This is a genomic window from Brucella sp. H1_1004, assembly GCF_047308065.1.
Lineage (GTDB): Bacteria > Pseudomonadota > Alphaproteobacteria > Rhizobiales > Rhizobiaceae > Brucella > Brucella pseudogrignonensis_B.
Genome location: NZ_JAYKZA010000001.1, coordinates 490001 through 604166 on the forward strand (window position 1 = coordinate 490001; position 114166 = coordinate 604166).

Genomic DNA, 114166 nt, shown 5'->3' on the forward strand with positions numbered 1-114166 from the left:
TACAAACAGTTGGAGCCCAAGATTCGTTCTGGGTGACAGCGTACCTTTTGTATAATGGGTCAGCGACTTAGTGTAACGAGCAAGCTTAAGCCGGTAGGTGTAGGCGTAGCGAAAGCGAGTCTGAATAGGGCGTTGAGTTCGTTGCATTAGACCCGAAACCAAGTGATCTAGCCATGAGCAGGTTGAAGGTACGGTAACACGTACTGGAGGACCGAACCCATATCTGTTGCAATAGATCGGGATGACTTGTGGCTAGGGGTGAAAGGCCAATCAAACTTGGAGATAGCTGGTTCTCCGCGAAATCTATTTAGGTAGAGCGTCCAGCGAATACCCCCGGGGGTAGAGCACTGAATGGGCTATGGGGACTCACCGTCTTACTGATCCTAATCAAACTCCGAATACCGGGGAGTACTACTGGGCAGACACACGGCGGGTGCTAACGTCCGTCGTGAAGAGGGCAACAACCCTGACCACCATCTAAGGTCCCTAAGTTATGGCTAAGTGGGAAAGGATGTGAGGATCCCAAAACAACCAGGATGTTGGCTTAGAAGCAGCCATCATTTAAAGAAAGCGTAACAGCTCACTGGTCTAAATAAGGGTCTTTGCGCCGAAAATGTACCGGGGCTAAAGCCATACACCGAAGCTGTGGATGCACGTATGTGCGTGGTAGCGGAGCGTTCCGTAAGCCTGTGAAGGGACAGTCGTGAGACATCCTGGAGGTATCGGAAGTGAGAATGCTGACATGAGTAACGATAAAGGGAGTGAGAGACTCCCTCGCCGAAAGTCCAAGGGTTCCTGCTTAAAGTTAATCTGAGCAGGGTTAGCCGGCCCCTAAGGCGAGGCCGAAAGGCGTAGTCGATGGGAACCACGTTAATATTCGTGGGCCTGCAGGTAGTGACGGATTGCGTGTGTTGTCAGGTCTTATTGGATTGATCTGGCAGCGAAGCGGTTCCAGGAAATAGCTCCTGCATATAGACCGTACCCTAAACCGACACTGGTGGACTGGTAGAGAATACCAAGGCGCTTGAGAGAACTGCGTTGAAGGAACTCGGCAAAATGCACGCGTAACTTCGGAAGAAGCGTGACCCTTCTTTAGGCAACTATTGGAGGGTGGCACAGACCAGGGGGTAGCGACTGTTTACCAAAAACACAGGGCTCTGCGAAGTCGCAAGACGACGTATAGGGTCTGACGCCTGCCCGGTGCTGGAAGGTTAAGAGGAGATGTGCAAGCATTGAATTGAAGCCCCAGTAAACGGCGGCCGTAACTATAACGGTCCTAAGGTAGCGAAATTCCTTGTCGGGTAAGTTCCGACCTGCACGAATGGCGTAACGACTTCCCCGCTGTCTCCAACGCAGACTCAGTGAAATTGAATTCCCCGTGAAGATGCGGGGTTCCTGCGGTTAGACGGAAAGACCCCGTGCACCTTTACTATAGCTTTACACTGGCATTCGTGTCGACATGTGTAGGATAGGTGGTAGACTTTGAAGCCGTGGCGCCAGCCATGGTGGAGTCATCCTTGAAATACCACCCTTATCTATATGGATGTCTAACTGCGGCCCGTTATCCGGGTCCAGGACCGTGTATGGTGGGTAGTTTGACTGGGGCGGTCGCCTCCTAAAGAGTAACGGAGGCGCGCGATGGTAGGCTCAGAACGGTCGGAAATCGTTCGTCGAGTGCAATGGCATAAGCCTGCCTGACTGCAAGACTGACAAGTCGAGCAGAGACGAAAGTCGGTCATAGTGATCCGGTGGTCCCGCGTGGAAGGGCCATCGCTCAACGGATAAAAGGTACGCCGGGGATAACAGGCTGATGACCCCCAAGAGTCCATATCGACGGGGTTGTTTGGCACCTCGATGTCGACTCATCGCATCCTGGGGCTGGAGCAGGTCCCAAGGGTATGGCTGTTCGCCATTTAAAGCGGTACGTGAGTTGGGTTCAGAACGTCGTGAGACAGTTCGGTCCCTATCTGCCGTGGGTGTAGGAATATTGATAGGATCTGTCCCTAGTACGAGAGGACCGGGATGGACGTATCTCTGGTGGACCTGTTGTCGTGCCAACGGCATAGCAGGGTAGCTATATACGGACTAGATAACCGCTGAAGGCATCTAAGCGGGAAACTAACCTAAAAACGAGTATTCCCTATCAGAGCCGTGGAAGACTACCACGTTGATAGGCCGGGTGTGGAAGTGCGGCAACGCATGTAGCTTACCGGTACTAATAGCTCGATCGACTTGATCATTCTCATTTACAATATCCATCGAACAAAGTTCGATGAAAACTTTGCCCCTCACGCCTTATTCACTTCGTGAATGGCTCCGGGAGGGCGCCGGGCAACCGGCGGCACACAGTCGTGTGCTTATTGTTTATCAGCGCTCTATAAACGCGCTGAATTATCTGCACGAAAGACAACAGCTTCTCATATTTGTGTTCTTCGCCGACCTGGTGGTTATGGCGGAGCGGCTGCACCCGATCCCATTCCGAACTCGGCCGTGAAACGCTCCAGCGCCAATGGTACTTTGTCTTAAGACACGGGAGAGTAGGTCGCTGCCAGGTCTGCTAAGCACACAAATAATCAACATCTTCTCAAAAACATACAAAACAGACATTCAACGCAATAAGCGCAAAAAATACCGAATATATGATTATGTGAGAGTGGCTCGGAGCAGCCCGTTCGGTCTAAAATCGATAATCAATCGATTTTTAAACGACCTCACCTCATCAGGCCAATGCCATGAAAAAAGGCGCCTGACTTCGCTCCCGGGCCGCAATGGTTCGTAACTCATAACGCGGGGTGGAGCAGCCCGGTAGCTCGTCAGGCTCATAACCTGAAGGCCGCAGGTTCAAATCCTGCCCCCGCAACCACTGAAACTTGTTACAAGTTCCATTCAGCCTCCGCCTCGGCGATTACGGCGCTACAGCGTTCAAGATAGGCCAGCTTCTCAGACTGATTATTGAACTCACCCGCCCTGACTCGGCGGGCGAAGTCGTTTCTATGCCGCTCTTTCAAACCCGTGCTATATTCCTGGAACGCCTGCATCGAAGCGAGAACAGCAGCGAGATGTCCGTGAATGGTCAGGTCTGCTGATTTACAGTCTGGCGACGGCGCGATAACGACCTTCTGAACCATCTGCCTCAGAAAGTAAAATCTCGCTGGACGTCATCCTGTTCGCTTGCGCCGACGCGCACCATTACCGTCAGCGCGTCGATGGCGGCGGAATATATGGATGGGTTCACGACAAAAGTCTTCGGCGGCCCTCTTTTCGTTTTGGTCGTCCTTGCGAGGCTGGCCTCAAGCTCTTCACGCTGGGTTTGGAGGTCGTCGAGCATCTTGTTGAATGCTTCGATCTGCGGCTGTCCGTTCATGATACGTTGGGTGATCTGCTCTGCGACAACGTCCTGCCTGTGCCACATATCCCGTAGGCTAGCGCGCAGCTTTCCTTCGTTGCGCTCACGGTTCGCTCCCGCAGCAGCCAGCTGCTTGTTGATCTCATCCTGGATGGAAGCCGTTCGAATTTTATCGACGAGCGATCGAAGCATTTCATCGGTTGCTGAGGACCTTGGGATTGGTAAGTCAACACTTGACCGCTGGCGGCGCAATTTTTCTGAGAAGGATCTGCTTTCTGGTCCGCATGAGGACATGAGCGAGGAACTTGCCCGGCTTCGTAAGGAAAATGAACTCCTGCGCCAGGAACGTACCTGCTAAAAAAAGCGACGGCCTTCTTCGCTCGAGTTGAGGCGGATAAGAAAACAGTCCAGCGAACTGTTTTCCCGCCGAACAATCGATAAAGTTTGCGTTCATCGACACGGAGAAGGCCCACATGTCTCTGTCACGGCTGCGCGCTTTCTCAGGCGTCAGTATCAGCGGTTATTATGCATGGAAGCGTCGTTTGCCCAGCAGTCGCCAGCTTGATGACATGATTATCCTGGCCCAAATTCGCAATCAGTTTGTGCTGTCGCGTGAAACCTATGGCAGCCCTCGCATGCATGTCGAACTGAATGAAGAAGGTATTCGGGTATAAATCACCGATCCAGTTCGAGACAATGAACCGTAAATTAGTGACAGGACCTCTCCATTAAACACGGGCAAGTCCGGTGCCGTGGTTCAAGCGCTGGGGGCCGAGGCTTTCTGGATTGGCCGGGAGATTGATCCCGGTGTGCCGCTTGTGACATTCGCAGGCGAAGGGCCGGTGAGGCTTGCTCTTAAATCGGGTAATTTTGGCTCGGATGAATTTTTCATCAAAGCCTGGGAGATGATGGCGTGATTGCAATAATGTCGGAAGAAACCCGTTTGCGAGATGAAATCTGCGCCGTCGGAAAGTCGATCTTTGATCGCGGTCTGACATTTGGCTCTACAGGCAATATCAGTGCACGGCTGAGCGATGGCACAATGCTAATGACGCCGACAGATTGCTCACTCGGCACTCTTGATCCAGCAAGACTTTCGCGGTGCACTGCTGACGGCACTTTGATAAGCGGTGACCGACCAACCAAGGAAGCATTTTTGCATTCTTGTATGTATTGCGAGCGTCAGTCTGCAGGAGCCGTTGTGCACTTGCATTCGACTTATGCGGTCGCCGCCAGCATTATGGCTGATGTTAATCCGGAAAATGTGCTGCCACCATTGACCGCTTATTATGTGATGCGGGTAGGGCGCTTGCCACTAGTTCCCTATTTTGCTCCGGGCGATGAGAAACTAGCTTATGCAGTTAAAGACATGGCCAAGAATCATCATGCCGTGCTTCTCGCAAATCACGGTCCGGTTGTTTCTGGACGTAATTTACATGAGGCACAGTACGCGACAGAAGAACTCGAAGAAACAGCACGACTGTTTCATCTGCTGAATGATAGAGCAATTAGACCACTCAATATGGAACAGATACGCTCGCTTGAATCGCGATTTAAGTGTACGAAAACATGAAGTTACATTAATCTTATTTTAGCTGCGTGTTCTCAGGTTGGCATAAAGTCACTTTAGTTTTGTCTTACGATTGAACTGTGGCAATGCGTTCCCAGCCAATCTGAAAGGCAGTATAGCTTCCGTTGAGCCATAAAAGAATGCTAGTTTGAAATTATCGACGCATATGCTGAAGCCGTAGTTTCGATTGTGACGAAATACGCCCAGGTGGATTATTTAATTATCTGAGATGTCTGCTGGAGTTAGGGCGAGGTGCGAACATATGGCAAAAGTGGGGCTTTCCCAAATGTTGAGTTGATCGCTGACAGTCCGCTTTGTGCTTTATGTCGGACGTTTGGTGTACCGAAAAATTTGCTGAAAGCGGTTGTTTCGCTTATTATACTATTAGCGACGGCCAAGGGGTGGAATAGAGATTGTCCGGTTTTGTGCGAAACCGTTGGTTGGCTGACATTTTGCACTCGTCCTTTAAAAATGATCAAGTGTCTAATATATATGACGCGTTTCTCAAATAGAGAACTTATGAATACCATCTTTTCAATATAATGCGTTATATTATTAAGCTTTGTATGCGCTCGTTCAGTAAATGCTCATGCTTTTTTGTTGAATTGAAGCGGACCAAACTCTTGTATAAATCACTCGTCGCGAACCTCCAACATCTGTAATTTCGGCGGCAAGAGAGCTCTTATATATTCGTCTGGTTCTGTGCCGATGTAACCTCGATACATGTCTGCCGAAGCAAGCTTGATTGCTACTGTAGTTTCTTCAGCTGACCAGACAGCTGCAACAGCATCGTCGAGTAGGTTTAATATGCCCAGCCCGCCGGTATAGGCAATTGCGGCTGCGGTGTAGGCTTCTTACGTTCCTGACAATCCACATCACGATCCGGGTAACTGCCAACTTGTTTTGGCTTCAACATGGTGCTTTCCCTTTTTAAGAGAACAGGTAACGCGCTTATCACCTTTGTTCAGCCAGAGCATCTTCGCCTTGCTGTTTATGTTCATAGCAAAACCAAAGCTGGCCATACTTCGTTTTGTAGCCGTACGTTCCCCAAGCTTTGCAGCAGTCTGCATCGCACCAATGCTCCCACTTGCCTCCGGGTTTGGACATGCGGCCATTAACGAAGTCGATTTTAAAATTTTCATTTAACCTTCGCAAAGCGAAAAACGCGCTATTGCTTCACTCGAAAAGATGCCCGCCGATCATAAGTGCCGTTCGACAACAGTTGAGATAATTTTCTTGGCTTAAAAACATTAGAGTGTTCACTATGTTGACATATGTCATAAGTTGAGTTTAGATATTTGTGTAAGGCAGAATTCAACTCCAGGAGGCCTGTTAATCAGGTGAGGTGAATTGTGCTTGGGAGGAATAATAATGAACGCATATCAAATCATGCGAGCGCGTCTCGCGAGCGCTTGTTTTCTGACAGCTATGAAAAAGTCAGCGCAAGTGCGCTGCATTGAATCGGCGGTCCTTCTTGCTGACGGTCGGGGTTTCTTTGCGCACAAGGTTGTTTGCGCATGAAGTATGAGTTCAGTTTCGCATTCCTTGAAAAGTATTGGCCATTGCTACTGCAAGGTACAATCGAAACGATAAAAATGTCGCTGATCGTGACCTTTTTAGGTTTTCTATTGGGTACGCTTTGTGCCGTCGCAAGCATTAGCAAGTATCGCTTCCTGCGTATTATCGTGGCGATATATGTTGAGGCTATCCGTAACACTCCGCTGCTTATCCAGCTGTTTTTGGTGTATTTCGGCCTGTCTTCTTTGGGTCTAAAATTCTCTGCACAAGCTTCTGCATTGATCGGTCTGACCATCAATGTTGGTGCTTATTCCAGCGAGATCATCCGCGCGGGTTTGCAGTCGATCAATAAGGGTCAGTTGGAAGCTGCCGACACGCTTGGTCTGAACCGTTTGCAAATGCTTGCCGCTGTGATGCTCCCGCCAGCACTGGAACGCGTTTACCCATCACTGGTCAGCCAATATGTTTTACTGATGCTCGCAACAAGCGTCGCTTCCCAGATTTCTGCGGAAGAACTCACGGGGGCTGCAGCACGGATACAATCGATGACCTTCCGATCCTTTGAAGTCTATCTGGTCATTCTCGTGATTTATCTGCTGCTTTCATTCCTTATGCGCGGCCTGTTCAAGCTTCTTGCGCTCGGCTTCTTTCCCCGCAAACGCCGTCTTGGCACCAATCTCTAGGAGGACGCAATGTTTACATCTTTCTCCTGGCTGCATGTCGAAGTTTTGCTACAAGGACTTGTTTGGACTGTCATATTATCGATCATCAGCTTTGTCTTTGGTGGGATTTTTGGGTTCGCGGCCTCTCTCGCTGGCATTTCCAAACACAAGGCGCTGGTCCGATTGGCGGACGCTTACATTGTGCTCGTGCAGGGCACACCAGTCCTGATATTGATGTTTCTGGTCTATTTTGGATTGCCAATCCTCAACATTGAAGTGTCGTCACTTTTCGCGGCCAGCATTGCGATGACGATCTTCGCAAGCGCCTTTCTTGGTGCGATCTGGCGCGGCAGTTTGCAATCGGTTTCGCGCACGCAATGGGAAGCTTCCGACTGTCTTGCACTGACAGGATTGCAAGGGCTGTGGTTGGTAATTGTTCCGCAGGCAGTTCGCATTGCGACACCGCCCACCGTTGGTTTCATGGTGCAGATCGTGAAGAACACTTCGCTGGCTTCGATCATCGGTATGGCGGAAATGACCTATATCGGCAAGGAAATTAACGCCTCTACTTTCCAGCCCTTCACCACCTATCTCGTGATTGCTTTGTTCTATTTTTGCATCTGCTTCCCACTCTCGGCGGCAAGTCGCAAATTTGAGAGGATGTACAATGTCAGCCATCGTTAAGTTTGTTGATGTCCATAAAAGCTATGGCTCGCTACCCGTCCTCAAAGGGATCAATCTTGAAATTGATAAGGGTCAGGTTGTTGCGCTGATCGGGCGTAGCGGATCGGGAAAGAGTACAGCTCTGCGCTGCGTCGACCGGCTCGAGACCATCAATAGCGGTGATATTTGGGTCTGCGATCATCACGTCAACGATCCTGAACTCAATGTGCGCTCGCTGCGTCAGGACGTGGGTATCGTCTTTCAGAGCTATAATCTTTTTCCGCACTTAACCGTCGAACAGAACATCACGCTCGCGCTCCGGTGGGTTAAAAAGCTCAACCGCACAGAGGCCAGAGAACTGGCTGAAATGGTGCTGCGTCAGGTCGGCCTAGCCGAGAAAATCGACAATTATCCTGAGCAGCTTTCCGGTGGCCAACAGCAACGTGTCGCGATTGCGCGCTCTTTGGCGATGAAACCGAAAGTCATGCTGTTTGATGAGGTGACATCCGCACTCGATCCTGAGCTGACAGGCGAAGTTCTCAAAGTCATCGAAGACTTGGCGCGCAATGGAATGACGATGCTGCTCGTAACGCACGAGATGGATTTTGCAAAATGGGTCGCAGACACGGTTGTGTTTATGCACCAGGGCAAGATTTGCGAACAGGGCAGTCCCGACATTCTAAATAATCCAACGACACCGGAATTGAAGAATTTCGTTGGCGCACATCACTGATGTTTGCGTGGCGTAGAGGAGCGCCATAGCAATTTTCAAATTTTTCCAGGAGGAGGAAACATGACTGTATTTAATAGAAGAAGAATGCTCACGGCATTGGGACTAGGACTGAGCTTTATGGCACTTTCCCTGCAACCGTCTTTCGCTAATCAACTCGAAAGCATTCGCGAAAAGGGCAAGCTACAAGTCGCAATTGATCTCGGCAACCCGCCCTATGCCATGCGCGACGCCAAGTTTGAACCAACAGGCTCTGAAGTTGAAACTGCCAAATTGCTTGCGAAAGATTTGGGCGTCGAAATCGAGTTTCTGACAGTGCCGACGTCTGGGCGCATTCCGTTCCTGGTCTCTGGTAAGGCGGATTTGGCTGTGTCAACGCTGTCGATCACTAAAGAGCGGCTGGATGTGGTTGATTTCAGTGTTCCCTATGCTGAGACCGCTATCGTGGTGGCTGCACCCAAAGAATCCAATGTGAAATCGTATGCCGATTTGGCGGGGTCGTCGGTTGCTGTCACACGCGGCACTGTGAACGACACCAATCTCACGGAAAAAACGGCTGACGTTTCTGGTGTGCAAATCGTGCGTTTTGAAGATGATCCGACATCCAGTGCTGCGGTTACGAGTGGTCAGATGTCCATTTATGCGACCTCGCGTCCGCTTTTGACCGAGCTTATCAAAGCCAATCCAAAGCTCGATCTTGAAGAAAAGTTTGTTGCGCAAGCTTATCCACTTGGCATCGCAATGCGCCGCAATGAGCCACAGCTCAAGGAATGGATCGATGCCTGGGTGAAAACTAATCTCGATAACGGCAAGCTGGTCGAGATTTACGAAAAATATCACGCTGCAAAGCTTGATCCTAAAAAGCTCGCAACGATGGATCTGCCTCGATAATCCGCCTGTGCCAGAGACGGGTATGAAGTCACCGCCGTCTCTGGCCCATGACGCCAAACAAAATGGCATTTCCTCACAAATATACTCGGTCGTGCAAACTGTTATTCGACCGAGACACGTTCAGTATTAATGATTGAATTATCAGGATTTAAAATGGTCGATAAGTTCAGTGTGAAAGACAAAGTCGCGATTGTGACGGGTGGCTTGGGTCAGCTGGGAACACAGTTCAGCAAGTCACTTGCTGAAGCCGGTGCAAAGGTTGCGATCTTCAGCCGTCGTCCCATCAATGCGGATGATCTCATTGCCAAGTTCCCGGGTCTCACAGATAATATTCGCGTTTATGTTGCAAGCGTCACCGATAAGAGCGCTTTGGAACAGGCAACCAATCAACTGATTGAAGATTGGGGCGTACCGCATATTCTCGTAAACAATGCAGGTATTGACTCCAAGCCATCGGGTTCTGCGGATCAGAATAGTCCTTTTGAAATTTACCCGCAGGAATATTGGAACGAAATTATCGAGACCAATCTGACCGGTGTTATGCTCTGCTGTCAAGTGATCGGTTCAAAAATGGCTGAGGCGAAGCGGGGAAGCATCATCAATGTCGGTTCGATCTACGGAATCGTCTCTCCTAATCAGGCGCTTTACGCATATCGCGAAGCTCGCGATGGCGAACCGTTCATCAAGGCGATTTCCTATGCAGCCTCCAAATCGGGGCTGGTTAATCTGACACGTTACCTCGGCACCTATTGGGGTACGAAAAATGTCCGTGTTAATTTGATTTCTTTTGGTGGTGTGAAGACGGCAAACTTCGACAAAGAATTTATCGATGCCTTCCTCGAACGCGTTCCAATGCACCGTCAGGCAGAGCTCGATGAATATAACGGCGTTATTCAGTTTCTTGCCTCTGATGCATCATCCTATATGACGGGTTCAAACGTCGTCGTCGATGGAGGATTTACAGCGTGGTAGCAGAGCAGGCAGACAGCCGACAGTCCCAGAAACGTGCGATCCCGGATCGGGATAAGCTGCATGTTTCAGTCGTGGAAGACTTCGAAGCGCAGATATTGTCTGGGCAATTGGAGGTCGGTGATCGTTTGCCTGCAGAAGCGGCCATTGCAAGAGACTTTAACGTGAGCACGCGTTCGGTGCGTGAAGCGCTCCAAATTCTCGAAACGAAAGGCCTTGTTCGCCGTAAGCATGGTGAACGTGCGCTGGTCGTTCGCGATGATGTTGGAGAGTTTCTCGGATCCTTGGCCAAAACCGTGAAACAGCTTTTCGCGAACAACTCCGATTATCTTGTGCAATTGATGGAAGTGCGCCGGATCATCGAGACAGAGGTTGTGACGCGTCTAAGCTCGGAAGAGTTGACGATCACTCAAGAGGTCGAAGACTCGCTTGCAGCAATGCGAGCAGCGGCGCAAGCCAATGATATGTCGCGATTTACCGACAGTGATGCTGCGTTCCATCGTGGACTGGTGCACTCGGTCGGCAATGAAATCCTCAATGTGGTCTACGACAATCTGTTTTCGATCATCATTGATGTCATTCGTGTCACGAGCCGCGTGCCAGACAAATCGCTTCAAGACGGTCTCGCAGAGCATGAGGAAATCTACAACCTCATCAAAGCAAAGCAGCCTGATGAAGCGCGTGAATCTATCCGCAGACAAATTGAAGAGAGCTCCCGCTACCTCAAGGTAGCCATGGACAAAGCAGCTATGAATTCAAAGGCGAAGAGCAAATGAATAAGTTCGATTATGCAGATACTGATTGGGAATCCATCAAACGTTTGTCAAAGTGGTATTCCGGCGACGTCCATGACAGCCTGGAACAGCTCGGGGGCTGGGGCTATCTCGACGGCATTTCATTGCAAGGGACGTTAGAGCCTGGACAGGTTGTATGCGGTCCGGCAGTGACAGTACAGTTTGAGCCAAGCGAACGCCGTAATCAGCCGCAGGACGCATATCATCATGCGATTGATTGCACGCCAGAGGGTGGGATTATCGTTGTCGATTCATCTTGCGCTCAGGGCTCATGCTCTGGTGAATTGATGAGCTCAGGCGCAAAGACACGCGGTGCTGCAGCGACGATTGTGAACGGAACGGTGCGAGATATCGCGCAGGTTCGCGGTCTCGGTTATCCGCTGTTTGGTCGTGCACGTTCGCCTGTTTCTGTTTCAGGAAAAATGGAGCCAAAGCGCTCTCAAGTCGAAATCGAAATTGCTGGCGTCAAGATCAATCCCGGCGATGTGATTTTCGCCGACATTGATGGTGTCGTGGTTATTCCAAAAGCTATGCTGTCGAAGGTTGCAGATCAGGCAGACCAATTGGGTGCAAACGAAGCTGCGGCACGAGATCGGATTCTTGGCGGTGAAAAACTGCAGTCGGTTTGGCCGGTTGAATCCAAATACGGCGTTTAATACCTGTAAGGCAGCTTTAGACGCTTCGTTGCTAGAGCTGCCTAATATCTCTGATTATTGATTGATGCTTTCTTCCTCCTTGAACCTTTGCTTTCATTATGCCAGCATTTGGTTGGAGGAGGAGCAATATGGTGTCGGCACTGTCGCACATCAAAGAGATTGAACGCGTCGCTATGGGCGGCGCGTCTGATCGTGATCGTCCGGTCATCCAATCCTGGCTGCGTTGTCTTAATGATTATCAGCTTAATCCTGCCAGAACGCAGGAGGCCTATATTGTGCCCGACACATTGCTGCGCGAGCATCGTGAGCAGTCAGAAGAACTCATCCGGATTGGCAAAACTGGCCTCGAAGGTCTTTTTCGGCAGGTTGCAGATCAGAGCTATGTGCTGTTGTTGTCGGATGCGCGCGGCGTTACCGTCGAGTTTATGGGCGATCCGACCTTTGATAACCATCTGCGCAAGGCGGGGCTTTATCTTGGATCGGAGTGGTCCGAAGATCGCGCCGGAACCTGTGCAGTTGGTGCCTGTATCGTATCGGGAAAGCCTGTCATCATTCATCAGGATGATCACTTCGATGCCTCGCACATTGGATTGACTTGCACAGCCGCTCCTATTTTTGACACTTTGGGTGATCTATCGGCAGTGCTCGACATATCGCAATTGCGTTCACCCACTGCCAAAGCCAGTCAACAGCTTGCATTGCATCTCGTTGCTTCCACGGCGCGTCGCATTGAGCTTGCCAATCTGATGACCAGAGCACGCGAGGACTGGGTTCTGCGTCTGGCAAAACTACCGGATTTCCTCGATGTTGATCCTGACGCCGCATTGACGATAAATGGCAGCGGCATGATAACCGGAATGACGCATGGCGGCTTTGGCGCCGTCGCACGCGGCATGAACCTCAACACGCTTTCGACCAAGGACTTTATCGGAAAGCCGATTTCCAGCGTCTTTGATATCGATATTGATCAGCTCCCCGCGCTGATGCGGGGACGTCCTAATGGAGAGCGCTTGCTCCGGGCGCGCAATGGTCTGGCACTGTTTGCAAGCGCAATTGCACCGGTTAGCAGTTTCCGCGCTCCAGCAACCAGCATATCCGTGCGATTACCTGCCGCCTTGCGACAGTTGAGTTTTGGCGACCCAGCTATGGAGGCTTTACAGGGCCGCGCCGCCAAACTGGCGGATCGACATATCCCCATTCTCATCAAGGGTGAAACTGGCAGCGGTAAGGAATATCTGGCGCGTGCCATTCACGATAGCAGTGCCAAACCCGGTCCGTTCATTGCGGTTAATTGCGCGGCGATTCCGGAGCAACTGATTGAATCCGAGTTGTTCGGCTATGTTCCCGGTGCCTTTACCGGCGCCATGCAGAAGGGCAAAATCGGGCTTATCGAGGCGGCCAGTGGCGGCACGCTGTTTCTGGACGAGATCGGCGATATGCCGCTTATTCTGCAAAGCCGTTTGCTGCGTGTTCTCTCAGAAAACGAAATTCAGCCCGTCGGCGCGCTGAAACCCAAGCCGGTCAAATTTCGACTTTTGTCGGCATCGCATCGTGATCTCGCGGCGCTTGCTGCCGAAAGGCGTTTTCGCGAAGATCTGCTCTATCGGCTTAATGCCGCGACACTGACTTTGCCGTCGCTGCGACAGAGACAGGATTTTGACGCGCTGGTCGATCACCTTCTACGCCGTATTGGAGAAGAAGAGGGCGAGACAATCACGATTAATCGCATGGCGAAGGTGAAACTTGCAGCCTACGACTGGCCTGGAAATCTGCGCGAGTTGGACAATACGTTGCGTGTTGCAGCCGCAATTGCAACAGATGCAACAATCACCACCGACTGTCTGCCCGATCATTTCCAGACGGATATTTTGGTGGCGAACAATCATCAGAGCCTGCGCAATCAACTTGGTGAATGCGGTAACAATATTTCGGCGCTTGCGCGCAAGCTCGGCGTCAATCGGTCGACGATCCATCGCCGCCTGAAACAAACCCACTGATGGTGCAACAGTTGCAACACCTGTTGCAGGAAGCGTGTTGCATCGATTTTAGTTCCCAATTTATTGCCAAATAAAATGAATAAAAATCAATGACTTATTTTCTAAGGTAAAACTGGCATATCGTTTGCTTTTCTTCTCTCGCAAATGGAGGAGAAATATATGCGTGCGTTGCGCTTTTATGCTGCCAAGGATCTGCGCGTTGAAGACGTGCCAGCGCCAGTTGATCTTGGCCCGGATCAGGTTCTCATTGAAAATCGCTTCTGCGGTATCTGCGGCACCGATCTGCACGAATATGCTTATGGGCCGATTTTCATTCCGACTGAACCGCATCCCTTTACAAAAGCAAGCGGTCCGCAGATTTTGGGCCATGAGTTTGGTGGCGTGGTCAAAGCTGTGGGCTCGGATGTCAGCCATGTCAAAATTGGTGACCGCGTATCGGTGCAGCCGCTCATCATGCCAAGGGCAGGGGATTACTTTGCAGATCGTGGGCTTTATCACTTAAGTACCAGTCTGGCGCTTGCGGGTCTATCTTGGCATTCGGGCGGCATGGCTGAACAGGCTTTGCTCAACAGCTATAATGTGCAACCCATCCCAGACGATCTCAGTGACGAAGAGGCGGCGCTGATCGAGCCGACAGCTGTTGCAGTCTACGCCTGTGACCGTGGCGGCGTTACGGCTGGCAACAGCGTGCTAGTTACGGGAGCTGGTCCCATTGGTATTCTGGTGGCCATGGCTGCACGGGCTGCGGGTGCTTCGCAGATATTCCTGTCCGACCTTAATGAAACACGGCTGCAGCTCGCGCGCGAAAAGCTGGGGGATATTCGCACCATTAATCCAAAATCGGAAAATGTCGGTGATGTGGTCCGTGCGGAGACCGAAGGCAATGTCGGTTGTGATGTGGCTATCGAATGCGTCGGCAATGAACATGCCTTGAAGAACTGCACCGACGCCGTTCGCAAACAGGGCGTCGTGGTGCAGACGGGCCTTCACCCGCATGAAAACCCGCTCAACTGGTTCGATGTCACGTTTAAGGATATCGATATTCGCGGTTCCTGGGCCTATCCCACACATTACTGGCCGCGTGTCGCAAGGCTGATCGCCAGCGGTCAGATTCCTGCGAAAAATATTGTAACCAAGACAATCGCGTTGGAGGACGCTGTTGCCGAAGGTTTCGACCGCTTGCTCGACCCTGCAGGCACTCAGCTCAAAATATTGATCGATCTGAAAAGGTAACGCATTTCACTGCCGGGCTTGGGAGAGTTTGGCACCACATCTATGGGAGGAAATTGCAATGTTAGAGAAAACACCAACGGTCCGTGTGCAGGCCTTTCTCGATAAGTTCGGCTCAGCACTTGAAGCGGGCCGGATCGACGAAGCTGTTTCGATGTTTGCCGATGATTGTTATTGGCGTGATCTGGTCGCCTTCACCTGGAATATCAAAACAGTGGAAGGGCACGATCAGGTGCGTGATATGCTGCAGTCGCAATTGCAGCTGGTAAAGCCGACGAAATGGCTTGTTGCGCCGGGTGAGGCGGCAACAGACGCCGATGGCGTGACCGAAAGCTGGATCTCTTTTGAAACCGAAGTCGTACGCGGCTATGGGCTTATTCGGCTGAAAGGTGGCAAGATATGGACCCTTCTGACCGTCATGTCGGAATTGAAAGGCCATGAGGAAAAATCCGGTTTCACGCGTCCGCTGGGAGCAAAACATGGTCAGGATCTTGGCGCAAAGACATGGAAGGAAGAACGCGAGGAGGAAGCCCGTACGCTTGGTTATGAAACACAGCCCTATGTGTTGGTGATTGGCGGTGGGCAGGGCGGTATTGCTCTTGGCGCACGCCTGCGTCAGCTCGGCGTGCCAACGATTATTGTTGAGCGCAATGAGCGTCCCGGCGATTCATGGCGCAAGCGCTACAAGTCGCTCTGTCTGCATGATCCGGTCTGGTATGATCATCTGCCTTATATCGATTTCCCGAAAAACTGGCCGGTTTTTGCGCCGAAAGACAAAATTGGTGACTGGCTGGAATTCTACACCAAGGTGATGGAGCTGAATTACTGGACGCGGTCCACGGTCAAGTCTGCACAATGGAACGAAGACAAGAAGGAATGGTCTGTCGTCATCGACCGGGATGGCGATGAAGTCACGCTGCGCCCCAAACAATTGGTTTTTGCGACCGGCATGTCGGGCAAGGCGAATATTCCAACTGTCAAAGGACAGGATCGGTTTAAAGGCGAACAGCAGCATTCGTCCCGCCACCCGGGACCGGACGGCTACAAGGGCAAGAAGGTTGTTGTCATCGGGTCGAACAACTCGGCGCATGATATCTGCGCAGCACTTTATGAAGCTGGCGTCGATGTGACCATGGTGCAGCGCTCATCCACGCATATTGTTCGCTCTGAACCGCTGATGAAATATGGGCTTGGTGCACTCTATTCAGAAGAAGCCCTGCAGAATGGCGTCACCACCGCCAAGGCTGATTTGATCTTCGCGTCGCTGCCCTATCGTATCATGCATGAGTTTCAGAAGCCGATCTATGACAAGATCCGCGAGATCGACGCCGATTTCTATGCAGCACTTGAGAAGGCGGGTTTCCAGTTGGATTTTGGTTCCGATGGCTCTGGATTGTTTCTCAAATATCTGCGGCGCGGCTCTGGCTACTACATCGATATTGGCGCTTCCCAGCTCATCATTGACGGCAAGATCAAGCTTGCCTCCGGTCAAATTGACGAGGTCACAGAAAACGGTGTCAGGCTTGCCAATGGTACGGAGTTGCCCGCGGATCTCATCGTCTATGCGACTGGCTATGGCTCCATGAATGGTTGGGTTGAAGATATTATTGATAAGGAAACCGCGGACAAGGTTGGGAAGGTTTGGGGATTGGGATCGGATACGCCCAAAGACCCCGGACCGTGGGAAGGCGAACAGCGCAATATGTGGAAGCCGACTCAGCAAGAGGCGTTATGGTTCCATGGCGGCAACCTGCACCAGTCCCGCCACTATTCGCAGTATCTTTCGCTTCAGCTTAAAGCCCGAATGGAGGGAATAGATACGCCGGTCTATGAGCTTCAAGCAGTTCACCATACGCATTAAAAGCAGGACTTGCGCGCGCCGATTTCGGCGCGCGCAGTCAACCCGCTTCAATTTTCATAATGGTTGAACCGGAGTTGTCCGAACGTTTGATAAATTGGCAGGAGTAGGTGGAGAAGCTATCTCAGATTCACCATTCAAGCTGTGCTAAAGCTTATCTGCTTCCTGAAAAGTCATCCCGTTTAAAGTATGGCTTATTCATCAGAACTGGACATTGAGCTAGCAACCCCATTTCCGGTCATAAGAAATAATCCGTTACGGCATTCAATGATAAAGGAATATGCTTCACTTCTGACTAGTGTTTTCCCTCTTGTGTAGTTCAATAAAAGCTAACAGATCACCATATTGACAACGAATTGCTTTGCCTACTTTTCGGTCAGGTAAGCGCTCAATACCTTGGATCCGCCGGTGAGCTAGCGGCTTGTTCAGACATCAGCAGATGGTCAAGCTCATAGTTTGTTGAGGGCAGGGGATGTTCTCTAGTACTGTCAGTCTGCGTCGTGAGAAAGCTTAATTACATATTGTATTTTCGAACAAGGTGCTCGGTGAGGCTGAGATAGAGCTGCTCAAGGCTAGGCTGCTCATTTTTGTTATCAGGCTTTTTCGCCATTTATATGAGCTCACCTAAAATGGATGGTGTTCGATTACGAAACGCGATGGAAGTTGTTGTTAACATAACAACAAGAATAGTCGAGTTCGACAATACTGAAATTGAGAAGCATTAATTGTAACGACGTGCGGCCCAGGCGGGCTCTGCATGTTCCCGAACGTTTTTCCACAGGGATTTTATGCTGCATCAAAAGGCAGTTTTGCAGTGCAAATTACGAGTAACGAAGGTGATTGCTATTTGATTGCTAGCATCAATATGGTGAAAACGAAAACTAGCTAAGTCATTGATTTTATGGTGCCGCTTAGCAGACTCGAACTGCTGACCCCATCATTACGAATGATGTGCTCTACCAACTGAGCTAAAGCGGCCCGGAACAAAGGTTCCTGTGCCCCGAAGGACTATCAGTCAATTGCGACCGAACGCTGCGCTGATACCTAAAAGCGGGAAGGAAAGCAAGGTCCAAAACGCACGTTCTTTATGTTTGTCTCAGACCTTCTTAAAAGATGGAGCTATTGATACGCGAGTGCGACTTATGCGCTGTCACAGATGCGGTTGCACGCTGCGGTATATTCTGATGAGAGGCGCTCAACCAGTTGTGACGTGGTCGTTACTTCCTTCACGGCGCCAATTCCTTGTCCGCAACCCCAGATGTCCTTCCAGGCTTTTGCGCCTTCCTGTTGTGCTTTGTCGAAGTCCATTTTTGTGGCGTCAGCTTGCGGCAGATTTTCCGGATCGAGGCCAGAGTTTGTGATTGATGGCTTGAGGTAATTGCCGGCAATGCCAGTGAAGTAGTTCGAATAAACGATGTCGGACGAATTCGATTCCACGATCATTTGTTTGTAGGCATCTGAAGCGCGGGCTTCGGTCGTGGCGATAAAAGGAGAGCCGATATAGGCGAGGTCCGCGCCCATGGCTTGTGCTGCGAGAATGGCGCCGCCATTGGCGATCGCACCGGAAAGTAGCAGTGGACCATCAAACCATTCGCGGATTTCTTGAATCAGTGCGAAGGGCGAAAGCAAACCCGCGTGGCCACCAGCGCCTGCTGCAACTGCAATAAGGCCGTCGGCACCTTTGCGGATGGCTGAGCTAGCGTGGCGGTTATTGATAACGTCATGGAGTACGATGCCGCCATAAGAATGGATCGCAGCATTGATTTCAGGAACCGCGCCGAGCGACGAAATTACAATCGGAACTTTGTATTTCACACAAAGACTAAGGTCGTGCTCGAGCCGCTTGTTTGAACGATGAACAATCTGATTAACGGCAAAAGGAGCCGCAGGGCGCTCAGGATTGGCGGCATTATATGCGGCCAGACTTTCTGTAATTTCGGAAAGCCATTCGTCGAGCTGCGCTTCCGGGCGCGCGTTCAAAGCAGGAAATGAGCCGACAATTCCTGCTTTGCATTGCGCCAGGACCAAGGCCGGATTGGAGATGATAAACAGTGGCGCTCCAACAACAGGTATGCGCAGTTTGTTCTTCAAAATATCCGGCAATGCCATTTCTTCCTCCAAAATTGACGTTTGCGTAAACGTAATAGTTTTAACACGGCTGAGGTTTCCCGCAATATGAAAATATGCAGAACCTGTGCGCAGACGAGTAAGTTGGTTTGCGGGAAGCGGCAGCATCTTTTGGTAAAGGTTGGGGGGAAAAAGAGGTATGAACTAATATTTGGTATCTTTATCAGCTGTCGCGGGTAGCCAAAATGGCTGCAGAACAGTTAAATGCCTTGATTCAGACGTTAATTTCGCTGAGGCTCATTTAATCTGCTTCTTTCTAAGGACTCGGTCAGACTATGACGGCTGGGAAGCATGCAGAACAGATTTTGGAAACCGAGGAAGAACTGCCCTTTGGAAAGTATCGAGCGCGCTATAAGAAATGCATTCGCAAAGTCGGATGCGCATAGTCCGGCCACGCGGCAGCGTATCTATGAGGCTGCATGGGGCGCGCATGAGCGTGCGCTTGTGGCTAACACAGCACTCAGCGAAGAGCAAAAAAGGCAGCGGCGCGAGAAAATCAAAGATGCGATCTCGGGTATAGAGAGTGAATTCAAGTCCTCACAGGCAGCGCCGGACCGGCGCGGCCCCTCGCTTGGCTCTCTTGAATCCGCAGATCCGGTATTGGGGGATAGCAGCTTTGAAGCTGGTCCAGCTCTCGATACAGCAGATATTCGGACCGATCCTAAAAAGAATAAGCCCAGTTTGCTTAAATCTCAGACTGCGTCGAATTATGATGCTGGAGTTTCGCGTAAGGATCGCAAAAAGAAGCGTCGTTCGCCGTTTGTCAGCGTCGGTGTTCCTGTACTGGTCATTGTTGTCTTGGGGCTTATCGGGTTTTCGCTTTATAACAGCTTTGCCGATTTCACGCGCGGAAATGGTTCAAGCCCGCTGCTCACTGAGAACAATATGGCCCCGATCAAGGAAGGTGAAGATCCTGAAGGCCGTAACTGGATCAACATTTTCACCCCTGCTGATGTTACGCGCATGTCTGTGCAGGGTGGAGCTAAAGCTGACATTATGCGCGAAGGCACAAGCAGCTTTGTGCGGGTGCAGTCAAACGGCATGAATGATACCGTGAGTTTTGATGTCGGTGAAGGCGTGCTTAATCAGCTTGCTGGAAAGAAGGCTACCTTCGATATCGTTGCCCGTAGCGATGATGGTAAAACAACGCAAATGTCCGTTAACTGTGATTTTGCGGGTCTCGGTGATTGTGGCCGCAGGCGTTATGATGTTCGCGATTCCGTTAGTGATTTCCTGTTCGATCAGGAGTTTCAGGCGGGCCAATCTGCGGGACGTGCGGGTAAGATTACGATCAATTCCGATCTCAGCGGGTCCGGCAAAGCGGTCGATATATTTGCAATCCGTGTTACGGCTGCGACCGCTGAATAATCAACTCAACAGTTTTTCCAGCGTTTCAAGCCGGTCCGCTTCGCGGGGCGGCTTGTCCCAGCGCAATCGCGAGAAGCGCGGAAAACGCATAGCAACGCCTGACTTATGCCGGGTCGACCGGTTAAGCCCTTCAAAGGCGACCTCTACCACCAGGCCGTGGTCAGGCTCAGCGCGCACAGAACGTACTGGGCCGAAACGTTCAATGGTGTTTTCACGAACGAATTTGTCGAGCAGCTTCAATTCTTCATCGGTAAAACCAAAATATGCCTTTCCGACTGGTACAAGAACAGCCGCATCTTCCGGGCCAGTCCACACGGCGAAGGTAAAATCAGAATAATAGCTGGAGCGTTTGCCATGTCCGCGCTGCGCATAGACAACCACAGCATCGATGGTAAACGGATCGCGCTTCCATTTGAACCATGGGCCCTTCGGACGTCCGGGCACATAGGTGCTATCGTGCCGTTTGAGCATAAGACCTTCGATAACCGGATGCGGTGGATTGAGACGCAATTTTGCGAGTTCGCTGAAATCCGAGAATTCAAGCACGGGTGACAGATCAAAGCGGCGCTTGTCGAGCTTTTCAATAAACCGGGCGAGCCGCACACGCCGCTCTGCAAAAGGCAGAGTGCGTAAATCCTCACCGGATTTCTGCGTGCCATCCTGCAAAAGATCATAGGCGCGGACGAAGGCCGGATATTCGCGCAACTGTTTGGCTGTCACTGTTTTGCGATTAAGCCGCTGTTGCAAATCCGAAAAGGTTGCGGTTTCGATGCCCGTTTCGCCGTGATGCCCCACCAGCAATTCGCCATCGATCGAGCCTTCGAAATCCATGGCCTCCAGCACATCGGGAAAAGTGCCGGAAATATCATCGCCGGTGCGCGAATAAAGCCGTCGCACGCCGTTTTCGGATACGGCCTGCACACGAATACCGTCCCATTTCCATTCTGCACTATAGGCGGATGGATCAAGCACGGGGATATCGGCTTCATCCAGTGCAGTTGCCAGCATGACGGGCCGGAATGGTGCATCAGCAGTTGCCGCAGGCTTTGGAGCCTTATCTTCGAGCCAGTCGAACAACGCGGTGTAAGGCTGAACCTGACCGTGCCACAACTCTTCGATTTCAACCACGTCTACGTCACCGAAGTTCGCTAGCGCCTGCTTCGCAAGGCGTGCTGAAACACCGATACGTAAGCCACTAGTCACAAGTTTCAGAAGGGCATAGCGTTCGGAAATACCGAGCACATCAAGCCAACTCGCAACGAGTAGCGGGCCTTCGCGGCGCGAAGCATTCTGTAATTCGTGAACAACCACGCTGAGCGGCAGATTGGCACCCGCTGGCGTTTCATTAGGACCTGGCCAGATCAGCGAGATCGTTTCGGCGAGATCGCCGACATAGTCATAGGAATAGGCAAAAAGCGTTGGATCGCTGCGATCAGTCATAAGCGCGCGCAGCATTGCGGGTTTGACGCTTTGCAATTCGAGATCGCGTGTGATGGCAGCCAGCGCCAGCCCCCGGTCTGGATCTGGCGTGGTGCGGAAATAATCGACCAGCAGGCGCAATTTTCCATTGCGCTGCGGGGTGAGGACAAGGCGGTCGAGAAGTTCAGCGAAAGCGCGCATCAGTCTCCCTCGTCCTCATAGCCGATAAGATGCAACGGTCTCGCCGGAATGTTCTGCAACTCGCACCAGCGAACCAGCGCTTCTTCGCGTCCATGTGTGACCCAGACCTCGGCAGGTTTTAGCTCGCTAATGGTGGCAGTGAGCTCGTCCCAGTCGCAATGATCAGAAATGATCAGAGGCAATTCCACGCCACGCTGCTTTGCACGTTGCCGGATGCGCATCCAACCCGATGCGAATGCGGGAAGAGGATCAGGAAAGCGTCGTGCCCAGCGGTCGGCCAAAGCAGAGGGCGGACCAACGACGATTTTTCCAGCAAAATCCGGTGAGGCTTCACCGCGTTCAAGCGTTGCAGGTTCCAGCTTGCCGAGATCGACGCCCTGAGATTGATAATAATCACAGAGTTTTTGCAGGCTGCCGTGAATATAGATCGGCTCGTCATAACCCGCATTGCGGATGAGTTTTATAACGCGCTGTGCCTTGCCGAGGGAGTAAGCCCCGACAAGATGCGCGCGCTCAGGAAATTGCTTGAGAGATTTAAGCAATGTCGCGATTTCATGTGCCGCTTTCGGGTGCCGAAAAACCGGAAGAGCAAATGTTGCTTCAGTGATGAACACATCGCAAGCGACGGGTTCAAAAGGTGCACAGGTTGGGTCGGATGCGCGCTTATAGTCTCCCGATGCGACTATCCGCGTGCCGTTTTGCTCGACCTTAATCTGTGCAGACCCTAGTACGTGCCCAGCAGGGTGGAAGCTGACTGTGACGCCGTTGATATTCAGCAATTTATCAAAATCGGCATGCTGCGAGTTGCCCGCAAAATCCGCGCCATAGCGGATTGCCATAATGTCGAGTGTTTGCCGGGTCGCGAGCACATGGCTGTGACCAGCGCGTGCATGATCGGAGTGACCATGTGTAATCAGCGCGCGTTCCACTGGCCGTACCGGATCGATATAAAAATCTCCGGGTGGGCAGTAAAGACCTTGAGGTGTGGAATGCAGAAGCTCGTTGAAGCGCATAAATGGTTAGATAGGTCATCACCTTCGCACTGGAAAGAGGCGATGAAAATACTCCCGATAAAATGAGAACAAAAGTGAACAAACATCTTGGCGGAAAGAGTTGAGAGCACTAGATTGGTGAGGTGACGCTGAACCTGACCTCGACCACTCCCACGGATGCCTTTGATCTGCCAGACCGTTTTGTAAAATGGTTTGCACAGAAGGGTTGGTCGCCGCGCGCGCATCAGTTGGAACTGCTTTCACGCGCTGAACAAGGGCAATCGACGCTGTTGATCGCGCCCACGGGTGCTGGCAAAACTCTGGCCGGTTTTCTGCCTGCGCTGGTCGATCTGGAGCAACGGAACAGAAAAAAGCCGGGTATGGCAAATCAACAAGGCGTGCATACGCTTTATATATCGCCGCTCAAGGCGCTGGCGGTCGATATTCATCGTAATCTGACCATACCAGTCGAGGAAATGGGTCTCGACATTACGATTGAGACCCGCACTGGCGATACGCCCGCACATAAGCGTCAGCGGCAAAAACTGGCACCACCTGATATTCTGCTCACCACGCCGGAACAGCTTGCGCTGCTCATCGCTTCCAAAGGGGCAGAGCAGTTTTTCAAAGGCTTACGTTATGTGGTGCTGGATGAACTGCATTCTCTCGTCATTTCCAAACGTGGCCATTTGCTGGCGCTGGGGCTTGCGCGTTTGCGCCGTTTGCAACCACAACTGCAAACAATTGGCCTGTCGGCAACTGTCGCGAAGCCCGATGAGTTGCGTCGCTGGCTGGTCGAACAGGATGGCACTGAGCCGAAATCTGGTCTCGTGACGGTTGATGGTGGGGCAAAGCCTGAAATTACCATTCTTGATTCCGAAGAGCGCGTGCCATGGGCAGGGCATTCCTCGCGCTATGCTATCCCGGATATTTATGAAGCGGTGCGCAGGCACCGCACGACGCTGCTGTTCGTCAACACGCGCAGCCAGGCCGAGATGCTGTTTCAGGAACTTTGGCGCGTCAACGAGGATACGTTGCCAATAGCACTGCATCATGGCTCACTCGATGCAAGTCAGCGCCGTAAGGTCGAACAGGCGATGGCAGCCAACACATTGCGTGCTGTGGTTGCCACCTCGACGCTTGATCTTGGCATCGACTGGGGCGATGTCGATTTGGTCATTCATGTTGGCGCGCCAAAGGGTGCCAGCCGTCTTGCGCAGCGGATCGGTCGCGCCAATCACCGGATGGATGAGCCGAGCCGAGCCATTCTTGTGCCTGCCAATCGTTTTGAGGTGATGGAATGCCGCGCAGCGCTCGATGCGAATTATATTGGAGCACAGGATACGCCGCCATTGATTGATGGTGCACTGGATGTGCTGGCGCAGCATGTGCTGGGCATGGCCTGTGCTGAGCCTTTCAATGCCGATCAGCTTTATCGAGAAGTGCAAAGCGCTGCGCCCTATTCAACGCTGACCCGCAAAACCTTTGATCAAATTCTCGATTTTGTAGCAACTGGCGGTTATGCGCTCAAGACCTATGAGCGCTTTGCCAAAATCCGCAAGACCGCCGATGGCACATGGCGGGTTTCAAACCCGCGCATTGCGCAGCAATATCGTCTTAACATTGGGACGATTGTTGAAGCGCCGGAGCTGAATGTGAGGCTTACGCGCGGCGGCAAGGGAGCCAATGCGAGAGGTGGCCGCGTTCTGGGCCGGATTGAGGAATATTTCCTGGAAACGCTGACGCCGGGAGATACGTTTCTTTTTGCAGGCAAGGTGCTGCGGTTTGAAGGCATTCGTGAAAACGAATGCATGGCGTCTAATGCAGCCGGGCAGGATGCCAAAATCCCGGTCTATGCAGGCGGAAAATTTCCGCTTTCAACTTATCTCGCCTCTCAGGTGCGTGCGATGTTGGCAGATCGCTCTCGCTGGCAGATTCTACCCGAACAGGTGCGGGAATGGCTGGAAGTGCAGGCGTTCAAGTCTGTTCTGCCGCGCACTGATGAATTGCTGGTCGAGACTTTCCCCAAAGGCGGGCGGTTTTACATGGTCGCCTATCCGTTCGAGGGCAGGCTGGCACATCAGACGCTTGGTATGCTGTTGACACGCCGTCTGGAGCGGATGGGTGCGTATCCGCTGGGCTTCGTCGCCACCGACTATTCGCTGGGACTTTGGGGTCTTAAAGATATGGGCGCGATGATCAGCGCAGGTAAACTTAATCTGACGCGCCTGTTTGACGAGGACATGCTGGGTGACGATCTCGAAGCCTGGCTTGATGAAAGTTATCTTTTGAAGCGAACTTTCCGCAATTGTGCCGTCATTTCCGGGCTTATCGAGCGGCGGCATCCGGGGCTCGAGAAAACAGGACGTCAGGTGACGGTTTCAACGGACCTGATTTATGACGTGCTGCGCACACATGAGCCAGATCATATTTTGTTGCAGGCAACGCGTGCCGATGCTGCGACCGGTCTATTAGATATCAAGCGTTTGGGTGATATGTTAGCGCGCGTGAAGGGGCACCTCTTGCATAAGCCGCTTGATCGTATTTCGCCGCTGGCGCTGCCTGTTATGCTTGAAATCGGGCGCGAACGCGTGGCAGGCGAGGGCGATGACATGCTGCTTGAAGAGGCAGCCGATGAATTGATCAGAGAAGCGATAGAATGACCGCAGTTTGGAGAAATGGAGAGGTTTATAGTCTGGCGCATGGTGAGGTGCGCGCGGTTGAGGCCATTTTTGATCCTTGTGGTGCGCTGTATCTGCCAGACATTCACACGCTGGTTGTTTCTGATCTGCATCTTGAAAAGGGCTCGTCTTTTGCCCGGCGCGGCCAGCTTATTCCGCCTTATGATACTGCAGCCACCCTCGATATGCTGGCAGCTGTGATTGCGCGTTATCAGCCGCGTACGGTCATCAGTCTCGGTGACAGTTTTCATGATGCCAAGGCCAGCGAACGCCTGCCATCGCTTTACGCGATCCGTCTTAAATCAATGATGCAACGCCGTGACTGGTTCTGGATTACGGGTAATCATGATCCTGAGCGTCCGGCTGATCTGCCCGGCGATTGTGCTGAGGAGCTTGCAATCGGAACGCTTGTATTCCGACATGCGCCATCGCGAACACATGCGCAAGGAGAGGTGGCAGGCCATCTTCATCCGGCAGCGCGGATTGTTCGGCGGGGACGCTCGGTGCGACGTCCATGTTTTGCGAGCGATGGTGAGCGGCTGATCATGCCAGCCTTTGGTGCTTATACAGGCGCGCTTAATGTTCTGGATCGGGCATTTCGCGGTCTGTTTGCGCATACAACACTACGTGTTTATATGCTGGGGCAGGGCAAGGTTTACCCGATTGCACATGCGGCGCTGGTCGACGGTTAATCGCGCTTAAACAGTATGCGGCCTGCCCATCCGGTGAAGACGGCGAGAAAAACAGCAAACAAGCCGTAATAGAAGCTGTATTTGTGTGCTGCATCATAAATGCTTTGCTCGACACCGGCTTTCACGATTTCCAAGCTTGCATTGGCTTCGCGTAGAAAAACGCCGTTACGAAATAGCAGTGCCCGCGCGCGATGACGTCCAACAGGCACATTGGTTGAAAGGTTAAGCGTTGCGCGAAACAGAGTGCGCGAGAGAAATTCAACCCCGCCAATGCGCTGGCTGTAGAGCCCTTGTCGCATTTTTATCTCACGCAACTCGTTGCCGAATTTCAGGATATTGCCTGACATGCTGGCTGGGTCCTCGGGTCTGAGGTAAAAGTTACGTACGCCGACTGAGAGCTGGCGGTATAGCTTTTCATCAGCAATGTCTTGCAAATTACGCGTTGAAGCCAGCGAATAGGATAGCGGTACTCCAAGAAAAGTTTCAGAATCCGCGTTAATCCAAACGCCGAGATAACGTTGCTTCTTGCGTACGACAAGATCGCGGGAAGGGCCTTGCAACACGACAATGATGTCGTAACGTCCCTGACGCTGGATCACGGGATCGGCATTGTCGAGAGCTCCGAAAATTGTGAGATCTGTGCCACCGAAATTGGATGTGATGGCAATCGTTTCGGTTGAAAGGCCGATTTCGATGGTTTCTTCCGACGGGTTTTGCAGCTTTGGAACGCCATTGCCATCGCCGCTTGAATTGATTTGCGCGGATGTTGGCATTGTAGCAAAGGCGGATAAAAGCGCAGATATGAGTGCAAATTTCCACATGTCACATATCCGCTATCGAGATCGAGAACAGATTATCAGGGCGTACAAACAGCCCAAATGCCAGGCGCAGACCAACGGCGAGGACGAGTAGCGCCAGTAGCAGGCGCAACTGTTCGCCGCGCAGCTTTTGTCCGGCGCGAGCGCCGTATTGTGCGCCTATCACACCGCCCAGCATCAGGAGAAATGCCAGCACAATATCAATGGACTGATTAGTCGTTGCCTGCATCACGGTAGTGAAAGCAGTCACAAAAGTGATCTGAAATAGCGAGGTGCCAACAACCACATTCGTTGGTACATGGAGCAGATAGATTAGAGCTGGCACCATGATGAAACCACCACCGACACCCATCACCGATGATAGCAGCCCGATGAAGAAACCAATGGCGAGCACGGGTATGATGCTGACATAGATGGTTGAAGCACGGAACCGCATCTTGAAGGGCAGTTTATGTATCCAGGTATGCTGACCGGGGCGGCGGATTGCGCCCGCCTGTCCTTTTTTCACACGGCGTAGGGCACGTACACTTTCAACCAGCATCAATCCGCCGACCGTGCCCAGAAAAAAGACGTAAAGGATAGAAACGATAAGATCGAGTTGTCCCAGATCGCGCAGCCACGAGAACACATAGATACCGAGTAGCGATCCGAGTATACCACCTGCAACCAAAAACAGCCCGAGTTTAATGTCGAGTGTTCGCCGTTTGAAATGCGCAAGCGCGCCTGAAACAGACGAGGCAATAACCTGATTAGCACCTGTTGCAACGGCAATAGCGGGCGGGATGTTATAAAAAATCAGCAGTGGCGTGATAAGAAATCCACCGCCCACGCCGAACAATCCGGAAAGAAAACCAACGGCAGCACCCATGCCAAGCAGAACCAGCATGTTGACCGACAATTCCGCAATGGGAAGGTAAATACCCAATTCCGAACCCGGTTTTAAAACGCACCACACGCAGCCCTATGCGGCCGCGCTTTGCCGCTAGGTCTGTTTTAATTCCGCTAAAACCCGTTTCGTAGAAATTTATGAGAACGCGGTTCTAACAATCTGATTTGGCGTGCATGTTAGCTGAAAATCATCACAGAAAACGCACTCTATGGGTTTGCTCTTTCGTCGTTGTGAAGTCAAACGCCGATTGCAAATAGAGTTACTTAGAAGTGGGATGACCGAAGAAAATAGAACTTTGTTGTTTGCGGACAACAATTTGCCCTGAAAAGCCACCGAAAACTACCTCTATAGTGTTATTCAACTCCGCTTTGGCGGTTACCAATTATGATCTGAATGTCATTTTTGGGCGTCATTACCGCATGTACTGATGACGGGTAAAACTGCGCTTTGATCGCAATCGGGTCAGACATTCTGCTGTCAATCAGGTTGCCAGTTTTAATGATGTGAAGAAACGCGTTGGTGAGGCTTGCACTGTAATTTCCTGCAAATTTGCTGCCTGATGTGAAGCCAAAAGACGTTGCTGCATCGCAGTAATAATCCCCGTTGGTTATAACCCAGTCATCGGTAGGACCGGATCGCGTCAAGGACGTTTTTTTGCCGTCCGGAGTGACGAAGTTGAGTTTAAACGAAAGCGCCATGTAAATATTCTTTAATTCAGAGCTTCCAGAATTAATTCTGAACATGGATTTATATGGTTGCACATCCTCTACAGGGATGAGTTGCCCCTTTATAGATGAAATTTCAAAGTCGATGGCGTCGCCCTGAAATCCCTTAATGTCCTTGTCGAGAGCAAGGGGTAGTTTTGCAATAATGCCATTTTCCATTTCATTATTTACATAAAGCAGCATGAATCTTCCCCTTGTTATTCTTTTAATATTATTCCGTATCGAGAGGATTCAACCTGTTACTTATGGCAACGAGTAACGACCTGAGTTAAATCATTATTTCGCTTTTTATATCGCCAATGTTCTAATATATCCGTTCATTTGTGAAGCACGGCTAGACCGGGAGGCGATAAGTTATTATGAAATATGTGGCTCTGGCGCTAACAACATTTCTTCCACTGCCCGCAATGGCCAATTGCATTCCGCCGTGGCAGACGCAATTTGCCTGCAATATTCCTGATCGCGATGCGCGTGTTGAATTTTGTCGTATCGCGGATCCAAAGGCCCATCCTGATAAGAAAGAAGCCTATTATAATTATGTAACCGGAACCAAGCCGTCGGAACTCTATTTTGAAACTAACTCAACGTGGTTTTCGACCAAAGACACGAATATTGACCATCCAACCGATATGACCATGGCATTGGGTTACGCGCGCGGCGCATATGTGTATGCCTTTGTTGTAACGGAAGATAAGCGTCTCGGTGGGGCTATTCGAGACGCAGAAGTGCGGGTCTATTCGTCGACAGAAAAATTTACGAACGATGTCAAAGACAATGAAAGTGCAAGACTTTATTGCGATTCAAAATCGATCATTGCCGATCAGGACAGTATCGCGCCCTGATCGACTGATTATTTATTCTTTTCAAGCAGAAGCTGGACCAGTTGCTGGTTGACTTCACCTGTCGGCTCTTGCCCATTTGCTTTCTGGATTTCCGAGATCGCGTTACGGGTTTTATTGCCCATGACGCCATCGGCGGTACCAACATCATAGCCATTCTTCTGGAGAATAAGCTGGATGTTGCGGACTGCCTTTTTCATATCGACCGGTGTTTGCACAACTGGTTTGGTATCTAACCAGCTTTCGGGCATATCGAGCGAATTGGCTTCCTGATTATGCGGCTTTGCCTTCCAGAGTTCCACTGTGTCTTTTGCGCGCTGAAGCTGTTGTGCATTGAGCGCTGCGCCAATTTGGTCGCGTTTGTCCGCAGCATCCTTGTCACCAGCTTTTGCAGCGAGTGCAAACCACTTATAGCTTTCTTCCAGATTGACCGGCATTCCGAGACCCTGTGCTGCCAGAATGCCGAGATTATACTGGCTGTCCTTTACCCCTAGTTCAGCTGCATCTGTAAACCAACGAACAGCGGCAGCATTGTCGGGAGAGCCGCCTGCACCGGAAGCATAAAGAACGGCTAGATTGTGCATCGCTCCTGCATTGCCCTTTTGTGCTGATTGCTGATACCAATCAATGGCTTGACCGATATTCCTGGGTATCCCGAGTCCCTTCTCATTCATGTTTCCAAGGCGATACAGCGCTGGCGCGAATCCTCGTTGGGCAGATTTTGCAAACCAACTGGCCGCTGCGGGCAGATTTTCGCTGACGCCACGGCCTTCCATATAGCGGTTGCCTATTTCAAAAAGCGCACGTGCATCACCAGACATCGCCGCTTCGCGCAGAGCAGCAGTTCCAACATCAACGGGCAGGTCAATCGTGGAAGGTTCTGATTCAGAAGCGACTGATGTGTCGCGAACATCGGGCTCTTGCAACTTGGGTGTCGTCAGATTGCTTTCTTGTTGAGGTTTTTGAACGGTTGTTTCAGGAGAAAGCTCTTTCGGCATTTGCTGAGTTGCGGCAGCTTTATGCTTGACCTCAATTGGGGCGATGGAGGCTGTTGTGCCGTTATCAATCGCAGGTGCGACTGTATTCGCAATTATATCTGACTGAACATGGGACTGCATCAATGCAGCCCCAACCTGCAAACCTGCGATTGCCAACATCACCGCGCCGATTGCCAGAAGAATTGGCTTCCGCTGGCGGCTGAACAGGTCAGTGATGGCGCTTTTCTTCTTTTCAGAATCCGCTTTCTGTTTTTGACCCAGCTTGGCAGATTCTTCACTTGCATGTTGCGCAGCCCGACGCGCGACACTGATGAGATCAGCCTTAACACTTGCCTCAGTCTGTGTACCATCCTGCTGACCACGTTCCTCACGTACGCGCTTCATGATCGTGTTAAGATCAAGAATACTGTCTCTATCCGGCTGAACTGAATCGAGAGCTGCACCGAGTTCAGGCTCGCTACGGTTTTTGGGCGTCAGTTTTGCAAGTTTTTCTTCCGTATTTGTTGTTTCGATAACCTTACGCGCGCGCTTTTCTGAATTTTGCTCAGGGAAGGTCGGAAGTGTCTGTGGCGCTGTTGAATAGGGGTTAATTACGTGTTTTGCTTTGGAGGTAGCCGTTGCGGCTTCCGGAGCTGTATCAATGTGCTTTTCGAGATTTGATAACCGGTCTACGACCTTAACCAATGTATTGTGAACTGCTTCGAATGTCTTACCATTTCGCTCGTCGGAATTACGTGCGAGCGCTTCAAGCGACTTTATGTCGTTGGAGAGTTGCAGTGCAATAGCATTATCTTGCGCCGTTCCATGTTTAATTACATGGGCCACTGCTGTTTCTGCGGCTTCGCGTGCCACGTCCAGGATGTTTTCGCGACTTTCTGTAACAGAGCGTTCTATAGCGTCGAGGCGTGGCTTGATTTCTGCAAGTTCTGTTGATGGCTTTGCCAACTGGCGCGCCAAATTTGCGATCTGCTCTTCCAGGCTACGAATAGCATCGCTTTCGGCAAGGGCAATTTCGTCGGGTTGCGGTGTTTGTAGCAAACCAAGTGAAATCTGCTGGGAAATGTCATCAAGACGGCCTTCAAGTGTATGAAGCAAGCCGCCTTCGGCATAATGGCTGGCGTATTGCGCATCCAGACGCTTCGTTAATTCTTTGAAGCGACTGTCCATTTTTTCCAACAAAGCTGGGCTGGACTCCTGCGCGAATTTTTCCGCAGCCGCAAGTTTCTCAGCAATCGCTTCTAGATGGGTATCGACACTCTGATAATCAGAATAGCTGAAGGTTTCCATAACCTTGGCGACTTGGTGCGCAAGGAGGTTAATCTGCTGGGCTAGTTGATCAAGTGCTTGTTCAGGCAAATGCGCCCCTTCGCTCAGGGCATCAATACGCTGCGAAAGCTCGCCGAGACGACGGAAAAGCGTGTCTGCATTCTGGTCAGCCACTGAGTTATCGAGCTGCTGTGTCAGTTCCGTCAATTGGCGCTCGATACGTTCCAGTCGCAGCGCCTCGTCACCGCTGGTATTCTGATAGCGATTAGTCGCGATTACAGCGCGACTGATTTCCTCTAAACGATTGTCGATGTTGCGCAGGCTGTTTAATTCATTGGAAGGCGAGGCAGGCTGCTGATGGGTATTGGCGTAGCGCGGTACCGATGCGCGTTCATTTTGCTGCTCGTTAAGACGACGCAGATGCTCAGCAATTTCTGCGAGTCCCTTAATGCGTTCATCAGATTTTTGCGCTTCATCCGCACGAGGGTGAGAAGAAATACTTCCCTTTTGTCCAAGCCGCTTTTCCAACTCAGCTAATGTATTGTGTAACTCATTCATTGCGTTTGATTTTGGGGCAACATGACGCTCACGCAGGGCGTTGAGTTCTTCGATTATAGAACGAGAACCGGATGCCTGATTGTTGTTTGCCATGTGAAATTCACTTTTCCAAAAATAGAAACAGTCGAAAGCCGAATTCACGAACGGATCGACGCAATGATTTGCTAAGTTCAGTTTCCTACAAACGTGGTAAATAAGTGGTTAAGAAAAGCTTGTCTCAGAATGAAAACGGCCTCCGCAAGGAAGGCCGTTTATGGTTATAAGCATCGGAAAATTAAGATTATTAGGCCGTTCGATCTATGCGGGGACGCAGTAAGAGAGCGAGCGTCAGAAAAATTAGACAGGCTATCGTAACGAAGATTGGCAACCCATGCGTTAGGTACTGTTGAGCTATTCCAGCGAAGAGAGGACCGATTAATGCGCCCACACCCCACATTAAGCCCATGCTGGCATAGATGCCAACAAGCTGAGCGCCTTTGAACTGGCTTCCCACTACACTGAGCATGATTGTATAAATTCCGACAAAAGCGCCGCCCCACAAGAATAACAGCGAGTACGTTAGCCATGGGAGACTGAGGGCCCAAGGCCACACCGCAGCGCCACCTGCCGAAAGCGCGGCCAGTATGACCAGAAGTGTTTGTCTGTTCATTCGATCTCCCAAAAATCCAATGGGAATTTGGAGGATGATGGCTCCGAACATCATGACGGACATGAGCTGAGTGGCTTGATTTTCATTCCAGCCGAGATTGACGGCATAAAGCGGGAGGAAGGACAAGCCAGACGATTCAATGGCCGCATTCAAAACGGTCGCTGCCAGTGCTACTGGAGCCAAAACAATATAACGCAGCGGGTTACCATGAGGCTTATCAGTTATTGGTGGCGCGGCTATTTGTGGGCTGCTGATCAGCAATGCAGCAACGACAGCGAGCACAGAGCCCACAAGATAGGCCAAAAATCCCGACGAACCTATGATCGAAAGGGTAAGTGGCCCAAGTGCAAATCCAAGTGATAGAGCGGCAGTATATATGCCCATGCTTTTGGATCTGTTTTCATCGGTACTAAGAGCGTTTAACCAGGTTTCAGAGACAACGAAGAGCGTTTCGGATGCTGCGCCTAATAATATCCTCAATGGAAACCACAGCCAGATAAGAGGGATGGCAGGAAACAAACCGAGTAAAAGAGCCGCAGCTGTTAGGGCCAGAATGACAAGAAGACGCATTCCGAGCAAAGCACTGAAGCGTGGCAGCAAAAATGCCATGCATAGCACTCCCACTGCGTGCATAGCTGCATTTGTTCCGATAACGGCCTCGCTGAACCCCATTTCGTCTAGGTCCAGCGCTATGAGAGCTGCACTGAGACTATAGGTCAGGCCAAATATCATTGCAGTGCTGATGACTGCTATGCGCGAAAGAAAAATGGTCTGAGATTGAGAGTTCATTGGAAACGCTGCGCCTGACCTTTTAATAGAATCGAAATGCCTGAATTTTTAAAGTTTAAGATAAATTCTTAATATCTTATAGTTCAGTTTTTCTTTACCTTAAAAGGATGCGTAACGATTATTCGTCGGCTTTAATCTTGGAGAAATGTCTTTGGATTTTTATAAGGCTTCCATCTAAGTCAGTAAATCGGATACCTACCCCTAATGCATCTTTGATACCAAATGAATATCGATTAGAGAACCTTTTGCTGAATTGTACAGGATCTGTGCAGCCATACTTATAAGAAATTGATTTAATGGACACTTTTTGCCCTTCGGGTAATTTTGAAACATCGACGTAAGCGGCCCTTAATCGCCTGTCCCAGATTAATTTACTTATTCCGCCGTAACTATCGAAAATTCTATAAAGATGTGCTCTCGATATATTAAATCGCTCGGTTATTAAAGTTGGACCCAATGCGGTATTGGATATGTTTTGATCAATAAAATCTATTATGGATTGTCTTTGTATTTCGGTTGGCAGATTTATTCTGCTGCCTTCTTGTGCAAGTCTTTTGCCGATAAATTCTATGACATCTACTTCCAGTGAACGAGTTTCGATGACGCTGCTATTTGATGCGATATTCAAGGAGGTCGAAATCATGTTGGTGAGCATAATAGCCAATGGGGTCGCTGCTCTTATGACCGAGCCATGCAGCAATTGAGGGTTTAGGATTCTGGAAATGATCGTGCGATCAAATGCGAAAGAATAGGTTCCGCCTTCCGATACTTGTATTTCAAACGGTTTTGCATAGTCCATTAAAACGATGTCGCCCATGCGCGCCGTAATGTTCACTCCGTCAAAATTTCCGCGAAATTCTCCACCTAAAACCACTTGAAGTAAAATGTGATCTATACCAGTATTTTTTATGAGAGTATTACTTCTGACACATAGATGTGCATCATATTTTGATTTTCCTATTAGAGAATAACCAAACAATCTAGATTCTATCTCTCCAGATATACTTGATTGCTTATTGTCGGAAATTGGAAATACTTCATATAAGGGAGACATTATGGATTTCCATAATTCATTTCTCATCCGCTTTTCAATGAAGCTTAGATCGGAATTATTATCGCAATTTTCATTTTTAATGTGACTATCCACATCCGGCCCCCGTGAATGTGCAAAATCCGTATTTTTGGGTATGTTAACTAAGTAATATTATACTTCTGAATAGAATAAGCAATATTATTTTGTAATTTGATATCTAATTATGAAATTCCGATATGAATTTTGCGTTGATTAATCCGATCAGATTAGAAAATCTGAGGGATTAATCAACTGTATCTCAAAAATAACTTATAGTTGAGGGAACATGCACTCGACAAAGCGCGCGGCAGTTGGCTGTGGCTCGTGGTTGGCAAGTCCCGGCCGCTCATTGGCTTCGATGAAAACGTAGTTTGACCTCTCGGGTGATTTCACCATGAAGTCAATTCCGACTACGGGGATCCCAATGGCGCTTGCAGCCTTGCAGGCGGCATCAACCAGAGTTGGATGCACAGTGGCCGTGACATCGTGAATTGTCCCGCCGGTATGAAGGTTGGCAGCCTTACGCACTGTAATCTCACAACGGTCGTCAAGCACATCGTCAAGTGTCAGACATTGTTGCTCAAGGCAGCGTTTTGTCTCAGCATCAATAGGGATGCGGCTTTCGCCGCCCGTTGCAGCCATACGGCGCCGTGACTGCACTTCAATAAGACGGCGGATGGTTGATTTGCCGTCACCGATTACGCGCGGCGGGCGACGCACAGCGGCGGCAACCAGCTTGTAATCAATAATTACCAATCGCAGATCTTCACCTTCAAAACAGGCTTCGAGCAGAACCTGATTACAAACTTCGCGTGCCTGCTTGATGGCCGCGCGCAGATCTTTCATCGTCGTGATGCCGACGGAAATCCCGCGACCCTGTTCACCTCGCGCGGGCTTTACGACGAGTTTGTGATGTTTGGTAAGGAAAGCCTCAAGCGTTTTGTCATCTGCATCCGCCGCGATTTGCTCAGGTACGCTCAAACCGGCTTTTGCCACTGTTCGGCGCGTGACGGCTTTGTCATCGCAAATCGACATAGCAACGCCCGATGTCATTTCAGAAAGACTTTCGCGGCAGTGGATTGAGCGTCCGCCATGCGAGAGACGGAAAAAGCCGCCTTCCGCGTCGGTAATGTCCACATGCACACCACGGCGAAGCGCTTCGTCAACGATGATGCGCGCATAAGGGTTCAGTGCATCAAGGGAATTGATCGGCTGGGCAAAAAACTTCTCATTGATCGCGTTTTTGCGTTTGATAGCAAAAAGCGGCACACGGCGGAATTTCAGCTTTTCATAAAGCCGGATTGCGTTGTCATTGTCGTAAAGAACAGACAAATCAACATGATTGAGTCCCCGAGCCTGAAAATGCTCCGCAAGCTTGCGCACGAGCTTTTCGCCGATGCCGGGTTGTCGTGCCTGCGGATGCACAGCCAAACACCAGAGTGAGCCACCCTGAGCGGGATCATTGAACAGGCGTTGATGATTAATGCCTGTGACTGTGCCGACAATCTCGCCCGTCGCGTCATCCTGAGCGACAAAATAGGTAACAGCGCGGTTGTCACGCTCGCAGGAAAAGAAGTCGTCGCGTAACTGCACCATACCACAGGCCGCATAGACGGCATTAATGCCGTCAGCGTCGATCTCAGATATAGCGCGGCGAATGGTGATGCCGCGTGTGCTGCGGTTACTTGCCCGATAATTGGAAAGCTCCAGCCGATAGGTGTGCGACGGATCGAGGAAGATTTCCTGTGGTGCAAGCGATAGCAGCACATGTGGATCGCTAACATAAAACAGGATATCACGGCTTAAAGGAGCCTCGGCGCGCAACGCTTCAATGATCGCTTCGTTGCTTTCAAAGGTCTGCGCGAATAGCAGGCGTCCCCAACCGCAATCAAGCACTGTGTTACGGTTGGGGTTGTGTACGTTCTGCTCTGTTTGGCGGGACAGATGTTCCTGATAAAAGCCAGCGCTTTCGGGTGTACGCAGCCGTGTCAGCCGGTGCGAGAACGCGTTTCTGCCCCTTGCTTTCTGCCGCGTTATTTCAACTTCACCTGTCTTTTTCATCTCACGCCGCCTCTTGCGTCTGAAGCCACATTTCAAGCAGTCCGGCCTGCCAAAGCTCCGATCCACGCAAAGGCGTGATATGGTCAGAAGGGTTGGCAAACAGGCGGTCAAGATAATCACGCTGGAACAGTCCGCGTTCGCGTGCTTGTTGCGATGAAAGCGCATCGCGCAGCATATCGAGATAGGGACCAGCGATATATTTAAGCTGCGGCACCGGGAAGTATCCCTTCTTACGGTCGATTACCTCGCTTGGGATGATCTTGCGGGCGACGTCCTTCAAAATGCCCTTGCCGCCATCCCGCAACTTTTCTTCTGGCGGCATACGTGCAGCCAGTTCCACGAGTTCATGATCGAGAAACGGGACACGAGCTTCCAGGCCCCACGCCATTGTCATGTTATCGACGCGTTTGACAGGGTCATCCACCAGCATGATATTACTGTCGAGACGAAGTGCGCGGTCAACGGGTGTGTCAGCGCCATCTCGCAATAAATGCTCTTCGATAAGTTCGCGGCTATAGTCGCGATCTGTTATCCAGTCGGGCGACAGCTGGGTTTTAAGCACCTCATGAGAGCGGTCACAGAACGCTTTGGCATAATCGCTTACCACGTCGTTTGAATCGACCAGCGGCGGATACCAGTGGTAGCCCGCAAAGACCTCGTCGGCACCCTGACCGGATTGCACGACCTTTATATGTTTGGAAACTTCCTTCGACAGCAGATAAAAGCCGACATTGTCGTAGGAAACCATTGGTTCCGACATGGCGGCAATCGTACCAGGAAGCGCATCCATCAAATCAGAGCTCGGCACAAAAATCTTGTGATGATCGGTGCCGAAATGTTTGGCAATCAGGTCGGAATAGACGAACTCATCGCCTTTTTCGCCGTTGGCTTCTTCAAAACCGACCGAAAAGCTCATAAGGCCGGTCTGACCTGCTTCGGCAAGAAGGCCGACAATCAGGCTCGAATCCACACCACCCGAAAGTAAAACACCAACCGGAACGTCAGAAATCATGCGGCGCTTAACAGCGACGCGCAACGTATCAAGAAGCTGCTCCTGCCACTCTTCACGGCTGATAGCGCTGTCGCCAGCCAGACGGCTATGTGGCGGCTGCCAATAGATGCGATCACGGAATTCGCCATTGGCCTGATAAACACGGATCGTCGCTGCAGGCAGCTTGCGCACGCCATTATAGATGGTGCGCGGAGCCGGAACCACCGCATGAAAGCTCATGTAATTATGCAGTGCTGCCCGGTCGATTGACGTATCGACACCGCCCGCCTTTACGAGTGCAGGAAGGGTCGAGGCAAAGCGCAGCGCGCCGTTGACCTCTGCCAGATAAAGCGGCTTGATGCCAAAACGGTCGCGGGCAAAAATCACACGGCCGGTGTCGCGTTCATGGATGGCAAAGGCGAACATGCCGTAAAAGCGCGTCACGCATTCTTCGCCCCAGGCGTGCCATGCCTTAATAATAACTTCCGTGTCGCCATCGGAAAAGAAGCGGTAGCCATTGGCTTCGAGCTCAGCACGCAATTCGCGGAAATTGTAAATGCAGCCGTTGAATACAACGCTTATGCCAAGATCGGCGTCGATCATGGGCTGCTGGGATTTCTCCGACAGATCGAGAATTCTCAATCGCCGGTGTCCAAAGCCGACATTGCCACGCACAACGATGCCAGAAGCGTCTGGCCCTCTGGGGGCAAGAATGTCTGCCATTTTCGAGATTGCCGAAACCGACGGTGTCGCACCATCGAACCTGACTTCTCCGCAAATTCCACACATAAAAAGGGTCGAAACCTCCATTGTAATCTACAAAAATGAGGCCGTCGCGTGAGTTTTGGCGGCGGCCTGCATAGTTGCTAATGCATGCGCGCCGGTATGGTTCCGAAATTTCTGATTTTTATGCGCTTGGTGCTTTTTTCAGTTCGTTTTCTTTGGAGAGCATGTATTTTTCGGCGGAAATCATATGTTCCAGCGCGATTTTACGTGCATCTTCGACCCTGTTTTCCATCAGAGCCGTCAAAAGGCGATGCTGAAAAAGCAGGCCTTCTTCGCGAGATGCAGGTGTGGGATCGGCATAAATGGCACGCGCCACAGGCATGTTGCGCAGCAGATTGTGCGAAACACCACACATGAACCCAAGAAGCCGATTTGGACAGAGTTGCGCCAATTGTGTATGAAAATCGAGTTCTGCCACACGCTGCTGAAACTGGTCGTCCAGATTGGTCGGAGGGCGGTCGTAAAACCGCATCGTGCTTTCCAGTTTCTCCAGATCATCATTGCTCAACCTGCCGGCAAGGGATACAGCGATCTCAGGCTCCAGCAATTTACGAATGGTGTAAATTTCTTGAAGGCTTGGCTGGTCGAAGAAGAAATAATTGCCGAGCATTTCCATTGCGTGTTGTGTCGATGGTTCCGCGACGAAGACGCCGCCACCGGGGCCGGTGCGGGTGAAGAGCAGGCCTTGGGTTTCAAGCGCCTTCATCGCTTCGCGCACAGTACCTTTTGCCGCCTTAAACTGGTCTATCAGGTCTTTTTCCTGCGGTAGCCGATCACCGGGTTTGAGATGGTCCGTTTGGATCACGTCTTTGATACGGTCAGCAATGACCTCAGGCCGTCGCTTTGATTTGGTCAGCGAAGCATTGTCCGATTTGCTGCGGCTGTTTCGGGCCATACCTTGCTACTCTCTTTTCATACGCGGCGCGCTGTCTATCAACTGACGTGTATAGGCATGTTGTGGCTTCGCAAAAAGGTCCTCGGCGGTCGCTTCCTCGACGATTTCCCCATAATACATGACGGCAACGCGGTCGCTGATAGCTTCCACCACCGCAAGATCATGGCTGATGAAGAGATAGGACAGTCCGAACTGCTGTTTAAGCTCATCGAGCAGTAGCAGCACTTGCGCCTGAACGGAGACATCAAGTGCACTGACCGGCTCATCCAGTACGATGATTTCGGCATTTGCGGCTAGTGTGCGGGCTATCGCGATGCGCTGGGCCTGTCCGCCGGAAAACTCATGCGGGTAGCGCAGAAGAGTATCTTCTGGCATCTGCACGGCATCAAGCAGTTCTTCCATACGCTTTTGGCGCTTTTGACTATCCAATTCACCCAGCAGCTTCAGGGGTGTTTCCAGTATCTGTCGGATGGTCTTGCGCGGATTAAGCGACGCCACGGGGTCCTGAAACACATATTGGATCATTTTGCCAAAAGCTCGCGGACCAGAGCGGCGAAGTACGCTGGCATCCTGTCCGGCGATTTTCATCGTGCCGTCGCTCGGCTCTGTCAGCCCCACCAGCATTCGCGCCAGAGTGCTTTTTCCTGATCCGCTTTCGCCTACGATTGCCAGTGTTTCACCGCGCGCGAGATTGAACGACACAGACTTGACCGCTTCAACAGCATGGCGCTGTTTGCCGAAAAATGAGCGTCCGCCACCAAAGGTTTTGCTCAGATTCTGGACACTGATTGCAGCCTGGCTCATGTGGCGGCCTCCATCTGTTTGCCGCTGAACAGCTTTGCCACGCGCTCATAGAAGCCCTTGCCGTGGCCAAGTTCCGGCACGCAGGCAATCAGCCGCTTGGTATAGCTGTGTTGCGGGTTGGCGAGCACCTCTCTGGCGGTCCCGGTCTCGACGATCACCCCGTCTTTCATGACGGCAACACGATCGCAGATTTCGGAAACGACGCCAAAGTCATGAGTGATGAACAAAAGCGCCATGCCGCGTTCGCGCTGCAGATGGCGTAAAAGCTCAAGAATGCGCGCCTGTACGGTCACATCAAGTGCGGTCGTCGGCTCATCGGCGATGATGATGTCGGGATCATTTGCGAGTGCCATGGCTATGCCGACACGCTGACGCTGACCACCGGAAAGCTGGTGCGGGTAATGATCTGCACGCTCCTTTGCATCTGGAATACCCACTTTCTCCAGCAAGGCGATAGCTTCTACCCGGCGTTCGGATGCGCTGATCGATTTATGCGCTGCGATTGCCTCCTCGACCTGTTTGCCGATTGAGTACATCGGGTGCAGCGTGGTCAACGGATCCTGAAAGACATAGGCGACCTTGCTGCCGCGCGTGGCGGTCAGTTCGGTTTCGCTCATGTCGAGTACATCTTTGCCGTCAAGATAGATGGCGCCGTTGCGGATCATTCCGGGTGGAGAAGCGACCAGCCTCATGATGGAAAGCGCGGTGACGCTTTTGCCTGAGCCGCTTTCGCCAATCAGGCCAAGACATTCGCCGCGATTAAGATGCAGGGAAACACTGTTGACCGCAGGCGTGTAGTTGCCATTGTTGACGAAGCCTGTTTCGAGCTTTTCGACCGCGAGAGCTGCATCCAGCATCCTCGTCTTGGGCGCGGTTCTGTTCTTGGCGACTGCCGTTACCGAGCCGGGGCGGGCGAGGGCACCGGAGCGCAAACGGGGATCAAGCACATCGCGGATGCCGTCGCCCAGCACATTGAGGCTGATGACAATCAGGAAGATCATCAGGCCCGGCACGATGGAAACATGCGGTGCCGTGAACATTTGCGCGCGGCCTTCACCGAGCATCGAGCCAAGATCAGCCTGTGGCGGCTGCGCACCAAGACCCAGAAAGCTGAGGCCTGCCGTTTCAAGGATCATCCAGCCTGCCGTGGTTGACATGGTGATGACGATAACCGGCAACACATTGGGCAACACTTCGGTAAGCAGGATTGAAATATGCCCTTTGCCGGAAAGCCGGGCAGCATCGACAAATTCGCGATTGGCAAGGCCGAGTGTTGTGCCGCGCACATTACGTGCAAAGAACGGGATATTGACCACGGCGATTGCATAAAGCGCATTCATCAATCCCGGTCCCAGCGCAGCAACAATTGCAAGAGCCAGCAGGATATAGGGAAAAGCCATTAGCATATCGATGCCGCGCATCATAAGGTTGTCGGTGCGCCCACCTGCATAGCCTGCGACGATGCCGATAGCCGAGCCGATCACGGCGGCAATCAGCGTGGCTGCGAAGCCGACCGCGATCGAGACGCGGGCGCCCCAGAGAAGGCGACTCAGAATATCGCGTCCAAGCTGGTCTGTGCCCAGCAGATGACCTGCGGAGAAGACGGGTTGCAACCGGTTTGCAGGTGCTGTCGCATCCGGGTTGGGCAATGGCAGGATGGGCACGAGTATTATCAGCACGCAGATGAGCGCGAGCAGAAAAAAGCCAAAAGCTGCCAGACGATTGCTCATCAGCAGACGCCATGATGACAGGCGTGCAGGAGCGGCTGGGGTGTAGGTTTCCGAAAGGGCGCTCATGTGCGTATCCTCGGATCAAGCATGGTCTGAAGGACATCGGCGAGCAGATTGAACAGCACATAGCTTGCTGCCACGATCAGCACGCCGCCCTGCACAAGCAGGATGTCGCGGGTCGAAATTGCCTTCACAAGCATGGCGCCAATACCGGGCCATTGAAACACGGTCTCGATATAGACCGCACCGCCCAGCACGAAGCCTGCCTGAATGCCGATGACGGGAATGACACTGACAAGGGCTGCACGAAAGGCGTGACCGTAAATAACGCGACGCTCATTGAGCCCTTTGGCGCGTGCGGTGCGGATATAATCCTGACGCAAAACTTCGAGCATAGCGCCGCGCGTCAGCCGGGCAATCACACCGGCAGCAACGACCGCAAGCGTCGATGCTGGCAGGATCAAATGCCAGATCAGGTCTTTGAGATCGCCGCCGCCATAGACTGCATACATGCCCGATGCCGGAAGGATGCGCCAATGCACTGCGAAGAGATAAATCAGCAGAAGGCCAAGCCAGAATGACGGGATCGAAATGCCTGCCAATACAATGAAGGTGATCGTGCGGTCTGCCCAGCCGAACTGACGCACCGCTGAAACGATGCCTGCAAAAAGTCCGAAGATCGAACAGAGCACGAGAGCAACGCCCGCCAGAATGAGCGTTGCCTGAAAACGCTCCATTACTTCATCCAGAACAGGTCGGTTGAGCACGAAGGAGCGACCGAAATCACCCTGCAGCAGATTGCCGATCCAGATGAAATATTGCTGAATAAGTGGCTTATCGAGACCGAGATCACGATTGATACGCTCGACATTTTCCGGCGTTGCATAAGAGCCGAGCAGAGCTGTCGCAGTATCGCCGGGAATTGATGCCATCACAAGAAACACGATGATGGAAAGCCCGAAAAGAACGGGAACGACCGCTATGAGCCGCTTGAAGATATAGGCTGGCATTAGCCCTCCTCCGCTCTGTTTAGAACGCGCTTCGATCTAACAAAATCAAATCGATGCTCTAAACCTTTTTGTTTTCACGCACATTTACCCCGAAAACCAGTTCCCACTTTTCGGGATGTGCTCAAGCAAAATTGCGCCAGCGGCTGAAACGCTGGCGTAGTGCTTTATTGTTTGGTCACATCCTTGAGATGCAGCAGGAATGACGGCTGGAGCTTGAAGCCCTGAACGGCTGCTGTTGTGACAGCATTCTGCTTCCAGTTGGCAACAAAGAGCCATGGCGCATCGTCGTGCACGATAGACTGGATCTCGCCGTAGAGCTTGCCGCGCTCTGCCTGATCGGTCGATGTACGCGCCTTGGTCAGCAATTCATCAACTTTCGGATTGGAATAATAGCCCGAGTTAAAGCCACCTTTGTCCGGCAGGGCTTCGGTACGAAGCGTTAGAAATGGAACTGTGTCCGGATCATTGGTCATCCATGCCATTTCAGCCATGTCTGCCTTGCCATCCAGACCGGAATTCACACGACCAAGAAAGGTGTTCCACTCGTAGGTTTCAATCTTCACCTTGAAGCCGACGGCCTGAAGATCAGCCTGAATAGCTGCGCCCATATTGATCGGGTCGAGCATCCCCGAGCCCCCTTCTGTCACATAGAAAGTAAGTTCAGGATTGGGCGCACCCGCTTCTTGCAACAGCGCCGTAGCTTTTTCCGGATCGTAGGGATAAGGCTCGGTTTTATCATCAACCCAGTTGAATGCAGGTGGCACGGGACCGGCCGCGACAGTTGCAGAACCTTGCAGGACATTATCGACCAGACCCTGCTTGTTGACTGCATAGTTTGCAGCCTGACGAACTTTCTTGTCGGCGAACGGACCGCTTTTGGTGTTGAGGATGCTGAACCAGACATGCGGTCCCGCCTGTTCTGCGACAGCGAAATTTGCATCCTGCTTGAAGGTCGCGAGATTATCCGGCGGCACCTCGACCATGATATCGATGCCACCTGCCATCATTTCAGCAACGCGCGTATTGGCGTCGGTGATGGGACGGAAAACAATCGCGTTCAAGGTCGGCGCCGTATCCCAGTAGTCGGGATTACGCTCGACCACCACGCGCTGGCCAGACTGCCATTCGGCAAATTTGAATGGGCCGGTGCCGGAAGGATGACGGCCAAACTCCGCACCATATTGTTCAACCGCTGCTGGCGAAACGATCAGGCCGGTCGGATAGGCGAGGTTTGACAAGAACGGCGCGAACGGCTCTTTCAGCTTGAACTCGACGGTGTTTGCATCGAGCGCATTGACGCTTTCAATGGATTCAAAGTTGAAGGAGAGGGGGAACGGTCCGGTGTTATAGAACGGATGATCCTTGTTCAGCATCCGCTCGAAGTTGAATTTGACCGCTTCCGCGTTGAAATCCGAACCGTCATGGAATTTCACGCCCTGTCTCAGCTTGAATGTATAGGTTTTGCCATCGTCTGAAATGGTCCAGCTTTCAGCAAGCGCCGGCTCGATTTCCAGCGTGCCATCCTTATAGCGGACCAGACCGTCATAGATGTTCACAAGGATGCGGAAATCATTTGTTGCCGTGACCGTGTGTGGGTCAAGCGATTGCGGTTCAGCAATCTGCCCGACGATAAGAACATCGGGCGGTGTCTGCGCGCCAGCGTGAAATGTCGCTGAACCCAGAACCAGAGTGGCCGCTGTCAAAACGGCGCGAAATAACCTCTTCATCAGCGGTTCCTTTCGTTTGGCCATATCTGCCTGCAAATCTGTCAGGCTATTATTTATAGGGAGTAAATGACGTATATCAACAAATTATCATAATTAATTTGCGTGACCGCACCCGCTTTACGCTTTTAGGGACGCGCTCGAAAAAAAGGCGGGATCATCCCGCCTTCAAATTCTCTGTGCTGCTTTCAACTATTCCGTTGGGCTGTCTTCCGGCCTCAGGTCCTGCTCGGCAGTGGTTGATTTCTGATGCGTGAAGCCCTTGAGACCTTTGGTGGTTTCCTCGGCATCGCGCTTGATCTCAACCTCGCTCATTGCATAGTGAACAGTAAGCTTTGCAATCGATGTAAGAGCGCTCAAATGAATGCGTTCATAGCCGTGCGACGCATCGACACCGAAGGCCAGAAGCGCCGTGCGAACATCGTGGCCAGCCTCTACCGCAGATGCCGCGTCAGACCGATAATAGCGGAAAACGTCCTTCTGCACCGGGATATCGTGCTCGCCGCAAAGCTCGTAAAGCTTCTTGGTCAGATGATAATCGAAAGGCCCGGTCTGGTCCGCCATAGCGAGTGTCACGCCAAATTCGGACGAATTCTGACCGGGGGCTGTGGTACCGTTATCAATCGCCACCAGCGAGGCAATATCCGGCACAACGGCTGCAGAAGCGCCGACGCCAACTTCTTCGCCTATGGTGAATATCCAGTATGTATCGACCGGTGTTTCGACATTGAGCCGCTGCATGGCTTCGAGCGATGCCAGCATGATTGCAACGCCCGCCTTGTCATCAAGATGGCGCGAGACGATGAAGCCATTATCGATGAATTCCGGCATAGGATCGACGGCGACAATGTCGCCAACGTCGATGCCGAGTTCAATGAGGTCTTCCTTGTTGCGGGCCAGCGCATCGACGCGCAGCTCGATATAGGTCCAGCCAACGGGAAGCGTATCCACTTCCTCATTGAAGGTGTGGCCGGAGGCTTTCAGCGGCAGGATCGAACCGCGATAGGTGCCTTTGGAAGAGAAGATCGAAACGCGCGCACCTTCTGCAAAGCGTGCCGACCAGTTGCCGATTGAAACAAGCTCAAGCCGCCCATTGGACTTGAGATACTTGACCTGCGCACCAAGCGTATCGACATGGGAGACGATACCGCGCGCAGGCTTTCTCGATTTGCCGCTGCGGCGTGCGCGGATCGCCCCTCGCCGCGTTAGGATAACTTCAAGCCCGAGCCGCTCCAGTTCGCGGGCAACGAAATGCACCGCTTCATCCGTAAAACCTGTAGGGCTTGGAATTGCCAGCAGCGCAGCGAGCTTTTCAATAAGATAGTCTTGGTCGATCATAATTTTGTTCATGGATGACTAATTTACGGTTCTGGTCCGTGTCGTCAACCATCGTTAAAAATTTAATAAAATTAAATTTTTTTCCGATCGTTTCGAATACTCAGTGTGTAATTGAATATTTAAAAAGGAACCTATTTTTATTGGCATTTTATTGATAAATTCCGTATCTCGCCCGTTGGCTTCGTTAAAAGACTTGTATAGCGTCATCTAATATGTGGGGCGTTGACTCGCCGGGTGGAGACGTTCTTTCGGATGGCAAGGCTGCGTAACAACGGAGATCGGTGGTTTGTTGCGCTCGCCGCATGTCTTGGCGTGGGAATAATTATATTTTTGGGGCAGCTCGAACTGGTTCGTCTCTCTTATATTCGTTTGAATGAATACCGCGACGACCTGTTAAAACACTCAGTAAATGTCGCAAAGTCTGGCAGGAATACACTTGCGATCGTCAACAACAGTAGCGAAGATTTTTGTTCTGACGAGAATATCACGGAATTGAGGCGATTGGCTTTTAACGCACGTTATCTTCGTGATATCGGTCGCGTAGAGGGTAATCATATAGTCTGTACAGCGTTATGGGGCAAATTATCCCCCCCCATCGAATTGCCGGTGTCAGATCGGGAAGTAGACGGCGGACATCGACTATGGGCCAACGCAAGGGGCATTGGAAAACATCTCGGGCCTGTCGATATGGTTACGCATGGCGCGGGGATCGTGTTTACTTCACCTGTTGCCTTTGAGTCTTATGAAAAGCCAGAGCCAAATTTGAGCGCTCATGTTTTGAGCCGAAGCAGCAATTATATTTATCGTACATTTGGTGATGCCAGCCAATTGACAATGCAAGCACCCGAGAAGCTGGCGTGGTATGACATCCGTTCTCATCGCGTAGTTTCAGGCTGCTCTGACGAGATTGATATTTGTGTGATCGCGTCGCTATCGGGAGTCAGCCTTTTTCAACAACCAACCGGCGTCTTTATGGCACTTGTGGCCTTTGGAGCGCTTGCTGGCAGTGGACTGGGCGTGGCCGCTATTCGGTGGCGGCATGGTTACTCGTCGCTACCACAACAGATAAAGCGAGCAATTACCGAAGAACGTATTACGGTTGTTTATCAGCCGCTGGTGTCGCTTCGTAACGGTCATGTGAAGGGTGCCGAAGTGCTTGCGCGACTGTCTGATGAGCATGGCGCAGAGATACCCCCCGATGTATTTATTATGATAGCAGAAGAACAAGGCGACATCAAAAACCTAACACGTATAATCATCCGTAAGTCGCTGGAGGAAATGAGGTTGCTGCTACAAAAGCACAGCGATTTCTATATCAGCCTCAATTTATCGGTAGATGATGTTGTTGACCCTAAAATCCTGGTTTTTCTTGATGATGAAAGAAGCCGCCTGGACATCTCTGCCCAGCAAATCGTTCTCGAAATAACCGAACGCTCAACCACGCATCATGAACAGCTCATCGAAGGAATGAGGTCCTATCGGGCTAGAGGCTATGAGTTTTTCATCGATGATTTCGGTACCGGATATTCGAATCTAGCTTATATGGCAAAATTGCCTATCAGCGGCATTAAGATTGATCGCATGTTTACACAGGCTATTGGCACCGAGGCCGTGAGCGCAGAAATCGTCGAAAATATTTGTAATATTGCCGCGCGCCTTGAGCTAAAGCTGGTCGTTGAAGGTGTGGAAACACCGGAACAGGCCGAGCATGTGCTTGAATTGCACAAAGATGCCATTGGTCAAGGCTGGCTGTTTGGCCGTCCGGTTCCGATTGCGGAATTTCATCTAAAAAAACCCGCAATATTAAGTTGATAATAGCAGCAATTACGACGATCGATCGGAAATTACTTGCTGTTGTTTCGCAACGTCATGTGATGCGGTCGAAGCATTATGTTGTTCCCGTCACCATTCCACCAAATGAGTTCTTGGGTGACTTTTATGGCAGTTTGAATTGCGAAACCGAAGAAGAAAAGGCTTATGAACATACAAACAACATCGGCAGCTCGAATATCGCGAATAGCCGTAAGTCATCCAGCTCGATCGACAAGCATACTGCTCAGCTGGGCTTCAACTTCGATTTCTAGCAGTTAGAAGGTGCGACATTTTGTGCCGAAGCATTTTTTTTCCGTCTCGGGATTGCAAAAGATGGGTCGCTCAAACGTCTTAGTAAATGGAGAGGTTAATGTCCGGTTCGAACCGAAGACATGCCAGATAACAGGGACACACGATATGACTGATGCCGCCGTACTTGAGCAGCCCGTTGCTCTTCCCCGCTCGAAACGTCTAAAGGCGCGTACCACAGGAACGCATGAGCGCCTTGACCAGAGCATCATGGCAGGCAAGCCATTTTCCAGCCGTGACCGCTATGCAATGTTTGTGCAGGTGCAGTATCAGTTCCACCGCGATATCAATGTTCTTTATGACGATGCCGCTCTTGATGCGTTGCTTCCAGACCTGAAGGGCCGCCGCCGCTTCGAACAGGTTGGTCAGGATCTTATCGATCTTGGATTTGAGCTGCCAGCACCCGATGCAGCACCTGCTTTTGCAGAAGGCATTGAAATTGATCTGCCGACCGCACTCGGCTGGCTTTACGTTGCTGAAGGTTCCAACCTTGGCGCTGCTTTCCTCCTCAAAGAAGCACTGAAGCTAGAACTGTCAGAAGAGTTTGGCGCACGCCATCTCGCTGGCGCGCCTGAAGGCCGTGGTTTGCATTGGCGTACATTTACCGCAGCACTGGATGAAGTTGATCTCACAGAAGTTGAAGAAGAACGCGTTGTTGCGGGAGCAGAAGCTGCTTTCCGTCGCGTTCATGCGCTGGTGCGTGAAATCTTCGCTTGATCCTCACATATCGTAAAGGCCACATGTTGATGGGGCCATGTTTCTGAAAAGGTTTACACCAGAAAAGATTCATGTGATGCGATTTACCAGACAAGCCGAACTTTCGATTGAATTGCTCGTTCTCTGCGCCCGTAACTCGGGCGGCCAAGCTGTCACGACACGTGAGGCTGCAGAAGCGACGGGCACGACGAAGGATCATGCAGCGCAGATCGTCTCGGATCTCATTCATCACGGTTTTCTGGTCGGCACGCGGGGGCGCGGGGGCGGCATTCGGCTTGCTTGTGAGCCGGATGCCATCAACGTTGGCACTGTGCTGCGTTTGATGCAGCCTGGTTTTGACAATCCGGCTGAAGCAGCAAAAGACAATAATACAGGGTCTGCCTTCGGGCATTTGTTGCAAGCCGCACAGCGATCATTTGTTGCTGCTTTTGATGATTTTACAATTGCCGATCTTGCTTTGCAGACGGAAGACGGACGCCTTGCATGCCTTGATTGTGATCTGCTTAGCATGATCAATCACGGGCAGATGCTTTCTGATTTTCGCCGTAAAGAGAAGGTCGTTGATACGCCTGTATGGGCGGAGCTGTCATGAACGGTAATAGCGACAACCACGATCTGCGTGGCGGCGTGAGTGAGTTAGCACTTTGGGCGGGGGCATGTTTTGTTGTGCTATCGGTTCACGTTGCAGCTGCAATGTGGCTGATGCGTGAACCGGAAATGGCGATGGCGGATGATACGCCTCCGGCAGCAATCATGATCGAACTGGCTGAGACACCGGAAGCAATGACGACGGAGGAAAACGAGATTTCCCCCGATCAGGAAACAGCTGATGCCAGTGCACCTGCGGAGAAAGTCGAAAAACCCGTAGAAGAGCCTGAAGTTCAAGAAGAAGAAAGTGCTCAGGAAGAACCGACTCCGGTTGAACCGGAAGAAGTGCATCCAGAAGAAGAACTTGCACAACTCGAAAATGTTGAAGTCCCTCTTCCGATAGCGAAGCCTACTCCTCCGGAACCCAAAAAAGAGATTGAGAAAAAGCCGGTTGTTAAAAAAGAAGTTGTAAAGAAAGAGGATACTAAGAAGACGCCCGTTAAACAACGCCAGCAGGAGCAAGCGTCGTCCAAGCAGGCGGTCAAGGCCCAAGCTCAGGTGGCGCAGACAAACCGGAATGCCGCACGCCAATCGGCGTCTGGCCTATTCGCATCTTCAATGACACCGGCCCGCTGGCAGTCACGTCTTATGGCGCATCTTGAGCGTCGTAAAAAATACCCTTCTGCTGCGAAATCACGCGGGGAAGAAGGCATCGTTTATGTTCGTTTCCGCATCGATGATAGCGGCAAGGTTCTGTCCGCCTCGCTCGCAAGATCTTCGGGATGGCCGGAGCTCGACAGTGAAGTGTTGTCATTGGTTCAGCGTGCTTCGCCTGTCCCAGCACCTCCGCCGGATGCTAACAAGACGATTACGGCACCTGTTAAATTTTCCCGTCGCTAAAAAAATAAAGGACTGAAACCAGTGGTTTCAGTCCGTTTTTCTCATCAGAATTTCCGGCTAAACGAAACCTTGAAATTACGGCCCGGCATAGCTGTGATGCCGTCGCTGAGATAAGGCTCGTATTCTTTGTCGAATATATTATCAAGACCAAGCCGCAGTTCAGAATCCTTCATGATGCCTTTTGTAGGTGCCCAATTGAAGAACAGGTCATGGACGGCATAGCCGGGTGCATTTGGTCGTTTGAAACTCAGATCATCTTTGACGTAACCAGTTCTGTTCTGATGATCGACAAAAGTGCCGGTCCAGCCAAAGTTGATGTCATAATCAGGAAGTTTGTAGCCAAGCGTGGTTATGGCAGTGGTTGGCATGATGTCGTTGATATAGCTATCGGGACCATGGATATTGTTAAGCGTCCCATGACGCCTCCCGATCATATAGGTGAGACTTGCGTCTGCAAATAAGAAGCTGTTTTCATAATGCGCTTCCAATTCAAAACCGCGCGAATAGTAGGAAGGCATGTTCCAGTAGAAGGAAGCCTCTCTGTAATCTAGTCCGGCATTATTTTTACTACCGACGCGTCTTCCGACGGGGTTTGTAACCTTGTTGTTGAAGAAAGAGCCGCGAACCATCAACATATCGCCATCTGTAAAGATGCTGTTGAGCGATGTATCAGCGCCGATGTTGACCGTGTTATTGCGTTCGACCGAAAGACCGCGACTTGATCTGGATGTTTTCGTGTCCGCACTCTGCACGGAATAGATTTCATCGATGTTGGGCGCGCGCATTGCATAGGCCCAGTCAACAAACAGGCGTGTTGCGGGTGTAATCTGGTATGACGCGCTGACCGCCGGTGTGAAACCGTGATGCGTTACCGCGGAGTAATCGTGACCTGCGGATGGATCATTATAACGAGGCGCGGCATTAGGCTCGCCTTCTGAACGAATATAATCATAGCGGATGCCGGGAGTGACGATCAGTTTGTCAGTTAGTCCGATCTTGTCTCGGATAAAGAATGATGTCACGTCCTGTTTTCCGGCAGGCATTATCCACGGCGCGAAATAGCCGTAATTATACTGAGCCTGATTTTCATAACCCTTGTAGAACATTGTCACATCACGAACGTGATGATTGAACTGCACACCGTAGTTCAGGCTGTGATCGATGCCGCCAAGCTGAAAATTTGAAGTATTTTCTGCTTCAATATGAAAATCAGAATATTTTGCGTCGTTCTCCGTCCCGCCAAGGGATGCCGAACCTTCCACACCGGGAAAGCGTTCTGCATGCATATCGGTGGATGAATAGCTCGCCATGATCCGCGTGTTCACCAGATCGCTGTCACCATCATAGGTGTGCTCGACAACCGATGTGAAATCTTTCAGCTCTCGCCATGCAAGCATTCTTTGCACGGCACCCCGAAACCCATATCGTTGGATTTGATAAGCACTCGGCTCAAACTCTCCGCGAATAGCGGCGAGGGGTCCCCAATTGGCACTTTCGCCGTAAAGTACAGAAGCAGTTAGTTTATGCCCTGCCGCTTCTCCGGATAGTTTGCCGGAAAAGGAAGTCAGCTCGGAATTAGAGTAACTATAGACCTCGCCGCGGCCAACACGCATGTTGTCGCCTTTGCGCCATGTCAGGCTGGCAATACCGTCGAAATCAATACCCGTGCCAAGATTGGAGCGACCATAGACTGCGCCGGTTTCCAGAAACTGCTTGTTTGCTGTTTGGTATGCGGTCTTGCCCCATGCGCCCCAATTTTCGCCCGCCCGCAGCATATCTGCTGCATCCTTGCTCTCAAGCCTGATCGTGCCGCCGAAGCCACCATTGCCATAGCGAACGGTCGTCGCACCCTTTTCGATTTCGACACGCTTGAGTAGCTCAGGCTCTACAAAGATTGTGCCCTGATCGTATTTTTCGAAATTCTTCGGTGCGCCGTCGAGCAAAATGCGCACATCGGACTGACGTGAAAAGCCGCGGACCGCAATTGATTGACCTTCGGTACGCACGCCGCCAAGCATGGAGACGCCGGGTGTTTTCTTAACCAGTTCAGGAATTGTCGAAGCCTGTGCCTGCTGCAATTGTTCAGAGGTGATCTGCGACACACGCGGATCAAGCTCGGCAAAATCAACACCAGTAATATTTCTGACGGTGATGGTGTCGAGTTGCAAGAAACCGTTATTGACAGGCGCAGCGGCATTGCTTGCACCCGTTTCGCGCTCAAGGCGCACCGTGCGGTCGCCGGTGAAACGATAGTCAATATCTGTGTTGCGCAGCAGCGTCGCAAGCGCCTGCGCAGGTGTCATGATTCCCTTGACGCCGGATGTGCTTAAACCGCTGGTGACAGACGCATCAAAAGCGATCTGAAGACCCGTTTGCACTGCAAGGCGGTTGAGGCTGTTTGCAAGCCCTCCTGCCGGAATGTTGACCGCGACTGCCTGTGGTGCCGCCTGCGCCGTAGCAGGCGTGGCAATGAACGCGCTCAATACGGTGCCGCTCATAAGCAGCGATGCAAACAATGGACGTGCGCAGACGTTGAGAATGCGCGAAGAGGGGATTTTCATGTCGTTTCCAGTCTCAACGGTCAAGGCGTTGGTGTCGGGCATTGGTATTGAGGCTCTAGCGCATGCGCGCAAATTGCCTTTCAAAGACTGGACGAATGAGTTGATATGTTTGGGACATCTGATCGAAAATTAATTATGCAGTACCGTCAGGAGTGATCCCACACGTATTGCTTTGAGATCAAAAGCTTTGATAAAATCATCAAGTGCGGTTGAAGGGGCCGTCAGATCAAATGAGCCTGTTATCCGGCGTTCGGCAAGGTTGCTGCTTGTGATCATCACCTTACCGGGAAGGTGGCGCGCAATGTCCTCGATCACGGATCCCAGTGGCTGATCTTCAAAAACCAGCCGGCCGCTGCGCCATGAAGCAGCCAGTTCCGGGTCAACCCTCGTCACCTGTCCGATGCCATTGCGGCTGTCGTATGAAACGCTCTGTCCTTCATCCAGCCGTAACGTATCGAGTGGGTTGAAGGCTGATGAAGACGCGCTGGTCTGCACCTGAACTGCGTGTTCAATGACAACGATATCTGTACCGCTATCTTTTAACTTTACATCGAATTGAGTTCCAAGGGCTGTCACTTCGCCATTTGCAGCTTTAACTCTGAAAGGGCGCTGCGGATCTGGTGCGACAATGAAATAGGCTTCGCCGCGCAATAGCTGTACTTGACGTCCATCATTCGTAATATCAAAAGCGACTGCCGATCCGGCATTCAATTGAACGGTGGAACCATCGCTTAATTTAATGACGGGCATTTCGCTACTTGTCGAAATAGCATCCGCCCGCAGGCGCATCGGGCCATCAAATGCAATGAAACCACCGGTAAGGGCAGCGAAGAAAAGCATCGAGCTTAAAGCAGCAGCAATCGGATAATTCGGCTTTCGTGCAGCATTTTTTGCAAAATCTGTATCGTTTAACAGTAGAAAACGACTATCACTGAACACGCGGGAGGCTTTAGCAAATGCGCGTTCATGTCGGGTATCGCTCGCGCGCCATAGTGCACAAGCTTCCATAAGCGTTTCATCATCGGGGTCGGCTTGCAATTGAAGCAACCAGTCGATTGCCTGTTCCTGAACCTGTCGCTCAGCCTCGTTCGTTTTTTTTGATGCTGGGTTCATTATGCCTGGTCCAGTTCGTCCAGCCGAATGAGGCAATGCATAAGCGCTTTTCGAAGGTGTCTGTCCACCATATTCCGCGTGATTCCAAAGCGCATTGCTATTTCATCCGGGGGTAGGTTGCCAATGCGATGGGCGATGAAAACGCGGCGCTGTTTCAACGGCAGTTCCATGATGGCATCGCGCAGACGAGCGAGGCGGCGTGGCATATCCAGTGCCAGATCAGGATTTGTAACCTTGCTTGCAATGTTTGCTGCTTCTTCCTCTGTGCCGGAAAAGAGTTCGGCTTCAAAGCGTTCGCGGCGAAAGCGGTCCAGACCCAGATTGATCGCAGCACGTGTAAGAAAGGCGCGTAACGACGATTTGCCTTGAAGATCGGTTCTGCGATCCTTCAGGCGCACATAAAGATCGTGAACGACTTCATTCGCATTGGAGGAGGCGCGCCCACGCCGACGGACTGCGCGGCACAGTTCGTCGTAATAATCTGTAATAGCGGCATCGATATCTGCAATTTCTTGCAGAGGAAAAGCCGAAGGCAGATTGTGTTTGTCGGATCGGTTCAAGGAGGGCACCACATTTTGTTGCGGCACCATAGTTATGCATTCGCTGAAACACAATAATATATGAGAAATACACTCATCTTATTCAGCGGTGTTGCATTTTGGCAAAAGTAGGCTGCTGCAATGGAGAGAATTCCATTGCAGCAAAAATAAGCTTATTTCGGCAGCTGTGCGGCTGTCTGCTTAATGGCTGTGGTAATCTGCTGGCAGAACGGCTCGACGCTCTTGCCAGAGGTTTTGGCGTAATCTTCAACGTCGGTTTCCTGCCCAAGTGACTGGACAAGACCCTTGCGGCCTGCGGCCTGCGCTTCTTCAAGGCCTGACTTGTCGGCAGGTTCCTGCATGATCTTCATGATGGACTGCTGGCTGTCGATGTCTTCCTGTGTCGCGAAGCCTTTGTCTTTGCAATACTCGACGATGCCAAGCTGGTTCTGAGCTGCTTTATAGAGCGCTTCAGGCGTCATCTGTGGTGCTGTGGCCTGACCTTGCGCTAAAGCGCTGCCAGCCGTGAGAGTCGTCATAATAAAAGCGCAGATACCCGCAGTTTTCATCGTTTCAACCTTTCAGTTCTTTTGCATTTCCCACCCGAGCAAACAGATAGAGCGGGTCCGGTAAAACGGAACCCGCCCAGAAAGGCTTAAAGGTCATAAAAGGCATCGCGAAATAAAGACCTGCAAAACCGGGTAACAAGTTTTTACTGCATCCCGGGTTTTCAAGGCTTTGTTTTGTCACATTTGAAACCGGGGGTTACGCCCAGAAGTACCGCACAATGTGGAAGAAGACCGGGGCCGAGAAGACGAGACTGTCTGCACGGTCGAGCATGCCACCATGCCCTTCAATCATATGTCCCCAGTCTTTGACCCCGCGATCACGTTTGATGGCAGATGCCACAAGCCCGCCGAAAAAGCCCATGACGCAAGCGGTCGCGGCCAGCGCACCAGCTTGCAATGGCGAAAACGGTGTGAGCCAGGCAAGTCCAGCCCCCAGAAGAGATGCGCTCGCGACTCCTCCGACAAAGCCTTCCCAGGTTTTGGATGGGGAAATATTGGGCGCAATGCGATGCTTGCCGAACAATTTTCCGAAAACATATTGCAGCACGTCGCTGCCCTGTACGGTTGCCACCAGAAATGCGATCAGCAGCAGCTTCTTGCCCTCATAGCTCGGAATATCCAGCGTCATCAATGCAGGCACATGGCTGATGCAATAGACCGAAAGCATGATGCCCCATTGCTGCTCGCTGATGCGTTCGAGAAAGCGCGACGTATCGCCGGAAAGGGCCGTCAGCACAGGCATGGCGAGGAAGCAATAGACCGGAATGAAGATGGAATAGAGACCGTACCAGTCGATCCAGATCAGATAATATTGCACCGGAATGACCAGCAGGAACATGCCAAGCAGCACCCGATGGTCAGCGCGACGGGTTTGTGTCAGCGTCGCATATTCGCGCAATGACGCAAATGAAATGAGCGCAAACAGCACGATCACGCCGCCTTTTCCGAAGAGAAAGGCGATACACATAGCGCCGACCATGATCCACCATGCCTTGATGCGGGCATTGAGGTTGACCAGCGTGGATGAAAGCGGTTTTGGCGCACGCCATGACAACACACCGGCAACGGCACTGGCTGTGACCAGAACGCCCATGAGGCCAAGGAAGAGTTGGGTCGTTTCGCTCATGGGTGATTACCATTCTGAGGCTGAATATCGAGAAGGCTCTGGCGCGCGCGTGTGAGAAATTCCTTGCGGTCCTCGCCCTCATGGAGCTGAACTGGCGCACCGAAAATCACACGACAAAGAAGTGGCACGGGCAGCATCGCGCCCTTTGGCAACACGCGTGACATATTTTCAATCCAGCAGGGCACCAGTTCAACATCCGGTCTCGCCAGCGCAAGATTGTAAATGCCGGAGCGGAAACGCAGCAGCGCCTCATCGGTCATGTTGCGTGTGCCTTCGGGAAAGATGATGAGCGAATGACCATCGGCCAGCGCTTTCAGCATCACTTCCATCGGATCTTGTGTGCGTTCCACCCAGTTGCGTTCCACAAGCACGGTGCGCAACAGCACTTCAGCCATGAACTGGCGCACGGCATTGCCCCGCCAGTAATCAGCACCGGCGACGGCGCGGGTGCGCGCACGTTCTTCCTGATTAAGACAGGACGAAAGCAGAATGAAATCACCATGGCTGGTGTGGTTGGCAAAATAGATGCGCTGATTGCGCGAGGGTCCGGTGCCGCTCCAGATGGGCCGCACGCCGGTAATTCCGCGTGACAGGATCGCCAGAAACGAGCCGAAAATCGATTGCACCTGATGGCGGATCAGCTCCCGCATATCAAAGCCCCTGACCATGTGGCACGAAGGCCAGAAGAATGAACAGCACAATGGCTAGTGCCAGAAAAAACCGCAAACGACCGATGATGCGCCGGGAGCCGGCAATCCGTTCGACGAGCGGGCGGGTGGGGCCGATTGCTTTACGCAGGCCCATTTTTTCGAGCGTCCTGTCGAGTTCGATCAGCCCCGCCTCTTCAATGGGACTTGCGGCAACCAGCCGAAAAAGTGCTGCATCGAAAAGCAGGTGAGCGGCAATTCCGAGAGTGACCAAACCACTCGCAAGAAGGATCGGCCAGACCAGCCAGAAGGTGAGGTCATGCACGACGCGCAAAAACGGAGCGGCAGCCAATATCAATACGGCCACCGCAATGGCGAGATAGGCATTTCGCTGCAAACTTGCTGCGATGCTTGATGCCTGCGCGCTCATTCATGCACCTCACTTGTGTGCAGATGCACCGGCCAGCCTTTTGCGCGGATCAGCGCTTCGGCTTCGCGTTGATTGTTCACACGTCCCGTTTTGACAAGCCAGTGGGCTGCAACCGTGGCGCTGCGTTGAAAGCCCAACGCGCAACAGATAAGCACCGGGCCGTGGTGGCGTGCGACTTCGACCGCATCTGATGCAAGCTGTAGCTTTTCTGCGGGAGGCTTGATGAGATCAATCGTGCCGTAGCTTTTCCAGTCGATAGAGTGCGCGGGTGGCACCATTTCGGATGCAAGATCAATGACGGTCGAGAAAAACTGCAGTTCTCTAGCCTTTGGGAAACGCCCCAAGAAAACATTGTCGCCAAGTTCGACATGGGCTGGGAGCTTGCGCGTCCAGAAGCGGATATTCATCCGGGCAAAGAAGCGGTAAGGCCAGAGCAACAGACGGCTGGCAAGACTGACCGAGCCATCGGTGTCTTTCTCGAAAATGTTCGGACCTGCACCGAAATAACCGAGTGCCACGATTGCAAGCGCGGTTGCGGGCCAGAACCAGAAAATCGCGTAGCCGGTGATGCTCAGACCATGGACACCCAGCGCAAGAAAAACTGTTGCCCCCGCAAGATAATAAAGACCGATCCGCCGCGATTTCAGGTCGGATGTGATGTGAAACTCTGCCAAAGGCGATGGCGTGTTGCGTGGGAAAAGCCATAGCGCGAACAGCCCGAGCAAAGCCCCTGCCGGAATATCAACCGCATGATGCTGATAGGTGGTTAGCACCGACAATCCGATCTGCAGACACCAGACATGCCAGACCACCCGCATTACATCGCCCATCACGCGACGCATCTGATCCCAGATAATGATCAAAAGGCCGATATGCAGCGAAGGCGCCTGATTGAATGGTTTGTCGAACCCGCCCAGCACATCGAACATGAAACCCGGCAGGCCGGAGGTCGCAGGTTTGACGAATGTGGCTGTCAGCGGAAAGGCTACAAAGCATAGGACAGCGATAATCTGCGCGGTGAGATAACGCTTAGCCAGCCTGTCTACCTGTTCCGGGCTGTCATTGACGAAAAGTGCTATCGCGTAAAACAGATTGACAGACCAATAGGGAATGATGCTCCACGCGATAAAGGGAACATGGCCTTCCCAGTTGAAAGCGAGGTTCGGCACGTCATCATGGAGAGATGCAAGCCAGTTGGCCGTGCCATAGGTCAGATAGAAAAACGGTCCAAGAAACAGAAGCCAAGCGATTGCGCGGCGGATCACAGCCCGCCGTGGTAAACCACTATGGTCTGCCGGTCTTGTTATCACGCTGCGTCGTCTCCGATGCGTTCGGCGATCGAGACAGTGAAAATGCCCCACTGATCAATGCGTTGTTCGATTTTGCGATAGCCAGCCTTTTCAACAAGCTGATCCATTTCGCCCTGTGTGCGGCGGCGCATGACCCATGCCTGTCCGCCGCGATGTGACGTGAGCGCACGCGCGATCATTTCAAGCTGCGGATGCCATGGCTGGTTGGTGTAAATGAGCAGTGAGCCCGGCTGCTGCACACGAGCGAGGCCCGAAAGCGACCGGTTAATGAGCGCATTGTCCGGGAAAAGCTCATAAAGTCCGGACACAATCGCAAGGTCTGGTTGCGGCGTGATGCTTGCAAGGCTTTCCTCGTCAAAGGCATCGCCTTCTTCCATATGAGCGATTGCTTCAAGGCCACGATCTTTGATGAGCTTGCGTCCAGCCAGCACATTGATCGGCGAGTAATCACGAAGATGAATGCTGTTTGGCAATTCGCCCGCCCGCACCACCGCATCAATCACATAACGGCCATGCCCACAGGCAATATCGACGATATTGGTTGATCGACCTTCGTTCTCAAGTCGCCTGATGGCGTGTCTGATCAGCTCCTCAAGATGCACTTTGCGCTGGCGAATGCCGCGCCAGCCGATGGCTTCCAGAAACTGCTTGTCGATGAGTTTGCCACCGGGACCCAAGCCCCGCGCTTCATTCTCATAGACATAATCGAGCGTGGAGCCTGAATCAAACCCGGTACGACGACCAACTTTCAGACCTTCCGACAAAAACGAGCCAAAGCCGATAGAGGCGCGCGTGGACGCCCAATAAAGACCGCGCGGTGAAAGCAGCGGTAGCGGACTTGATAGTCTGTCAGCCTCGTCGCGCGTGTGGCCAGCAATATGCGCTTCCGTCAGATCGGTGCGTTGCGGTGCCTCTGCAAAACGGGCCTCGATGAAATCATGGATCAGAGCGAGTGCCGGTTTGCGATCCCTTTCACCCAGCGTGTCATGGTAAAAACCTTTGAGCACATGGCGCTCTTTAATGCGGCTGCCGAGGTTCTCAAAAAAGCGATGCTGTGGAGTTGGCCGTACGACAAAATCGCTGCCGGAAATGAGTAGTTGTGTCGGAACGGTAATCGCCCGCGCATCATCCACCACGCGCTTTGCCGCCTCATAAAGCTGAAGCAGAATATGCGAGGCGATCGGCCGTGTAATCAGCGGATCAGTGCGATAGGATTCAATGCGCTCCCGATCATGGGTCAAAAACTGCGGTTTGACGTAGGAATTGACGAAGAACGTGCCTTTGAGTTTCTGCCAGAGCGCGATGCCCTCTTTGGCGAAAGGCACATAAAGCTTAATGTCGAAGGCTGGCGACGCCATGACCAGCGCACGGATATTGGGCGCATAGTCATGCACCCATGCAGACGCAAGAACAGCGCCAACGCTCTGCGCAATAAGCGCCACGTCTTCGTTTCTTATGCCAGTTTCATGGCGGATATGGGCGACGAAACTATCGAGATCGCGGATCGAAGCGCCGAAGGATGGCGAGAAGCCACGCACGCCCGGAGAGTTTCCATGGCCGCGCGCATCCCAGGCATAGAATGCATAATCATCAAGGCCGAGCTCATCCACGAGATGGCTCACACGTCCGCTGTGCTCATGGCCGCGATGCAGCAGAACGATAACGCCTTTCGGTTTTTTAGAAAGGGCAGGCCAGAAACGATAGAACAGCGAAGTGCCGTCATGGGTGACGAAATGGGATTCTTGCGCTGCACGATGTGACGCCGTTTCATGCCCCGGTAATTTCGTAGGCTGGTTCATTCCCACTCCTCTCAGCAAGCCCTTCAACTTATTCTCCCCAATTACTATTGAGTAGAATAGAATGTTTGAATAAACGAGCTAAGGCCGGTCGCAAATAGCTGATTTTTACATAATCGTCATTTCCAAAAGTTTCCCGAAAGTTTCTTATGTCTGTTTATCAACTTAAGTTCCGTTTCCAGAACGTGTTGAGACCTCTTGTCGTACAGCTTGCTGCAAAAGGTGTGACGGCCAATCAGGTCACGATTGCAGCCGCACTGGGCTCGATCGCTCTTGGTGCCTTTCTTGGCCTGAACGGGAATCCGATCTGGTTTGCGCTTGTGCCAGTCTGGCTGTTTCTTCGCATGGCGCTCAATGCGGTTGATGGTATGCTGGCGCGCGAACACGGTCAAAAATCCGTGCTGGGTGCCTATCTCAACGAGATCGGCGATGTGATTTCCGACGCAGCGCTCTATGCGCCTTTTGCGATCATCGCGCCGTTTTCGGCGCTCTGGATCTTCGCGATTATCTTCATTGCCACGCTGACTGAGTTTGTCGGCGTCACGGCAGCCTCGCTCGGATCAAGCCGCCGTTATGACGGTCCAATGGGCAAGAGCGACCGCGCTGTGGTTTTCGGCGTACTTGGCGCGTGGATCGCCATCGATGGGGCCTTGCCACAATGGATGTTTTGGGTGCAGCCAGTCTTTTGTCTGCTGTTGATACTCACTGTCGTAAAGCGAATACGTAATGCTCTTCTTGAATCGCGATAGAGTGCTAGGCAAATAGCAGCTTACGTTTTTTACTCGAGCATCTTGGATTTAAAGTTCAATTGGAAAGGTGACAACGATCTTCAGTCCTGGACGGTTATCGATTTCTTCCATTTCTCCGCCAAGTCCGAGAATGATTGCATTGAGTAATTTGCTGCCAAATCCCTCTCGTGTTCTTGTTTTGCCCGTTCCACTATCAGCAACAATTAAGCGAGCTTGGTTGAAATGCTGATCAAGCGAAACAGCGGTTGGCCCCGGTGCGCCGTCATAGGCATACTTATTTGCATTTGTGACAAGTTCAGAATAGACCAAGCCAATGTTAATTGCGCGGTCGGCGTTGATGAGCACATGCGCGAGTTTGCTGGTATGTCGGCTTCGCCATTCCTCGCCCATTGATTGGAAAAGTTCATTCGATAGTTCATCCAAATAACGCGCCAGATCGACAGAGCCAACATAACTGTCAGAATACAGGCGACGATGAACAAGTGCTACTGCTGCAATACGACTGCGTGCGTCAGTAAGGTATTGAATAATCTGTAAGTCATCAATCTCTCGCATTTGCATGCCGAGAAATGTTGAAACAAGCTGCAAGCTGTTTTGAACACGATGGTTGATTTCCTTCATGAGAAAATCTTTTTGCTCCAGCAGCTTTTGTTGCTGGTCCAAAGTGCGCTGAAGTTCGCGGTTTAGTTTGTCAATCCGACGACGCTGATATGCTTCAAGTATCACACGGCTTATGCGATGCATCGCATCGATCTTGTTGAAATTCCAGTAACGCGATTTGCCACGTACTTTTTCTGTCCACGCGTCGAATGAAGCGCGCGGTGTCAAAGGCGACGATGCTGAAGCGGATGTGTCTTTGTGTGGATTGCCCGCCCATTCAACTGTTTGTACCTTTTCCGCACGCGACCAAATGACAAAAAGGTCCTCTTCTAAATAGAGCTTGAGCACCGATATGCCGCTGGCAATCTGAACGATTTGTTCAGGCAGGTTTTTCTGAAGGCCGAATTCATGGGAGTAAAAAAGGCCATCTTTGAATTTGTCTTCTATCAGTTCGAGGATATGGGTAAGGTCGCTTATATTCGGGGCCTTGCCAGACTGAGCTATAAGCTTACCGTCAGAAACAATCGAAAAGCCGTCGGCAATCATCATTCTACGCAAATTATCGGCGTTCTGCGCAAGGCATTCCCCGATCGGTGCATTGATAAGGAGGGCGTCTACAAGACGATCTTCGTGAGAGCGCAGGCGCAATCGCTCACGTGCATTTTCCGCCTCATCTTTCGCCTTCATTTGGCGTGCCAGACTCGCGGCAAGTGCCCGCGCTGCTGTTCGCGTCGCGAATGGCATGACGAGTGGCGTTGCATTGTGGCAGGCGATTAACCCCCATAATAGACCGTCTTTGATGATCGATATGGATGCACTGGCGCCTACATTCATATTCTGCAAATACTGCAAATGGATTGGCGAAACACTGCGCAGAACGACATCGCTAAGATCAAGCGGCTGTTCGGGTTCTTGGCCAATCCAACGCAAAGGCGCAGGCGTGTAATGCGAATTTGGTATAACGCGAACACGATTGTGTAAATAAAGTGCGCGTGCCTGTTTTGGAATATCGCTCGCAGGAAAATGATGATTAATGAACGGCTTGTATTTTTCGTTTCCATCTTCTGCGGTGACAACACCTGACCCATCTTCAAGGAATTGATAAATCATCACGCGATCGAATCCGGTCAACTGTCGAAAAGTAACGACGGCCTTAGCAAATAATGTGCGCAAGTCCGGCGTTTCCTCGAATTGCTGCGCGATGTTTTCGAGGTTTGCGAGCGATTGTTCGGCAGTTACCAGTGATTGAAGGGCGGGTTCTACTTCGACCAACAAATATTGATCTGAAATATGGCCGAGCAAATCGAAGGTTATGCTATCTACGACCAGCTTTCCTAGAATGATTTCATCTTTTTTCGGTGCGGCTAAAGCCAAAGAGAGCGCGTTGAATTTCAATACCTCGTTAATATTGCCGTGCAACCATGTTTGACCAAAAATCGACTCTAGATCACCTGCGCCGCCCATAATCCGACCACTTGCTAACTCTACAATTAAGAGCATACCGTGCGGCTGAATTGATCCGGGGATATGAATTGGTTCGCGATCACAGGCAGTTTGGTCAATTTCGCTGTGGGGCAACATCATTGAAGACCTTTTGATAGTTGTACTCAAAGGCACCGAATGCTGCGATGGCTGCAAATGTGCAGCGCTCTTCATCATCGTCATCAAAAGGCGTTATCTCGATTAAATTAAGTGTTTGCTGCCATGAACGCAAATTTAAGATTTGACGGTTGATATGTCGGGCACCAAAGTCCTTTGTGAAACCCATTTTCGATACAAGAGTCATCCGTTCGGGAACGCGTATAGCCGACGCTTCCAGCGCATAAAGTGTTCCGATAATTGTTGGTAAGTCGACCGGTTCTGTCGCGCGTTTAAACTTCAATGTTTCTGGCGGGGAACATTCACTGACGTCACTAATATCATTTGTGAGGTCAGGTTCAATCCGTCGCTCACTCCATTGAGGCAACAATGCCTCAATATGGCTCGCTTCGAGCATGGATTCTAGCAGTAAACGGCTTGCCAGGGTCGCTTGCAAATAGTTTTTGTATGAAGACTCCGATCCAAACATCGAGAGGTCGCTGCATAGCGTATCGACGCGTTTATGATGAGGGTCGGTAGCAGACTTCAGCCGCCAGTATCGTCCTGACATTATTTTATGAAACATTTAGAAAAAATCACTCCGCCTCAAGTCCGAAGCCGCGTATGCTTGTGTGTGGGTACACGTCTCCGAGCGCCTAAACGCGTGAAGCTGAGGTTTGTTCCGAATTATTTAATCGTAAGCTGAAATAATGGTTTGCATCAAAATGGGAGAGTTTCTGAAGCGCTAAGAGCTTTTTGTTATTTGTAATCTTAGCTTTGAATTCGAATGGTGGGTGTAGTAGGCATTGAACCTGTACCCCCTACAATGTAAATGTTTCCGTCTAGCGCTTCCTAAAATTCCCAGACATTTCTTTTAAGTTTATTTAATGCACATTATCAATGGCTTGCAGTGACATTGTTTTTTTAGTTTTCTTGGCTCTTTCATTGTTTTCTAATTCGTGGTGGCACTACAGTGACACTACAATGGCACGAACGATTAGTGAGTGGGTCACGGAATGCCAAAACTCGCCAAAGAAATTCTCGACAATGCCGATTTGCGCGACAAACCATATTTCATTTGGCGCAGTGACTTGCAGGGCTTTGGCGTGAGAGTTTTCCCGACCAACAAAAGGCCATTCGATGTTGATTACTACAATCAAGTCGGCCAGCGTAAGCGCATGTCTATCGGTAGCTTTGGAAAGCTCACGGTTGATGATGCTCATCCGCTATACAGCGGATTTGGCAGCGAGCGCCTTGCAAGCCGCCTCCTCGTACGACATCGCATAGGCCGTTCTGTTGGGAACTGAAATAAACTGACTACGTTATCGCTGCATCAATAATGGGAGCGGTACAATGGAGCAGTTTCAATCAGCCCTTCATCAAGCTTTAAGTGCTGACAATTTCAATGTTTGGCCGCACATTATTACCTTGGCAGCAGCTTATATATTAGCTCTGCCTATCGGGTGGCACCGTGAAGTCGAAGAACGTAGTGCAGGACTGAGAACTTTCCCCCTGGTTGCCGTTGCTAGCTGCGGCTTCGTTAAGGCGACAGAAGGATTGACCGCAGATAACCCCGAAGCGTTAGCCCGTATTATCGAAGGCGTCATCACCGGCATGGGCTTTATTGGTGGTGGTGCTATTCTTCGCCTGAGTTCGTCTGTTAAAGGAACGGCTACAGCTGCGAGCCTTTGGGCTACAGGTGCAATCGGAATAGCCTGCGCACTTAACGCCTTCGACGTAGCAATCATCATTATGGTATTCGCATTGATAACGCTTGCGCTATTCTCTCATGGTAAAGACAACATCAAAACACTGGCCAAGCCTGTCAATGAACACAAGTCAGACAACGCAGACCCAGTGGGATAGATTGATTAAATTTCTTAAGTATTGAGGTCAGTTGATGTGTGATCGAACAACCTAATCGCAAGCGCCAGCCTTTTCAGCACCGTATTTTGCTTGAGATTTAGTGTATTTATCGCCGGCGTCAGAAGACAGTTGCTCAAACAAACCTTTACAAGAAAACCCCATCATATCGAGATAATTCTCGCCTGCTTTTGCAGCTTGTTCATTCCAGTCCACTCTTAAGCTATTAACAGCAATCTCAGCATCGTTTCGATCATAGCCTTCACCCGCATCTGATGAAAGCTGATCAATTAAACCTTCTTTTGAAAAAGGCATCATGTTCAGATAATCATCAGCTGATCGAGCAGCATTCCTCTGAGAATTAGTCAATTCCTGCGCATTAGCAATCTGACTTATACACGCAAGCATCAATGCGCAAAATGTTCCAATGAACCGTTTAAAATTCATTCTGCCCCTCACTTTAATGGGAAGAACTAGAATGCGGGAAAGGAGTTATGTCAAGCAACCTTTGGCTTGGCCGAATACTGCTTCCGTTTACGCTGGTTTCTCAAGTCCGACATATCAGCATAGATCAGCTTTTCACCAAACCTTGGAAGTGCAGCCTTGCGGTCTTTTACAGCCCATCTATCAGTTGTAAACGTGTTGTAATTTCTTGACGCGCTGGCCTCCATATTATCCCGAATATCACCGATTTCGGGGGTAAGTCGCAAGGTGCAGTTTTTTGCCTTTTCGTTAGGCTGCACACGATTGCTGGCAAGTTTTCCTCAAATTTCAGCAATTGCCATGTCTGCAGAAACTTTTCCGTAGTTTCGATGCACGCCGTCCAACATTGCGCACCACTTTGAAAACGAAATTCGCAGCCAGCGCAACTCCCCAGAAGCATTGACCGAGGATACTTTCAAAGCTTTGGCCTGAGACATTGCGTAAGCCCAAAGACAGCGCCGGTTCTTCTCACGAATGACGGGCCGTATATGGTGCTATCTGAGAAGCCCAGATCAGCCCCAACGCTGGCGAATGAGTGGTGAAGCACATGCGGGGTCACATCATCAAAACCAGCGGCCTTGAAGGTATCGCAATAGAACCGCTTGATACCGGCATAGGCGCAATCTTCGAGCCGATACGATGGAGAGACGAACTTTTGGTTGGAAGTCCTTGACAGGCTCTTGAGAAGGGCTACAGTAGGGGGGTGGCGATCGGTCGAACAGATTTGCTAGTCTTGCTGTCTTCCAGCGTCCGGAGAGTGTTTGTAAGATCAACCTCGGACCATTTCAGATTTTCAATCTCACCGATCCGTCACCCTGTAGACGCTGCCAGCTTAAGAGCCGCCACGCCTTGCAATGCCTTTTCCTCGGCTTCACGCAATGCTTTGCCAAAGGCTCTATGTTCTTCTGGCCGCAAGGGCCGCTCCCTTTTGACTATGACGGGCTTCCTGCTGAGCAACGGAACAATGTGAGCAAGAATACGAGCGGCCCTCGGGACGCGTCTTATTTGTCATTAATGCGGAAGTATCGCATTAATTTGGGTAATCATATCATTTAGCTGGATGCGTAGTTCAGCATCTTCTTCTTCTCGTTCATGGTCAGATTGTCCGGAACGCGCATGGAGTTTAGCCTTAATTTCTTCTATCTTGGCTTTGATGTGTTCAATTTCATCTTTGACGATATGCGACATTGTGTTTGCCTAAATTAGAGTGGAGATGATTGGATGTTATTAGCTCTGCGACGTTTTTTTGTTTATTATTTATTAATTATAATAAAACGCTACTCTGTTAAAAGTCCCTATTGAGTTAGGTGTGTCTTATTTACTACAGACTTTTGAACAGGATGCCTTATTTTAATTTCTAGAGTTTTTTAAACGGCTTGGAGAGATTTAGATGAAAATCAAAGCGATCTTGTTTGCTTCGGCAGCTATTTTTGCAGGCATCTCGGCAGCAAACGCAGCTGACGCCATTGTTTATGAAGAGCCAGCTCCAGTAGTTGTTGCGCCATCGTTCACATGGAACGGTGCATATCTTGGTGGCCAGATTGGCTACGGCTGGGGCAAGTCAACGTTTAGCGATGCCGATGGAGAAGGCGGTCGCCTCAAGCCAGATGGCTTCCTCGGTGGTCTATATGCAGGTTACAACTTTGACCTCGGCAACAGCGTTGTACTTGGTATTGACGGTGACGTAACCTACAATAACCTCAAGAAGCGTTTCTCAGAAACAGATATTGACGGTGATTTCGCTAGCTTAGAAAGCAAATTGCGTTGGTCGGGTGCTGTACGTGCACGTGCAGGTTACGCAGTTGACCGCTTCCTGCCTTACATCGCTGGTGGTGTAGCTTTCGGTCAGGTCAAGAACTCTGCAACCTCAATCGTTGACGGCTTTGAAGACAATTTCTCTTCCAGCAAGACCCACACCGGCTGGACAGCAGGTGCTGGTGTTGATTACGCTGCAACCGACAACGTAATCCTTCGTCTCGAATATCGTTATACCGATTACGGTCACAAGAACTTTGACGTTGACGGTGTAGACACCCGCAACAAGTTTAAGACCAATGAAGTCCGTCTCGGCGTTGCATACAAATTCTAATAACTGTTGACCTCCAGTTTAACTAAACCGCTCGGAGAAATCTGGGCGGTTTTTATTTGTAGGTTAGAGCCGAAGCATAACGGGTGGGCGAAAAGAATGAAAATTCTCGTCCAAATTACACCCCTTTTATGGGCCAATACGGTGCGCCACACATATAAAATTAAAAGCGCTTGAAACATACCCTTGGCGTTATATCTACACTGCTAGAAGCAAATGAGGTGGTGATATGAAGTTGAAACATTGGGGTGTTATAACTGCATTGGCTGGTCTTGCGATCTTGACCGCTTGCAAAACCACACGGCACGATTTGGCTTTGGCTCCAGTTCAAAATTTTGATTCAGATCGATATTTAGGGAAGTGGTATGAACTCGGTCGTATTGAAAACCGCTTTGAAAAAGGAATGAACCAAACCACGGCCCAATACTCGCTAAACGAGGACGGTTCGATAAAAGTCGTTAATGCTGGTTACGATCCGGCAAAAGGCAAATTCAGAAGCTCCACTGGCAAGGCAAAGTTTGCTGAGGCATCAAACGTTGGTGCGTTGAAAGTTTCCTTCTTTGGCCCGTTTTACGGCGCTTATAATATCGTGGCTCTTGACCGTAATTATCAATGGTCGATTGTTGCGGGGGATAATCCTAAGAAATATTTTTGGGTACTGTCTCGTCAGCCAAAGTTGACGAGCGCACTAAAATCTGAGGCTGTGAAAGTTGCTAAGGCACTTGGTGTTGATCCATCGACCATTATTTGGGTGGAGCAGTGATCTTCGATTTCACTAGTTAGCATTCAAATGTCCACCTGATTGCCGGGAGGTGCAAATCCTCCCAAAGTTTTTGATCTAAGGAAGCATCCTTTTCAAGATATTATCCTTTTTGTAAAACTGATGCCAAAGTGCGGCAAGAGAATGTATTGCCACAACGATAAGAATGAGATTTGCGAGGAAACCGTGAATTTCTTTCACTGTTCCTGACAAATCTCTGTTTGGAGTTATGAATTGAGGAATGGAGAATATTCCAAAGAAAGAAAGCTCGTTACCTCTGAGCTGGGCAAGCCAAATGCCGAGTACAGGGATCAAGACCAGAAGAGTATAAAGCAAGTGATGTGCAAATTTTGCTGCTTTCTTTTCAAGTGGTGACATCGTATCGGGCATTACTGGCGTGCTAGAGAAAACTCTAACAATTATTCGCCAGATTACGAACGCCAACAACAGTAGCCCGATTGAAATATGCAGCCACCACACATTGCTGCGCTCAGTAGACCCCCGAGGAAAAAAGTCTTCCCCGAACGTTACGAGATAGGCAAAAATTACTAGTAAGAAAACTGACCAGTGAAGAAACTTTTGGATAGGTGTGTAAGAGGAGCGGGGCATTAGACTTCTCCAGTTTAGAACAGTTTTAGTTTTTTCCTAAATTACGGCAATCTTTTGTCTTCTTTTTCTTGAAGGTGTATTGGTTCGGAAGACTTAGTAAAAGTCTCTTCAAAAATACCAGCAGCATTCGCCCTTAGCCTAACGGTAGGGCAACGCACTTTGAATGCGTGTGTCTTGGTTCGATCCCAGGAGGGCGACGCAGTTTATCCGTATAGTGGTAGGCCGCTGTGTATGCAGATGGTGCTTAAAACGTGCTAAAAACGGCTAAAGCACCTGACGTTGCCCCCAAGTTTTATCCAGTTTTGAGTTCGCTCCAGCGGTTTATGAGGTGCACCCCGAATTTGTACCACGGAGAGCTGGAATTTTCCGGGTTTAAGGCTCAAAGCGGCGGGGATGCCGTTGAGCCATTCATAAGCGAAATCGGCACCTTATTGCCTATGGCGCTATGTGGCCGGAATTTGTTATAGTCTCTACACCGATCCTCCATCTTAATGCGGGCGTCGTCAAGGCTCATGAACCAATGGGCGTTCAGGCACTCGGCTCTGAACTTGCCATTGATGGGGAAGACGGTCCCGCTCCAACCCGGATCGTCGTATGATGAATAGCCAACTCAAACAGGAGCCATTGATATGATTGCCAGCACAATCGGCCTTGATCTGGCCAAGCATAACTTTCACGTCCATGCGGTGGATGCCGCGGGTTGAGTGATTAAAAACGCTGCGCTCCGGCGAAGCGAGATGATCAAGTTCTTTCAGAGTGCTAAGCCATGCCTTGTTGGCATGGAAGCTTGCGCTACCGCACACTACTGGGCCCGCGAACTGACGAAGCTTGGTCACGAAGTTAAATTGATCCCGCCTTCGTACATTGAGCCGTTTGTACGGCGCGGCGCTAAGAAGGATGCTGCGGACGCTGCAGCCATCTGCGAAGCCGTCCGACGACCTGATATGCGTTTCGTTCCGATCAAATCGGAAGCCAACCAGGGCTTCCTGATGTTACATCGAGCTCGAGGTCTGCTGGTGAGACAACGGACCATGGCAGTATGTGCGATCCGCGCTCACCTTGCTGAGTTTGGAATCATCTTCGGTCAAGGTCGACAACGCATCGAGACCATAATGCCTTCGATAGAGGAAGTCGCAGCGTCGTTACCAGAACATGCCCGGTTCGCATTTGAACAGTCTTATGTGAACGGTCGGCGAGTTGAACACGCAGATAGAGGGAATTGAGACGAAGCTAGCGGAAGTGGGCCGATCAGATCCAGTCTGTAATCTGCTATCTTCGATCCCAGGTGTCGGCCCAATCACGTCTACGGCTATCGCTGCGACCGTTCCGAACGCGAGAATGTTTCGCTCTGGTCGAGAGTTTGCCGCCTGGCTGGGCTTGACCCCGCGTCAAAACTCCAGCGGTGGCACAACTCGATTAGGAGGCATAACGAAGCAAGGAGATGCGTACCTGCGTCATCTGCTTGTGATCGGTGCCAGGAACATCGTTCGGTATCCAAAAGCGCGAGCGAAGGTCGGCTGAGCTTGGATCGACGCTTTGCTGCAACGACGGCGTCCTATGATTGTGGCCGTCGCGGTGGCCAACAAGCTTGCCCGGATCATCTGGGCGATGATGACGAATGGAGAAATGTTCAGAGAGGCACACGTTAAGGCCGCATAAGGCCGCAACCCAATCCAGTTGGTGTAAGGTGCAGAAGCAGCAGATGGTCATCCAGCGGAGCTGAGGATCGAGCAAACCCGGAGAGCTTTAGGCGCCATTCAAGCGCGACCCGTTGATGAGGCCTCGATCCGCGTACTCCATCAGGGCCAGCGACCATTGTATCGGTCGCAGTTAAAGGCCGAATACATGAACGCACCCGAATGATGACCTGAACTTGCAGAAAGCCTCTTGCGCCCGCGGGGGCCGTCTATACATGAAGCTTTCGATGTAGCTGTTATCTGTCGGCTTGCCGGGTCGGGAGAAGTCGAGCCCCCTTATGGTAAGCCCATAAATCCAGGTCACGAGAGATAAATTCGCCGCCATTATCCACACGAATAACCGCAGGATAACCAACCTGACAACATATCCGTTCCAGGGTCTGCACCACATCCTCACCACGATAACTAAAGCGGGCATCAACTGCTGGCGAGAAGCGTGAGAATGTACCAACCACCGTCAGGATGCGGATATTCCGTCCTGTCGCCAATTGATCATGGACAAAATCCATTGCCCAGACATGGTTGGAATGCGTCGCATCTGTGCGATCAGCGCGAAGCTTCGCCTTCACACGCCGTTTGGGAACCTTGTTCCGCAGCTGAAGTCCCATCTCCTTGTAAAGACGATAGATTCGCTTCGGATTAACGGGCCAGCCGTCACGCTTGAGAAGCACATGCACGCGCCGATACCCATAACGAACCCGTATCTGACAGATGTCCTTGATCCTGAGCTTCAGTTCAGCCTGCTCGCCGCGCTTTGACTTGTAGACATAAAGTGACCGGTCAATCTTGAGCACCGAACAGGCGCGTCTTACCGAGACTTTCCGATCCGACTTAATAGTGTCGACAAGCGCTCGCCTGCGTGCAGGCTTCAGAGCTTTTTTGCCAAAACATCCTGAAGCATGGCCTTGTCCAGAGACAGATCAGCAACGATCCGCTTCAGCTTGGCATTTTCCTCCTCGAGTTGCCGCAACCGCTTCATCTCGGATGGCATCAGGCCCGCATATTTCTTGTGCCAGTTATAAAACGTGGCGTCTGAAATACCTGCCTTCCGACAAACCTCACCAATCGGCGTGCCATCCTCTGCTTGCTTCAAAACGAATGCTATCTGCGCCTCTGAAAACGTCGATGCCTTCATGGAACTCTCCTTCTCCCGGATAAGGGATCATAAGTGGAAAATTCCAGTTCTGAATGGCCTAATTTAACGGGAGCACGTCAATTGTTGACGCTCCGGGTCGCCCGACTTTTGGTCGGCCGGGTGAGCAATGGGTGTTTGATTTTTTGTCTTCGATATTCGGGGCATACAATGGAGATACCGGGCAGCGATTAATCAATGAGTTCTTTCTTTGTCTAAGCAAGAAGAACGGCAAATCGACCATTGCAGCCGGTATCATGCTAAGAGCCTGTTCCAAAAAGGATTGAGCGATTTCAGTAGGTTATGATTCAATCGGATAGCTTACATTCGATGGAGATCATGATGGCCTGGACTGCAACCGCTCGGCAACAATATGGACGACGCAACGCACGTTATGCAAGCGATTTAACGGATGCGGAATGGACTGTCATCGAACGGATGATGCCTGCACCGAGCCGTCTCGGACGCCCTCGCAAGACGGATTTGCGAGAGGTGGTAAATGCGTTGCTTTATATTGCTTCATCAGGTGGCGCATGGCGGCTTTTGCCCACGGACTTCCCACCATTTTCCACGGTGCAAAAGTATTTCCATCGATGGCGAGATGAAGGGATGCTGCGCACGATCAACAACGCGCTCGTGATGACAGCACGCGAGTTGACCGGAAAGCAGCCCAGCCCTACCGCTGGCGTGATCGATAGCCAGTCAGTAAAAACCACGGAAAGTGGCGGAATACGGGGCTTTGACGCGGGAAAAAAGATCAACGGTCGCAAGCGTCATATTGTGGTTGATACCCTCGGCTTGATGGTTGGTCTGGTGATCCATTCTGCGGGCATTCAAGACAGAGATAGTGCACCTGATGTCTTGAAAACCATCCTCAAACGCTGGCCGTGGTTACGGCATATCTTTGCTGATGGTGGATACGCGGGACCCAAGCTCAAAGACAGGTTGGAAAAGGTCGGAAAATTTACGCTGGAAATCGTCAAACGATCCGATCACGCTGAGGGCTTCAAACTCTTACCACGCCGATGGGTGGTCGAGCGGACGTTTGCATGGCTGGGACGTTGCCGTAGATTGGCCAAAGATTTCGAAAAAACCGTCGCGTCTGCTGAAGCCCGGGTCTACATCGCAAACATCCGCCTGCTCACCCGGCGCATCGCAAGAGCCTGATATCGTTACATTCATTATGATTCAGGCTCTAACGGCGTTGATACTGAATTGGCTTGAGCTGAATGATCTGATCATCGTGGCTCCGACAATCACGGCGGCGAATAATAGCTTTAAACCCGCTGCTGAGATGATCCGAGCTGAGCCAACATTGAGCGCAGATGATGATGGGTTACAATATGGCGATCTGCAATGGTACGGCGCTAACAGTGATCAACTTACCGTCACAATTGATCAGGACGGGTGGGTTGCTTTACCGAATGCTCGTTATCCTCCTCCTGTTGAACTCTTCCCGCCACAACAATTTGCAGAGGGGGAAGCCTATGCCGATTAATCACGCACTCATGACATGAAAAAGTCGATCGCAATAGCCGCTTTGATTGATGGCTATAGTGTTGCCATTCAACAGATGATCGACGTCAAGGCCAGTGGACGCCAATACGACAGCGGCCCGACCTTGGCGAGTTACGTCAACTCGACAATCCCAGAATGGGTAACCGAAGCGCAAGCCTTCGTCGCATGGCGTGGTGCTGTTTGGCTCTAAGATTGGCTGAACTTCCCACGTTCGAGTGGCCGCTATGAATTATTTTGCACGGCGTGACAATTTCAGAGAAACGTCAGATAGAGCCGTTCGTTACTTTCGCGAGCAGCGTTCAGTGCGTTCATACAGCGGCTATTAATGCCTGCTCAAGATGTAATTCAAGGCTACCGAGGACGAAGAGCGGGCAATGATGGTATCGTTGGAAACAAAACCAAACGATAAACCACGCCACCCTCGAGGTGAATGACGAACTTTGAGAGGGTCATCATAAAAACATCGCCAAAAACCCCGCCAAGGCAAACAGAAATGCGAATACTGTTAAGCTGATGTTGAAGTAGACGACCATGGTTGCCTCAAGAGACATTGCACGATTGCAATGCACATCAATTGCTAATCCGATTGAGGCGGATTTATGGTTATACCTCGCCGTCGCGCATCGATCATCTTACAAAAATAGGAAAACACAATTGACAGAACCGTGCCAGCTGGCGCGACGCTTTTGTTTGACTTCATCGCACAGACCGAAGTTGGAAGCACAGGCTGCGTGTTGTATGACGTGATCTACGGTCACAATCAGTGGAAGCTATCGAAGCAGATCACCAGCATGACACTTGGCGAATTGATTGACGCGCAGGCCTCATTCACTAATCGCTTCAAATCGTCGGCGTCTGGCCGTTATCAGTTTATGCGAGCAACTTTGCAGGATCGTCTTGGTTATCACCTGCTTATACATCGCGGATACAATGAGCTTATCGCAGGCAAGATCAGCCGCACTGAGCTCGGCAAGCGCCTCGCGCAGGAATGGGCATTGTTCCCGGTGCTGGCCGCGACCAAGGGCGCACACCGCGATCCGACACGCGGTTAGAGCTATTACACTTGCGATCCGCTGAACAAAGCACTTGTCACTCCTGCCAAGATTGAAGCTGTCCTGAATAAGGTCAAGACTGCCGAAACTGCGCAGCCCGCTGCTGAGGTTATCGTGGAGCAGGTGCCGGTTGTTGCTGATCCTGGTGAACTCGGCACCAAGCCATCGCACAGTAAGACAGTATGGACGTGGGCAGGGGCTGCAATCATGTCGGCAGTCAGCGGCGTTGGTTCATTTCTTGGCGGGCTGGATTGGCGTGTGCAGCTTGTTTTCAGTGCGGCGATCATCGGCTTTGCAATCTACGGCATTAAGCGACGTCGCGATTTGTTCAAAGCCGTTAAAGAGCTACAGGCCGATTTGTCATGATCTGGGCGCTAATCCCGAACTGGTTGAAGATGACCGCCGCCGCTGTTCTGGCGGCATTTTTGTGTCTGACTGCTGGATATGTGGCTGGAACGATCAAAGAGCGTCAGCGGTCAGCATTGGCCGCAGCAGAAGCAACCGCAAAGGCAATCCAAAAGAGGGCCGAAATAGATGAGGAAGTTATCAATATGGATGCTGTTGCTTTGCGCGAGCAATGCGAGCAACTGAGCTGGTTGGAAGCAAATCAGCCTTAAGCCTGATACAGCGCTTTATCTGGCTGGAAATGATCTGAGGGCGGGGCAGGGCATTGCATCACATAATCAATTCGGTAATGCGCGGGGCTGTTGGTAATGACCGATGAAGGGCAGGAGCGGGCGCTAGGCCGTGTCGAAGGCAAGTTTGATCATATCATCAGGGATCAAGAACAAGCCGGGTCAGACCGGAAGCAGCAATATGAGCGCCAAGAGAAAACCGAACGTCTCCTTGAGGAGATGAGCAGGCAGATGAAAGGCATGAACCATCGCCTTGAAAAGGTCGAAGAACCCGTTGCAGATTTCAACCGCTGGCAAGAGCGTGGCGTTGGAGCGATTATGCTTGTATCTTTCGCAGCCGCATCACTCGGCGGGTTATTTGCTACCTTTGGAAAAAAGATTTGGGCGCCGATGACTGGAGAAGGCGAGGACAGAAGAAGGGACATTGAATTATTCTCAAATATTTTTGGAACGATTTCGGCCTATGCACATTAAGCAATTGGCTAATATGTCATTGAAAGTTTTGGAGAATTTAGATGCGTCGTATTCTGCTCGCTGCTGCTGCAACTGTTGCCCTGGTTTCTTTTGCTAACGCTCAGACTGCCACTGTTGCAGAAAAAGAAGTGTTTGTGACTGCTCAACCGACTGCTGTTCTTAGCTATAATCTTATCGGTTTGAATATCGTAAATGGCGACGACAAAACCATTGGGGAAATTAAGGACCTTATTATCTCAGATGGTGTACTAAGTGGCTATATCGTGTCTGTTGGCGGCTTTCTGGGAGTTGGTGAGCGTTACGTGATTGTTGCCCCTGATGCCGTGGATATTACCTATTTTGACGAAGACAAGAAATGGTCGGCAGTTATGAACTCGACCAAGGAAGAAATTGAGAAGGCGCCAGAGTTCAAGTACGATGGTCGCTGGGCAAAGTAATTATTGACAAAAGACTATGAAAGCCGCCCTTCGGGGCGGTTTATTTATTGTGCACAACTCGGCGGGGATATGCGTGTCGTGAAAGAGATATTGCAGAGGATGGAAGCCGCACAGAAAAAGGGGCATTAGGTTCATGAGAGGTTCAGTGAACCTAAAGAGAGCCATTTATTCGTTTCTCTTATTCCGTCTAACCTATTGATGTATCAGGAGTTCGAATGGTGGGCGTAACAGGGATTGAACCTGTGACCCCTACAATGTCAATGAAATTTTTAAACGTTTCCATTTGTTTCCAGAAATTTCTTTTAAGTCGATTACGTTATTAATTTCAATGCCTTACAGTTTCCATCTGTTTCCACTCGTTTCCGGCCATATTCCCATACTTCCATTTTTGTGGTGAGTATATGGTGAGTAATTCGGAAATGTGGGGGTCGCACGGTGCCAAAACTTACCAAGTCAATTGTCGATAAAGCTGAGCCAAAAGACAAGCAATATACGGTCTGGTGTTCCGATCTCAAAGGCTTTGGCGTTTCCATTAATCCGGCTGGATCACGTTCTTATATTGTCGATTACCGGACGGCCGACGGCGCTCGCAGAAGAATGACAATCGGGCGGCATGGCTCGGTCACGACAGAAGAAGCACGTAAGCTGGCTATCAAGACGCTGGGCGATACCATCCGGGGCGATGATCCTGCTCTTGAGCGTCGAACGCGCCGCACTTCTTTGACCGTCTGGGAACTGTGCAATAATTATCTGGCAGCTGCTGGCAAGGGACTTATCATTGGCCGAGGCGGTCAACCAAAAAAGCAAAGCACTGTTGCCACGGACAAGAGCGCCGTCGATGCTCACATTGGCCCATTGCTCGGCAAGAAGCTTGTCATTGACCTCAAGCGTGCAGACATAGTGAAATTCATCCGCGATGTATCGGCAGGCAAGACAGCAAAGGCATCTGAGAAGTCCGGCAAGTTGCGTGGGCGCATTCGCGTATCGGGTGGCACCGGTATTGCCACGAGAACAACAGCAACGCTTGGCGCTATCCTTTCTTATGCTGTGTCTGAGGGTATCATTGAAACAAATCCGACCTATGGCGTGAAAAAGCCAGCTATAGGCAAGCGCGACAGGCGTCTATCACCTGCTGAATATAAGGCATTCGGCCAAGCGCTGCGAGCTGCTGAAACTGATGAGACGAAGGCATGGCAAGGCATTCTTGCTTTGCGTCTGGCTGCGCTGACAGGTTGCCGGATCGGGGAGATTGAAAATCTCAAGTGGTCTGAGGTCGATCTTGAAAACAGCTTGCTCAAGTTAGAAGACAGCAAAACCGGGAAGTCTATTCGTCCGCTCGGATCCCCAGCGGTCGCCCTGCTGGATGGCTTGTCACGTGATCCAGGCAGTCATTTTGTGCTGCCAGCGCCACGACTTGAGAACCGACCATTCGCGGGGATCAAGCGTTTCTATCGCGGAATATTCAAGGCCGCTGGATTTGAAGACGTGACGCCTCATGTATTGCGCCATTCATTCGCCAGTGTCGGCGCTGATCTCGGTTTTTCAGATAGCACCATCGGCGCGATGCTTGGTCATTCTGGCAGTGGAATAACCAGTCGATACACTCACCGGCTTGATAGCGTTCTCATTGCAGCGGCGGATAAGATTGCGCTCGAAGTGGATCGCCAGATGGGGTTAGCATTAATTTGATGCAAACAGCTAAGTCGTTGAAAGATTGAGAACCTCATCTAGCAAATGCCACGGTTTTGCCATGGCAATTCTGCGTTTTTCTTGCGTTCTTTGTGCGTTGCGCTTTCCAGATAGGCCAGCAGTTGCAGGCGTTTGCTTGCGTTCTGGTTGCGTTTCGACTTGAGACGCGTCAGGTTTTCACCGTTGGTGTGAAGCTATTCGCCACCCTTTTTTACTCTCCAAAGTGAAAGCATAGCCTGTGAAGGTGACAAATCTTGCTGTTCACAAGCCCGCTTATATTCTTCAACTTCGGCTAACGACTTTTCAATTTCTTCATTGCCTCTCATTGGGAGGACGGCGCCACGAAGACGCGTGAAAGACTCAGCAATTTTAGAAACGCTATCAAATATTCTGATAGCCTCACTTTCGTCCTCAGTCCGGCTCGCGACTTCCATTGCCGCGTTAAAAACATCTACATAACCGTCACACATAGGAATGAAATGTTTATCAGCGGCGAGGCCTATCTGACAAAGGCGTCGTATTGCTTCCGCTCTCGAGCGAACGCGATTTTCAAACATCCAATCGTCAAGCTCTTTGGCTTCATTTGGCGACATCATCATTTGAAATTTAAGCGTTTTCTTATCGTCAGTCATAAGCTTCTCCGTTGCCGTCAGATAAGGCAATATCCACAAGTGCGTCAATAAACGGAACTTCCGTTACTTTTTTGCTTGACGCAAGGATCGCTTCAGAACATAGTTAATCCGTTACTAACGGAACTAACGGAGGTTTATGTGAAAGAAGCACTTTCGGCCAAGGTTCAGATTATGATCGAGCCAAGCCTAATTAAGCAGATTGATGACTGGCGTTTTACCCATCGTGTTTCGTCGCGCTCCCATGCTATGCGAGAGCTTTTGAAAACAATTCTCAGAGATGAAAAAGCAAAAGGCCCGGCAACCGCGCCAACGGTTCCGAGCCAAGGCTGAATTTTCCCTACTCACAGAGAAAGAAATCAACATGTCGTTGAATAGCACAACTGCGCCCAAAGTTCCAGACGGCCAAAGCGGGAACATTCCGAATAACGCCGAAGGCTCGTCTAGTCGGCAAGCCAAAATCAATGCAGCGTATGAAACAAGTCTGACTTTGTCCGCGCTGCTCAATGTCTGCCGCGCCGCCGCGCATCTTATTGAGGACGATGACGGAAAGTTCAGCAAAACGGTTCCGGCTCACCTTGGGAAGGTACTGAAGCACGCCGATCAGTTGGTAGCTGATGTGCTGGTTGGCTTGGAAACGGCAGGTGCAAAATGAGCGCGACAAACGATAAGCGTCTTTCCGCTTGCTTCGGACAATCAGTCCAAGATGGGGAAGCCATCGCTCGCACCATTCAGGAAGCAGCTGAGGATTTGTCTTTCTTGATGTCGCAACTTCACGGCGAGTCTTTCAGCGCAGATATCAATCATGATCTGGGATTTCTGCTTAGCCGTTTGCATGCCGGTGGTGATGACATGTTCAAGGATGCAAAGCCAAAGGGAGCATCGTCATGAGCAACGATTTAAGCCCACAGGTGCGCAAGGCGGCTATGGCCAGCGTATCCTCGGTGTAAAGGATGGCGGTCAATGCTTTGTGCGCTTCTATCAGGGGACCCTCGACCAGACTGCTGACCCTGCATTGATCGCTTATGCTAATCCGGCTGGACGTTGGACCTCAGCGCATCGTGGTGCCGGTGAGTGCTATGCAATCGTCACGACCATGACGGACGTGGACAACCTCACATCTGTTCCAAGCCTTATGTTCGAAGTGCGCGGCGCTCCGCTGCATGATCCCCGCAAGGATAGTTCATTGGGGGGATCAGGTCCGCATCGTCTTAATGATCAAAGCACTTGGGAGTTCAGCAACAACCCCGCCGTGATGATGTGGAACCTTGAACTAGGCTTGTTTAACGGCACTGAAAAGATTGTCGGTCGCGGTGTAGCAGCAAGCCGTCTGCCTTTGTCTGAATGGTTCACCGCGATGAATATCTGCGATGAAATTATGCCAGATGGCAGCAAGCGTTATACGGCTGCTCTGATTGCGGTATCTGGTGATGGCGTAACGCATGACAGCAACATGACCCCGCTGCGCGAAGCGTGTGCCGGTTCGTGGATTGAAGCCGTATCAGGTGAATATCCGCTCGTTGGTGCAAATCAAGCGGTTGTTGCGACAATCACTGACGATGATATCGCATGGGAAAAGTCGTTCCAGCTGTCGTTCTCACGCACCCGCACGGAACTGGTGAACACAGTTGCGGCTTCATATGTCAGTCCTGATCTGTTTTATGAAACTACGTCACTGACAACCCGAATTGATGTACTGGCGCTTGCGCAAGATCGTGAGCGGCTTGCATCCAAGGTCGATTATACGGCTGTTACAGATCATCGTGTGGGCGACCGTTTAGCGGATATCGCTATTCGTGCATCGCGCTATCAGGCCAATGGCAGCTTCACGATACACCCGAAGTTTCTGTCGCTTCAGGTTGGGCAGTGGGTGCAGTGGGTTTCTGATCGTTATAACCGAACGGTTAAGTTTCAGATCCAGTCCAAGTCTCTCGGTGCCATGGGTAGTGACAGCGTTCGCGATGTTTCGATCTCATGGCAGGAAGTCGGCGACGGCATCTTTGACCCAACAGCTTACGAAACTAACCCGCCAATTCCGATCCCAAGCGGTCAACCGGATTATCAGGCGCAACTCTCAAACTTCAACGCTATTCCGAATAAGGTTGTGGGGGCAGATGGTCGGGAGCATCCGGGTATTCGGCTCTTTTGGGATGCTATCATTGATACGACTGTGGAAGGCGTTGATATTCAGTATTGGCCCGACAATGACCCGTCACAGCTGTTCAGTAATTATGTAACGCGTGATGTGACCGTTTTTCAAATTGTGAACGGTCTGACCAGTGTTTCGGATTGGTGGGTACGGTATCGATTGCGCGTTGCAGCAGGAACTCGTCCTGTCGTTTGGTCTGCGGCTGTTAAGGTGCGAACTTTAAATGCCCAAAGTGAACAGAACCCGATTGATTACAAGGGGCTTGCTGAAGACCTCAAAGGCTATCTGGGCTGGATCGGCCCACAGATGCGCGAAATCATCCGCCAAGCGGAAGAACTAGCGACAAGAACGTCTGATAATCACAATACCAACTATTCGGATATTCAGCGTCTGAGCCGTCAGCTCACAAGCACGTTCAATGATGCAAAGGCGCAATGGCAAGAAGAAATTCTGGTCGCAACTGGCCCAAACAGTGCGATTGGTCAGCAACTAACCCTTATCAACGCGCAACTGTGGGATAATACCGGCGCGAGCATTACACAGCTTTTACAGGCTCGTGTTGATGGCGTGGAGGATGAAGTTGAGGCCCAGACCAATGCAATCACCAGCCTGACGACTGCCGTCAATAATGTTAGCGCGAATGCCACTTTCCGAATGGCAAGTTCTGTCGCTCCTTCTGGCTGGAATTCTCGTATCGGTATGCAGGTTGAAGGCGGGACGGTTGGTGACTGGAAGAGCGCCGGGCTGTTTCTGGACGTCAACAGTACACAGGCTCGCATAGCGTTGATGGCTGCGCAGATTGTTTTCACAAACGGCACGGAGTTTTTTCACCCTTTCGTTATTCAGAACAACGTCATGTATGGCGAAGGCTTCGTCATGGACTGGGCGAAGATCGTTAATGTCTCGATCGAGTGGGCGCAAATTCAGAATGCTGTGATCAACAATCTGATTGTGGGAACAAGCAATCTCGACTTCAATGCCGTCACAGAAAGCAAACAGGTATACTATTCAGGGGCATTTCCGAGCAATCAGCATATCATGGGAACACTTGTTGTTAGCTCCCCTCAGGCTAACACAGGTCTTTTAGACTGGTCATGTAACGGGACTATTTCTGGAATTACCGCCAGCACAACCTCTGCGACTATAAGGCTTGTAAATACAACTTCGGGCGTTGAACTAAAAGCATTTGTAGTCACAAAACCAAGTGGGGTCTCCTCACAAGCATTTACGATTTCTTCAATGGCAATTGATGCGTCAGCAGTCGTAGGAAGCAATACGTATGTTGCTAGGAAGGGCTACGATGACAGCGCCTCATCAGGCGATGTTACTGTCAACAACACGTCTTACATAAAAAGCCTCGTTTGGAAGCGCTAATCAGCGCTTCTCTTAAATCTCGAAAACTAAATCTCAATTTAAACTTACCGTGCGAAGAGCGCGGGGAGGTAACACATGGCCGTATTGCCTGATTATGTCAGCGGCACGATTTCGCTTGCCAACGGATCAACAACTGTTACTGGCACTGGAACATTATTCCAGGTGGCGGCATTCAAAGCTGGCGACACGCTTCAAATCCAAAACCTGACCGCCGTCATTGCAAGTGTGAACAGTAATACGTCGCTAACACTTACCGCGCCGTGGACAGGGACAACACTCACGAATGCGACCTACCGCGCTCGTTATCTGCCAGACGGTGCGCGCGTCACTGCGCAGACTACCACTCTGATCGAATTGCTCGGCAATGGTAATCTGCAATCCATCGCCGGTCTTACCAGTGCTGCCGACAAAGGCATCATGTTCACGGGTGCAGGTACGGCGGGGACGTTTGATCTTACGGCTTTGGGTAGGGCAATGCTCGCTCTTACTGGCACCAACGGTAACATACCCGTCATGACTGGGTCTGGAAGTGTTGCAAGTCGCCCTATCGTGGGTACCGTTTCTGCCGCCAATAATGCGCTTATGGAGACTGGAAATAATGCGAACGGTTTCTACTTTCGGTTCGCCAATCGCCTTCAGGTCTGCTTCAATCGGCAATTTGTGTTTGATGGCGTCAGAACATACCAGCTGTATGGATCGTGGACCTTTCCCGCCGCGTTTAACAGCTATAACGTCGCCTTTTTAGGGTCTGCAAGAGGGGCTACGGGTGAGGCGTCTTGGACTGCTGATAGTACGCTTGGTCAAGGTGATTGGGGTGCAATAAGCTTCTCAACTATTTCCGCAAACTTTTCGTCAGTTTCTGTTGGCTTCAATAAGATTGCGTCCGCTGCTAACCCCGGTGCATCTGCGAAACTGTATGGTCATCTTGTTGCAATAGGATTTTATTGATGTTCAAGATAACTTTTTCCCCTCAAATATCGGAAGAACATCTTCTTGTGTCAAAAGCGGGTGATGTCTTAATAATCAACGGCGATGCTCTGGACTTTTCAGAACTACCAGAGGGTGGGGAGTATCCCGCAGAAGCAATTGAAAATGATTTTGTCATCGGTGGCGTGACACGCATTGGCGGTGAAATCAAAATCACCGTGCTACTTCCATATCAAAATCCCGATGCGCCGGTTTCTGTAACATACCCGGCACCAGTTTCTATTGTGCAGGACGGCGCAGTCTCCTTGCCTGTAGGTCGATTTGTGGAGGTCGAAAATGCCGGTAAATAAAGCACTTCTGGTTACGTCAGATATGAAGAAGGCAGCGGCGCTGGCGTCTGCTGTGAATATTTACCGCCTTGAAATCCAGTCGATGATCGATAATAAAGCGCAAGCGCGCCAATACGACAGCGGCGCAACCTTGGCGAGCTACGTCAACTCGACAATTCCAGAATGGGCGAAGGAAGCGCAAGTATTCGTCGCATGGCGTGATGCTGTATGGCTTTATGCATTAGCTGAACTGGATAAGGTTCAAAAGGGTGAACGTGAGCAGCCGAGTGTTGCTGACTTCTTGGCTGAACTGCCGGTGTTTGAGTGGCCGCTATGAATTATTTTGGTCGGCGCAATCAATTCAGGGAGACAGCGGATAGAGCCGTTCGTTATTTCCGGGAGCAGGGCCACACGGCGTTGCGTGGGGCTGTCCTTAGCGCTTGTGCAACGATGCAATTCAAGGCTACCGAGGATGAAGAGCGGGAAATGATGGACATCGTTCGAAGCAAATCCAAACGATAGACCGCACCGCCGCAAGGCGGTTTTTTTGCCGAAATGGAATTATCTTGGCAAGCGCCACATGAGATAACTAGCTAAAGCAAAAGCAAAAAATGCTGAACCCAAGAGCCAAAACTCAGGTTGTATGTTTTCTAAAATATTCATGCACGCTCCCACGTAACCCCTAACCGTGGCATCAATATTCGAGTGCGGTAGTGGTCACAAGTGGGTGTAACTGTCGCACTTTTCAAAAGTATACCCCAGATGCTGGCGGGCGATCTGGGGCTGCACTCACCCAAGCGAACCCCCGCCTGTAAAGTGCATTGTCAATGCTACCAGAGCGATTAAGGCTTGCAGACGCAACTTTAGTATTAGGCGTCAATTAAAAGAAAACCCCGGCAGCACGGGGGTGCAAACCGGGGCCGCGCCAGATTGATGGTCACACCTCACCGTCGCACATCGATCATCTCACAAAAATAGGAAAAGACAATGAATATGCATCTTGGCGATACCCGCCTCTTGATTGAGGCAATAGAAAACCCTCATCCGTGAAGATGCGGGTTTATTAGCTGCGATTACGCATATCCATAATCATTATAACTACTGCTGGTGCAACAATCGCTAACGTTAAAGACGTCAGCCCGACATTAAACCAATACATAACAACCCCATAGTACCCGCCAATTAAAACATGTCTTATATCATCAAGTTTTAAATTCAAGCACCGTCTTCACAAAATTTAAACATAGGAAAACACAATGGACAGAACCGTACCAGCTGGCGCGGCGCTTTTGCTCGACTTTATTGCACAGACGGAAGTCGGAAGCACAGGCCGCGCATCTTATGACGTGATCTATGGTCACAATCAGGGGAAGTTGCCAAAGCAGATCACAAGCATGACGCTTGGCGAACTAATTGACGCACAGGCTTCTTTTACGAAGCGCTTCAAATCGTCGGCGTCGGGGCGTTACCAGTTCATGCGAGCAACTTTGCAGGATCTTTCGCGGGAGCTTGGTTTGCGCGGTACGCAGGTGTTTGACCCTGATTTGCAGGATCGCCTCGGCTATCACCTGCTTATCCGTCGCGGGTATCATGATTTCATCTCTGGCAAGATCAGCCGGACAGAGTTTGGCAAACGTCTCGCGCAGGAGTGGGCATCTTTCCCGGTGCTGGCCGCAACCAAGGGTGCGCACCGTGATCTGACACGCGGCCAGAGCTATTACACTGGCGATCCGCTGAATAAGGCGCTTGTTACCCCTGCAAAAATTGAAGCCGTTCTGAACAAGGTGAAGACTGCTGGAGTTGTCCAGCCAGCCGCAGAGGTTATCGTAGAACAGGTGCCGGTTGTTGCTGATCCGGGTGAGCTTGGCACCAAGCCATCGCACAGTAAGACAGTATGGACGTGGGCAGGGGCTGCAATCATGTCGGCAGTCAGCGGCGTTGGTTCATTTCTTGGCGGGCTGGATTGGCGTGTGCAGCTTGTTTTTAGTGCAGCAATCATCGGTTTTGCAATCTACGGCATTAAGCGACGTCGGGATTTGTTCAAAGCCGTTAAAGAGCTACAGGCCGATTTGTCATGATCTGGGCCTTAATCCCCAACTGGTTGAAGATAACCGCCGCCGCTGTTCTGGCGGCATTTTTGTGTCTGGCTGCAGGATATGTGGCCGGAACGATCAAAGAGCGTCAGCGGTCAGCATTGGCCGCAGCAGAAGCAACCGCAAAGGCAATCCAAAAGAGGGCGGATATAGATGAGGAAGTTATCAACATGGATGCTGTTGCTTTGTGCAAGCAGCTTGGCGGGGTGCGCGAGCAATGCGACAAACTGCGCGGGTTGGAAGCAGATAAGCCTTAAGCCTGACACCGCGCTCTATCTGGCTGGCAGTGATTTGAAAGCAGGGCAGGGGATTGCAGGACATAATGCCTACGGGCGGAAAGTATGTGGCTGGTAATGGGCGATGATATTAAGTGGCTGATCGGGACATCTATTACCCTCTGCATTTTCTTTGGCGGGGTATTGATCGCTGCATTCCGATCTCTGTCAGCATCAATGAAATCCGGCGACGATGCTTTGCACGAGAGAATTAATCGGACACGCGATGATTATGTGCGCCGTGTCGATCTGGATGGTCATGTCAGCCAATTACGTGAGGGCATGAAGGAACTAAAAGACGAAACCCGCGACAGCGCCAAGGAGACAAACAAGCGTCTCGATCAGGTACTAGCAGTGCTGGCGCAGGATAAGAAATAAATTAGCATTGGATATGCAACTTATCACCCCGATACATTTGATGCACGATCTAGCGCTAGTAAAAGCTCGTCAAATTTCTCTCGTCGCGCATCTCTTATGTTATTTAATTCGGCAATAGCTATGCCAATGGCTCGGCTTGTCTCATTCAGATGAGAGCCTTTCACCGATTTTAACTTCTTAGCAGCGCTTAACAAGTCTCGGTGCTTAGGCATGGGCCTGCTTTCAATAAGAGTATGTGGGCTTAACCTTCAGATGAGCCAATGGTTCCGCTTTAATTGGAAGAATATCCAAGCAGGACAGACGAAGAGGCATTGACGAGTTAAGTTGGTAAAATGCAAGTGACAGAGGGGAGATATGAGCTTTTATTTAACTTCTCACACGGAACTTATTCGCCCATCAAAGGTTCGCCTTCTATATAGCTTTGTTCTGGCAGGAGGAATATATCGTGAAAAAGTTAAACCCCACCGAGGCGCGGCAGGGTAAAGAAGGCAAGCCAGTTCTCATTATATTGTTGATCAGTCTTGCTGCGGCGGCAGTCGTTTGGATTGGAATAGAAATATTCGGCAATGCGATCGAGCCAGAGGATCCAGCTAATAGCGAGCAAACCGTGCCGCCAGCTTCTACCAATTAGATAAGTGCTTATTCTATTCGGTTGGATTGACACCTATCTCGCCTTTTCGAATTTCCTCTGAGACAATCGTTATGGCGTCTGCTGCTTCATCTGCTGACCAGCCCGCTTCAACGGCTTCCTCAATGAGATTACTTGCGCCGGGGATGCTTGTTCCATCAATGACCGCTTCTGCTTCTTTTGGAGAGCGCCCTTCTAAGGTTGCCTGTTCAAGGAGTTCTGCAACTCCCTCAGAAACAGCCTCTTGGCAATCAATTTCGCGATCAGGATATGGTCCTATCTCTTTTGGGCCCAACATTGCCTTCTACCTTTTGTGACTTAGTCAATATTAATCGTTAGATCTATCAATATAGGGCTCGTTCGGAAGTTTTTTTTCATGGTTGCCGGGTGAGTTTGACTGCTCGTGTGTAGGCCTCTCGTTTTGATCCTTGGGATCAACGGGGGCAGGATCAGCCGATTGATCTTCACGAGCCAAATCAGGATCTGTCCAAGGGCTCTTTTTTCTATCCACTTGTGTCTCCTCGCACTTGAATTTCATTAAAAGAGAAAACCCCACCGAAGTGGGGTTGTTGAATTAAGCAGCTTTAAGGTTGACTTTTGTTTCTGCCAGTTTTGTCAAATCGTGATCTGTTTGACCTTCTTCCTTCAAAGTTGCGTCAAGTAGCTTCGCAACATCCTTGTGTCCAAGTTCCGTGGCCCAGCGTTTAAGCGTTCCATATCTTGTAATCTCGTAGTGTTCGACAGCCTGAGCAGACGAGATGAGGCCAGCGTCAAGGGCTTTTGTGCCCTTAAACTCCTCGATGATTTCTTCACCTTCTGCGATAATTCCCTCAATAGCATCACAAGTTTTGCCTTGAGCGCGTTTTCCGATCAGTTCGAAAACCTGCTGAAGCCTTTCGATATGCTCCTGAGTTTGTTCCTTATGTTTTTCGAATGCTTCTTTTAGTTCTGGCGCTACAGCGGCCCTAGCCATCTTTGGCAATGCCTTAATGATTTTTCGTTCCGCGTAATAAATGTCTTTGAGTGTATCGTAGAACAGATCGTCGAGTGTCTTTTCTTTGGAAGTTGGCATTTTTCTCTCCGTTAGAGTTTATGCCCCTGCATGGAGAATCAACGTAGCCAAACCTTCTTGGTTCCTACCAAGTCCAGAAAATGTTGGCTTTATATTATTTGAACAATGAAGCTTCATTGTCGTTATTCGATGAAAGGTCGATTAAATCCGCGTCTGGCAGAGGGGTTTGCATTTCTTTCGCTTCACCCCACGGAGCGCGTAGCCAAGTTTCGATTTCCTCTTTTGTTCTAAGTATGACTGGCATTGCTTTGGGATGGACTGGCTTAACGACTGCGTTAGGCTCGGTGGTCAGGAAGCCGAATATATCGACTTCAACTGGTCCTTCCTTTTTCTTCCGGATGCCTTTCCATGTCGTCCAGATGCCAGCGAACGCAAATAGCGGCTTTTCTTCATTCAGAGCGAACCAGTGCAGCGGCTTGCGCTTCGTCTTCGGATCTGGCGTTTGACCATATTCAGAGAATGATGTGGCCGGAACTACGCAACGGCTTTCAACGCCTTGCCAGCGCCGCCAATGGGGAGAGGTGAGATTGCGAATGTTCGTGACGCCTGAGTCGGCCTCGCCCTTTACATATATCGGTGGCGTGGGCATTCCCCAGCGAAGGTATGCAAGTTCATGCTCTCCATCCGTGAGATTGCGCAAAACAGGTGCTGGATAATCTGGGTAAACGTCCAGCTGAGGATCGACACGGTTCGTCACGTCTGCGAATTTCGGAAACAGCCGGCGCATGGCCTCATGTGTCGTGGTGATATTATATAGGTTGCACATACAGTCCTCCTGAGCGTGAGAGGATAGGGCGCGAATTGAAGCTGCCCAGCTACCCAGCCCGATAGCGGATAGTTCTATCGAGGAATTTTTCTAACGCCAAACTGACTTTCACCCTTTGATTTGCAAACTGTGCAGCGCATTCGTTTGTGAAGCTCGATAAAATAGGTATGCGTGCCAAACTTGCGCAGAATGATCTTGTGCTGAATTGGTCCAATATGCCCGCACAGAAAACAATATCCATGCAGCTCATACCACGACACCATATCCTTGATACGCGTTTCAGGCGGTATTGCTTCTAAGTGGCGGGGTTTTGATCGCATTTTTCAAAATATGTTTCCCACGGCTTAGATTTTTTGTCCCATGGATCGTGTATAACGCCGCCATAAAGCCTGATGAACTCTTGCTGGCCTTCTTCCGTCTGAAACATAGCTATTTCGAAATATTTGATGTCATGACGTGCACCGCCCCAAAGGTGATATCCACCCAGACGCGTCCGGTCATTCAACATTTGGATAAGATTTTCCCGGTGCCAATCGGTCATGAAAAGCACGACCTGAAAAGGATATTCTTTGTTGATGAGCGTCTTTGGTGGCTCGCCGCGTGGTCTGCTCATTTTGTAAACACAGTCGGCTTCCAGCCACGAGCAAAACCCATCGACATTGCAAGGCTGGCGTACTCGATCTCTTTAACCAGGAAGTCGCGGTCTTTCAGAAGCGCTTCAATTGCTGCCCGCACATCGCCTTTGTGATAGGCAAGGACCAGCTCAATTTCATTGTCATATTCATTTTCTTGCGTAACCGCATTCATTGTACTGCTCCATTAAAAAGCAGATACACACGCCATCCGTATATCTGTGATTGTCACGACCGCCATCGATGTTCTTATTTTGTTCATGGAGGGCAGAGAGTCAATCTCGAAAGTGAATGTGATCAGAAAAACTAACTTGAAGGTGTATTGTTCAGTATCGAAAACTGAGTCTCTGATCAGAGGAGGCGCTGAGGTGGAAAAGCGGAAAGCTGATATACTTCCCAGATGGATCACTAAGGCTAAACTGCAAACTCTTATGCAGATGGAGCCAGAGGAGGCTCTTGAAGAAGCGCTGCGCCTGCGAGCGGAATTCAACAGAAAGCGGCGCGATAACAGATCCGCACGTAAAGAGATTGTCGCTCTGCAGGCGAAGAAATGGTCCCGCCGATACAAAACAAAAAGGAGGGAAACAAGTCGAGCTCGGTTGGCCAAAATCAAAATCGAAGACCCAAATTTGTATCGCAGTATTTGCGATAAAAAAAATGCGCGTGATCGGGTCAGACGGCTGGGCAAAAAACAAGTTCGCACAGACGCGATGCGTGAAAAAGACCGCCGAAAATATCAGCGTATCAAGGCACAAGATTTCGCGCGCGCTAACCACACCGAAATGTGCAAGCTTATCAGCGTTCATGTGCCCGGCTATCTCATGGCCGCTGCGCAAATGGACGTTATCAATTCCGTTATGGTGCAAATTCTCGATCGGAAGGTGCCTTTCAATGAGCTTGCAGCATGGGTGAAGAAATCAGTCACCGAATACAACCGTCAATATAATTACTTCAAGACTGTTTCTATTGACGCCCCGATCGCTGGAATTGATGGACTGACACGAGGTGATGTACTTGCTGACGACACCCCGCATTTTTAATCGCTATTAGGACAAAGACAGATTTGCAACGCGCATGAAAAACCCCGCCGAAGCGGGGTTGGTTTTAGGCTAAATCGAAGGCCAAATAGCAGCAATCATTGAGCAGGCACTCTCGAGATCATTTGTCCTACGCGTATTTGCAGCCGGAGCAGTAAATACCTCGCCGTGTTGTATATCAATCGACATACACAGTCTCTTTGAAGGCGTCCTGTCTGAAATGATATTTTGATCTATATGCATTTTGGCGAGAGTTGCCACGTAAAAGCCGATATTTCGGCGTCGCTCGCGCGCTAATTCAGTCGTGGCATCGTCTGCTGTCATCCGCAATATTGCTGCTCCAATCTGCTGCTCACCTCTCAGTGAACCATGTACGAGAACATCTGCCCGGACAGATATTTCGACACCAGATATAGTTAATTTATCTTGTTCATTCGGAGCCGGATGAAAGTCGAAGCCGCTTAATTGATTTCGCATGCGTTGAAGGGAGTGCAAGACTTCGATCGATAATTCTGCGTCGTTTCTCACAAGGTTTGAAAGGGAGAGATCACCTCTCCTTTGGTCAAACATCTGCTCAGCAGATACAAGATGGTTCAAATTTCTCGTTGCATCTGTTAAATATGATGTTATAGCGCGGCGCACATCACGATAGCGGATCATTGGCGGGGCAATAGGGTTCTTAGCCCTGCGAAGAATACCCATTCGGGCTGTGTCTGATGAAACCATATAAAGCGCCAAATCGTTTGCTGATAATCTTGGTTCAACGCGTTCTGGTATTGCAGCTCGAGGGGTACGTGCCATGGAAGAAATCCTTGCTACAGTTGCTCTTGATGAAAATCGCAGCATTCACATTGCAGAATTGGCGAAGCAAACAGTTATTGATGCAGGTGTAGAACACCTCGGATTTGGTGGCCTGTTTCTATTTGAAACAAATGATGCGCCATCTGGTGGTATCAGTATTTTAGGGAAGGTCGCTTCACTCGAAGCTGCGTTCCGCATGGCGGAACTTTGGATGTCAAAGCCAGCATATTAATAATTCCCCATCCCCTTATCCCGTTGCCCCTTGCGGGTTATTTCATTTCCAATTGCAGGCGTCTGATATTTTGTTGACGACCTCTTCAACGTTGCCGAGGTCAAAAACAGCCTCTGTATTAGGATTTTCAGTTTGAATGGCTAATGTCTCACCGTTTTTTAGAAGTTTGAGGAAGGGGACTGCCTTGGCTCCATCCCATAGGCCTATTGCTTGTCGATCGGTAGACGATCCCCATGTTTCTGTCTTGGGCGCGGTGTCAGAGATACGGTAAGTGATTTTGATGCGATCATTCGCACTGAACCGACCTGTGGTGTAAATAACCGAAGTCGTATTGTCCCTACATCTCAGGAGAAGTGAAGGACCGCCGAGTATGCGCATTTGTTTTTCAGCATCCCTCGGCAGCAAGAATGCTGCGATCCGTAAGCTATCGTCAATGGGCGAACGGTCTTCTGAAATATCCCAATTGCTTGCAGCACTCTCTTTTGCTGCGCTGTCATCTTGTGCCGGGTTTTCACCTTTGGGGAAAATCTTATCAAAGCAGGTCAAGCGTTGAAGGCTGTCACCAATTGCTGAGCACTCCTGTGGTGTAGTCTGGGCGTGTGCAGCTCCAAAAACAAGCAGCGTGGCACCCACCGCTATAAGTCCTTGCTTAATCATGACTTGCAGCCCTTGCTTTTCTCAGCGCTTTCAATGGCGTTCACTTTGCCTTTAGAGACAGCTACTTCGCCTTCTTTGTCACCGCCAAGGGTACTCGATGCTGGAACGCCGATCAGGAATACGCCAACGGCATCGCCAGTTGCAGCTTCATTCTGCTGCTTGGAAAGGGTTGCAAGTTTTGTCTTTTCTTTTACCAGCTCGCTAGCAAGCGCTTGGCAGCTGAGGTTTGTGTACGCCGCCATTGGAATATCCACTGGCACAATTGCGTCAGGACGCTTTGCGCATGCGGTGGAAAGTGCGCTGAAAGCCAGCACAGCGATAATAAGCTTATTCATGAAACTCCCCTTTGCCCTTGCTAATCTGTGGCAAAGACTGGATGAGTAGTCAATATGATGCTTTAGTAGCAATTTCTTACAATATACGGCACCGATTTGCCTTTGCCGATTTCAACCCGACTCACACTGAAAACACATTGTCAATACAGACACTTAATACCTGATTTAACATGATTTCCTCTCAGTGGACTCGCGCTGACTTTTTAGCCATAGCTAACGTACTGATTTCAGTCTGGCCGCTTCCACTCTTTCGAAATGCCGATGCGCCACTGACTGAACTTATGACTTCTCGGTCGAATAACGCGTGTCCAGAAGCTTAACGAGGCGCTCATTTGCTTCTCGCATATCGTGAATGTGCTCAATAATTAAGCCAAGGCAGATTATCACCATGCCTGATAAGCATAAGCTTATGCCGCAAGACAGGAGGACAAGCCTGTCAGTGCCTGTCGTAGCAATACCGAAAACAGCAATCGTCAATCCTGGAATTAATGCCAGTATTCCGATGATCTTTATAAAAAGACCCATATAAACCTCTTGTTTGCCGCAAGCTGGCAAAGGCGTCTTAATTTCCTATAGCTAATGCAGCCAGTTCATTAATTCTTCGGTCGAGAAACATTTGGTCTAGGTCACGACGGCGCTCATACTCCTCGACTTCTTCAGTATTTAAATCTGCATCAGGATTTGGAAGACGTTGAATAAGTTCAAGGTGCTGGTTGTGTCGTTCTATACTAGCTTTCAGTGCTTCAATACGGCTTTCAAGAAATTCCCGAATGTTTGACATAAAACCGCTCCCATTATTTACCGCAAGCTGGCAGAGGTGCTCCTGATGGTCAAGGGGGCAATAAAAAACCCCACCGAAGCGGGGTTTGACTTGCAAATTTACTTCTTAGGTGGACCTACGCGGTCGAGAAGTTTGTAAACAACCTCGGCGCACTCAATCGTCGACTGGTCTTCTGCACACTTTACGTCAACCTTATACCCCTTATCTTCCACGCGGATATGTGCGGACTTATCAGGGGCACGGTGCGGTCCACCGCGTGGAGGAGGTGGTGGCGGTGTTCCCGGTGCACCAGCTTCGGGAGGGGCAGGCGGCTTAGGTGGCTCCTGCGCAAGGGCAGTTCCGGAAATCATTGCAAATGCAGCGGCAGCAATAAGAACTTTCTTCATTGCATTACTCCTATAGGTGTTTGCGCATAATAAACACCCACGCCAATGATATGTTCCGAGACAATAGCGTGACATTTTCGGCACGCTAACAATATTGGTCCTGACCATAGCAATTGCGCAAAAGGAAGATGTAGCCTAAATCCGTCTCATGATTTCGATTTCTTGGTGGGTTGCCATCATTTTTTACATGTCGATCTATTGGCCTGTTACAATGTTGGCGGCTGGTTCAATCGTGGTAACCGCATTTATGGCAACTAATAGCGTTGGCTGGCGTCTAGTTTGGTCCGCAGTCGCTGTTCTGCTCATTGTGCTGGCCATCTGGTTCTTTTCCGTTGCATAAAAAAGGGCCCCTGCACGTCTCCGAACGTCGCGGGGCTGCTTACCTTGAAACCACAGGGTTTCAAAGGCCCCGGCAAGCGGGATAATTTTAGTAAACAGTCACGCCGTTGCTAGAGCCAGATTTATTTTTTCGATTGGCGGGTTACGTCTACTTTTGGGTAGGCCTACAAATTGTTCCAACTAAGCTAGTAGGTTGATAAGATTGAGCAGATAAACAATTGCTTGAGCCATTGCCGCCGCTGCCGCTGCTGATGCTGCCGCCTTGTTGTAACGCGTAGATTTTAGCCATTGCTTGCGATGCAATTTTAAATTAGCCGAAAACTGCTCAACCCATTCGTCTGAAAGGCTGCCTTCTTTAGTCTTGTGGTGTTTCGTGGGTGCTATGTCTGGAATATCAATATCGGCTGAGCGAAACCACAAGATGGCGGCAGCGACACCTGCAAAGACGGAAATTACGTGTAGCGAGATAATAAGAGCGTGCGTCATCATTGCGATTATTCCAGTATTTCCTATGATTTTTTGATGATTTAGAAAGCTCATTGGCTATGCATATCGCTTCCCTGAAGGATCAATAAGGCCTTTTCAGGCTAACGCATGAAACCGCTCCGCATTTCACCTTGGGAAAGTCGGCCGACTTGACTCGTATGCAATTGCCCTCAAGTGGCGCACTGTTAACTCGTCGCCGATTGGCACGAAGTTGATTTGGCTTGGCTAAACCATGGTTATTGCAAGTCGTTAATTTGCTGATGGCGAGTCCACTTTTCAGCCGAATTTTCTCAAGAAAAACAAAAGATAATCCCAACGAACGTTCAACGGGCGTTTAACGACCGTCACGTGACGTAACGTTACAGTCACGTTTCTGTAACACCTTGCGTCCGCGCTGCGTCCGTTACACGTCCGGCATTCCCGATTGCCGTTTTGTATCAAGGCTTTGTTTGCGTCCCGGCTGCGTCCGCTTCGGATATCCCAAAGAGATTAATGCATCTACGCCGACTCACTGTCTGAAAAGCGTCTTAGCCAGACGAATTTGGTCTAGACTGGTGAGTTAAGTCTCCAGCTCTATGAGTAGCCTGCATCGTTTGTGAGTATTTGGTGAGTAGAAGTTTTCAACAGGCCATACGGCAATCGCCGTAATGTCTCTAAACTATTGATTTATCAGGGGTTCGAATGGTGGGCGTAACAGGGATTGAACCTGTGACCCCTACAATGTCAATGTAGTGCTCTCCCGCTGAGCTATACGCCCATTCGATGTGGCGCATACACCATATCGTGCTGCGCCCGTCAATGCCCTTTTTCGAAGTTTTTGTTCTTTTTGTTGAATAACTTATGAAAGGTTGGAAAACGTGCTGGTCGCCTCAGGCGGCAATCAGCATTTTTTCGATTTCGTTCACCAAATCGCGAAGGTGGAAAGGTTTGGAAAGCACTTTGGCATCACGCGGCGCATCAGAATCGGGATTCAGTGCAACTGCCGCGAACCCTGTGATGAACATGATCTTAAGGTCAGGATCAATTTCGGTTGCGCGGCGTGCAAGCTCGATGCCGTCCATTTCAGGCATGACGATGTCAGTTAGCAACAGCGAAAACGGTTCTTCGCGTAATCTTTCATATGCGCTGGCGCCATTGTCGAAGTGCGTGACGTGATAGCCCGCTTTTTCCAACGCTTTCACGAGGAAGCGACGCATATCGTTGTCGTCTTCAGCTAACAGAATTCTCTTCATTGGTCCGTCCGAATTTCACGTCGTTCGTGCGCAGCTTTCTGCATGGCCGACGACTCAGCGTTTCCCATAGAAAACGCTCTTTTGGTAAATATGAAATGAATCTTCTCTTAAATGTTAATTGTTATGGCCGCTGTTTGGCAACAAGCTGTTTTATGTTACAGCTTTTTACCGTTTGAAGCGCCTGTCAGAGGGAGGGGCGTGGTGTCTCAAATGATGTATATTGGTCAATGTGAGACTCGTGTAAGGTGCTGCTTTGAAAGCCGAATTATCTTATCACGTGTTACTAAGAGGCGGCAGGACAGGTAGAGAATATGAGTCTGGAACGCGATTTTCCTCAGATTCCTCCTTTTGAGATCTGCGCGCCGGCGCAGCAGCGAATCCCGTTCGTTTTCAATTCACCTCATAGCGGGCGCGTTTATCCAGCGTCTTTTCTAAAGGAATCGCGGCTCGATTCGCTGACGATCCGGAATTCCGAAGATTGCTACGTTGATGAGCTGTTTGCTACCACCCCACGTCTTGGCGCGCCATTGCTTAAGGCGCATTTTCCGCGTGCATTTCTCGATGTAAACCGCGAGCCTTACGAACTTGATCCGCGTATGTTCGCTGAACCGCTGCCACCTTTTGTGAACAGTCAGTCAGCGCGTGTCGCCGGAGGCCTGGGGACTGTGCCGCGTCTTGTGGCTGAAGGGCAGTTGATCTATCCCGGACGCATTGCGTTGGAAGAAGCAGTTTACCGGATTGAACAGCTTTATAAGCCATATCACCGCGTGCTGGATGCATTGCTGAAGGAAACTCATGAGCGCTTCGGTTATTCCGTTCTGATTGATTGTCACTCAATGCCGGGTGGGACGCGTTCAGGAGAGACTGCCGGGCGGCCCGATTTTATCATTGGTGATCGTTTTGGTCGGTCTTGTGGTGAACAGCTCACGCAGGCAGCCATTGAGCTTTTACAAGGGCTTGGTTATACGGTTGCGCATAACAAACCCTATGCAGGTGGTTTCATCACCGAGCATTATGGGCGACCTGCTGCAGCCTGCTATGCACTTCAGATAGAGATCAATCGCAGTATTTATATGAATGAGCAAACTTTGCAGAAACTGGTTGGTTTTGATGCCTTGTGCGGAGATCTCTATCAATTCTTGAGTGATCTTACCTCTTTGCCGGATGAGCTTCTGGTTGTGCCACCGCTGGCGGCAGAGTAGCTCGGTATTCTCCATAAAAAGAGCCGCGCTGCAATGAAGAAGCGCGGCCAAAGACTAGGGAGGAAATGCCCCGAAAGGCACCGACAGGACAGCCTGTCTGTCCTTTAAGCTACGCGGCAAGGACTTTTTGGTCAAGAGTTTGCGCATATTTTTTGAGCTTAAGAATAGCTAGCTCAATTTATAGGCAATATTAGCAAGGAATGCATATCAATGCATCAATTTATGAAAACGGGAGTTTAGGATTGCTGATCGATAAGGCATTTTTTTCCGAAGTGGCGAGCGTAGCAGCGCGTGAAACCTTGCCAAGATTTCGCCAGTTCAACGAAATCGACAATAAATATACCACGGGCTTTGATCCGGTAACGGAAGCAGACCGCGCAGCCGAGCGCGCGATTCGTGCCGTCATTGGCCGAGAGTTTCCGGACCATGGTATTCTTGGCGAAGAATATGGCCCTGAAAATATCGACCGCAGCCATGTCTGGGTTATTGATCCGGTGGATGGAACCCGTGCATTCATTTCTGGCCTGCCGGTTTGGGGAACGCTGGTCGGATTGTCTGTCGATGGCGATGCAAAGGCCGGCATGATGTCCCAGCCGTTCACGGGTGAGCTTTTTTACGGCGATGCCAATGGGTCTTATCTGCTCCGTGAAGGTGCCGAACCACGTCGGCTTTCCGTGCGCGCTCAGGCAAAGCTTGATGATGCGACCATGTTCACCACCACGCCAGCGCTTTTCAAGGGCGATCTGCGCAAAGGCTTCGACCAGCTGGAAAATGCGGTGCGTCTGTCGCGTTACGGCGTGGATTGTTATGCTTTTGCCATGCTTGCCAGCGGCTTTGCTGATCTTGTCGTGGAAGCTGGCCTTCAACCTTATGATATTGTCGCGCTTATACCGATTATCGAGCAGGCGGGTGGCGTTGTCACGCAGCGCGACGGTGGTCCGGCGGAAAAGGGCGGCGATATTGTTGCCGCCGCTTCGCCGGAATTACACAGCGCAGTGCTTGAGCTGCTCAACAGCTGATTAGTTTTTGTCAGGATTTGAAGGCTCCAGGCTATCTGGCTGCGTTTCTATTTTCGATGTTCCGGGAATGAAAGCGTCGAATGCTGCAAGGGTTTGTTCTCGATAAAAGTCGGCCTCTTGCAGCAGTTCGTGACGCGCCCCATCAATAACGACGAGTGAGACGTTACGCGTGCGCGCTGCGAGGCGTTCTGTGGCAGCAGTCGAGACGACTGTATCGGCACCGGCGGCGATAATGAGGACCGGCACCGTCGGTCCTTCGTAAAAGTCGGGTTGATGAATCCGCGATGCGGCGCGCAGAGCATTACCGATCCAGTGAATAGTCGGGCCACCCAACGCCAGATTCGGATTGTTGCGGACAACTTCCATATTGCGTGCAAAGCGGACTGGATCGCTGGTGAGCGGATTGTTTTCAAATTGCCGCTCGCCGCGTATCCGCCCGCCAGCAGCATATTTTCGGCCCAACCCAAGCCAGCGCAGGGCCGTTGCCATGCGGCGCATTTTATCATCACCGGATTGCAATGGGCGCAACCCCATCAGTGGTGCACACAGAACCATGCGGGTCACGCGTGATGTGAGCTTATGCATTGACGAATAGGTGATGAGTGCACCCGCTGAATGCGCCAGAACATAGAAGGGGGGCGGACAATCCGGGAGAACTATTTCAGTCAAAAACTGATCGAGATCGTCGGTATAATCGCTGAAATTTCGCACATAGCCGCGCATACGATCTTTAAGAAGCCGTTGAGACCCCCCCTGTCCGCGCCAGTCCATTGTCGCGACGGTGAAACCACGCGCAGTGAGGTCTGACATCGTTTCAAAGTATTTTTCGATAAATTCGTTGCGGCCTTGCAGCAGAATGACTGTTCCGCGTGAGGGCCTCACTTCTGACTTAAGAATTGCGTAACGCAGATCAATGCCATCTTTGGCTTTAAATTGCCCTGATGTCGCTCCCACGGGAATTGGGTTCGCGTCGGTTTCAAAAAGAAATTCTGGCATTCAAACTGCGGCCCCAATTAAAATTACACACCAGTATAGTCGGATAAACAATTATAAAAAGTAACCGGAAGTTTGCGAGCAAACTTCCGGTTCAGAATACAGCCTGTGCAAGGGACGTTACACAGACTGATCTTTTAAAATCAGACTAAGTTACCAGCCGCGACCAACGCGGCGTTCATCAATGATGCGGCCGCTGAACGCGTCAACAACGACGATTACGCGGCGACCATTCGGGCGGGTTGCTTTGACGAGATAAGCTCCGCGTTCACGGCGCATATCGCCAACATCATAGCCCCGGCGTTGCAGTGAACGCGCAATCTGGCGAGGGCCTAAAATTTCCGGACGTCCATAGCCGTCGCCCCAGCCTGGTCCGCGACCCGGGCCTCTATCATATCCGCGATCTGGACCGTCCCAACCCGGACGGGGTCCGCCGCGTGGCGGCATGGGTGGACGATAACCGTCATCATCGTAATATTGAACCTGAACACGCAGGCCGTTATCGGCTGCATGGGACGTGGTCGCAATTCCGGTTGCGACGGTGGCAAGTGCGGCAAAAGCAAGAAAAGCTTTTTTCATAACCGTGATCCTTTGATGAACCCACTTCTCAGCGGGCATAGTGGGACAATAGCCCCAAGCATCTGAACGCTCGCCAAAGATGATGTTCATTTTGGGTTCATTGGATGGCGTACCCCCCAATTTTCGGGGTCCAAGCGATCAGGAGTTGTTACGGCAAGTGATAAGCCGTGTAACTGTATTGGCTGTGCTCATACGCGGCTCTGGGAGAATTTTATACGAGACACGTTAAAATCAGTCTTGAAATGAAAAAGCGGTATTCCCAATTAAGTTTTGCGGTCGCCGAGAACGGGATCGCCGGCACAAAGAATTCGCCAGAATGGGAGTTCTGCCGCCAATATTGTGCATTCTTGTCGCTCTTAAGGAGGGCTTAAACATGCGTCACGTAGATTTTTCTCCACTTTATCGTTCCACCGTTGGTTTTGATCGTCTCTTCTCCTCGATGCTCGACACGCTTGCATCGCCAGAAGGTTCACAGTCTTATCCGCCCTATAATATTGAGCGGACCGGTGAGACCACCTATCGCATCACAATGGCTGTTGCAGGCTTCTCTGAAAGCGAACTCGAAATCGAAGCTCATCGTAATCAGTTGACCGTGAAGGGCCAGAAGGCCGAAAATGATGATTCTGAAACCGGTGAAGTGCTTTATCGCGGCATTGCTTCGCGTGCTTTCGAGCGCCGCTTCCAGCTCGCAGACTTTGTTGAAGTTGCGGGCGCCAGCCTTAAAAATGGTTTGCTCCACATCGATCTTAAGCGCGAAATTCCTGAGCAGATGAAGCCGCGCAAGATCGAAGTCAGCAATTCTTCTGCGGCCGATGCTCAGCAGATTGAGGCGAAAACCGCCCACTAATCTCTGTTGAGATTCTATAAAGAAAGCGGCGCATTCAGCGCCGCTTTTTTTGTTAGGCGATAAGCTTGCCAAACTGATCGACTTCTTCTTCCGTATTGGCAAAGCTTGTCACAAAGCGCGCGAAGATTTCGCCTTCGCTGATGCGGTTGACTTCCGAATGCGGCGGGTTCCAATCATAGAATATCGCGCCAGCGTCACGCAGGCGGTCATAGACTGATTGTTTCATGATTGCGAAAACTTCATTGGCTTCCGGCTTCCAAGCCAGACGCATCTGACTGGATGCATCGATGTGACGGGCGAGACGTGCGGAAAGCGCATTGGAATGCTTTGCCAGTTCAATCCAAAGATCGTCCGCCAGATAGGCATCAAACTGCGCTGCAATGAAGCGTGTTTTTGAGAAAAGCTGTGCGGCGCGTTTGCGGATAAACGGTAAATCGCGTGCGCGGGCAGGGTCCATGAAGACGAGCGCTTCCGCACACCAGCAACCATTCTTCGTACCGCCAAAGGAAACAATGTCGACGCCCTGCTTCCATGTCATTTCTGCAGGCGTCATATCGAGCGACACCAGCGCATTTGCAAAACGGGCACCATCCATATGCAGCGGCAAGCCTGCACCGCGGCAGATTTCCGAAATCGTCGAGATGTGTTCCGGCTGATAAAGCGTGCCAACTTCGGTCGCCTGCGTGATACTGACCGCCATTGGCTGACCGGCATGCACGAAAGCTGGATTAAAGCGTTTGAGCTCGCGTTTCAGAAGCTCAGGATCGATACGACCCATCGCGCCATCAATCGGATGCAGACGCGCACCGCCGGTGAAATATTCCGGCGCGCCGCATTCATCTTCAATAACATGGGCCTCACGATGCACAAGTGAAACGCCGCCGGGACGATTGACACTGGCGAGCGCCAAGGAGTTGGCGGCTGTGCCTGTGCCGACAAAGAAGACCGCGACTTCACGCTCGAACAATTCGTTGAAACGCTGTTCGACGCGTTTGTCGATTTCGCTGGCACCATAGGCCGCAGCAAATCCGTTTGCATGAAGGGAAAGACTCTCAGCAATTTTCGGGTGGGCGCCTGCCCAATTGTCTGAAGCAAAATGCACGTTGTTCTCCACCGTCTTGATGAGTTTTCTGAAAGGTCTATAGCCGGACTCGGTAACGGGTGTAAGGTCTGTAAGCGCTAAAAATCAGGCCGTATCTGTCTCTTTTTTTAGCGGGATGTCTAAGTTTAAAGCCGTGCCAAACTGACGCATTTGGTGTGTAGCGCAACTAAACATTGTTTAATGTAAGTTATACGATATTTTATTTCGCAATAGGCTTAAAAAAATCACGTTTCCATCTTGTGAGCGAATTTGAATTCTGTCATACGTTATTAGGACAGTAATGCTGACTAATTCACCATTGCTGTCCAATTCATCACTGTGATTATCAGGATTTTTCATCAGATTATCCGACGGTCGCAGAAAGAAGGTGTCGTGCAGATCGGGACAACCCGGCAGAATACGGCACTGAATAAGACAGGGGAGTTTGGTGCGCCGCAATGCGGGCCGAGGTCACTTGTAGAGCCTGAAAGACTAAGGCGAGAAAACAATATTCCATTCGATGGTTATGCTATCGGCCATGGAACGTCGTCTAACGCCTTTTCGATAAGGCTATCCATACACTTAAATCAGTTACGGAACGAATAGCCGTTCCGGTTCATTATCGTATCGCGCAGGGTTGCGCGCTTATTGGAGGGAATGACGATGCCGCATTTGACGCCATCTGTATCGCATGTGGATTTACACAACGGTCAGAACGGATCGGTCAAAGCTGCGACCAATTCCACCAACACAACCCGAAAAACGCGAACTTCGGCGGGTACTCCCCCCGCCCAAGGTCTCTATGATCCGCGCAACGAACACGACGCCTGCGGCGTGGGCTTCATCGCGCATATGAAGGGCCAGAAGTCGCATCAGGTTGTCGAAAACGGCCTCAAGATGCTCGAAAACCTCACCCATCGTGGTGCGGTTGGCGCCGACCCTCTGATGGGCGATGGTGCGGGCATACTGGTCCAGATTCCAGATCGCTTTTTCCGCGAAGAAATGGCGCGTCAGGGCATCGATCTGCCGCAGCCGGGCCACTACGCCGTAGGCTATTTGTTCATGCCGCGCGATGCTGAATTGCGTGGGCATATCGAAGAGATCATTAAGGAGGTCATCGGCTCAGAAGGCCAGACCTTTATCGGTTTCCGTCAGGTTCCGGTTGACAATTCCTCGCTTTCAAAAGCCCCGGATATTGCTGCAACCGAGCCATCTCACGTTCAGGTTTTCATCGGTCGCAACGCGACCATCGAAACCGATGATGAATTTGAACGCCGTCTGTTCGTGCTGCGCAAAGTCATTTCCAACCGCATCTATCAGGAAAACGACGGCGACGATAAGGGCTTCTACATCGTCTCCATGTCGGCGCGTACCGTTGTTTATAAGGGCATGTTCCTGGCCTATCAGGTTGGTGCCTATTACAACGATCTGAAAGATCCGCGTTTTGAAAGTGCTGTGGCGCTCGTTCACCAGCGCTTTTCAACCAACACTTTCCCATCATGGCGGCTGGCGCATCCTTATCGTATGGTTGCGCATAATGGCGAGATCAACACGTTGCGCGGCAACGTCAATTGGATGGCGGCCCGTCAGGCGTCGGTGGATTCGGAGCTGTTCGGCAACGACATCTCCAAACTCTGGCCGATTTCCTACGAAGGTCAGTCGGATACGGCTTGCTTTGATAACGCGCTCGAATTCCTGCATCAGGGGGGCTACAGCCTCGCCCATGCGATGATGATGCTGATCCCGGAAGCATGGTCGGGCAACAAGCTGATGTCGGACGAACGCCGCGCGTTCTACGAATATCATGCCGCTCTCATGGAGCCATGGGATGGTCCTGCTGCCGTTGCCTTTACCGATGGTCGCCAGATTGGTGCGACGCTGGACCGTAACGGTCTGCGTCCGGCCCGTTATATTGTGACTGACGACGATTTCGTAATTCTGGCTTCGGAAGCTGGAGTTCTGCCTGTCGAAGAGAAGAAGGTCGTCAAGAAGTGGCGTCTTCAGCCGGGCCGTATGCTGCTCATCGATATGGAAGAAGGCCGCATCGTTTCGGATGAGGAAATCAAGTCACAGATCGCACAGAAGCATCCCTACAAGCAGTGGCTTTCCAACACGCAGCTTATTCTGGAAGACCTGAACCCGGTTGAGCCTCGCGCGCTACGCAAGGATGTAAGCCTCCTCGACCGTCAGCAGTCATTCGGTTACAGTCAGGAAGACACCAAACTTCTGATGTCGCCAATGGCCACAACGGGTCAGGAAGCCATCGGCTCGATGGGGACGGATACGCCGATTTCGGCCATGTCCGACAAGTCGAAGCTGCTCTACACCTATTTCAAGCAGAACTTCGCGCAGGTCACCAATCCGCCCATTGATCCGATCCGTGAAGAGCTGGTGATGAGCCTTGTCTCGTTCATCGGACCACGCCCAAACATTTTCGATCTGGTTGGCACATCGCGCCGCAAGCGTCTGGAAGTGCGTCAGCCGATTCTGACCAATGGCGATCTCGAAAAGATCCGCTCCATCGGTCACACGGAAGATCGCTTTGATACCAAGACGCTCGACATCACATATAATGTCGGTGAGGGTGCTGCCGGTATGCATGGCGCGATTGAACGCCTGTGCGACCGTGCGGAAGCAGCGGTTCATGGCGGCTATAACATCGTCATCCTGTCGGATCGTCAGGTTGGTCCGGATCGCATTCCGATCCCGGCTCTGCTGGCAACGGCTGCTGTCCACCATCACCTGATCCGCAAGGGTCTGCGCACTTCGGTGGGTCTGGTTGTTGAATCGGGTGAGCCGCGCGAGGTGCATCATTTCGCTTGTCTTGCTGGTTATGGTGCGGAAGCAATCAACCCGTATCTCGCTTTCGACACGCTGCTCGACATGCATCGCCGTCGCGAATTCCCGCCGGAAGTCGACGAGCATGAAGTGGTCAAGCGCTATATCAAGTCGATCGGCAAGGGCATTCTGAAGGTCATGTCCAAGATGGGCATCTCGACCTACCAGTCCTATTGTGGCGCGCAGATTTTCGATGCGGTCGGCCTGCAGACGAGCTTCGTCGATCAGTTCTTCTTCGGCACGGCAACAAGCATCGAAGGTGTTGGTCTTAATGAGATTGCGGAAGAAACTGTGCGTCGTCATACCGATGCGTTCGGCAACGACCCGGTTCTGCTGACAGCGCTCGAAGTTGGTGGCGAATATGCCTACCGTATGCGGGGTGAGGCGCATCTCTGGTCGCCCGATGCGGTAGCGAAACTCCAGCACGCCGTCCGCACTTCAAACCCGGATACGTTCACCGAATATACAACGATGCTCGATTCCAAGGCGGCGCAGGCAAAGACCATTCGTGGCTTGTTTGATATCCGCTTTGCGGAAGCCAGTGGCCGCGAGCCTGTTGCCATTGAAGAGGTTGAATCGGCAGTCGATATCGTCAAGCGCTTCTCGACGGGTGCCATGTCGTTTGGCTCGATCTCGCGTGAAGCGCACACCACGCTTGCGCGTGCGATGAACGCCATTGGCGGCAAGTCAAACACAGGTGAGGGTGGTGAAGAGCCGGATCGTTTCTATCCGCTGCCGGATGGTACGCCAAACCCTGAACGCTCTGCGATCAAGCAGGTGGCATCGGGCCGTTTTGGTGTGACGACGGAATATCTGGTCAATTCCGATCTCATCCAGATCAAGGTTGCGCAGGGTGCAAAGCCGGGTGAAGGCGGTCAGCTGCCGGGCCATAAGGTCGATGCGACCATCGCCAAGACACGTCACTCGACGCCGGGCGTTGGTCTCATTTCGCCTCCACCACACCATGACATCTACTCGATCGAAGATCTGGCACAGCTGATCTATGATCTGAAGAACGTCAATCCGGCTGCTGATATTTCCGTTAAGCTGGTTTCGGAAGTAGGTGTTGGTACGGTTGCGGCCGGTGTTGCCAAGGCACGTGCTGACCATATCACAGTGTCCGGCTATGATGGCGGCACGGGTGCGTCGCCGCTCACATCACTCAAGCACGCTGGTTCGCCATGGGAAATCGGCCTTGCCGAAACCCATCAGACGCTGGTGTTGAACGGTCTTCGTTCACGCATTGCGCTGCAGGTCGATGGCGGTCTTCGGACCGGTCGCGACGTGGTGATTGGTGCGCTGCTCGGTGCCGACGAGTTCGGTTTCTCGACTGCTCCGCTGATTGCCGCTGGCTGCATCATGATGCGCAAGTGTCATCTCAACACCTGTCCTGTGGGCGTTGCTACGCAGGACCCTGTTCTGCGCAAGCGCTTCAAGGGCACGCCTGAGCATGTCATCAACTTCTTCTTCTATCTGGCAGAAGAAGTGCGCGCATTGCTGGCAGCCATGGGCTTCACCAAGCTTGAGCAGATTATCGGCGAAACGGAACTGCTCGAAAAGCAGACCATGATCGATCATTGGAAGGCCAAGGGTCTCGACTTCAGCCGTATCTTCTACAAGCCGGAAGCCGAGAAGCACGAAATCTTCTGGACCGAACGTCAGCATCATCCGATTGACGATGTTCTGGATCGCACGCTGATTGCTCAGGCCATGCCTGCGCTTGAAAACAAGACGCCGGTCAAGATCGATGTCGACATCAAGAATGTCGATCGTTCCGCAGGTGCGATGCTTTCGGGCGAAGTGGCCAAGCGTTTCCGTCACAAGGGTCTGCCGGATGACACCATTGCCGTTACCCTGCGCGGTACGGCTGGCCAGTCCTTTGGTGCCTTCCTTGCACGCGGTGTCTCGTTTGAACTCATTGGCGATGGCAACGACTATATCGGCAAGGGTCTTTCGGGTGGTCGCATTGTCATACGTCCGCCAGAAGACACGCGTATCGTGGCTGAAAACTCGATCATTGCAGGCAATACCGTGCTTTACGGTGCGCTTGAAGGCGAGTGCTATTTCCGCGGTGTGGCAGGCGAGCGTTTCGCAGTGCGTAACTCTGGTGCGGTCACGGTTGTCGAAGGCGTGGGTGATCACGGCTGCGAATATATGACGGGCGGTGTGGTTGTCGTTATCGGTCAGACTGGCCGTAACTTCGCAGCCGGCATGTCGGGCGGTGTCGCCTATGTGCTGGATGAAGAAGGTGACTTTGCACAGCGCTGCAACATGGCGATGGTCGAGCTTGAACCGGTGCCGGAAGAGGATGATATCCTCGAAAAGCTGCACCATCACGGCGGCGACCTGATGCACAAGGGCCGTGTGGATGTATCGGCAAACATGACGCGCCACGACGAAGAACGTCTGGTGCAGCTGATTGCCAACCATCTGCATTACACCGGCTCTACGCGTGCCAAAGACATTCTCGATAATTGGGAGAGCTATCGCCCGAAATTCGTGAAGGTCATGCCGGTCGAATATCGTCGCGCGCTTGAAGAGATGGAACGCATGCAGATCGGTGTCGCAGCTGAGTAAATGAATATCATAACGCGGTGCCTGTGCGCCTGAAATGGCGCACGGCACGGTGATAGGAGCACGGAATAATGGGTAAGGTTACTGGTTTTCTTGAGATCGACCGGCAGGTAGCAAAGTACCAGCCAGCATCGGATCGCATTCGTCACTTCCGCGAATTCACGCTTCCCATGACGGATGGTGAAGTGCAGAAGCAGGCGGCACGCTGCATGGATTGCGGCATCCCGTTCTGCCACGGTGACACTGGTTGTCCGGTGAACAATCAGATCCCGGACTGGAACGATCTCGTCTATAACAACAACTGGGATCAGGCGATCCGCAACCTGCATCTGACCAACAACTTCCCGGAATTCACGGGTCGTGTTTGTCCGGCGCCTTGCGAGGAAGCCTGCACGCTGAACCTTGAAGATGCGCCAGTTGCGATCAAGACTGTGGAGCAGGCACTGGGCGACAAGGCCTATGAGCTTGGCTATATCGTTCCGCAGCCAGCAGCGCAGAAGACCGGCAAGTCGGTTGCGATTATCGGTTCTGGTCCAGCAGGTCTTGCTGCGGCGCAGCAGCTTGCACGCGCTGGTCACATGGTCGATGTCTATGAACGCGAAAGCCGTCCGGGGGGTCTGCTGCGTTATGGTATTCCTGACTTCAAGATGGAAAAGCACCTGATCGACCGTCGCGTCACGCAGATGGAAGGTGAGGGTGTCCGCTTCCTTTGCGGTGTCAATATCGGCGTTGACAAGCCACTGCGCGGTCTGCTCGATACCTATGATGCGGTGCTTTATTCGGGGGGGTCTGAAAAGCCGCGTCCAGCCGGTATTCCGGGTGCAGACCTTGAAGGCGTGCATGATGCCATGCCTTATCTCGTTCAGCAGAATCGTCGTGTTGGCCGCGAGAACATTGAATCCGTTGCATGGCACGAAGCCCCAATCCTCGCCGGTGGCAAGCATATCGTCGTTGTCGGCGGTGGTGATACAGCTTCTGACTGCGTAGGCACGGCTTTCCGTCAGGGCGCGGTCAATGTCACGCAGCTCGATATTCGCCCGCAGCCGCCTGAAAGAGAAGACAAGCTGAGTGTCTGGCCTTATTGGGCAACCAAGATGCGTACATCTTCCAGTCAGGCTGAAGGTGCTAATCGTGAGTTTCAGGTCGCAACGCTTGAATTCATCGGCGAAGACGGCAAGCTCACGCATGTGAAGTGCTGCCAGGTTGACGAGAAGCGCAAGCCGATTGCCGGCTCCGAATTCTACATCAAAGCTGATCTTGCTTTTATTGCTATCGGCTTCTTTGGTCCGGCTGAAGACAGTGTCGTGAAGGAACTTGGCGATAAGCTTGAAATTTCAACGGATCGTCGCGGTGGAACTTCCGTGAAGGCCAATGAGCAAGATTATCGCACCAATGTCGACAAGCTCTATGCAGCAGGTGACGTGCGTCGCGGTCAGTCGCTGGTTGTCTGGGCAATTCGTGAAGGCCGTCAGGCAGCTCATGCCATTGATGCTGATCTGATGGGATCGTCCGTATTGCCTCGATAATTAAAACGTCGTCTCAATAAAAAGCCCGGCTCTAAGCCGGGCTTTTTTGCTTTTTATGTTAGCCCTGCTGACGATTCTTGCGGATGGCGAGATAGATAATGCCCAGAAGCACAAACCAGACTGGCGTTACTTTAAGCGCCGCTGCTGTGTCCTGTTCCTGTGCCAGCGCCCAGAGGATGAAGGCAAAGAAGGCAAACACCATCACGACAGACGCGCGGCCACCGGGAAGCTTGAAGGTCGATTTTTCATGCAGGTCAGGACGCTTGCGGCGATACTGAAGATAAGACGCAAGAATGATTGACCAGATGAAAATGAACAGAAGTGCCGAAATCGTCGTGACGATTGTAAAGGCTTCAATGATGCTCTGGCCTGCATAAAGCAGCACAACGCCTGCAAGCAGGAAGATGCAGGAGAAGAACAGCGCATTCACTGGCACCTTGCGGCTGTTAAGCTTGCCGAGTGTCTGCGGTGCGAGGCGTGATGTTGCCAGACCATAGATCATGCGCGATGTGGAGTAGATGCCGGAATTGGCACTCGATGTTGCAGAGGTCAGTACGACGAAGTTGACGACATGCGCGGCAATGCCAAGGCCTGCCAGCGAGAACATGGCCACGAACGGGCTTGAACCCGGATCAACCTGATCCCAAGGAATAACGGTAATGATCACAAATAGGGCGCCGACATAGAAAAGCACGACGCGGATGGGGATCGAATTGATTGCCTTTGGCAGGTTGCGGGTCGGGTTTTCCGTTTCGGCGGCAGCTGTACCAACAAGTTCGATGCCCACGAAAGCGAAAACCGCGATCTGGAAGCCTGCCACAAAGCCGAAGAAGCCATTCGGGAAAAACCCGCCATTCGCCCACAGATGTGTGACCGAAGCCTGCGTACCATTTGGCAGCGTGAAATTCGTGATCAGCATATAGGCGCCAGCCAGAATAAGCGCTACGATTGCGATGATCTTGATCAGAGCAAACCAGAACTCGATTTCACCGAAGTTGCGCACGTTTGGCAGGTTCAGCAGCAGCAACACGCCGATCAGGCCAAGCGCCGGAATCCACAGAGCCAGTTCCGGATACCAGAACGATACATAGCCCGAAACAGCCACCACATCGGCAATGCCGGTTACAATCCAGCAAAGCCAGTAGGTCCAGCCAGTAAAGAACTGTGCCCATGGTCCGAGATAGTCGCCTGCGAAATCAGCGAATGAGCGATATTCGAGATTGGAGAGCAGAATTTCACCCAGCGCACGCATGACGAAGAATAGCATGAAGCCGATGATCGCATAGACCAGCAGAATGGATGGTCCAGCGAGCGAGATGGTCTTGCCCGAACCCATGAAAAGGCCCGTTCCAATCGCGCCGCCAATGGCGATCAGCTGGAGATGTCGATTGGTGAGATTGCGTGCAAGATGGGATTCCTCCTCCCGGTTGTTTTCAACGGGAGGCTTCGATGCGATGTTCATTCATATGCCTCTTATTCAATGCAGACGCGTGCGCGAAACGTCCTGTTGGACAGCGCGACCTTCTGATAGACGAGGAAATATGAAATGTGAACTACGAGATAATTAGCATTTAGACGAAGAAATGCCGCATATTTCACGGCATTATAGTGTGATTTATAAAATCATATTTGCAAATAGTATTGTTATTCAGGGATTTACGCTTTTCTGCGGCCATGAAAAGTCATCAGCGCGGCCCGATGAAGCGCCGCTGCCTTTATTGGGTATTTGATTGTTTTTCGTCTTCGGCGCGATTACGCCTCCTAGCAGAACGCCGCTAGTATCTTGATCAACGTCGCGCAGGCTAATCGGTGCAATGCGGTCTATTGGCTTTTCTGGAGCAATTATCTGTGCGGTTGGCAGCAATTGCTCATTATCTTTGCTGCTGCCGAAGAGTGCTTGCAGCGGCTTTTCTGCATAGAATGCGAGTTTGCGTTTACCGGCCGTTGTTGTATTGATGCCGTCATTGCCGCGCAAACGCGCTGTCTGGCCATTAATGTCGAAGCCTGTTTGGCTGAAATTGCCTTCTTCATCGATAAATCCATCCCAGACATCGACGAACTTTGCCCCCGCCTTTTCAGACGTCGTGCGATAGATTTCGTTAAGTGCCAGCATATCCTGAGACATACCGCGCGGCCGGAATGGGGGCTGACCGACCCAGATCAGCGGATAATTCTTATCGGTAATTTCTCTTAAAAATTTTGACACACGATTTTGATATTCTGCGGTCCATTCTGGTGATCGCGCTGCGAGGCTTTGTCCGTTGATCGTGATTGCTTGCCGGTCGTTTGAGCCAATCATGACGACGACAGCAGCGGGCTTTTCTTCATCAAGTATCTTACCGATGTTCGCAGGCCAATCAAAATGATCGTCACGGACAAAGCCCGAAGAACCATTGATGCGGCTGACAATCCGTAGGTCACTATCGGCGGCAAAGGCAACATCGAGCCCTTCCGCTAAGCCGTTGCCGATAAAATCACCGACGACGAGAATTTTTTTGGCGTCTGGCTTTTTCTCGACAAAGTTGATTTCAGGTTGTGGTGGCGTAGCCGGAACGGCGCGAGCTGCGGGTGTTACAGCTTTCGGTGCACGTTTTGGCTTTGCAGGGCGTGTGCGTTGCGGCTTGGGCTGCTCATATTGAGGCTGTGGTTGCGTCTGTTTTGGCCCAAATAGCATATCAAAAATTGTGCGTGGTCGGTTCTGGGCAGATGCGGAAGAGAAGGCTACCAGTATCATTGCAAAGGCAATTAGAGTGGTCATCAGAACGCCGTTGATAGATTTTTTAAAACGTTCTGCCTGCATTGGCTTTACTCTCCTGCGCCCGGAATAGTAGCGTCCTTTGCCAAGAAGAAAAGGAGCGCACATGAAATACGCGCTCCGGCTTTATTCGCATTGATTTTAACGGCGACGGAGAACCGTCAGTACTTCTTTGCTTGGATGTCCATCTTGCTGCAAGCCGTTGCGCTGTTGGAAAGCTTCAATTGCTTTGCGCGATGTAGAGCCGATTTTTCCGTCAATTTTGCCGTCATAATAGCCGAGCGCTTTAAGATGCGACTGCAGCTCTTCGCGTTCATTCATTGTGATCGGAGTGAAAGGACGGTTCCAATCCTGACGCAGGCCCTGATAGCCGCCGATGCGATCTGCAAGCAATCCAACTGCGAGAGCGTATTTATCAGCATTGTTGTAGCGCTTGATCATAAAGAAATTCTTGGCCATCAAAAATGCTGGACCTTCGCGACCATCCATCACTTTCAAGGTCACTTTTTCATTGGCATCCGGGAATGGACGGCCATTGGCGCGAACCACACCAAGTTTCTGCCATTCGGAGGCGGAAAGCGAGCCGGATGGGAATTTACGTCCTGCCGGAAGCACGACTTCATAGCCCCATGTACGGCCCGGCTGCCAGCCATTGCGATGCAGAAGGTTTGCAGCTGTGCCAAGTGCATCTGGAACCGAATTCCAGATATCGCGCTTGCCATTGCCATCCATATCAACCGCATAGGCCTGATAGCTGGTTGGGATGAACTGGGTATGACCCATTGCACCCGCCCACGAACCAGTCAGATGACCGCGATCAATATCGCCAGTTTGGAGAATTTTCATTGCAGCAATCAACTGCGTGCGGCCGAATTTGGCGCGGCGCTGATCGGCATAGGCGAGGGTTGCAAGCGAGCGGATCGTGTCCATCATGACATCGTCACGCTTGAGAATCTCGCCGTAATTGCTTTCCATCGACCAGATGGCCAGCAGGATGTTGCGGTCAACTGAGAAGCGCTGTTCGATCCGCTGGAGCCACGGGCCCCATTTTTTTGCCATGCTTTGTCCAACAGCAACGGAATGCTCATTCACGCGATTGTCGATGTAGCTCCAAATAGGTTCGTTGAATTCAGGCTGAAGGTTTGCTTTGCGCAAAACTTCAGGATCGGGCGAGTTAACGCCTTTAAAAGCTCGATCGAAAGTCGATGGGGATACGCCATTCTGAATGGCTGTTGTGCGGAAACTGGATACCCATTTTCTAAAATTAGCATCAGCAAGAGCGGCGCCGGTAGACAGGCCAGATGCGAGTATCGCTACCGCAACGGTCGCTGTAATCTTGGCGCGCATTCCTCGTCCCAGAGTGAATGGAAATCGCAGCATTCTGTGTTTCCCTTCTGCAATCATGTTCTGCCGCTTCAAACGGCGAGTTGCCTTTCATGCCGATCCTCGTTCAACTAGATTGCATTAACCCATTAATACGATCCAGTGTTGAATTTAGGGCCGACCCTTATGATGCATCAAATTACAGGCTTCAGGTTAGCATTTGGTTTACCATGGTGCGACGAGCCAGAAAATTGCGAAAAATTTTGTGGTTTTCTTGAATCAAGTAACATTAAGGAAAAGTCACTTAATGTGATGGCCTTGAAGAAGATTTTCGCTATTCTTTAATTAAAACGCCCTAATTGAAATGCAGTGGTTTCAATGCTTTCATAGCACACCTTTGTTTTTAACACCTCGAGGAGACGAATGAGTTCGATCCGCAAAATTCGTAAGGCAGTTTTCCCGGTCGCCGGTCTTGGCACGCGTTTTCTTCCCGCGACAAAGTCCATCCCCAAGGAAATGCTTACCGTAGTCGACAAGCCCGTCATCCAATATGTGGTGGACGAGGCTCGCGAAGCCGGTATCGAACATCTCATTTTCGTCACTGGGCGCAACAAGGCTGTCATCGAAGACTACTTCGATGCACAGGTTGAGCTTTATTCGACACTTGCCGAACGCGGTAAAAAGGCCGAACTTGAGCATCTGCAGGAATTGCAGCCTCAGCCAGGCACCACCAGCTTTACCCGCCAGCAGGTTCCACTCGGCCTTGGCCATGCAGTCTGGTGCGCGCGCGAACTGGTCGGGGATGAGCCTTTTGCACTTCTGTTGCCAGATATGGTCATGCAGTCGAAGAAGGGCTGCCTCAAGGAAATGGTCGAGCTATATGAGCAGACCGGCGGAAATGTGATTGCTGTGCAGGAATGCGATCCTGAAGAAGCCCATAAATACGGCATCGTCGGTAAGGGCAATGCGATTGGCAACGGCTTTGAGATCAACCAGATGGTTGAAAAGCCAGCCAAGGGCACCGCACCTTCCAATCTCTATATCAATGGCCGCTATATTCTTCAGCCAGAAATCTTTGAACTGCTAAGCAAGCAGGAAAAAGGAGCGGGCAATGAAATCCAGCTGACAGATGCCATGCTCAAGCTTGCCGATCAGCAGAAGTTCTTCGGCTTTGATTATCATGGTCTGACGTTTGACTGTGGTTCAAAGTCAGGCTTTATCGAAGCCAACGTGGCTTTTGCTCTTTGGCGTAAAGATATCCGCCCAACGGTTGAGTTTTCGATCGCGGATCTTCTCAAGACGATCAAGTCGGCTTAAGCTTGGCTGCATAGATACCTAAAAGGCCCGCTTTCAGTGATGAAAGCGGGTTTTTGTTTGAGCTTATAGCCCCATCCGTCGGCAGATCGCGATGTAGCTCTTCACTGCCTGCGAAGCTTCGCTTTTGCGAAACGCCAGTACCACGTCAGATGTCGTTGGGGTACCTGTTACATTGATATAGCGAATACCGGGCAAGCCTACAGCACTCAAGGATTTGGGGGCCAGAGCGACGCCCAGACCTATCGCGACTCGGCTCGCAATTTCGGTAAAATCAAGAGCCTGTGCACTAATGCTGGGGTCAAAACCAGCGCTGTGGCACGCTTCGATTGTTGTGCCGTGAAATCCAATATCGGCAGGCTGACGCGGCGTGATGAAGATTTCATCCTTGAGTGATGGAAGCTCAATGGTAGCCTGATCTGCCAACGGGTGTGTTTCGCTAAGAACCGCAACAAGCGGCTCTTTTCTCACCACAAGGCTCGTCAGGCCCGG

General features: G+C 51.0%; 111 protein-coding genes, 4 tRNA genes, 2 rRNA genes and 4 pseudogenes (2 of these 121 cut by a window edge). 61 read left to right on the forward strand and 60 right to left on the reverse strand.

Annotated elements, in window-relative coordinates:
• The 3 genes from U2P60_RS02370 to U2P60_RS02380 all read left to right on the forward strand — a co-directional run.
• Positions 1 to 2240, forward strand: a 23S ribosomal RNA gene (locus U2P60_RS02370); it begins 572 nt to the left of the window's first position.
• A 199-nt stretch (positions 2241 to 2439) separates the two neighbouring features.
• Positions 2440 to 2554: ribosomal RNA gene (gene rrf, locus U2P60_RS02375) — 5S ribosomal RNA — on the forward strand.
• A 232-nt stretch (positions 2555 to 2786) separates the two neighbouring features.
• Positions 2787 to 2863: transfer RNA gene (locus tag U2P60_RS02380), tRNA-Met, on the forward strand.
• Positions 2864 to 2873: 10 nt separating this feature from the next.
• On the opposite strand, the gene U2P60_RS02385 is transcribed toward U2P60_RS02380, so the two are convergent.
• Positions 2874 to 3128, reverse strand: coding sequence for a hypothetical protein (locus U2P60_RS02385; RefSeq protein ID WP_413571082.1), 255 nt, complete (start codon positions 3126 to 3128; stop codon positions 2874 to 2876).
• 5 nt (positions 3129 to 3133) lie between these two features.
• A complete protein-coding gene (locus U2P60_RS02390; protein ID WP_413571083.1) occupies positions 3134 to 3538 on the reverse strand; it encodes a hypothetical protein in 405 nt (134 codons plus the stop codon).
• On the opposite strand from U2P60_RS02390, the pseudogene U2P60_RS02395 reads away from it, so the two are divergent.
• The 4 genes and pseudogenes from U2P60_RS02395 to otnC form a co-directional block, all read left to right on the forward strand.
• Positions 3498 to 3725 (forward strand): annotated as a pseudogene (locus U2P60_RS02395) (transposase); the annotation flags it as partial. The gene U2P60_RS02390 and the pseudogene U2P60_RS02395 overlap by 41 nt on opposite strands.
• Positions 3726 to 3819: 94 nt before the next feature.
• Positions 3820 to 4020: an IS3 family transposase gene (locus U2P60_RS02400; RefSeq protein ID WP_413571084.1), complete on the forward strand. Its 201-nt coding sequence runs from the start codon at positions 3820 to 3822 to the stop codon at positions 4018 to 4020.
• A gap of 78 nt (positions 4021 to 4098) precedes the next feature.
• The gene (locus U2P60_RS02405; protein WP_413571085.1) at positions 4099 to 4263 is read left to right on the forward strand and encodes a nucleotide-binding domain containing protein; all 165 of its coding nucleotides are present in this window, start codon (positions 4099 to 4101) and stop codon (positions 4261 to 4263) included.
• A gap of 8 nt (positions 4264 to 4271) precedes the next feature.
• A complete protein-coding gene (gene otnC / locus U2P60_RS02410) occupies positions 4272 to 4919 on the forward strand; it encodes a 3-oxo-tetronate 4-phosphate decarboxylase (RefSeq protein WP_413571974.1) in 648 nt (215 codons plus the stop codon).
• Positions 4920 to 5791: 872 nt separating this feature from the next.
• On the opposite strand, the gene U2P60_RS02415 is transcribed toward otnC, so the two are convergent.
• Positions 5792 to 6058, reverse strand: a complete 267-nt coding sequence (locus U2P60_RS02415; protein WP_413571086.1) for a hypothetical protein — start codon at positions 6056 to 6058, stop codon at positions 5792 to 5794.
• Between the two features lie 375 nt (positions 6059 to 6433).
• Between U2P60_RS02415 and U2P60_RS02420 the strand changes: the two genes are divergently transcribed.
• The 10 genes from U2P60_RS02420 (at position 6434) to U2P60_RS02465 (ending at position 16887) form a co-directional block, all read left to right on the forward strand.
• Positions 6434 to 7117 (forward strand): amino acid ABC transporter permease, encoded by a 684-nt coding sequence (locus tag U2P60_RS02420; protein WP_250042849.1) that lies wholly within the window; start codon positions 6434 to 6436, stop codon positions 7115 to 7117.
• A gap of 9 nt (positions 7118 to 7126) precedes the next feature.
• Positions 7127 to 7780: an amino acid ABC transporter permease gene (locus U2P60_RS02425; protein WP_413571087.1), complete on the forward strand. Its 654-nt coding sequence runs from the start codon at positions 7127 to 7129 to the stop codon at positions 7778 to 7780.
• Positions 7764 to 8492, forward strand: a complete 729-nt coding sequence (locus U2P60_RS02430) for an amino acid ABC transporter ATP-binding protein (protein WP_413571088.1) — start codon at positions 7764 to 7766, stop codon at positions 8490 to 8492. Before U2P60_RS02425 ends, U2P60_RS02430 begins: the two co-directional genes overlap by 17 nt.
• A gap of 60 nt (positions 8493 to 8552) precedes the next feature.
• Positions 8553 to 9380, forward strand: coding sequence for a transporter substrate-binding domain-containing protein (locus U2P60_RS02435; RefSeq protein WP_413571089.1), 828 nt, complete (start codon positions 8553 to 8555; stop codon positions 9378 to 9380).
• 153 nt (positions 9381 to 9533) lie between these two features.
• Positions 9534 to 10352: an SDR family oxidoreductase gene (locus U2P60_RS02440; protein WP_413571090.1), complete on the forward strand. Its 819-nt coding sequence runs from the start codon at positions 9534 to 9536 to the stop codon at positions 10350 to 10352.
• Positions 10346 to 11125, forward strand: coding sequence for a FadR/GntR family transcriptional regulator (locus tag U2P60_RS02445; protein WP_413571091.1), 780 nt, complete (start codon positions 10346 to 10348; stop codon positions 11123 to 11125). Before U2P60_RS02440 ends, U2P60_RS02445 begins: the two co-directional genes overlap by 7 nt.
• Positions 11122 to 11799, forward strand: a complete 678-nt coding sequence (locus tag U2P60_RS02450) for an RraA family protein (protein ID WP_310014534.1) — start codon at positions 11122 to 11124, stop codon at positions 11797 to 11799. The genes U2P60_RS02445 and U2P60_RS02450 overlap by 4 nt, the downstream gene beginning before the upstream one ends.
• A gap of 128 nt (positions 11800 to 11927) precedes the next feature.
• Positions 11928 to 13796, forward strand: a complete 1869-nt coding sequence (locus U2P60_RS02455) for a sigma-54-dependent Fis family transcriptional regulator (protein ID WP_413571092.1) — start codon at positions 11928 to 11930, stop codon at positions 13794 to 13796.
• Positions 13797 to 13955: 159 nt separating this feature from the next.
• Positions 13956 to 15029 carry a 2,3-butanediol dehydrogenase gene (locus U2P60_RS02460; RefSeq protein WP_413571093.1) on the forward strand — a complete coding sequence of 358 codons (1074 nt, stop codon included), beginning with the start codon at positions 13956 to 13958 and terminating at the stop codon, positions 15027 to 15029.
• A gap of 58 nt (positions 15030 to 15087) precedes the next feature.
• Positions 15088 to 16887: an NAD(P)/FAD-dependent oxidoreductase gene (locus U2P60_RS02465; RefSeq protein ID WP_413571094.1), complete on the forward strand. Its 1800-nt coding sequence runs from the start codon at positions 15088 to 15090 to the stop codon at positions 16885 to 16887.
• A gap of 899 nt (positions 16888 to 17786) precedes the next feature.
• On the opposite strand, the gene U2P60_RS02470 is transcribed toward U2P60_RS02465, so the two are convergent.
• Both U2P60_RS02470 and U2P60_RS02475 read right to left on the reverse strand, forming a co-directional pair.
• Positions 17787 to 17862, reverse strand: a tRNA-Thr gene (locus U2P60_RS02470).
• A 162-nt stretch (positions 17863 to 18024) separates the two neighbouring features.
• Positions 18025 to 18993, reverse strand: coding sequence for an NAD(P)H-dependent flavin oxidoreductase (locus U2P60_RS02475; RefSeq protein ID WP_413571095.1), 969 nt, complete (start codon positions 18991 to 18993; stop codon positions 18025 to 18027).
• A 348-nt stretch (positions 18994 to 19341) separates the two neighbouring features.
• Between U2P60_RS02475 and U2P60_RS02480 the strand changes: the two genes are divergently transcribed.
• The gene (locus U2P60_RS02480; protein ID WP_413571096.1) at positions 19342 to 20379 is read left to right on the forward strand and encodes a hypothetical protein; all 1038 of its coding nucleotides are present in this window, start codon (positions 19342 to 19344) and stop codon (positions 20377 to 20379) included.
• On the opposite strand, the gene U2P60_RS02485 is transcribed toward U2P60_RS02480, so the two are convergent.
• Together U2P60_RS02485 and U2P60_RS02490 are read right to left on the reverse strand one after the other, a co-directional pair.
• A complete protein-coding gene (locus U2P60_RS02485; RefSeq protein ID WP_413571097.1) occupies positions 20380 to 21999 on the reverse strand; it encodes a cisplatin damage response ATP-dependent DNA ligase in 1620 nt (539 codons plus the stop codon).
• The gene (locus tag U2P60_RS02490; protein ID WP_413571098.1) at positions 21999 to 23012 is read right to left on the reverse strand and encodes a ligase-associated DNA damage response exonuclease; all 1014 of its coding nucleotides are present in this window, start codon (positions 23010 to 23012) and stop codon (positions 21999 to 22001) included. Before U2P60_RS02490 ends, U2P60_RS02485 begins: the two co-directional genes overlap by 1 nt.
• 122 nt (positions 23013 to 23134) lie before the next feature.
• Here U2P60_RS02490 and U2P60_RS02495 point away from each other — a divergent pair, with 122 nt between their 5' ends.
• Entirely contained in the window at positions 23135 to 25654 is a 2520-nt protein-coding gene (locus U2P60_RS02495) for a ligase-associated DNA damage response DEXH box helicase (protein ID WP_413571099.1), read from the forward strand.
• Positions 25651 to 26364, forward strand: a complete 714-nt coding sequence (gene pdeM, locus U2P60_RS02500) for a ligase-associated DNA damage response endonuclease PdeM (protein ID WP_413571100.1) — start codon at positions 25651 to 25653, stop codon at positions 26362 to 26364. The genes U2P60_RS02495 and pdeM overlap by 4 nt, the downstream gene beginning before the upstream one ends.
• On the opposite strand, the gene U2P60_RS02505 is transcribed toward pdeM, so the two are convergent.
• The 3 genes from U2P60_RS02505 to U2P60_RS02515 all read right to left on the reverse strand — a co-directional run bounded on the left by U2P60_RS02505 (position 26361) and on the right by U2P60_RS02515 (position 28979).
• Positions 26361 to 27185, reverse strand: coding sequence for a TIGR02186 family protein (locus U2P60_RS02505; RefSeq protein ID WP_313829073.1), 825 nt, complete (start codon positions 27183 to 27185; stop codon positions 26361 to 26363). The genes pdeM and U2P60_RS02505 overlap by 4 nt on opposite strands.
• A gap of 1 nt (position 27186) precedes the next feature.
• Positions 27187 to 28107, reverse strand: a complete 921-nt coding sequence (locus U2P60_RS02510) for a sulfite exporter TauE/SafE family protein (RefSeq protein ID WP_413571101.1) — start codon at positions 28105 to 28107, stop codon at positions 27187 to 27189.
• A gap of 317 nt (positions 28108 to 28424) precedes the next feature.
• Positions 28425 to 28979: a hypothetical protein gene (locus U2P60_RS02515; RefSeq protein ID WP_413571102.1), complete on the reverse strand. Its 555-nt coding sequence runs from the start codon at positions 28977 to 28979 to the stop codon at positions 28425 to 28427.
• A gap of 176 nt (positions 28980 to 29155) precedes the next feature.
• Between U2P60_RS02515 and U2P60_RS02520 the strand changes: the two genes are divergently transcribed.
• Positions 29156 to 29638 carry a hypothetical protein gene (locus U2P60_RS02520; protein WP_413571103.1) on the forward strand — a complete coding sequence of 161 codons (483 nt, stop codon included), beginning with the start codon at positions 29156 to 29158 and terminating at the stop codon, positions 29636 to 29638.
• A gap of 8 nt (positions 29639 to 29646) precedes the next feature.
• Here the strand turns inward: U2P60_RS02520 and U2P60_RS02525 are convergent, their stop codons facing one another.
• The 11 genes from U2P60_RS02525 to U2P60_RS02575 all read right to left on the reverse strand — a co-directional run bounded on the left by U2P60_RS02525 (position 29647) and on the right by U2P60_RS02575 (position 46318).
• A complete protein-coding gene (locus tag U2P60_RS02525; RefSeq protein ID WP_413571104.1) occupies positions 29647 to 32550 on the reverse strand; it encodes a peptidoglycan-binding protein in 2904 nt (967 codons plus the stop codon).
• 190 nt (positions 32551 to 32740) lie between these two features.
• Positions 32741 to 33895 (reverse strand): MFS transporter, encoded by a 1155-nt coding sequence (locus U2P60_RS02530; protein ID WP_413571105.1) that lies wholly within the window; start codon positions 33893 to 33895, stop codon positions 32741 to 32743.
• Positions 33896 to 34013: 118 nt separating this feature from the next.
• The gene (locus U2P60_RS02535; RefSeq protein ID WP_413571106.1) at positions 34014 to 35042 is read right to left on the reverse strand and encodes a hypothetical protein; all 1029 of its coding nucleotides are present in this window, start codon (positions 35040 to 35042) and stop codon (positions 34014 to 34016) included.
• Between the two features lie 195 nt (positions 35043 to 35237).
• Positions 35238 to 37028 (reverse strand): N-acetylglutaminylglutamine synthetase, encoded by a 1791-nt coding sequence (gene ngg, locus U2P60_RS02540; protein WP_413571107.1) that lies wholly within the window; start codon positions 37026 to 37028, stop codon positions 35238 to 35240.
• A 1-nt stretch (position 37029) separates the two neighbouring features.
• On the reverse strand, positions 37030 to 38808 hold the full coding sequence (locus U2P60_RS02545; RefSeq protein WP_413571975.1) for an N-acetylglutaminylglutamine amidotransferase: 1779 nt from the start codon (positions 38806 to 38808) through the stop codon (positions 37030 to 37032).
• 118 nt (positions 38809 to 38926) lie between these two features.
• Complete coding sequence (locus tag U2P60_RS02550; RefSeq protein WP_413571108.1) at positions 38927 to 39700, reverse strand: FadR/GntR family transcriptional regulator; 774 nt, start codon at positions 39698 to 39700, stop codon at positions 38927 to 38929.
• A 6-nt stretch (positions 39701 to 39706) separates the two neighbouring features.
• Positions 39707 to 40504 carry an ATP-binding cassette domain-containing protein gene (locus U2P60_RS02555; RefSeq protein WP_413571109.1) on the reverse strand — a complete coding sequence of 266 codons (798 nt, stop codon included), beginning with the start codon at positions 40502 to 40504 and terminating at the stop codon, positions 39707 to 39709.
• The gene (locus U2P60_RS02560) at positions 40501 to 42300 is read right to left on the reverse strand and encodes a dipeptide/oligopeptide/nickel ABC transporter permease/ATP-binding protein (protein ID WP_413571110.1); all 1800 of its coding nucleotides are present in this window, start codon (positions 42298 to 42300) and stop codon (positions 40501 to 40503) included. The genes U2P60_RS02555 and U2P60_RS02560 overlap by 4 nt, the downstream gene beginning before the upstream one ends.
• Positions 42297 to 43244 carry an ABC transporter permease gene (locus U2P60_RS02565; protein WP_413571111.1) on the reverse strand — a complete coding sequence of 316 codons (948 nt, stop codon included), beginning with the start codon at positions 43242 to 43244 and terminating at the stop codon, positions 42297 to 42299. The genes U2P60_RS02560 and U2P60_RS02565 overlap by 4 nt, the downstream gene beginning before the upstream one ends.
• Positions 43245 to 43408: 164 nt before the next feature.
• Entirely contained in the window at positions 43409 to 44971 is a 1563-nt protein-coding gene (locus U2P60_RS02570) for an ABC transporter substrate-binding protein (protein WP_413571112.1), read from the reverse strand.
• A gap of 189 nt (positions 44972 to 45160) precedes the next feature.
• Positions 45161 to 46318 carry an osmoprotectant NAGGN system M42 family peptidase gene (locus tag U2P60_RS02575; protein ID WP_413571113.1) on the reverse strand — a complete coding sequence of 386 codons (1158 nt, stop codon included), beginning with the start codon at positions 46316 to 46318 and terminating at the stop codon, positions 45161 to 45163.
• A gap of 240 nt (positions 46319 to 46558) precedes the next feature.
• On the opposite strand from U2P60_RS02575, the gene U2P60_RS02580 reads away from it, so the two are divergent.
• The 4 genes from U2P60_RS02580 to U2P60_RS02595 all read left to right on the forward strand — a co-directional run bounded on the left by U2P60_RS02580 (position 46559) and on the right by U2P60_RS02595 (position 50632).
• The gene (locus U2P60_RS02580) at positions 46559 to 48118 is read left to right on the forward strand and encodes an EAL domain-containing protein (protein ID WP_413571114.1); all 1560 of its coding nucleotides are present in this window, start codon (positions 46559 to 46561) and stop codon (positions 48116 to 48118) included.
• A gap of 417 nt (positions 48119 to 48535) precedes the next feature.
• Entirely contained in the window at positions 48536 to 49144 is a 609-nt protein-coding gene (locus U2P60_RS02585; protein ID WP_313829089.1) for a biliverdin-producing heme oxygenase, read from the forward strand.
• A 37-nt stretch (positions 49145 to 49181) separates the two neighbouring features.
• Positions 49182 to 49736 (forward strand): RrF2 family transcriptional regulator, encoded by a 555-nt coding sequence (locus U2P60_RS02590; RefSeq protein WP_413571115.1) that lies wholly within the window; start codon positions 49182 to 49184, stop codon positions 49734 to 49736.
• On the forward strand, positions 49733 to 50632 hold the full coding sequence (locus tag U2P60_RS02595; RefSeq protein WP_413571116.1) for an energy transducer TonB: 900 nt from the start codon (positions 49733 to 49735) through the stop codon (positions 50630 to 50632). The genes U2P60_RS02590 and U2P60_RS02595 overlap by 4 nt, the downstream gene beginning before the upstream one ends.
• 44 nt (positions 50633 to 50676) lie before the next feature.
• Here U2P60_RS02595 and U2P60_RS02600 read toward each other — a convergent pair whose 3' ends face one another.
• On the reverse strand, positions 50677 to 53193 hold the full coding sequence (locus U2P60_RS02600) for a TonB-dependent receptor domain-containing protein (protein WP_413571117.1): 2517 nt from the start codon (positions 53191 to 53193) through the stop codon (positions 50677 to 50679).
• Between U2P60_RS02600 and U2P60_RS02605 the strand changes: the two genes are divergently transcribed.
• Entirely contained in the window at positions 53192 to 53326 is a 135-nt protein-coding gene (locus U2P60_RS02605) for a hypothetical protein (RefSeq protein WP_273727672.1), read from the forward strand. The genes U2P60_RS02600 and U2P60_RS02605 overlap by 2 nt on opposite strands.
• Here U2P60_RS02605 and U2P60_RS02610 read toward each other — a convergent pair.
• The 9 genes from U2P60_RS02610 to U2P60_RS02650 form a co-directional block, all read right to left on the reverse strand.
• Positions 53323 to 54306 (reverse strand): FecR family protein, encoded by a 984-nt coding sequence (locus U2P60_RS02610; protein ID WP_413571118.1) that lies wholly within the window; start codon positions 54304 to 54306, stop codon positions 53323 to 53325. The genes U2P60_RS02605 and U2P60_RS02610 overlap by 4 nt on opposite strands.
• Positions 54306 to 54875, reverse strand: coding sequence for an RNA polymerase sigma factor (locus tag U2P60_RS02615; protein ID WP_413571976.1), 570 nt, complete (start codon positions 54873 to 54875; stop codon positions 54306 to 54308). Before U2P60_RS02615 ends, U2P60_RS02610 begins: the two co-directional genes overlap by 1 nt.
• A gap of 143 nt (positions 54876 to 55018) precedes the next feature.
• On the reverse strand, positions 55019 to 55384 hold the full coding sequence (locus tag U2P60_RS02620) for a hypothetical protein (RefSeq protein ID WP_313829098.1): 366 nt from the start codon (positions 55382 to 55384) through the stop codon (positions 55019 to 55021).
• Positions 55385 to 55418: 34 nt separating this feature from the next.
• Positions 55419 to 55595, reverse strand: a complete 177-nt coding sequence (locus tag U2P60_RS02625; RefSeq protein WP_413571119.1) for a hypothetical protein — start codon at positions 55593 to 55595, stop codon at positions 55419 to 55421.
• Positions 55596 to 55610: 15 nt separating this feature from the next.
• A complete protein-coding gene (locus tag U2P60_RS02630) occupies positions 55611 to 56540 on the reverse strand; it encodes a phosphatidate cytidylyltransferase (protein WP_413571121.1) in 930 nt (309 codons plus the stop codon).
• A complete protein-coding gene (locus U2P60_RS02635) occupies positions 56537 to 57190 on the reverse strand; it encodes a lysophospholipid acyltransferase family protein (RefSeq protein ID WP_007877239.1) in 654 nt (217 codons plus the stop codon). The genes U2P60_RS02630 and U2P60_RS02635 overlap by 4 nt, the downstream gene beginning before the upstream one ends.
• A gap of 1 nt (position 57191) precedes the next feature.
• Positions 57192 to 57617, reverse strand: coding sequence for a hypothetical protein (locus U2P60_RS02640; protein WP_413571122.1), 426 nt, complete (start codon positions 57615 to 57617; stop codon positions 57192 to 57194).
• Complete coding sequence (locus tag U2P60_RS02645; RefSeq protein WP_413571123.1) at positions 57614 to 58927, reverse strand: phosphatase PAP2/dual specificity phosphatase family protein; 1314 nt, start codon at positions 58925 to 58927, stop codon at positions 57614 to 57616. The genes U2P60_RS02640 and U2P60_RS02645 overlap by 4 nt, the downstream gene beginning before the upstream one ends.
• Positions 58924 to 60726 (reverse strand): bifunctional alpha/beta hydrolase/class I SAM-dependent methyltransferase, encoded by a 1803-nt coding sequence (locus tag U2P60_RS02650; protein WP_413571124.1) that lies wholly within the window; start codon positions 60724 to 60726, stop codon positions 58924 to 58926. The genes U2P60_RS02645 and U2P60_RS02650 overlap by 4 nt, the downstream gene beginning before the upstream one ends.
• A 146-nt stretch (positions 60727 to 60872) precedes the next feature.
• On the opposite strand from U2P60_RS02650, the gene U2P60_RS02655 reads away from it, so the two are divergent.
• The gene (locus U2P60_RS02655; RefSeq protein WP_413571125.1) at positions 60873 to 61472 is read left to right on the forward strand and encodes a CDP-alcohol phosphatidyltransferase family protein; all 600 of its coding nucleotides are present in this window, start codon (positions 60873 to 60875) and stop codon (positions 61470 to 61472) included.
• A gap of 48 nt (positions 61473 to 61520) precedes the next feature.
• On the opposite strand, the gene U2P60_RS02660 is transcribed toward U2P60_RS02655, so the two are convergent.
• Together U2P60_RS02660 and U2P60_RS02665 are read right to left on the reverse strand one after the other, a co-directional pair.
• Positions 61521 to 63737 carry a histidine kinase dimerization/phosphoacceptor domain -containing protein gene (locus U2P60_RS02660; protein WP_413571126.1) on the reverse strand — a complete coding sequence of 739 codons (2217 nt, stop codon included), beginning with the start codon at positions 63735 to 63737 and terminating at the stop codon, positions 61521 to 61523.
• Positions 63631 to 64236: a biliverdin-producing heme oxygenase gene (locus U2P60_RS02665; RefSeq protein WP_313829107.1), complete on the reverse strand. Its 606-nt coding sequence runs from the start codon at positions 64234 to 64236 to the stop codon at positions 63631 to 63633. Before U2P60_RS02665 ends, U2P60_RS02660 begins: the two co-directional genes overlap by 107 nt.
• A gap of 430 nt (positions 64237 to 64666) precedes the next feature.
• Here U2P60_RS02665 and U2P60_RS02670 point away from each other — a divergent pair, with 430 nt between their 5' ends.
• Together U2P60_RS02670 and U2P60_RS02675 are read left to right on the forward strand one after the other, a co-directional pair.
• The gene (locus U2P60_RS02670) at positions 64667 to 64957 is read left to right on the forward strand and encodes an Arm DNA-binding domain-containing protein (protein ID WP_413571127.1); all 291 of its coding nucleotides are present in this window, start codon (positions 64667 to 64669) and stop codon (positions 64955 to 64957) included.
• Between the two features lie 46 nt (positions 64958 to 65003).
• Positions 65004 to 65516: an MgtC/SapB family protein gene (locus U2P60_RS02675; RefSeq protein WP_413571128.1), complete on the forward strand. Its 513-nt coding sequence runs from the start codon at positions 65004 to 65006 to the stop codon at positions 65514 to 65516.
• 51 nt (positions 65517 to 65567) lie between these two features.
• Here the strand turns inward: U2P60_RS02675 and U2P60_RS02680 are convergent, their stop codons facing one another.
• The 3 genes from U2P60_RS02680 to U2P60_RS02690 form a co-directional block, all read right to left on the reverse strand.
• Entirely contained in the window at positions 65568 to 65960 is a 393-nt protein-coding gene (locus U2P60_RS02680; RefSeq protein WP_413571129.1) for an Ltp family lipoprotein, read from the reverse strand.
• 317 nt (positions 65961 to 66277) lie between these two features.
• Positions 66278 to 66433 carry a hypothetical protein gene (locus U2P60_RS02685; protein WP_413571130.1) on the reverse strand — a complete coding sequence of 52 codons (156 nt, stop codon included), beginning with the start codon at positions 66431 to 66433 and terminating at the stop codon, positions 66278 to 66280.
• A 574-nt stretch (positions 66434 to 67007) separates the two neighbouring features.
• On the reverse strand, positions 67008 to 67184 hold the full coding sequence (locus tag U2P60_RS02690; protein ID WP_413571131.1) for a hypothetical protein: 177 nt from the start codon (positions 67182 to 67184) through the stop codon (positions 67008 to 67010).
• Positions 67185 to 67386: 202 nt separating this feature from the next.
• Between U2P60_RS02690 and U2P60_RS02695 the strand changes: the two genes are divergently transcribed.
• Together U2P60_RS02695 and U2P60_RS02700 are read left to right on the forward strand one after the other, a co-directional pair.
• Positions 67387 to 68085: an outer membrane protein gene (locus tag U2P60_RS02695; RefSeq protein ID WP_413571132.1), complete on the forward strand. Its 699-nt coding sequence runs from the start codon at positions 67387 to 67389 to the stop codon at positions 68083 to 68085.
• A gap of 226 nt (positions 68086 to 68311) precedes the next feature.
• A complete protein-coding gene (locus U2P60_RS02700; RefSeq protein WP_413571133.1) occupies positions 68312 to 68845 on the forward strand; it encodes a lipocalin family protein in 534 nt (177 codons plus the stop codon).
• A 75-nt stretch (positions 68846 to 68920) separates the two neighbouring features.
• Here the strand turns inward: U2P60_RS02700 and U2P60_RS02705 are convergent, their stop codons facing one another.
• Complete coding sequence (locus tag U2P60_RS02705) at positions 68921 to 69451, reverse strand: cytochrome b (protein ID WP_413571135.1); 531 nt, start codon at positions 69449 to 69451, stop codon at positions 68921 to 68923.
• A 127-nt stretch (positions 69452 to 69578) separates the two neighbouring features.
• Here U2P60_RS02705 and U2P60_RS02710 point away from each other — a divergent pair.
• Positions 69579 to 69649: transfer RNA gene (locus U2P60_RS02710), tRNA-Gln, on the forward strand.
• A gap of 181 nt (positions 69650 to 69830) precedes the next feature.
• Here the strand turns inward: U2P60_RS02710 and U2P60_RS02715 are convergent.
• Positions 69831 to 70007 (reverse strand): annotated as a pseudogene (locus U2P60_RS02715) (integrase core domain-containing protein); the annotation flags it as partial.
• A 148-nt stretch (positions 70008 to 70155) separates the two neighbouring features.
• Between U2P60_RS02715 and U2P60_RS02720 the strand changes: the two are divergent.
• Positions 70156 to 71110, forward strand: a pseudogene (locus U2P60_RS02720) (IS110 family transposase).
• Between the two features lie 255 nt (positions 71111 to 71365).
• Here U2P60_RS02720 and U2P60_RS02725 read toward each other — a convergent pair.
• Positions 71366 to 72283: pseudogene (locus tag U2P60_RS02725) on the reverse strand (IS3 family transposase); the annotation flags it as partial.
• A 339-nt stretch (positions 72284 to 72622) separates the two neighbouring features.
• Between U2P60_RS02725 and U2P60_RS02730 the strand changes: the two are divergent.
• From U2P60_RS02730 to U2P60_RS02770, 9 genes are all read left to right on the forward strand, one after another.
• A complete protein-coding gene (locus tag U2P60_RS02730) occupies positions 72623 to 73447 on the forward strand; it encodes an IS5 family transposase (RefSeq protein ID WP_413571977.1) in 825 nt (274 codons plus the stop codon).
• 16 nt (positions 73448 to 73463) lie between these two features.
• Positions 73464 to 73778, forward strand: coding sequence for a hypothetical protein (locus U2P60_RS02735; RefSeq protein ID WP_413571136.1), 315 nt, complete (start codon positions 73464 to 73466; stop codon positions 73776 to 73778).
• A 15-nt stretch (positions 73779 to 73793) separates the two neighbouring features.
• A complete protein-coding gene (locus U2P60_RS02740; protein ID WP_413571137.1) occupies positions 73794 to 73988 on the forward strand; it encodes a hypothetical protein in 195 nt (64 codons plus the stop codon).
• Positions 73989 to 74463: 475 nt separating this feature from the next.
• Positions 74464 to 74850 carry a hypothetical protein gene (locus tag U2P60_RS02745; RefSeq protein WP_413571138.1) on the forward strand — a complete coding sequence of 129 codons (387 nt, stop codon included), beginning with the start codon at positions 74464 to 74466 and terminating at the stop codon, positions 74848 to 74850.
• 114 nt (positions 74851 to 74964) lie between these two features.
• Positions 74965 to 75216 (forward strand): hypothetical protein, encoded by a 252-nt coding sequence (locus U2P60_RS02750; protein WP_413571139.1) that lies wholly within the window; start codon positions 74965 to 74967, stop codon positions 75214 to 75216.
• Entirely contained in the window at positions 75213 to 75467 is a 255-nt protein-coding gene (locus U2P60_RS02755) for a hypothetical protein (protein WP_413572024.1), read from the forward strand. The genes U2P60_RS02750 and U2P60_RS02755 overlap by 4 nt, the downstream gene beginning before the upstream one ends.
• A gap of 96 nt (positions 75468 to 75563) precedes the next feature.
• Entirely contained in the window at positions 75564 to 75959 is a 396-nt protein-coding gene (locus tag U2P60_RS02760) for a hypothetical protein (RefSeq protein WP_413571140.1), read from the forward strand.
• A gap of 41 nt (positions 75960 to 76000) precedes the next feature.
• A complete protein-coding gene (locus U2P60_RS02765) occupies positions 76001 to 76396 on the forward strand; it encodes a PRC-barrel domain-containing protein (RefSeq protein WP_313828850.1) in 396 nt (131 codons plus the stop codon).
• 435 nt (positions 76397 to 76831) lie between these two features.
• Entirely contained in the window at positions 76832 to 78085 is a 1254-nt protein-coding gene (locus U2P60_RS02770) for a tyrosine-type recombinase/integrase (protein WP_413571142.1), read from the forward strand.
• Between the two features lie 194 nt (positions 78086 to 78279).
• Here the strand turns inward: U2P60_RS02770 and U2P60_RS02775 are convergent, their stop codons facing one another.
• On the reverse strand, positions 78280 to 78717 hold the full coding sequence (locus U2P60_RS02775) for a hypothetical protein (RefSeq protein ID WP_413571143.1): 438 nt from the start codon (positions 78715 to 78717) through the stop codon (positions 78280 to 78282).
• Between the two features lie 138 nt (positions 78718 to 78855).
• Between U2P60_RS02775 and U2P60_RS02780 the strand changes: the two genes are divergently transcribed.
• From U2P60_RS02780 to U2P60_RS02830, 11 genes are all read left to right on the forward strand, one after another.
• Positions 78856 to 79047, forward strand: a complete 192-nt coding sequence (locus U2P60_RS02780) for a hypothetical protein (RefSeq protein WP_413571144.1) — start codon at positions 78856 to 78858, stop codon at positions 79045 to 79047.
• 31 nt (positions 79048 to 79078) lie between these two features.
• On the forward strand, positions 79079 to 79369 hold the full coding sequence (locus tag U2P60_RS02785; protein WP_413571145.1) for a hypothetical protein: 291 nt from the start codon (positions 79079 to 79081) through the stop codon (positions 79367 to 79369).
• Positions 79366 to 79605: a hypothetical protein gene (locus U2P60_RS02790; protein ID WP_413571146.1), complete on the forward strand. Its 240-nt coding sequence runs from the start codon at positions 79366 to 79368 to the stop codon at positions 79603 to 79605. Before U2P60_RS02785 ends, U2P60_RS02790 begins: the two co-directional genes overlap by 4 nt.
• Positions 79577 to 82237, forward strand: a complete 2661-nt coding sequence (locus U2P60_RS02795) for a phage tail protein (RefSeq protein WP_413571147.1) — start codon at positions 79577 to 79579, stop codon at positions 82235 to 82237. The genes U2P60_RS02790 and U2P60_RS02795 overlap by 29 nt, the downstream gene beginning before the upstream one ends.
• 75 nt (positions 82238 to 82312) lie before the next feature.
• Entirely contained in the window at positions 82313 to 83185 is an 873-nt protein-coding gene (locus U2P60_RS02800) for a hypothetical protein (RefSeq protein ID WP_413571148.1), read from the forward strand.
• Positions 83185 to 83514, forward strand: a complete 330-nt coding sequence (locus U2P60_RS02805; protein ID WP_413571149.1) for a hypothetical protein — start codon at positions 83185 to 83187, stop codon at positions 83512 to 83514. The genes U2P60_RS02800 and U2P60_RS02805 overlap by 1 nt, the downstream gene beginning before the upstream one ends.
• Complete coding sequence (locus U2P60_RS02810) at positions 83501 to 83830, forward strand: hypothetical protein (RefSeq protein ID WP_413571150.1); 330 nt, start codon at positions 83501 to 83503, stop codon at positions 83828 to 83830. Before U2P60_RS02805 ends, U2P60_RS02810 begins: the two co-directional genes overlap by 14 nt.
• Positions 83831 to 84749: 919 nt before the next feature.
• Positions 84750 to 85571 carry a hypothetical protein gene (locus U2P60_RS02815; RefSeq protein WP_413571151.1) on the forward strand — a complete coding sequence of 274 codons (822 nt, stop codon included), beginning with the start codon at positions 84750 to 84752 and terminating at the stop codon, positions 85569 to 85571.
• A complete protein-coding gene (locus tag U2P60_RS02820) occupies positions 85568 to 85843 on the forward strand; it encodes a hypothetical protein (RefSeq protein ID WP_413572025.1) in 276 nt (91 codons plus the stop codon). The genes U2P60_RS02815 and U2P60_RS02820 overlap by 4 nt, the downstream gene beginning before the upstream one ends.
• An 84-nt stretch (positions 85844 to 85927) precedes the next feature.
• Positions 85928 to 86239: a hypothetical protein gene (locus U2P60_RS02825; protein WP_413571152.1), complete on the forward strand. Its 312-nt coding sequence runs from the start codon at positions 85928 to 85930 to the stop codon at positions 86237 to 86239.
• 445 nt (positions 86240 to 86684) lie between these two features.
• Positions 86685 to 86870: a hypothetical protein gene (locus tag U2P60_RS02830; protein WP_413571153.1), complete on the forward strand. Its 186-nt coding sequence runs from the start codon at positions 86685 to 86687 to the stop codon at positions 86868 to 86870.
• Positions 86871 to 86883: 13 nt separating this feature from the next.
• On the opposite strand, the gene U2P60_RS02835 is transcribed toward U2P60_RS02830, so the two are convergent.
• The 5 genes from U2P60_RS02835 to U2P60_RS02855 all read right to left on the reverse strand — a co-directional run bounded on the left by U2P60_RS02835 (position 86884) and on the right by U2P60_RS02855 (position 89512).
• A complete protein-coding gene (locus U2P60_RS02835; protein ID WP_413571154.1) occupies positions 86884 to 87165 on the reverse strand; it encodes a hypothetical protein in 282 nt (93 codons plus the stop codon).
• Positions 87166 to 87441: 276 nt separating this feature from the next.
• Positions 87442 to 87939: a ferritin-like domain-containing protein gene (locus tag U2P60_RS02840; protein ID WP_413571155.1), complete on the reverse strand. Its 498-nt coding sequence runs from the start codon at positions 87937 to 87939 to the stop codon at positions 87442 to 87444.
• A 94-nt stretch (positions 87940 to 88033) separates the two neighbouring features.
• Positions 88034 to 88705, reverse strand: coding sequence for an SOS response-associated peptidase (locus U2P60_RS02845; protein ID WP_413571157.1), 672 nt, complete (start codon positions 88703 to 88705; stop codon positions 88034 to 88036).
• Between the two features lie 295 nt (positions 88706 to 89000).
• The gene (locus U2P60_RS02850; protein ID WP_413571158.1) at positions 89001 to 89246 is read right to left on the reverse strand and encodes a hypothetical protein; all 246 of its coding nucleotides are present in this window, start codon (positions 89244 to 89246) and stop codon (positions 89001 to 89003) included.
• 68 nt (positions 89247 to 89314) lie between these two features.
• Positions 89315 to 89512, reverse strand: a complete 198-nt coding sequence (locus tag U2P60_RS02855) for a hypothetical protein (RefSeq protein ID WP_310012123.1) — start codon at positions 89510 to 89512, stop codon at positions 89315 to 89317.
• 193 nt (positions 89513 to 89705) lie between these two features.
• On the opposite strand from U2P60_RS02855, the gene U2P60_RS02860 reads away from it, so the two are divergent.
• Positions 89706 to 90377 (forward strand): hypothetical protein, encoded by a 672-nt coding sequence (locus U2P60_RS02860; RefSeq protein WP_413571159.1) that lies wholly within the window; start codon positions 89706 to 89708, stop codon positions 90375 to 90377.
• A gap of 69 nt (positions 90378 to 90446) precedes the next feature.
• Here the strand turns inward: U2P60_RS02860 and U2P60_RS02865 are convergent, their stop codons facing one another.
• Positions 90447 to 91175 carry a hypothetical protein gene (locus U2P60_RS02865; protein WP_413571161.1) on the reverse strand — a complete coding sequence of 243 codons (729 nt, stop codon included), beginning with the start codon at positions 91173 to 91175 and terminating at the stop codon, positions 90447 to 90449.
• Here U2P60_RS02865 and U2P60_RS02870 point away from each other — a divergent pair.
• Positions 91174 to 91407 (forward strand): hypothetical protein, encoded by a 234-nt coding sequence (locus tag U2P60_RS02870; RefSeq protein WP_413571162.1) that lies wholly within the window; start codon positions 91174 to 91176, stop codon positions 91405 to 91407. The two genes, U2P60_RS02865 and U2P60_RS02870, sit on opposite strands and share 2 nt — an antisense overlap.
• Before the next feature lie 42 nt (positions 91408 to 91449).
• Here the strand turns inward: U2P60_RS02870 and U2P60_RS02875 are convergent, their stop codons facing one another.
• From U2P60_RS02875 to cpdR, 7 genes are all read right to left on the reverse strand, one after another.
• Positions 91450 to 92064 carry a type VI secretion system-associated protein TagO gene (locus tag U2P60_RS02875; RefSeq protein WP_413571164.1) on the reverse strand — a complete coding sequence of 205 codons (615 nt, stop codon included), beginning with the start codon at positions 92062 to 92064 and terminating at the stop codon, positions 91450 to 91452.
• Positions 92061 to 92399: a hypothetical protein gene (locus tag U2P60_RS02880; RefSeq protein ID WP_413571166.1), complete on the reverse strand. Its 339-nt coding sequence runs from the start codon at positions 92397 to 92399 to the stop codon at positions 92061 to 92063. Before U2P60_RS02880 ends, U2P60_RS02875 begins: the two co-directional genes overlap by 4 nt.
• Positions 92400 to 92961: 562 nt before the next feature.
• Entirely contained in the window at positions 92962 to 93276 is a 315-nt protein-coding gene (locus U2P60_RS02885; RefSeq protein ID WP_413571167.1) for a hypothetical protein, read from the reverse strand.
• 2 nt (positions 93277 to 93278) lie between these two features.
• Positions 93279 to 93566 (reverse strand): hypothetical protein, encoded by a 288-nt coding sequence (locus U2P60_RS02890; protein WP_413571169.1) that lies wholly within the window; start codon positions 93564 to 93566, stop codon positions 93279 to 93281.
• 519 nt (positions 93567 to 94085) lie between these two features.
• Positions 94086 to 94445, reverse strand: coding sequence for a hypothetical protein (locus U2P60_RS02895; RefSeq protein WP_413571171.1), 360 nt, complete (start codon positions 94443 to 94445; stop codon positions 94086 to 94088).
• 628 nt (positions 94446 to 95073) lie between these two features.
• Positions 95074 to 95148: transfer RNA gene (locus tag U2P60_RS02900), tRNA-Val, on the reverse strand.
• Positions 95149 to 95260: 112 nt separating this feature from the next.
• Entirely contained in the window at positions 95261 to 95623 is a 363-nt protein-coding gene (gene cpdR / locus U2P60_RS02905; protein WP_007877205.1) for a cell cycle two-component system response regulator CpdR, read from the reverse strand.
• 311 nt (positions 95624 to 95934) lie between these two features.
• Here cpdR and U2P60_RS02910 point away from each other — a divergent pair, with 311 nt between their 5' ends.
• The gene (locus U2P60_RS02910) at positions 95935 to 96825 is read left to right on the forward strand and encodes an N-formylglutamate amidohydrolase (protein ID WP_413571173.1); all 891 of its coding nucleotides are present in this window, start codon (positions 95935 to 95937) and stop codon (positions 96823 to 96825) included.
• 242 nt (positions 96826 to 97067) lie between these two features.
• Positions 97068 to 97844, forward strand: a complete 777-nt coding sequence (gene hisN, locus U2P60_RS02915; RefSeq protein WP_413571175.1) for a histidinol-phosphatase — start codon at positions 97068 to 97070, stop codon at positions 97842 to 97844.
• Here hisN and U2P60_RS02920 read toward each other — a convergent pair whose 3' ends face one another.
• The gene (locus U2P60_RS02920; RefSeq protein ID WP_413571177.1) at positions 97845 to 98840 is read right to left on the reverse strand and encodes an alpha/beta fold hydrolase; all 996 of its coding nucleotides are present in this window, start codon (positions 98838 to 98840) and stop codon (positions 97845 to 97847) included.
• Positions 98841 to 98990: 150 nt separating this feature from the next.
• Positions 98991 to 99416 (reverse strand): antifreeze protein, encoded by a 426-nt coding sequence (locus U2P60_RS02925; protein ID WP_413571179.1) that lies wholly within the window; start codon positions 99414 to 99416, stop codon positions 98991 to 98993.
• 373 nt (positions 99417 to 99789) lie between these two features.
• Here U2P60_RS02925 and U2P60_RS02930 point away from each other — a divergent pair, with 373 nt between their 5' ends.
• Entirely contained in the window at positions 99790 to 100263 is a 474-nt protein-coding gene (locus tag U2P60_RS02930; protein ID WP_313829113.1) for an Hsp20 family protein, read from the forward strand.
• A 52-nt stretch (positions 100264 to 100315) separates the two neighbouring features.
• Here the strand turns inward: U2P60_RS02930 and U2P60_RS02935 are convergent, their stop codons facing one another.
• Positions 100316 to 101365, reverse strand: coding sequence for a low specificity L-threonine aldolase (locus U2P60_RS02935; protein WP_313829114.1), 1050 nt, complete (start codon positions 101363 to 101365; stop codon positions 100316 to 100318).
• 642 nt (positions 101366 to 102007) lie between these two features.
• On the opposite strand from U2P60_RS02935, the gene gltB reads away from it, so the two are divergent.
• A complete protein-coding gene (gene gltB / locus U2P60_RS02940) occupies positions 102008 to 106759 on the forward strand; it encodes a glutamate synthase large subunit (protein ID WP_413571182.1) in 4752 nt (1583 codons plus the stop codon).
• Positions 106760 to 106827: 68 nt separating this feature from the next.
• Positions 106828 to 108282, forward strand: a complete 1455-nt coding sequence (locus U2P60_RS02945; protein WP_413571184.1) for a glutamate synthase subunit beta — start codon at positions 106828 to 106830, stop codon at positions 108280 to 108282.
• Between the two features lie 58 nt (positions 108283 to 108340).
• Here U2P60_RS02945 and U2P60_RS02950 read toward each other — a convergent pair whose 3' ends face one another.
• The 3 genes from U2P60_RS02950 to U2P60_RS02960 all read right to left on the reverse strand — a co-directional run bounded on the left by U2P60_RS02950 (position 108341) and on the right by U2P60_RS02960 (position 112417).
• Positions 108341 to 109744, reverse strand: coding sequence for an amino acid permease (locus U2P60_RS02950; RefSeq protein ID WP_413571186.1), 1404 nt, complete (start codon positions 109742 to 109744; stop codon positions 108341 to 108343).
• A gap of 186 nt (positions 109745 to 109930) precedes the next feature.
• The gene (locus tag U2P60_RS02955; protein ID WP_413571188.1) at positions 109931 to 111082 is read right to left on the reverse strand and encodes a DUF459 domain-containing protein; all 1152 of its coding nucleotides are present in this window, start codon (positions 111080 to 111082) and stop codon (positions 109931 to 109933) included.
• Positions 111083 to 111178: 96 nt separating this feature from the next.
• The gene (locus U2P60_RS02960; protein ID WP_413571190.1) at positions 111179 to 112417 is read right to left on the reverse strand and encodes a lytic murein transglycosylase; all 1239 of its coding nucleotides are present in this window, start codon (positions 112415 to 112417) and stop codon (positions 111179 to 111181) included.
• A 366-nt stretch (positions 112418 to 112783) separates the two neighbouring features.
• Here U2P60_RS02960 and galU point away from each other — a divergent pair, with 366 nt between their 5' ends.
• Positions 112784 to 113677 carry a UTP--glucose-1-phosphate uridylyltransferase GalU gene (galU, locus tag U2P60_RS02965; protein ID WP_413571192.1) on the forward strand — a complete coding sequence of 298 codons (894 nt, stop codon included), beginning with the start codon at positions 112784 to 112786 and terminating at the stop codon, positions 113675 to 113677.
• 63 nt (positions 113678 to 113740) lie between these two features.
• Here galU and U2P60_RS02970 read toward each other — a convergent pair whose 3' ends face one another.
• Positions 113741 to 114166: the final stretch of a LysR family transcriptional regulator gene (locus U2P60_RS02970; RefSeq protein ID WP_413571194.1), read on the reverse strand. 501 nt of this gene lie beyond the right edge of the window; 426 of the gene's 927 nt are visible here — the last part of the coding sequence; the start codon falls outside the window, past its right edge — the gene reads right to left on this strand; it ends in the stop codon at positions 113741 to 113743.

Bases quoted from the DNA above. Each gene is read 5' to 3' on its own strand.
- U2P60_RS02795 (WP_413571147.1), top strand. From the start codon at position 79,577: ATGCAAAGCCAAAGGGAGCATCGTCATGAGCAACGATTTAAGCCCACA.
- U2P60_RS02595 (WP_413571116.1), top strand. From the start codon at position 49,733: ATGAACGGTAATAGCGACAACCACGATCTGCGTGGCGGCGTGAGTGAG.
- U2P60_RS02660 (WP_413571126.1), bottom strand. From the start codon at position 63,737: ATGACGATGATGAAGAGCGCTGCACATTTGCAGCCATCGCAGCATTCG.
- U2P60_RS02890 (WP_413571169.1), bottom strand. From the start codon at position 93,566: ATGAAGAAAGTTCTTATTGCTGCCGCTGCATTTGCAATGATTTCCGGA.
- U2P60_RS02675 (WP_413571128.1), top strand. From the start codon at position 65,004: ATGGAGCAGTTTCAATCAGCCCTTCATCAAGCTTTAAGTGCTGACAAT.
- U2P60_RS02475 (WP_413571095.1), bottom strand. From the start codon at position 18,993: ATGGCATTGCCGGATATTTTGAAGAACAAACTGCGCATACCTGTTGTT.
- U2P60_RS02460 (WP_413571093.1), top strand. From the start codon at position 13,956: ATGCGTGCGTTGCGCTTTTATGCTGCCAAGGATCTGCGCGTTGAAGAC.
- U2P60_RS02825 (WP_413571152.1), top strand. From the start codon at position 85,928: ATGTGGCTGGTAATGGGCGATGATATTAAGTGGCTGATCGGGACATCT.
- U2P60_RS02650 (WP_413571124.1), bottom strand. From the start codon at position 60,726: ATGAACCAGCCTACGAAATTACCGGGGCATGAAACGGCGTCACATCGT.
- U2P60_RS02790 (WP_413571146.1), top strand. From the start codon at position 79,366: ATGAGCGCGACAAACGATAAGCGTCTTTCCGCTTGCTTCGGACAATCA.
- U2P60_RS02515 (WP_413571102.1), bottom strand. From the start codon at position 28,979: ATGCTGCTTTATGTAAATAATGAAATGGAAAATGGCATTATTGCAAAA.
- U2P60_RS02655 (WP_413571125.1), top strand. From the start codon at position 60,873: ATGTCTGTTTATCAACTTAAGTTCCGTTTCCAGAACGTGTTGAGACCT.
- ngg (WP_413571107.1), bottom strand. From the start codon at position 37,028: ATGAAAAAGACAGGTGAAGTTGAAATAACGCGGCAGAAAGCAAGGGGC.
- U2P60_RS02685 (WP_413571130.1), bottom strand. From the start codon at position 66,433: ATGTCTCAGGCCAAAGCTTTGAAAGTATCCTCGGTCAATGCTTCTGGG.
- cpdR (WP_007877205.1), bottom strand. From the start codon at position 95,623: ATGAAGAGAATTCTGTTAGCTGAAGACGACAACGATATGCGTCGCTTC.
- U2P60_RS02775 (WP_413571143.1), bottom strand. From the start codon at position 78,717: ATGACTGACGATAAGAAAACGCTTAAATTTCAAATGATGATGTCGCCA.
- U2P60_RS02565 (WP_413571111.1), bottom strand. From the start codon at position 43,244: ATGCCAGCCTATATCTTCAAGCGGCTCATAGCGGTCGTTCCCGTTCTT.
- U2P60_RS02945 (WP_413571184.1), top strand. From the start codon at position 106,828: ATGGGTAAGGTTACTGGTTTTCTTGAGATCGACCGGCAGGTAGCAAAG.
- otnC (WP_413571974.1), top strand. From the start codon at position 4,272: ATGTCGGAAGAAACCCGTTTGCGAGATGAAATCTGCGCCGTCGGAAAG.
- U2P60_RS02680 (WP_413571129.1), bottom strand. From the start codon at position 65,960: ATGAATTTTAAACGGTTCATTGGAACATTTTGCGCATTGATGCTTGCG.
- U2P60_RS02590 (WP_413571115.1), top strand. From the start codon at position 49,182: ATGTTTCTGAAAAGGTTTACACCAGAAAAGATTCATGTGATGCGATTT.
- U2P60_RS02875 (WP_413571164.1), bottom strand. From the start codon at position 92,064: ATGATTAAGCAAGGACTTATAGCGGTGGGTGCCACGCTGCTTGTTTTT.
- U2P60_RS02585 (WP_313829089.1), top strand. From the start codon at position 48,536: ATGACTGATGCCGCCGTACTTGAGCAGCCCGTTGCTCTTCCCCGCTCG.
- U2P60_RS02555 (WP_413571109.1), bottom strand. From the start codon at position 40,504: ATGAGCCAGGCTGCAATCAGTGTCCAGAATCTGAGCAAAACCTTTGGT.
- U2P60_RS02440 (WP_413571090.1), top strand. From the start codon at position 9,534: ATGGTCGATAAGTTCAGTGTGAAAGACAAAGTCGCGATTGTGACGGGT.
- U2P60_RS02640 (WP_413571122.1), bottom strand. From the start codon at position 57,617: ATGAGCGCGCAGGCATCAAGCATCGCAGCAAGTTTGCAGCGAAATGCC.
- U2P60_RS02800 (WP_413571148.1), top strand. From the start codon at position 82,313: ATGGCCGTATTGCCTGATTATGTCAGCGGCACGATTTCGCTTGCCAAC.
- U2P60_RS02880 (WP_413571166.1), bottom strand. From the start codon at position 92,399: ATGAATAAGCTTATTATCGCTGTGCTGGCTTTCAGCGCACTTTCCACC.
- U2P60_RS02835 (WP_413571154.1), bottom strand. From the start codon at position 87,165: ATGTTGGGCCCAAAAGAGATAGGACCATATCCTGATCGCGAAATTGAT.
- U2P60_RS02690 (WP_413571131.1), bottom strand. From the start codon at position 67,184: ATGTCGCATATCGTCAAAGATGAAATTGAACACATCAAAGCCAAGATA.
- U2P60_RS02465 (WP_413571094.1), top strand. From the start codon at position 15,088: ATGTTAGAGAAAACACCAACGGTCCGTGTGCAGGCCTTTCTCGATAAG.
- U2P60_RS02815 (WP_413571151.1), top strand. From the start codon at position 84,750: ATGGACAGAACCGTACCAGCTGGCGCGGCGCTTTTGCTCGACTTTATT.
- U2P60_RS02870 (WP_413571162.1), top strand. From the start codon at position 91,174: ATGGAAGAAATCCTTGCTACAGTTGCTCTTGATGAAAATCGCAGCATT.
- U2P60_RS02765 (WP_313828850.1), top strand. From the start codon at position 76,001: ATGCGTCGTATTCTGCTCGCTGCTGCTGCAACTGTTGCCCTGGTTTCT.
- U2P60_RS02530 (WP_413571105.1), bottom strand. From the start codon at position 33,895: ATGAACTCTCAATCTCAGACCATTTTTCTTTCGCGCATAGCAGTCATC.
- U2P60_RS02700 (WP_413571133.1), top strand. From the start codon at position 68,312: ATGAAGTTGAAACATTGGGGTGTTATAACTGCATTGGCTGGTCTTGCG.
- pdeM (WP_413571100.1), top strand. From the start codon at position 25,651: ATGACCGCAGTTTGGAGAAATGGAGAGGTTTATAGTCTGGCGCATGGT.
- U2P60_RS02695 (WP_413571132.1), top strand. From the start codon at position 67,387: ATGAAAATCAAAGCGATCTTGTTTGCTTCGGCAGCTATTTTTGCAGGC.
- U2P60_RS02635 (WP_007877239.1), bottom strand. From the start codon at position 57,190: ATGCGGGAGCTGATCCGCCATCAGGTGCAATCGATTTTCGGCTCGTTT.
- U2P60_RS02520 (WP_413571103.1), top strand. From the start codon at position 29,156: ATGAAATATGTGGCTCTGGCGCTAACAACATTTCTTCCACTGCCCGCA.
- U2P60_RS02450 (WP_310014534.1), top strand. From the start codon at position 11,122: ATGAATAAGTTCGATTATGCAGATACTGATTGGGAATCCATCAAACGT.
- U2P60_RS02400 (WP_413571084.1), top strand. From the start codon at position 3,820: ATGTCTCTGTCACGGCTGCGCGCTTTCTCAGGCGTCAGTATCAGCGGT.
- U2P60_RS02390 (WP_413571083.1), bottom strand. From the start codon at position 3,538: ATGCTTCGATCGCTCGTCGATAAAATTCGAACGGCTTCCATCCAGGAT.
- U2P60_RS02485 (WP_413571097.1), bottom strand. From the start codon at position 21,999: ATGCGCGCTTTCGCTGAACTTCTCGACCGCCTTGTCCTCACCCCGCAG.
- U2P60_RS02570 (WP_413571112.1), bottom strand. From the start codon at position 44,971: ATGAAGAGGTTATTTCGCGCCGTTTTGACAGCGGCCACTCTGGTTCTG.
- U2P60_RS02525 (WP_413571104.1), bottom strand. From the start codon at position 32,550: ATGGCAAACAACAATCAGGCATCCGGTTCTCGTTCTATAATCGAAGAA.
- U2P60_RS02760 (WP_413571140.1), top strand. From the start codon at position 75,564: ATGACCGATGAAGGGCAGGAGCGGGCGCTAGGCCGTGTCGAAGGCAAG.
- U2P60_RS02925 (WP_413571179.1), bottom strand. From the start codon at position 99,416: ATGAAAAAAGCTTTTCTTGCTTTTGCCGCACTTGCCACCGTCGCAACC.
- U2P60_RS02415 (WP_413571086.1), bottom strand. From the start codon at position 6,058: ATGAAAATTTTAAAATCGACTTCGTTAATGGCCGCATGTCCAAACCCG.
- U2P60_RS02820 (WP_413572025.1), top strand. From the start codon at position 85,568: ATGATCTGGGCCTTAATCCCCAACTGGTTGAAGATAACCGCCGCCGCT.
- U2P60_RS02385 (WP_413571082.1), bottom strand. From the start codon at position 3,128: ATGGTTCAGAAGGTCGTTATCGCGCCGTCGCCAGACTGTAAATCAGCA.
- U2P60_RS02630 (WP_413571121.1), bottom strand. From the start codon at position 56,540: ATGAGCGAAACGACCCAACTCTTCCTTGGCCTCATGGGCGTTCTGGTC.
- U2P60_RS02705 (WP_413571135.1), bottom strand. From the start codon at position 69,451: ATGCCCCGCTCCTCTTACACACCTATCCAAAAGTTTCTTCACTGGTCA.
- U2P60_RS02920 (WP_413571177.1), bottom strand. From the start codon at position 98,840: ATGCCAGAATTTCTTTTTGAAACCGACGCGAACCCAATTCCCGTGGGA.
- U2P60_RS02420 (WP_250042849.1), top strand. From the start codon at position 6,434: ATGAAGTATGAGTTCAGTTTCGCATTCCTTGAAAAGTATTGGCCATTG.
- U2P60_RS02430 (WP_413571088.1), top strand. From the start codon at position 7,764: ATGTCAGCCATCGTTAAGTTTGTTGATGTCCATAAAAGCTATGGCTCG.
- U2P60_RS02605 (WP_273727672.1), top strand. From the start codon at position 53,192: ATGTCGTTTCCAGTCTCAACGGTCAAGGCGTTGGTGTCGGGCATTGGT.
- U2P60_RS02740 (WP_413571137.1), top strand. From the start codon at position 73,794: ATGAAAAAGTCGATCGCAATAGCCGCTTTGATTGATGGCTATAGTGTT.
- U2P60_RS02575 (WP_413571113.1), bottom strand. From the start codon at position 46,318: ATGAACAAAATTATGATCGACCAAGACTATCTTATTGAAAAGCTCGCT.
- U2P60_RS02620 (WP_313829098.1), bottom strand. From the start codon at position 55,384: ATGACGACTCTCACGGCTGGCAGCGCTTTAGCGCAAGGTCAGGCCACA.
- galU (WP_413571192.1), top strand. From the start codon at position 112,784: ATGAGTTCGATCCGCAAAATTCGTAAGGCAGTTTTCCCGGTCGCCGGT.
- U2P60_RS02505 (WP_313829073.1), bottom strand. From the start codon at position 27,185: ATGTGGAAATTTGCACTCATATCTGCGCTTTTATCCGCCTTTGCTACA.
- U2P60_RS02805 (WP_413571149.1), top strand. From the start codon at position 83,185: ATGTTCAAGATAACTTTTTCCCCTCAAATATCGGAAGAACATCTTCTT.
- U2P60_RS02785 (WP_413571145.1), top strand. From the start codon at position 79,079: ATGTCGTTGAATAGCACAACTGCGCCCAAAGTTCCAGACGGCCAAAGC.
- U2P60_RS02545 (WP_413571975.1), bottom strand. From the start codon at position 38,808: ATGTGTGGAATTTGCGGAGAAGTCAGGTTCGATGGTGCGACACCGTCG.
- U2P60_RS02425 (WP_413571087.1), top strand. From the start codon at position 7,127: ATGTTTACATCTTTCTCCTGGCTGCATGTCGAAGTTTTGCTACAAGGA.
- U2P60_RS02910 (WP_413571173.1), top strand. From the start codon at position 95,935: ATGAGTCTGGAACGCGATTTTCCTCAGATTCCTCCTTTTGAGATCTGC.
- U2P60_RS02850 (WP_413571158.1), bottom strand. From the start codon at position 89,246: ATGACCGATTGGCACCGGGAAAATCTTATCCAAATGTTGAATGACCGG.
- U2P60_RS02560 (WP_413571110.1), bottom strand. From the start codon at position 42,300: ATGAGCGCCCTTTCGGAAACCTACACCCCAGCCGCTCCTGCACGCCTG.
- U2P60_RS02670 (WP_413571127.1), top strand. From the start codon at position 64,667: ATGCCAAAACTCGCCAAAGAAATTCTCGACAATGCCGATTTGCGCGAC.
- U2P60_RS02755 (WP_413572024.1), top strand. From the start codon at position 75,213: ATGATCTGGGCGCTAATCCCGAACTGGTTGAAGATGACCGCCGCCGCT.
- U2P60_RS02840 (WP_413571155.1), bottom strand. From the start codon at position 87,939: ATGCCAACTTCCAAAGAAAAGACACTCGACGATCTGTTCTACGATACA.
- U2P60_RS02845 (WP_413571157.1), bottom strand. From the start codon at position 88,705: ATGTGCAACCTATATAATATCACCACGACACATGAGGCCATGCGCCGG.
- U2P60_RS02865 (WP_413571161.1), bottom strand. From the start codon at position 91,175: ATGGCACGTACCCCTCGAGCTGCAATACCAGAACGCGTTGAACCAAGA.
- U2P60_RS02455 (WP_413571092.1), top strand. From the start codon at position 11,928: ATGGTGTCGGCACTGTCGCACATCAAAGAGATTGAACGCGTCGCTATG.
- U2P60_RS02550 (WP_413571108.1), bottom strand. From the start codon at position 39,700: ATGGCCCGAAACAGCCGCAGCAAATCGGACAATGCTTCGCTGACCAAA.
- U2P60_RS02600 (WP_413571117.1), bottom strand. From the start codon at position 53,193: ATGAAAATCCCCTCTTCGCGCATTCTCAACGTCTGCGCACGTCCATTG.
- U2P60_RS02810 (WP_413571150.1), top strand. From the start codon at position 83,501: ATGCCGGTAAATAAAGCACTTCTGGTTACGTCAGATATGAAGAAGGCA.
- U2P60_RS02610 (WP_413571118.1), bottom strand. From the start codon at position 54,306: ATGAACCCAGCATCAAAAAAAACGAACGAGGCTGAGCGACAGGTTCAG.
- U2P60_RS02580 (WP_413571114.1), top strand. From the start codon at position 46,559: ATGGCAAGGCTGCGTAACAACGGAGATCGGTGGTTTGTTGCGCTCGCC.
- U2P60_RS02665 (WP_313829107.1), bottom strand. From the start codon at position 64,236: ATGTTTCATAAAATAATGTCAGGACGATACTGGCGGCTGAAGTCTGCT.
- U2P60_RS02490 (WP_413571098.1), bottom strand. From the start codon at position 23,012: ATGCGCTTCAACGAGCTTCTGCATTCCACACCTCAAGGTCTTTACTGC.
- U2P60_RS02730 (WP_413571977.1), top strand. From the start codon at position 72,623: ATGGCCTGGACTGCAACCGCTCGGCAACAATATGGACGACGCAACGCA.
- U2P60_RS02895 (WP_413571171.1), bottom strand. From the start codon at position 94,445: ATGAGCTTTCTAAATCATCAAAAAATCATAGGAAATACTGGAATAATC.
- U2P60_RS02435 (WP_413571089.1), top strand. From the start codon at position 8,553: ATGACTGTATTTAATAGAAGAAGAATGCTCACGGCATTGGGACTAGGA.
- gltB (WP_413571182.1), top strand. From the start codon at position 102,008: ATGCCGCATTTGACGCCATCTGTATCGCATGTGGATTTACACAACGGT.
- U2P60_RS02960 (WP_413571190.1), bottom strand. From the start codon at position 112,417: ATGCTGCGATTTCCATTCACTCTGGGACGAGGAATGCGCGCCAAGATT.
- U2P60_RS02735 (WP_413571136.1), top strand. From the start codon at position 73,464: ATGATTCAGGCTCTAACGGCGTTGATACTGAATTGGCTTGAGCTGAAT.
- U2P60_RS02855 (WP_310012123.1), bottom strand. From the start codon at position 89,512: ATGAATGCGGTTACGCAAGAAAATGAATATGACAATGAAATTGAGCTG.
- U2P60_RS02955 (WP_413571188.1), bottom strand. From the start codon at position 111,082: ATGCAGGCAGAACGTTTTAAAAAATCTATCAACGGCGTTCTGATGACC.
- U2P60_RS02950 (WP_413571186.1), bottom strand. From the start codon at position 109,744: ATGAACATCGCATCGAAGCCTCCCGTTGAAAACAACCGGGAGGAGGAA.
- U2P60_RS02930 (WP_313829113.1), top strand. From the start codon at position 99,790: ATGCGTCACGTAGATTTTTCTCCACTTTATCGTTCCACCGTTGGTTTT.